General features: G+C 71.0%; 101 protein-coding genes and 4 pseudogenes (1 of these 105 only partly in view). 58 read left to right on the top strand and 47 right to left on the bottom strand.

Going from position 1 to position 113,955, the window contains the following annotated elements; translation table 11 throughout:
• On the top strand, window positions 1-267 hold a 267-nt coding region (locus ACFYX0_RS22570), incomplete at its 5' end, for a Rieske 2Fe-2S domain-containing protein (RefSeq protein WP_388972602.1).
• A gap of 33 nt (window positions 268-300) precedes the next feature.
• Here the strand turns inward: ACFYX0_RS22570 and ACFYX0_RS22575 are convergent.
• Together ACFYX0_RS22575 and ACFYX0_RS22580 are read right to left on the bottom strand one after the other, a co-directional pair.
• Entirely contained in the window at window positions 301-660 is a 360-nt protein-coding gene (locus ACFYX0_RS22575; protein ID WP_388972604.1) for a TraR/DksA family transcriptional regulator, read from the bottom strand.
• Window positions 661-845: 185 nt separating this feature from the next.
• Window positions 846-1,091 (bottom strand): annotated as a pseudogene (locus ACFYX0_RS22580) (alcohol dehydrogenase catalytic domain-containing protein); the annotation flags it as partial.
• 205 nt (window positions 1,092-1,296) lie between these two features.
• Between ACFYX0_RS22580 and ACFYX0_RS22585 the strand changes: the two are divergent.
• The gene (locus ACFYX0_RS22585; RefSeq protein WP_388972759.1) at window positions 1,297-1,716 is read left to right on the top strand and encodes a CBS domain-containing protein; all 420 of its coding nucleotides are present in this window, start codon (window positions 1,297-1,299) and stop codon (window positions 1,714-1,716) included.
• Window positions 1,717-1,820: 104 nt separating this feature from the next.
• Here ACFYX0_RS22585 and ACFYX0_RS22590 read toward each other — a convergent pair whose 3' ends face one another.
• On the bottom strand, window positions 1,821-3,173 hold the full coding sequence (locus ACFYX0_RS22590; protein WP_355922970.1) for an amidase family protein: 1,353 nt from the start codon (window positions 3,171-3,173) through the stop codon (window positions 1,821-1,823).
• Between the two features lie 235 nt (window positions 3,174-3,408).
• Here ACFYX0_RS22590 and ACFYX0_RS22595 point away from each other — a divergent pair, with 235 nt between their 5' ends.
• Complete coding sequence (locus ACFYX0_RS22595; RefSeq protein ID WP_388972606.1) at window positions 3,409-5,778, top strand: alpha-L-fucosidase; 2,370 nt, start codon at window positions 3,409-3,411, stop codon at window positions 5,776-5,778.
• Window positions 5,779-5,851: 73 nt separating this feature from the next.
• Here the strand turns inward: ACFYX0_RS22595 and ACFYX0_RS22600 are convergent, their stop codons facing one another.
• The gene (locus tag ACFYX0_RS22600) at window positions 5,852-6,898 is read right to left on the bottom strand and encodes a LacI family DNA-binding transcriptional regulator (protein ID WP_388972608.1); all 1,047 of its coding nucleotides are present in this window, start codon (window positions 6,896-6,898) and stop codon (window positions 5,852-5,854) included.
• A 230-nt stretch (window positions 6,899-7,128) separates the two neighbouring features.
• Between ACFYX0_RS22600 and ACFYX0_RS22605 the strand changes: the two genes are divergently transcribed.
• The 6 genes from ACFYX0_RS22605 to ACFYX0_RS22630 are packed head-to-tail and all read left to right on the top strand — an operon-like array spanning window position 7,129 to window position 16,627.
• Entirely contained in the window at window positions 7,129-8,421 is a 1,293-nt protein-coding gene (locus tag ACFYX0_RS22605) for an ABC transporter substrate-binding protein (RefSeq protein WP_388972610.1), read from the top strand.
• 6 nt (window positions 8,422-8,427) lie between these two features.
• Window positions 8,428-9,321 carry a carbohydrate ABC transporter permease gene (locus tag ACFYX0_RS22610; protein ID WP_388972612.1) on the top strand — a complete coding sequence of 298 codons (894 nt, stop codon included), beginning with the start codon at window positions 8,428-8,430 and terminating at the stop codon, window positions 9,319-9,321.
• Window positions 9,318-10,223: a carbohydrate ABC transporter permease gene (locus tag ACFYX0_RS22615; protein ID WP_388972614.1), complete on the top strand. Its 906-nt coding sequence runs from the start codon at window positions 9,318-9,320 to the stop codon at window positions 10,221-10,223. The genes ACFYX0_RS22610 and ACFYX0_RS22615 overlap by 4 nt, the downstream gene beginning before the upstream one ends.
• Window positions 10,224-10,258: 35 nt before the next feature.
• Entirely contained in the window at window positions 10,259-11,491 is a 1,233-nt protein-coding gene (locus ACFYX0_RS22620; protein WP_388972615.1) for a glycosyl hydrolase, read from the top strand.
• A 40-nt stretch (window positions 11,492-11,531) separates the two neighbouring features.
• Window positions 11,532-13,550 carry an endo-beta-N-acetylglucosaminidase gene (locus ACFYX0_RS22625; protein ID WP_388972617.1) on the top strand — a complete coding sequence of 673 codons (2,019 nt, stop codon included), beginning with the start codon at window positions 11,532-11,534 and terminating at the stop codon, window positions 13,548-13,550.
• Between the two features lie 56 nt (window positions 13,551-13,606).
• Window positions 13,607-16,627 (top strand): alpha-mannosidase, encoded by a 3,021-nt coding sequence (locus ACFYX0_RS22630; protein ID WP_388972619.1) that lies wholly within the window; start codon window positions 13,607-13,609, stop codon window positions 16,625-16,627.
• 29 nt (window positions 16,628-16,656) lie between these two features.
• On the opposite strand, the gene ACFYX0_RS22635 is transcribed toward ACFYX0_RS22630, so the two are convergent.
• Window positions 16,657-17,622: a LysR family transcriptional regulator gene (locus ACFYX0_RS22635; protein ID WP_388972620.1), complete on the bottom strand. Its 966-nt coding sequence runs from the start codon at window positions 17,620-17,622 to the stop codon at window positions 16,657-16,659.
• Window positions 17,623-17,685: 63 nt separating this feature from the next.
• Between ACFYX0_RS22635 and ACFYX0_RS22640 the strand changes: the two genes are divergently transcribed.
• On the top strand, window positions 17,686-18,645 hold the full coding sequence (locus ACFYX0_RS22640; protein ID WP_388972622.1) for a DMT family transporter: 960 nt from the start codon (window positions 17,686-17,688) through the stop codon (window positions 18,643-18,645).
• 289 nt (window positions 18,646-18,934) lie between these two features.
• On the opposite strand, the gene ACFYX0_RS22645 is transcribed toward ACFYX0_RS22640, so the two are convergent.
• Entirely contained in the window at window positions 18,935-19,672 is a 738-nt protein-coding gene (locus tag ACFYX0_RS22645; protein ID WP_311700965.1) for a FadR/GntR family transcriptional regulator, read from the bottom strand.
• Window positions 19,673-19,834: 162 nt separating this feature from the next.
• Between ACFYX0_RS22645 and ACFYX0_RS22650 the strand changes: the two genes are divergently transcribed.
• The 8 genes from ACFYX0_RS22650 (at window position 19,835) to ACFYX0_RS22685 (ending at window position 27,814) form a co-directional block, all read left to right on the top strand.
• Entirely contained in the window at window positions 19,835-20,920 is a 1,086-nt protein-coding gene (locus ACFYX0_RS22650) for a sugar ABC transporter substrate-binding protein (RefSeq protein WP_388972624.1), read from the top strand.
• Window positions 20,917-22,413 (top strand): sugar ABC transporter ATP-binding protein, encoded by a 1,497-nt coding sequence (locus tag ACFYX0_RS22655; protein WP_388972626.1) that lies wholly within the window; start codon window positions 20,917-20,919, stop codon window positions 22,411-22,413. The genes ACFYX0_RS22650 and ACFYX0_RS22655 overlap by 4 nt, the downstream gene beginning before the upstream one ends.
• Window positions 22,406-23,431, top strand: coding sequence for an ABC transporter permease (locus tag ACFYX0_RS22660; protein WP_388972628.1), 1,026 nt, complete (start codon window positions 22,406-22,408; stop codon window positions 23,429-23,431). The genes ACFYX0_RS22655 and ACFYX0_RS22660 overlap by 8 nt, the downstream gene beginning before the upstream one ends.
• Before the next feature lie 76 nt (window positions 23,432-23,507).
• Complete coding sequence (locus tag ACFYX0_RS22665; protein ID WP_388972629.1) at window positions 23,508-24,848, top strand: L-fuconate dehydratase; 1,341 nt, start codon at window positions 23,508-23,510, stop codon at window positions 24,846-24,848.
• Window positions 24,845-25,600 carry an SDR family NAD(P)-dependent oxidoreductase gene (locus ACFYX0_RS22670; RefSeq protein ID WP_388972631.1) on the top strand — a complete coding sequence of 252 codons (756 nt, stop codon included), beginning with the start codon at window positions 24,845-24,847 and terminating at the stop codon, window positions 25,598-25,600. The genes ACFYX0_RS22665 and ACFYX0_RS22670 overlap by 4 nt, the downstream gene beginning before the upstream one ends.
• The gene (locus ACFYX0_RS22675; protein WP_388972633.1) at window positions 25,597-26,667 is read left to right on the top strand and encodes an aldo/keto reductase; all 1,071 of its coding nucleotides are present in this window, start codon (window positions 25,597-25,599) and stop codon (window positions 26,665-26,667) included. Before ACFYX0_RS22670 ends, ACFYX0_RS22675 begins: the two co-directional genes overlap by 4 nt.
• Window positions 26,664-26,978 carry an L-rhamnose mutarotase gene (locus ACFYX0_RS22680; protein ID WP_355920914.1) on the top strand — a complete coding sequence of 105 codons (315 nt, stop codon included), beginning with the start codon at window positions 26,664-26,666 and terminating at the stop codon, window positions 26,976-26,978. The genes ACFYX0_RS22675 and ACFYX0_RS22680 overlap by 4 nt, the downstream gene beginning before the upstream one ends.
• Window positions 26,963-27,814, top strand: coding sequence for an amidohydrolase family protein (locus ACFYX0_RS22685; RefSeq protein ID WP_388972635.1), 852 nt, complete (start codon window positions 26,963-26,965; stop codon window positions 27,812-27,814). The genes ACFYX0_RS22680 and ACFYX0_RS22685 overlap by 16 nt, the downstream gene beginning before the upstream one ends.
• Here ACFYX0_RS22685 and ACFYX0_RS22690 read toward each other — a convergent pair.
• On the bottom strand, window positions 27,802-29,226 hold the full coding sequence (locus tag ACFYX0_RS22690; RefSeq protein ID WP_388972637.1) for a lipase maturation factor family protein: 1,425 nt from the start codon (window positions 29,224-29,226) through the stop codon (window positions 27,802-27,804). The genes ACFYX0_RS22685 and ACFYX0_RS22690 overlap by 13 nt on opposite strands.
• 157 nt (window positions 29,227-29,383) lie before the next feature.
• On the opposite strand from ACFYX0_RS22690, the gene ACFYX0_RS22695 reads away from it, so the two are divergent.
• Both ACFYX0_RS22695 and ACFYX0_RS22700 read left to right on the top strand, forming a co-directional pair.
• Window positions 29,384-31,456, top strand: coding sequence for a SpoIIE family protein phosphatase (locus ACFYX0_RS22695; RefSeq protein ID WP_388972639.1), 2,073 nt, complete (start codon window positions 29,384-29,386; stop codon window positions 31,454-31,456).
• Window positions 31,457-31,502: 46 nt separating this feature from the next.
• Window positions 31,503-32,363 carry an Fpg/Nei family DNA glycosylase gene (locus tag ACFYX0_RS22700; protein ID WP_388972641.1) on the top strand — a complete coding sequence of 287 codons (861 nt, stop codon included), beginning with the start codon at window positions 31,503-31,505 and terminating at the stop codon, window positions 32,361-32,363.
• Window positions 32,364-32,373: 10 nt separating this feature from the next.
• On the opposite strand, the gene ACFYX0_RS22705 is transcribed toward ACFYX0_RS22700, so the two are convergent.
• The 9 genes from ACFYX0_RS22705 to ACFYX0_RS22745 all read right to left on the bottom strand — a co-directional run bounded on the left by ACFYX0_RS22705 (window position 32,374) and on the right by ACFYX0_RS22745 (window position 39,563).
• Window positions 32,374-33,033, bottom strand: coding sequence for a zf-HC2 domain-containing protein (locus tag ACFYX0_RS22705; RefSeq protein ID WP_388972642.1), 660 nt, complete (start codon window positions 33,031-33,033; stop codon window positions 32,374-32,376).
• A gap of 145 nt (window positions 33,034-33,178) precedes the next feature.
• Window positions 33,179-33,691, bottom strand: a complete 513-nt coding sequence (locus tag ACFYX0_RS22710; RefSeq protein WP_311700978.1) for a hypothetical protein — start codon at window positions 33,689-33,691, stop codon at window positions 33,179-33,181.
• 135 nt (window positions 33,692-33,826) lie between these two features.
• Window positions 33,827-34,372 carry a sigma-70 family RNA polymerase sigma factor gene (locus tag ACFYX0_RS22715; protein WP_388972644.1) on the bottom strand — a complete coding sequence of 182 codons (546 nt, stop codon included), beginning with the start codon at window positions 34,370-34,372 and terminating at the stop codon, window positions 33,827-33,829.
• A 97-nt stretch (window positions 34,373-34,469) separates the two neighbouring features.
• Entirely contained in the window at window positions 34,470-35,894 is a 1,425-nt protein-coding gene (locus ACFYX0_RS22720; protein ID WP_388972646.1) for an amino acid permease, read from the bottom strand.
• Between the two features lie 153 nt (window positions 35,895-36,047).
• The gene (locus ACFYX0_RS22725) at window positions 36,048-36,509 is read right to left on the bottom strand and encodes a universal stress protein (protein WP_311700981.1); all 462 of its coding nucleotides are present in this window, start codon (window positions 36,507-36,509) and stop codon (window positions 36,048-36,050) included.
• A 98-nt stretch (window positions 36,510-36,607) separates the two neighbouring features.
• Window positions 36,608-37,252: a class F sortase gene (locus ACFYX0_RS22730; RefSeq protein WP_388972648.1), complete on the bottom strand. Its 645-nt coding sequence runs from the start codon at window positions 37,250-37,252 to the stop codon at window positions 36,608-36,610.
• A 35-nt stretch (window positions 37,253-37,287) separates the two neighbouring features.
• Window positions 37,288-37,983, bottom strand: a complete 696-nt coding sequence (locus tag ACFYX0_RS22735) for a hypothetical protein (protein ID WP_388972650.1) — start codon at window positions 37,981-37,983, stop codon at window positions 37,288-37,290.
• 240 nt (window positions 37,984-38,223) lie between these two features.
• Window positions 38,224-38,988 (bottom strand): hypothetical protein, encoded by a 765-nt coding sequence (locus tag ACFYX0_RS22740; protein ID WP_355920941.1) that lies wholly within the window; start codon window positions 38,986-38,988, stop codon window positions 38,224-38,226.
• A 17-nt stretch (window positions 38,989-39,005) separates the two neighbouring features.
• Window positions 39,006-39,563: a hypothetical protein gene (locus ACFYX0_RS22745; RefSeq protein WP_388972652.1), complete on the bottom strand. Its 558-nt coding sequence runs from the start codon at window positions 39,561-39,563 to the stop codon at window positions 39,006-39,008.
• A gap of 344 nt (window positions 39,564-39,907) precedes the next feature.
• Between ACFYX0_RS22745 and ACFYX0_RS22750 the strand changes: the two genes are divergently transcribed.
• From ACFYX0_RS22750 to ACFYX0_RS22760, 3 genes are all read left to right on the top strand, one after another.
• The gene (locus ACFYX0_RS22750) at window positions 39,908-40,852 is read left to right on the top strand and encodes an SCO0930 family lipoprotein (protein WP_388972653.1); all 945 of its coding nucleotides are present in this window, start codon (window positions 39,908-39,910) and stop codon (window positions 40,850-40,852) included.
• 348 nt (window positions 40,853-41,200) lie between these two features.
• Window positions 41,201-42,013 (top strand): SAM-dependent methyltransferase, encoded by an 813-nt coding sequence (locus tag ACFYX0_RS22755; RefSeq protein ID WP_388972655.1) that lies wholly within the window; start codon window positions 41,201-41,203, stop codon window positions 42,011-42,013.
• Complete coding sequence (locus ACFYX0_RS22760; protein WP_388972656.1) at window positions 42,010-44,157, top strand: putative bifunctional diguanylate cyclase/phosphodiesterase; 2,148 nt, start codon at window positions 42,010-42,012, stop codon at window positions 44,155-44,157. The genes ACFYX0_RS22755 and ACFYX0_RS22760 overlap by 4 nt, the downstream gene beginning before the upstream one ends.
• A 77-nt stretch (window positions 44,158-44,234) precedes the next feature.
• Here ACFYX0_RS22760 and ACFYX0_RS22765 read toward each other — a convergent pair whose 3' ends face one another.
• Entirely contained in the window at window positions 44,235-45,119 is an 885-nt protein-coding gene (locus ACFYX0_RS22765; RefSeq protein ID WP_388972658.1) for a LysR family transcriptional regulator, read from the bottom strand.
• 119 nt (window positions 45,120-45,238) lie between these two features.
• Between ACFYX0_RS22765 and ACFYX0_RS22770 the strand changes: the two genes are divergently transcribed.
• The 6 genes from ACFYX0_RS22770 (at window position 45,239) to ACFYX0_RS22795 (ending at window position 52,524) form a co-directional block, all read left to right on the top strand.
• Window positions 45,239-45,910 (top strand): succinate dehydrogenase, encoded by a 672-nt coding sequence (locus tag ACFYX0_RS22770; RefSeq protein ID WP_355920982.1) that lies wholly within the window; start codon window positions 45,239-45,241, stop codon window positions 45,908-45,910.
• A gap of 1 nt (window position 45,911) precedes the next feature.
• Entirely contained in the window at window positions 45,912-47,870 is a 1,959-nt protein-coding gene (locus ACFYX0_RS22775) for a fumarate reductase/succinate dehydrogenase flavoprotein subunit (protein ID WP_388972660.1), read from the top strand.
• Window positions 47,867-48,616 carry a succinate dehydrogenase/fumarate reductase iron-sulfur subunit gene (locus ACFYX0_RS22780; protein ID WP_388972661.1) on the top strand — a complete coding sequence of 250 codons (750 nt, stop codon included), beginning with the start codon at window positions 47,867-47,869 and terminating at the stop codon, window positions 48,614-48,616. The genes ACFYX0_RS22775 and ACFYX0_RS22780 overlap by 4 nt, the downstream gene beginning before the upstream one ends.
• Before the next feature lie 493 nt (window positions 48,617-49,109).
• Window positions 49,110-49,880 carry a GNAT family N-acetyltransferase gene (locus ACFYX0_RS22785; RefSeq protein ID WP_388972663.1) on the top strand — a complete coding sequence of 257 codons (771 nt, stop codon included), beginning with the start codon at window positions 49,110-49,112 and terminating at the stop codon, window positions 49,878-49,880.
• Window positions 49,881-50,032: 152 nt separating this feature from the next.
• On the top strand, window positions 50,033-50,857 hold the full coding sequence (locus ACFYX0_RS22790; protein ID WP_388972761.1) for a lysophospholipid acyltransferase family protein: 825 nt from the start codon (window positions 50,033-50,035) through the stop codon (window positions 50,855-50,857).
• Window positions 50,858-51,024: 167 nt separating this feature from the next.
• Window positions 51,025-52,524, top strand: a complete 1,500-nt coding sequence (locus ACFYX0_RS22795) for a metallophosphoesterase family protein (RefSeq protein ID WP_388972665.1) — start codon at window positions 51,025-51,027, stop codon at window positions 52,522-52,524.
• Between the two features lie 85 nt (window positions 52,525-52,609).
• Here the strand turns inward: ACFYX0_RS22795 and ACFYX0_RS22800 are convergent, their stop codons facing one another.
• The gene (locus tag ACFYX0_RS22800; RefSeq protein ID WP_388972667.1) at window positions 52,610-53,455 is read right to left on the bottom strand and encodes an alpha/beta fold hydrolase; all 846 of its coding nucleotides are present in this window, start codon (window positions 53,453-53,455) and stop codon (window positions 52,610-52,612) included.
• Window positions 53,456-53,709: 254 nt separating this feature from the next.
• On the opposite strand from ACFYX0_RS22800, the gene ACFYX0_RS22805 reads away from it, so the two are divergent.
• The gene (locus tag ACFYX0_RS22805) at window positions 53,710-54,183 is read left to right on the top strand and encodes a nuclear transport factor 2 family protein (protein ID WP_311700811.1); all 474 of its coding nucleotides are present in this window, start codon (window positions 53,710-53,712) and stop codon (window positions 54,181-54,183) included.
• A 55-nt stretch (window positions 54,184-54,238) separates the two neighbouring features.
• On the opposite strand, the pseudogene ACFYX0_RS22810 reads toward ACFYX0_RS22805, so the two are convergent.
• The 5 genes and pseudogenes from ACFYX0_RS22810 to ACFYX0_RS22830 all read right to left on the bottom strand — a co-directional run.
• A pseudogene (locus ACFYX0_RS22810) lies at window positions 54,239-54,991 on the bottom strand (MsnO8 family LLM class oxidoreductase); the annotation flags it as partial.
• Window positions 54,992-55,607: 616 nt separating this feature from the next.
• Window positions 55,608-55,907, bottom strand: coding sequence for a Dabb family protein (locus ACFYX0_RS22815; RefSeq protein ID WP_388972669.1), 300 nt, complete (start codon window positions 55,905-55,907; stop codon window positions 55,608-55,610).
• A 196-nt stretch (window positions 55,908-56,103) separates the two neighbouring features.
• The gene (locus ACFYX0_RS22820; RefSeq protein ID WP_388972671.1) at window positions 56,104-56,868 is read right to left on the bottom strand and encodes an SDR family NAD(P)-dependent oxidoreductase; all 765 of its coding nucleotides are present in this window, start codon (window positions 56,866-56,868) and stop codon (window positions 56,104-56,106) included.
• A 186-nt stretch (window positions 56,869-57,054) separates the two neighbouring features.
• Entirely contained in the window at window positions 57,055-58,536 is a 1,482-nt protein-coding gene (locus ACFYX0_RS22825) for an MFS transporter (protein ID WP_388972673.1), read from the bottom strand.
• A 328-nt stretch (window positions 58,537-58,864) separates the two neighbouring features.
• Window positions 58,865-59,323 carry a nuclear transport factor 2 family protein gene (locus ACFYX0_RS22830; RefSeq protein WP_388972675.1) on the bottom strand — a complete coding sequence of 153 codons (459 nt, stop codon included), beginning with the start codon at window positions 59,321-59,323 and terminating at the stop codon, window positions 58,865-58,867.
• Between the two features lie 386 nt (window positions 59,324-59,709).
• On the opposite strand from ACFYX0_RS22830, the gene ACFYX0_RS22835 reads away from it, so the two are divergent.
• A complete protein-coding gene (locus ACFYX0_RS22835) occupies window positions 59,710-60,132 on the top strand; it encodes a TetR/AcrR family transcriptional regulator (protein ID WP_388972763.1) in 423 nt (140 codons plus the stop codon).
• 208 nt (window positions 60,133-60,340) lie between these two features.
• Complete coding sequence (locus tag ACFYX0_RS22840; RefSeq protein ID WP_388972677.1) at window positions 60,341-60,973, top strand: TetR/AcrR family transcriptional regulator; 633 nt, start codon at window positions 60,341-60,343, stop codon at window positions 60,971-60,973.
• Between the two features lie 92 nt (window positions 60,974-61,065).
• Here ACFYX0_RS22840 and ACFYX0_RS22845 read toward each other — a convergent pair.
• The 4 genes and pseudogenes from ACFYX0_RS22845 to ACFYX0_RS22860 form a co-directional block, all read right to left on the bottom strand.
• A pseudogene (locus ACFYX0_RS22845) lies at window positions 61,066-61,170 on the bottom strand (LLM class flavin-dependent oxidoreductase); the annotation flags it as partial.
• Between the two features lie 48 nt (window positions 61,171-61,218).
• The gene (locus ACFYX0_RS22850) at window positions 61,219-61,710 is read right to left on the bottom strand and encodes a MarR family winged helix-turn-helix transcriptional regulator (RefSeq protein ID WP_388972679.1); all 492 of its coding nucleotides are present in this window, start codon (window positions 61,708-61,710) and stop codon (window positions 61,219-61,221) included.
• A gap of 161 nt (window positions 61,711-61,871) precedes the next feature.
• The gene (locus ACFYX0_RS22855) at window positions 61,872-63,830 is read right to left on the bottom strand and encodes an amino acid transporter (RefSeq protein ID WP_388972681.1); all 1,959 of its coding nucleotides are present in this window, start codon (window positions 63,828-63,830) and stop codon (window positions 61,872-61,874) included.
• Window positions 63,831-65,073: 1,243 nt separating this feature from the next.
• Entirely contained in the window at window positions 65,074-65,631 is a 558-nt protein-coding gene (locus ACFYX0_RS22860) for a hypothetical protein (RefSeq protein ID WP_388972682.1), read from the bottom strand.
• A gap of 166 nt (window positions 65,632-65,797) precedes the next feature.
• On the opposite strand from ACFYX0_RS22860, the gene ACFYX0_RS22865 reads away from it, so the two are divergent.
• From ACFYX0_RS22865 to ACFYX0_RS22895, 7 genes and pseudogenes are all read left to right on the top strand, one after another.
• Window positions 65,798-65,992: a hypothetical protein gene (locus tag ACFYX0_RS22865; protein ID WP_388972765.1), complete on the top strand. Its 195-nt coding sequence runs from the start codon at window positions 65,798-65,800 to the stop codon at window positions 65,990-65,992.
• Between the two features lie 257 nt (window positions 65,993-66,249).
• Window positions 66,250-66,339, top strand: coding sequence for a K(+)-transporting ATPase subunit F (gene kdpF / locus ACFYX0_RS22870; protein WP_355924234.1), 90 nt, complete (start codon window positions 66,250-66,252; stop codon window positions 66,337-66,339).
• Window positions 66,340-66,347: 8 nt separating this feature from the next.
• Window positions 66,348-68,011: pseudogene (kdpA, locus tag ACFYX0_RS22875) on the top strand (potassium-transporting ATPase subunit KdpA).
• Entirely contained in the window at window positions 68,008-70,137 is a 2,130-nt protein-coding gene (gene kdpB, locus ACFYX0_RS22880) for a potassium-transporting ATPase subunit KdpB (protein WP_388972684.1), read from the top strand. The pseudogene kdpA and the gene kdpB overlap by 4 nt, the downstream one beginning before the upstream one ends.
• 5 nt (window positions 70,138-70,142) lie before the next feature.
• Window positions 70,143-70,811: a potassium-transporting ATPase subunit C gene (locus tag ACFYX0_RS22885; protein ID WP_388972686.1), complete on the top strand. Its 669-nt coding sequence runs from the start codon at window positions 70,143-70,145 to the stop codon at window positions 70,809-70,811.
• Window positions 70,812-70,939: 128 nt separating this feature from the next.
• A complete protein-coding gene (locus ACFYX0_RS22890) occupies window positions 70,940-71,623 on the top strand; it encodes a response regulator (protein ID WP_388972687.1) in 684 nt (227 codons plus the stop codon).
• A gap of 270 nt (window positions 71,624-71,893) precedes the next feature.
• A complete protein-coding gene (locus ACFYX0_RS22895) occupies window positions 71,894-72,292 on the top strand; it encodes a luciferase family protein (RefSeq protein ID WP_355913370.1) in 399 nt (132 codons plus the stop codon).
• Between the two features lie 89 nt (window positions 72,293-72,381).
• Here ACFYX0_RS22895 and ACFYX0_RS22900 read toward each other — a convergent pair whose 3' ends face one another.
• A complete protein-coding gene (locus ACFYX0_RS22900; protein WP_311699329.1) occupies window positions 72,382-72,879 on the bottom strand; it encodes an inorganic diphosphatase in 498 nt (165 codons plus the stop codon).
• A gap of 182 nt (window positions 72,880-73,061) precedes the next feature.
• Here ACFYX0_RS22900 and ACFYX0_RS22905 point away from each other — a divergent pair, with 182 nt between their 5' ends.
• A complete protein-coding gene (locus tag ACFYX0_RS22905) occupies window positions 73,062-73,526 on the top strand; it encodes a TIGR03668 family PPOX class F420-dependent oxidoreductase (protein ID WP_388972689.1) in 465 nt (154 codons plus the stop codon).
• A 40-nt stretch (window positions 73,527-73,566) separates the two neighbouring features.
• Window positions 73,567-73,992: a CBS domain-containing protein gene (locus ACFYX0_RS22910; protein WP_311699331.1), complete on the top strand. Its 426-nt coding sequence runs from the start codon at window positions 73,567-73,569 to the stop codon at window positions 73,990-73,992.
• Between the two features lie 10 nt (window positions 73,993-74,002).
• Here ACFYX0_RS22910 and ACFYX0_RS22915 read toward each other — a convergent pair whose 3' ends face one another.
• Together ACFYX0_RS22915 and ACFYX0_RS22920 are read right to left on the bottom strand one after the other, a co-directional pair.
• The gene (locus ACFYX0_RS22915) at window positions 74,003-74,293 is read right to left on the bottom strand and encodes a hypothetical protein (protein ID WP_355913363.1); all 291 of its coding nucleotides are present in this window, start codon (window positions 74,291-74,293) and stop codon (window positions 74,003-74,005) included.
• Between the two features lie 122 nt (window positions 74,294-74,415).
• Entirely contained in the window at window positions 74,416-75,621 is a 1,206-nt protein-coding gene (locus ACFYX0_RS22920; RefSeq protein WP_388972690.1) for a hypothetical protein, read from the bottom strand.
• A 288-nt stretch (window positions 75,622-75,909) separates the two neighbouring features.
• Here ACFYX0_RS22920 and ACFYX0_RS22925 point away from each other — a divergent pair, with 288 nt between their 5' ends.
• Complete coding sequence (locus tag ACFYX0_RS22925) at window positions 75,910-76,398, top strand: hypothetical protein (RefSeq protein WP_388972692.1); 489 nt, start codon at window positions 75,910-75,912, stop codon at window positions 76,396-76,398.
• Between the two features lie 10 nt (window positions 76,399-76,408).
• Here the strand turns inward: ACFYX0_RS22925 and ACFYX0_RS22930 are convergent, their stop codons facing one another.
• Window positions 76,409-76,624 carry a dodecin gene (locus ACFYX0_RS22930; RefSeq protein ID WP_355913354.1) on the bottom strand — a complete coding sequence of 72 codons (216 nt, stop codon included), beginning with the start codon at window positions 76,622-76,624 and terminating at the stop codon, window positions 76,409-76,411.
• A gap of 194 nt (window positions 76,625-76,818) precedes the next feature.
• Between ACFYX0_RS22930 and ACFYX0_RS22935 the strand changes: the two genes are divergently transcribed.
• Window positions 76,819-77,919, top strand: coding sequence for an NADH:flavin oxidoreductase/NADH oxidase (locus ACFYX0_RS22935; RefSeq protein WP_388972694.1), 1,101 nt, complete (start codon window positions 76,819-76,821; stop codon window positions 77,917-77,919).
• Between the two features lie 76 nt (window positions 77,920-77,995).
• Here ACFYX0_RS22935 and egtD read toward each other — a convergent pair whose 3' ends face one another.
• Genes egtD through egtA form a run of 4 tightly spaced genes read right to left on the bottom strand, consistent with a single transcriptional unit; the run spans window position 77,996 to window position 82,375 of the window.
• Window positions 77,996-78,958, bottom strand: a complete 963-nt coding sequence (gene egtD / locus ACFYX0_RS22940; RefSeq protein ID WP_388972696.1) for an L-histidine N(alpha)-methyltransferase — start codon at window positions 78,956-78,958, stop codon at window positions 77,996-77,998.
• Window positions 78,955-79,746, bottom strand: a complete 792-nt coding sequence (gene egtC / locus ACFYX0_RS22945; RefSeq protein ID WP_388972698.1) for an ergothioneine biosynthesis protein EgtC — start codon at window positions 79,744-79,746, stop codon at window positions 78,955-78,957. Before egtC ends, egtD begins: the two co-directional genes overlap by 4 nt.
• Window positions 79,746-81,062 carry an ergothioneine biosynthesis protein EgtB gene (gene egtB, locus ACFYX0_RS22950; RefSeq protein ID WP_388972699.1) on the bottom strand — a complete coding sequence of 439 codons (1,317 nt, stop codon included), beginning with the start codon at window positions 81,060-81,062 and terminating at the stop codon, window positions 79,746-79,748. The genes egtC and egtB overlap by 1 nt, the downstream gene beginning before the upstream one ends.
• Window positions 81,059-82,375 (bottom strand): ergothioneine biosynthesis glutamate--cysteine ligase EgtA, encoded by a 1,317-nt coding sequence (gene egtA / locus ACFYX0_RS22955; protein WP_388972701.1) that lies wholly within the window; start codon window positions 82,373-82,375, stop codon window positions 81,059-81,061. Before egtA ends, egtB begins: the two co-directional genes overlap by 4 nt.
• Before the next feature lie 302 nt (window positions 82,376-82,677).
• Between egtA and ACFYX0_RS22960 the strand changes: the two genes are divergently transcribed.
• Window positions 82,678-83,508 (top strand): TIGR02452 family protein, encoded by an 831-nt coding sequence (locus ACFYX0_RS22960; RefSeq protein WP_388972703.1) that lies wholly within the window; start codon window positions 82,678-82,680, stop codon window positions 83,506-83,508.
• A 28-nt stretch (window positions 83,509-83,536) separates the two neighbouring features.
• On the opposite strand, the gene ACFYX0_RS22965 is transcribed toward ACFYX0_RS22960, so the two are convergent.
• On the bottom strand, window positions 83,537-83,983 hold the full coding sequence (locus ACFYX0_RS22965) for a type II toxin-antitoxin system PemK/MazF family toxin (RefSeq protein ID WP_355913333.1): 447 nt from the start codon (window positions 83,981-83,983) through the stop codon (window positions 83,537-83,539).
• Between the two features lie 136 nt (window positions 83,984-84,119).
• On the bottom strand, window positions 84,120-84,317 hold the full coding sequence (locus ACFYX0_RS22970; protein WP_388972705.1) for an antitoxin: 198 nt from the start codon (window positions 84,315-84,317) through the stop codon (window positions 84,120-84,122).
• 232 nt (window positions 84,318-84,549) lie between these two features.
• On the opposite strand from ACFYX0_RS22970, the gene ACFYX0_RS22975 reads away from it, so the two are divergent.
• Complete coding sequence (locus tag ACFYX0_RS22975; RefSeq protein WP_388972707.1) at window positions 84,550-85,158, top strand: GPP34 family phosphoprotein; 609 nt, start codon at window positions 84,550-84,552, stop codon at window positions 85,156-85,158.
• Between the two features lie 111 nt (window positions 85,159-85,269).
• Here the strand turns inward: ACFYX0_RS22975 and ACFYX0_RS22980 are convergent, their stop codons facing one another.
• The 4 genes from ACFYX0_RS22980 to ACFYX0_RS22995 form a co-directional block, all read right to left on the bottom strand.
• On the bottom strand, window positions 85,270-86,325 hold the full coding sequence (locus ACFYX0_RS22980) for an alpha/beta fold hydrolase (RefSeq protein ID WP_388972709.1): 1,056 nt from the start codon (window positions 86,323-86,325) through the stop codon (window positions 85,270-85,272).
• A gap of 457 nt (window positions 86,326-86,782) precedes the next feature.
• Entirely contained in the window at window positions 86,783-88,276 is a 1,494-nt protein-coding gene (locus ACFYX0_RS22985; RefSeq protein ID WP_388972710.1) for a flotillin family protein, read from the bottom strand.
• 137 nt (window positions 88,277-88,413) lie between these two features.
• The gene (locus ACFYX0_RS22990) at window positions 88,414-88,632 is read right to left on the bottom strand and encodes a hypothetical protein (RefSeq protein ID WP_311699347.1); all 219 of its coding nucleotides are present in this window, start codon (window positions 88,630-88,632) and stop codon (window positions 88,414-88,416) included.
• 26 nt (window positions 88,633-88,658) lie between these two features.
• Entirely contained in the window at window positions 88,659-90,083 is a 1,425-nt protein-coding gene (locus ACFYX0_RS22995; RefSeq protein ID WP_388972712.1) for an amidase, read from the bottom strand.
• Window positions 90,084-90,229: 146 nt separating this feature from the next.
• On the opposite strand from ACFYX0_RS22995, the gene ACFYX0_RS23000 reads away from it, so the two are divergent.
• Entirely contained in the window at window positions 90,230-91,276 is a 1,047-nt protein-coding gene (locus ACFYX0_RS23000; RefSeq protein WP_388972713.1) for a LacI family DNA-binding transcriptional regulator, read from the top strand.
• Between the two features lie 65 nt (window positions 91,277-91,341).
• On the opposite strand, the gene trxA is transcribed toward ACFYX0_RS23000, so the two are convergent.
• On the bottom strand, window positions 91,342-91,728 hold the full coding sequence (gene trxA / locus ACFYX0_RS23005) for a thioredoxin (RefSeq protein ID WP_355913312.1): 387 nt from the start codon (window positions 91,726-91,728) through the stop codon (window positions 91,342-91,344).
• Window positions 91,729-91,848: 120 nt separating this feature from the next.
• On the opposite strand from trxA, the gene ACFYX0_RS23010 reads away from it, so the two are divergent.
• Window positions 91,849-93,276, top strand: coding sequence for an NAD(P)/FAD-dependent oxidoreductase (locus tag ACFYX0_RS23010; protein WP_355913309.1), 1,428 nt, complete (start codon window positions 91,849-91,851; stop codon window positions 93,274-93,276).
• Window positions 93,277-93,349: 73 nt separating this feature from the next.
• On the opposite strand, the gene ACFYX0_RS23015 is transcribed toward ACFYX0_RS23010, so the two are convergent.
• Window positions 93,350-94,012, bottom strand: coding sequence for a peptide deformylase (locus tag ACFYX0_RS23015; protein WP_388972715.1), 663 nt, complete (start codon window positions 94,010-94,012; stop codon window positions 93,350-93,352).
• A gap of 222 nt (window positions 94,013-94,234) precedes the next feature.
• On the opposite strand from ACFYX0_RS23015, the gene ACFYX0_RS23020 reads away from it, so the two are divergent.
• Window positions 94,235-95,626: a PepSY-associated TM helix domain-containing protein gene (locus ACFYX0_RS23020; RefSeq protein WP_388972717.1), complete on the top strand. Its 1,392-nt coding sequence runs from the start codon at window positions 94,235-94,237 to the stop codon at window positions 95,624-95,626.
• A gap of 133 nt (window positions 95,627-95,759) precedes the next feature.
• Here the strand turns inward: ACFYX0_RS23020 and ACFYX0_RS23025 are convergent, their stop codons facing one another.
• Complete coding sequence (locus ACFYX0_RS23025; protein ID WP_388972718.1) at window positions 95,760-96,107, bottom strand: tetratricopeptide repeat protein; 348 nt, start codon at window positions 96,105-96,107, stop codon at window positions 95,760-95,762.
• Between the two features lie 194 nt (window positions 96,108-96,301).
• Between ACFYX0_RS23025 and ACFYX0_RS23030 the strand changes: the two genes are divergently transcribed.
• Window positions 96,302-97,267 carry a pirin family protein gene (locus ACFYX0_RS23030; RefSeq protein WP_388972720.1) on the top strand — a complete coding sequence of 322 codons (966 nt, stop codon included), beginning with the start codon at window positions 96,302-96,304 and terminating at the stop codon, window positions 97,265-97,267.
• A gap of 224 nt (window positions 97,268-97,491) precedes the next feature.
• On the opposite strand, the gene ACFYX0_RS23035 is transcribed toward ACFYX0_RS23030, so the two are convergent.
• Both ACFYX0_RS23035 and ACFYX0_RS23040 read right to left on the bottom strand, forming a co-directional pair.
• Window positions 97,492-98,319, bottom strand: a complete 828-nt coding sequence (locus ACFYX0_RS23035; protein WP_355913295.1) for a ZIP family metal transporter — start codon at window positions 98,317-98,319, stop codon at window positions 97,492-97,494.
• Between the two features lie 292 nt (window positions 98,320-98,611).
• Window positions 98,612-99,259 (bottom strand): TetR/AcrR family transcriptional regulator, encoded by a 648-nt coding sequence (locus ACFYX0_RS23040; RefSeq protein WP_388972722.1) that lies wholly within the window; start codon window positions 99,257-99,259, stop codon window positions 98,612-98,614.
• 113 nt (window positions 99,260-99,372) lie between these two features.
• On the opposite strand from ACFYX0_RS23040, the gene ACFYX0_RS23045 reads away from it, so the two are divergent.
• The 7 genes from ACFYX0_RS23045 (at window position 99,373) to ACFYX0_RS23075 (ending at window position 109,998) form a co-directional block, all read left to right on the top strand.
• Window positions 99,373-100,653, top strand: a complete 1,281-nt coding sequence (locus tag ACFYX0_RS23045; RefSeq protein ID WP_388972724.1) for an MFS transporter — start codon at window positions 99,373-99,375, stop codon at window positions 100,651-100,653.
• A gap of 327 nt (window positions 100,654-100,980) precedes the next feature.
• Window positions 100,981-101,130: a hypothetical protein gene (locus tag ACFYX0_RS23050; protein WP_388972725.1), complete on the top strand. Its 150-nt coding sequence runs from the start codon at window positions 100,981-100,983 to the stop codon at window positions 101,128-101,130.
• Between the two features lie 585 nt (window positions 101,131-101,715).
• Entirely contained in the window at window positions 101,716-102,378 is a 663-nt protein-coding gene (locus ACFYX0_RS23055) for a hypothetical protein (protein ID WP_388972727.1), read from the top strand.
• 6 nt (window positions 102,379-102,384) lie between these two features.
• On the top strand, window positions 102,385-103,038 hold the full coding sequence (locus ACFYX0_RS23060; RefSeq protein ID WP_388972729.1) for a DUF5987 family protein: 654 nt from the start codon (window positions 102,385-102,387) through the stop codon (window positions 103,036-103,038).
• Entirely contained in the window at window positions 103,035-104,624 is a 1,590-nt protein-coding gene (locus tag ACFYX0_RS23065) for a GMC family oxidoreductase N-terminal domain-containing protein (protein WP_388972731.1), read from the top strand. The genes ACFYX0_RS23060 and ACFYX0_RS23065 overlap by 4 nt, the downstream gene beginning before the upstream one ends.
• Before the next feature lie 77 nt (window positions 104,625-104,701).
• On the top strand, window positions 104,702-107,563 hold the full coding sequence (locus ACFYX0_RS23070; protein ID WP_388972733.1) for a TIGR03767 family metallophosphoesterase: 2,862 nt from the start codon (window positions 104,702-104,704) through the stop codon (window positions 107,561-107,563).
• A gap of 212 nt (window positions 107,564-107,775) precedes the next feature.
• On the top strand, window positions 107,776-109,998 hold the full coding sequence (locus tag ACFYX0_RS23075; RefSeq protein WP_388972735.1) for a TIGR03767 family metallophosphoesterase: 2,223 nt from the start codon (window positions 107,776-107,778) through the stop codon (window positions 109,996-109,998).
• A 62-nt stretch (window positions 109,999-110,060) separates the two neighbouring features.
• Here the strand turns inward: ACFYX0_RS23075 and ACFYX0_RS23080 are convergent, their stop codons facing one another.
• Complete coding sequence (locus ACFYX0_RS23080; protein WP_388972737.1) at window positions 110,061-112,034, bottom strand: hypothetical protein; 1,974 nt, start codon at window positions 112,032-112,034, stop codon at window positions 110,061-110,063.
• 304 nt (window positions 112,035-112,338) lie between these two features.
• On the opposite strand from ACFYX0_RS23080, the gene ACFYX0_RS23085 reads away from it, so the two are divergent.
• Window positions 112,339-113,643, top strand: a complete 1,305-nt coding sequence (locus tag ACFYX0_RS23085; RefSeq protein ID WP_388972739.1) for a hypothetical protein — start codon at window positions 112,339-112,341, stop codon at window positions 113,641-113,643.
• Window positions 113,644-113,781: 138 nt separating this feature from the next.
• On the top strand, window positions 113,782-113,955 hold the 5' end (the start) of the coding sequence (locus ACFYX0_RS23090) for a response regulator transcription factor (RefSeq protein ID WP_388972741.1). The gene runs 252 nt beyond the window's last position; 174 of the gene's 426 nt are visible here — the first part of the coding sequence; the start codon lies at window positions 113,782-113,784; its stop codon lies beyond the right edge, outside the window.

Here is a 113,955-nt window from a genome sequence, read left to right on the forward strand (position 1 = left end):
GCACCGCTGGCCGGGGGCTCGGCCGATGACCTCGCCCCCGGCGAGGGCGCGGTGATCCGCGTCGGCGCGCACCTGCGTGCCGTGGCCCGTGACGAAGTGGGACAGCTGAGGACCCTGTCCGCCCGTTGCACGCATCTGGGCTGCCTGGTCGCCTTCAACCGCGCCGAACAGGCCTGGGAGTGCCCCTGCCACGGCTCACGGTTCGGCCTCGACGGGCAGGTTCTGCAGGGCCCGGCCACCCGGCCGCTGGAGAGCCGCGACCTGTAGACCGGGGCGCGGGCCTCGGAGCGGCCGCTGCCTTCAGCCCCCGGAGCCCGCCCGGGCGCAGTCGATGCACACCTCTGTGTGCGGCACCGCCAGGAGGCGATCCCGGCTGATGATGTCGCCGCACACCGTGCACTGCCCGTAGCCGGGGGTGCCCACCCTCGGCAGGGTGGCGAGGACCTGGTCCAACAGGTTACGGGCGCGATCCGCGTCGGCGCGCAGGGCCTCCAGCGCGATCACCTTGGCGCCCACGTCGGCCGCGTCGAGATCGCAGTCGGCGTGGAGGCTGGGCATCTTCGACTCGGTCGCCGACAACTCCTCGCGCAGGAGGTTCGCCTCCTCGGCGAGCCGGGAGGTGATCTCGCGCAGGTCGTCGGCCGACAATTTCGTGGGCATGTGTGCTCCAACTCCGTCGGGTCGGTCGGACAACGGCGTGCTCAGGGCTTGAGGAGGGGCTTGACCTCCCGTCCTCCTTGGCGAACGGCGCGCCGTGCGCCTCCATGCCTACGGCGTCGATCACGGCGTCCGTGCCGCGCCCACCGGTGAGTTCGCGTACGGCCGCGCCGAGGTCCTTGCCGTGCCACGCGGTCGCCCGGCTCGAGCGCGCTCACCTGGGGTCCGACCTCCTCGACGAAACCCATGGGCTCATGGCCCAGGATGTCGCCGAAGTCGAGGTGGGGGCCGAGCAGTTCGTACGGACGGAGGTCGGAACCGCAGATCCCGGTGGACGTGACGCGCCCGACGACGTCGTCCGGTTTCTCGGTCCGGAGGTCGGGGACGGTCTCGACGCGGGCGTCCCGTCGGCCCTGCCAGGTCAGTGCTCGCATGCCCATTCCTCCGGTCGCATGGTTCGGCCAGGCCCTCCCGAGTCCCCTGGGACGAGCGTCCGACACCTCGGCGGTTCGGCGCGTGCGGCCTGGTGAGGAGGGGAGGGGGAGAAACGTCCGGAACGTGTGCAGCGTCCGGTTCGCCGGGTACTCGGCGCGTGATGCGGCGGTGAACGGCACCGCTGCCCCGGAGAAGGGACCGACGATGGCCCGGCACGTACGCGACATCATGACCGCGGAGCCCGTGACGGTGGAACCGCGGACCTCGGTCGGCAGGGTCGCCCAGATGATGCGTGACCAGAACATCGGCGCCGTCCTCGTCACCGAGGGCGACGAGCTGCGCGGGCTGGTCAGCGACCGCGATCTCGTGGTGCGCGCGCTCGCGGAGGGCGCCGATCCCGGCGAGACCACGGTGGCCGACGCATGCAGCGAGGACCTCGTCACCATCGCGCCCGACGAGGACGTCCGCCGCGCTGTTCATCTGATGCGTGAGTACCACGTCCGCCGCATACCGGTGGTCGAGGGCGGGCATCCGATCGGGATCATCTCCCTGGGCGACCTCGCCATCGAACGCGACCCGGAGTCGGCGCTCGGCGACATCAGCCGCGCGAGGCCGAACGCCTAGGCGCAAAGACAGCGGCGAACGTCCTTCGCGGACGGCGGCCCCGTTCGCCCGGGTCGCAGCCCGCTGCCCGGCGTGCGCCCGGCGGCTTCCCCCGGGTCGTCGTCTCAGTCCAGAGGCGCCGTACGCTGCCACGGCCGCAGTGCCTCCAGCTGACCCGCCACCTCCAGCAGAGCCGTCTCCGAACCCGGCCGGCCGACCAACTGGACCGCGCAGGGAGCGCCGTTCGGGAGCGCGCCGAAGGGGACCGACATGGCCGGCCAGCCGGTGAGGTTCCACGGCGGGGTCATGGGGGAGTAGTTGGTGTTCGCCAGCAGATTGCGCAGCCAGCCGCGTCGGTGCCAGGGAGCGGCCGCCGGGCCGCGGCGCGCGAGCGCGGGAGTGAGCAGCACGTCGTGTTCGGCGAAGAACGGCTCAAGGCGCCGCCGCAACTGCTCACGGCGGTCGCCCGTGCGCACGCCCTGCACAAAGCGGCGGCCCACCGCCGCGTGGACCCGGGTGCGCCGGGTGAGCCGTCGCGGGTCGAGGCCCGCGGCGTCCACCGCCGTACCCGCCGTCCAGTGGGCGAGTGAGGTAGTGCCCAGCCACCAGGGGTAGGGCGGTTCGGCCGGACGCACGTCGTGGCCCGCCCGTGTGAGCAGGTCGGCCGCCGCGCGGGTCGCGTCCGCGTAGGGCCGGCTCACGGTCACCCCGGGCAGCGGGCTGCGCAGCGAGAGGGCGATGCTCCGTGCCGCCGGCCGCGGTTCAGGCGTCCCGGCCGTCGTGTGCCGGTCCGCGAGGACGTCGAACATCAGCCGGGCGTCCTCGACCGTCGTCGCGAGCGGGCCGTTCTCGGACATCCCGAACCAGTCGCCGTTGCCGATGCCGGCCGGGACGGTGCCATGGCCCGGCTTGAGGGTGACGAGGCCGCAGTTGGCCGCCGGGATGCGCAACGAGCCCATCCCGTCGTTGCCGAGCGCGATCGGCACCATGCCGGCGGCCACCGCCGCCGCGCTGCCGCCCGAGGAGCCGCCCGCCGTACGGGTGGTGTCCCACGGATTGCGGGCCGTCCCGTGCACCCCCTCCGTGGTGCCGAACACGCACAGTTCCGGCACGTTCGTCAGTCCCACCACGACCGCTCCCGCCGCACGCAGCCGGGCCACGGTGACATGGTCGTGCGCGGCGGGCGTGTCCAGGGTCGCCGCCGAGCCGTTGCGGGTGGACTCGCCGCGCACCGCCAGATTGTCCTTGACGGCCACCGGCACACCGGCCAGCGGGAGTTCGGCCAGATCCGGGCGGTCCGCGAGCGCCTCGGCCTCGGCGAGCGCGGCGTCCGCGCGCAGTCGGCGGAAGGCGCCGATACGGCCGTCGAGCCGCTCGATCCGCGCGAGGTGCTCCGCGACGACCTCGTGCGGCGTGGCCCGCTTCTCGCGTACGGCGGTGGCGATCTCGGCGGCGGTCCGGCCGGCCCAGCTGCTCACGGGCGCTCCCTGTCGATCCTCGGCATGGTGGAGGTGGGTCTACTGACGAGTACGAGGAGCACTGTGCCCTGAGGGGTGGCACCGCGTCGAGAGTCTGAGGGTGCCGTGTCGCCACTTCCCTGGCGCAGTGGCGGAAGGTCATCCGACCACTGACTCAAATCCCGTTGGTGCGAGCCCCATTGACAGCCATGAGGGGCGGATAAATCATCAGACCTCCGATGAATTGGAGGCGCTCATGAGTACGTATCCAAGACGTCAGGTCCTCGGTGCCGCCGCGGTCGTCGCCGCCGGCGCCACCCTTCCCCTCTCCGCCCCGCCCGCCGCCGCGGCGTCCGCCGGTTCCGCTGCGGGGTCCGCCGACTCGGCCACCCCTCGGCCTCAGTGGGTGCCGGTCCCCACCCCCGTCCTCGTGCCCCTCGACGCCCACTTCGACAACGACGGCATCGACACCGCCGCCGCCCGCGGCGGCGACTTCGACGGCTCCGGCTACACCTTCCCGGGCGAGGAACTGCCCACCGCACGCGTGGAGGTGGACGGCATCCCCTTCGTCCTCGGTTCGTCGGCCGCGGGCGCGAGCAACAACGTCGTGGCCCTCGGCCAGCGCATCGACCTGCCCAAGGGCCGCTATCTGTCGGCTCTGTTCCTGACCGCATGCAGCTACGGCAACGCCTCGGGTCAGGCCATCGTGCACTACGCGGACGGCTCGGCCACGACCGCCGGGCTCGGCGGTTCCGACTGGTACTCCGCCGGTGGCCCGCTCTCGGCCCCGTACCGGTACACGCCGGACGGCAGCAAGGACGAGCACCCCGTCGGCATCGGCACGGCCGAGATCTGGATCGACCCCCAGCGCGAGGCGGTCGCCCTGACGCTCCCGGTCACCAACCCCGCCGAGGCCGGCAAGGCCTCCCTGCACGTCTTCGCGCTCTCCCTGCAACCGGCCGCCCAGGGGCGGGCGTTGGCGCTGCGCGACGCACACTCGACCTTCTCGCTCCTGGAGGCCGGCGGCGCCCAGAGCGTCGAGGCCACCGTGGTCAACGCGGGCGCCCTGCCCATTCTCGCCGACGACCAGGTGTCCGTGACTGTCGACGTGCCCGGCGCCCGCACGGTCGACCCCGCCCGGATCGAGCGCCTCGACCCCGGTGAGCAGGCCCGGGTCCGCATCGGCATCCGAAGCCGCCCCGGCACCACCCCCGGCACGGCGCAGAGCGGCACGGTGACCGTCCGGGGCCGGGGGCAGCAGGTCACCTCCGCCACGCGCGAGCTGACCCTCGGCGTGCCCGACTACCGGCCCACCGAAGCGTCGCTGGCCGGTCACCAGGCGCCGTACTGGTTCCACCGCGCCAAGTTCGGCATCTTCATCCACTGGGGTGTCTACTCCGTGCCCGCCTGGTCGCCGGTCGGCAAGCAGTACGCCGAGTGGTACTGGAACCACATGCAGAGCGCGGACAACGCGGTGTACGCGTACCACGCGCAGGCCTACGGCGAGGACTTCGCCTACGACGACTTCATCCCCATGTTCACGGCGGAGAAGTTCGATCCACGGGCCTGGGTGGAGCTGTTCCGGGACGCGGGCGCGCAGTATCACGTCCTGACGTCGAAGCACCACGAGGGCTTCGCCCTGTGGGACACGAAGGTCTCCGACCGCAACGCCGTGAGGATGGGGCCGCGGCGCGATCTGATCCGTGAGCTCTTCGACGCGTCCAAGAGGTACACGCCAGAACTGCACCGCGGGCTGTACTTCTCGATGCCGGAGTGGTTCAACCCCGACAACCCCTGGATGGGCCACGCTCCGCGCAATCCGTACACCCTGGAGCCCCTGCCGTACACCGGATACACCGCGGGCAAGGACTATGTGAGGGACTATCAGGCCCCGCAGATGCTGGAGCTGATCCACGGCTACGACCCGGCCGTCCTGTGGTGCGACATTGGCGGCGCCAACGACAGCCGTGACGTCCTCGCCGAGTTCTTCAACCACGGAAAGAACCGGCCGCAGCCGTACGAGGTGGCCGTCAACGACCGCTCGGGCATCGCCTTCCACGACTTCACGACACCCGAGTACACGACCTACGCGAGCACGGTCGTCGCCAAGTGGGAGGCCAGCCGCGGCCTCGACCCCTTCAGCTACGGCTACAACAAGGCGACCCCCGACGACCGTTACATGACGGCCGAGGAGATCGTGCGCAGCCTCGTCGACATCGTCTCGAAGAACGGCAACTTCCTCCTCGACATCGGACCGCGCGCCGACGGCACCATCCCGGAGATCATGCAGACCCGGCTGCGCGAGACGGGCCGCTGGCTGAAGACCAACGGCGAGGCGATCTACGACACGACCTACTGGTCCCGGATGGCGCAGCTCGGCGAGGACCTGCGCTTCACGGTCCGGCAGAACAAGGCGTTCTACATCCACTCGCTGACGGCACCGGGCAGCACGCTGACCGTGGAGGCGACGGTGCCGATCCGCAGCGGCGACAAGGTGACCCTGCTCGGCCACGACCGACCGCTGACCTGGGCCACACGCAACGGCTCGCTGGTGATCGACGTACCGGAGGCGGCCCGGAAGGCGGGTCGTCACGTGTGGGTCTTCAAGGTGGAGTGGCAGGGCTGAGGTCAGGAGGAGACGGTTCCGCCAGGTGGTCCCGCTGTGCTGAAGCCGGTGGCGGAACCGTCCGTCCCGTCTGTCACGCCCCCCGCGCCGCCCTCGTGCTCTCCCTTTCGATCAGGCGCGGCACCGGCACCTGCACCGTGCGCGTCGGGCCGCCGTCCAGCAGCGCGGTCAGCTCCCGCGCCGCCGTACGGCCGAACCCCACCGTGTCGCGGGAGAGCGCGGACAGCCACGGTCTGACCATGCGGCACAGTGCCGAGTCCTCCCAGGCCACCACCGAGACGTCCGCCGGCACCGAGAAGCCCAGCTCCGTGGCGGCGGCGACGCCGGCGACGGCCATCACGTCGTTGTCGTAGACCAGGGCCGTGGGGGCGGTGTCCTGCGCCAGCACACGGCGGGTGACGGCGGCGCCCTGCGCGTCCGAGTAGTCCGTGGTCACCGACCGGACCTCGGTCAGCCCGCGCCGCTCGGCCTCGGCGCGCAGCGTCCGGATACGCCGCTCGGTGTGCGCGAGCCCCGTCAGGCCCGCGATGTGCACGATCCGGCGGTGGCCGAGGGCGTACAACTGGTCGACGACCGCGGCCATCGCGCCCGCGTCGTCGGCCCAGACCGTGGACAGCCCGGGACGGCGCGCCTCCGGCACCCCGCCGATGACGACGGCGGGCAGACCCAGCTCGTCCAGCAGACCTGGGCGCGGATCGTCCGTGCGGGGGTCCACGACCAGCACGCCGTCCACCCGGTGCTCGGCCCACCAGCGCCGGTAGGCCGCACACTCGGCGTCCACGTCCTCCACCACCTGGAACAGCAGCCCGAGATGACGCTCCGCCAGCACCTCCTGGATGCCGGAGATCAGCTGGAGGAAGAACGAGTCGACGCCCAGGGTGTCCGCCGGGCGCGCCACCACCAGGCCGACGGTGGCCGCGCCCTCGCCCGACAGCTGACGCGCCGCCGTGCTCGGCCGCCAGCCCAGCTGTTCGGCGACCCGCCGTACCCGCTCCCGGGTGACCTCGGAGACACCGGGCCGTCCGTTCAGCGCGAAGGAGACGGCGCTCTCGGAGACCCCGGCGCGCCGGGCGATGTCCTTCATCGTCGGGCGGCGTGCGGGGGACCGCTTGGCGGGCATGCTGCCTCCCCCCTTTCTCGGCGTGCTGACTAATGCGCTTGAATATCAGAACCCTAAAGCGCATTAGTGATCGTGGCAAGGTCCGTCCTGTTTCCTGGGGTTGCGCCTCTGACCTGTACTGATGAAGGCTGAATTTCTTTAGCTCGGCGAATCCGTTGACTTTCTCCGAACGCGCGGGGCATGGTCGCTGGCGCAACCCGCCGCCGACGCCGCAAGGGAGCCGTGTCATCGTGCGCACCCCCCGCAGAACACTCGCCGCCGCCGTTGTCGCCGCCGTCGTCCTGCCGCTGAGCGCCTGTGGCTCCTCGGACGACAGCGGCGGCTCGACGGACGCCTCCGGCAAGGTCGAGGGCGACATCACCTTCCAGACCTGGAACCTGCGCGCCAACTTCAAGCCGTACTTCGACGGACTGGTCGCCGACTTCGAGAAGAAGTACCCGGGCACGCATGTGAGGTGGATCGACCAGCCCGCCGAGGGCTACGCCGACAAGATCAGCGCGGACGCGGCGGGCGGCACCCTGCCCGACGTCGTCAACGTCTCGCCGGACCTGGTCGCCCCGCTCGCCAAGGCCGGCCTCGCCCTGGACCTCGACAAGGCCGCCGCGAAGTACAAGCCGGAGTACCTGGACGGGGCCTGGGCCAGCCACCGGATACCGGGGATGACGGGCACCTACGCCTTCCCCTGGTATCTGAACACCGGTCCGCTGTTCTACAACAAGAGCCTCTTCCGGGAGGCCGGACTCGACCCCGACCAGCCCCCGAGGACGTACGCCGAACTCTTCGACGACGCCCTGCAGATGGCCCGGCAGAGCAAGGGCAGGGTCGCGACCCTCGCCAACGTGCCCACCGTCGAGGACTTCGGCCGCTACGGCGCCGAGCTGATGAACCGGCAGGGCACCGCCTTCGCCTTCAACGACGCCAAGGGTGTCGGACTCCTCACCAAGTACAAGGAGTTGTACGACGCCAAGGCCCTGGATCCGCAGGCCCTGACCGCCACCCCCGAGTCCACCGGCAAGAAGTTCCTCACCGGGGCGGTCGCCATGAACCCGGGCAGCGCCCTGGACCTCGACAACTTCAAGAAGCAGGCGCCGAACCTGTACAAGAACATCGGGATCACCGACCAGATCACCAGCACCGGCCACGTCAACATGTATGTGATGGGCGTGATGGTCAACTCCCGCACCAAGCACACGGCCGCCGCCGTCGCCTTCGCGCACTATGTGACCGACGCGCAGAACCAGATGTCGTTCGCGAAGAAGGTCGCCATCTTCCCGAGCACCGCCGGCTCGCTCGACGACCCGTACTTCGCCAAGGAGGACGGCACGGACGAGACCCGGGTGCGGATCGCCGCCGCCAAGTCCCTGAAGGACGCGGTGAACTACACCCCGGTCCTCTTCAGCGACCAGATGAAGACCGCGCTCCGCAACGAGGTCGCCAAGGCGCTGCAGGGCAAGGAGAGCCCCAAGGCGGCCCTCGACAACGCTGTCGGCGCCTGCGACCGCCTGCTCCAGCAGCAGGGCTGAGCCGTCATGGCGACTCCCGCCGTCTCCCGGGTGCGGCGCCATCTGCCCACCACACCCTGGCTGTTCGCCGCGCCCGGACTGCTCGTCGTCGGCGCCTTCATCCTCTACCCGTTCGTCTCCACCCTGGTCGGTGCGTTCACCGACCGCCGCACCCTCGTCCCGGGGCACTTCGTCGGGCTCGCCAACTTCCGCGAGCTGCTGCACGACGACATGTTCTGGATCGGGCTGCGCAACAGCGCGCTCTACGTCGTCGGGGTCGTCCCGGCGCTCGTCCTGCTGCCGCTGCTGCTCGCGCTGCTCGTGCAGAAGAACATCCCCGGCATCACGTTCTTCCGCTCCGCCTTCTACACCCCGGTCGTCGCCTCCGTCGTCGTGGTCGGGCTGATCTGGGTGTGGCTGCTGGACGAACGCGGGCTGGTGAACTCCCTGCTGGAGGCGGTCGGCGTCGGCCGGGTCGGCTTCCTCAGCGACCAGTGGCTGCTTCTGCTGAGCGCCATGGCCGTTACGGTCTGGAAGGGCCTCGGCTACTACATGATCATCTATCTGGCGGCGCTGGCCAATGTGCCGCGCGAGCTGCACGAGGCCGCCGCCGTGGACGGGGCGGGCGCGGTGCGCCGGTTCGTCACGGTCACCGTGCCCGCGGTGCGCTCCACCATGGTGCTGGTCGCCGCGCTCTCCTCGGTCGCGGCCTTCAAGGTGTTCTCGGAGGTGTATCTGATGGCGGGCCCGGCGGGCGGACCCGCGGGCGAGGACACCACCCTGGTCATGCTCGTCCAGCGCACCGGCACCGGCCTGGCCGGACGTGTCGGCTACGCCTCCGCGATCTCGGTCGTCGTCTTCGTCGTCACCGTCGCGCTGACGCTGCTGGTCCTGCGCGTGGACCGGAGGGAGGACGTATGAGCGTCGTCGAGAAGCCGCGTCCCGCCCCGGTGCCCACCGCCCCACGGGAGCCCCGGATCACGGACGAGACCGGCCGCCGTGTCCACCTCGGGGAACTCCTCCTGCGGTACGTGCTGCTGCTCGTCGTACTGGCCCTGACCGTGGGCCCGTTCCTCTGGCAGCTGTCCACCTCGCTGAAGGGCCCGACCGAGGACATCTTCAGCTCACCGCCCGGCTTTCTGCCCCGGCACCCGACGCTCCACAACTACGCACGCGTCGCCGACACCATCCCTGTGTGGGACTACGTCCTCAACTCGCTCAAGGTCGCCTGCGCCAACGTGGTGACCAACTGCGTGGGTTCGGCGCTCGCGGGCTATGCGCTGGCCCGGCTGCGCTACCGGGGCCGCGGGGTCACCACCCTGGCCTTCGTCCTGGCCATGCTGGTCCCCGTCGAGGGCATCGTCATCGCCCAGTTCACCACCATGCGGGAACTCGGCCTGAACAACACCCTGATCGGCGTGGTCCTGCCGGGCAGCATCGGCGCGATGAACGTGCTGCTGATGCGCAACGCCTTCCGCAATCTGCCGTACGAGATCGAGGAGGCCGCCTTCGTCGACGGCGCGGGCGCCTGGCAGCGGTTTCTGAGGATCGCGCTGCCCTCGGTGAAGGGCACCCTCGCCGTGGTCGCGATCTTCGCGTTCATGGGCGCCTGGGACGACTTCCTGTGGCCGCTGATCGTGCTGAGCGACCCGGCCAAGTTCACCCTCACCATCGGACTCAACTATCTGCACGGCACCTTCGCCAACGACGAACGCCTCGTCGCCGCGGGCACGGTCATCGCCGTGGCGCCGCTGCTGCTGCTCTTCGCCTGCCTCCAGCGGTACTTCTTCCGCGGTGTCGGCGAGGGCGCGGTCAAGGGCTGAACCCCCGTACGTGTGCCACCTTTGAAGGAACCCGCATGCCTCGTGCCGTGCGCTTCGGCGTCAACTACACCCCGAGCAAGGGATGGTTCCACCACTGGCTCGACTTCGACCTGGACTCCGTACGCGCCGACCTCGACTCGATCGCCGCGCTGGGCCTCGACCACATCCGGGTCTTCCCGCTGTGGCCCTACTTCCAGCCCAACCGCACCCTGATCCGCCCCCGCGCCGTCGAGCAGCTCGTCGCGCTCGCCGACGCGGCGGCCGAACGGGGACTCGACGTCAACGTGGACGGACTCCAGGGGCATCTGTCGAGCTTCGACTTCCTGCCCGCCTGGACCCAGACCTGGCACCGGCGCAACATCTTCACCGACCCGGACGTGGTCGAGGCGGAGGCCGCCTATCTGCGGACGCTGGCCGCCGCGCTCGCCGACCGGCCGAACTTCATCGGCATGACCGTCGGCAACGAGATCAACCAGTTCGCCGCCGGCCCGCACCCCGACCCGGACCGCGTCACCCCGGAGCAGGCCGGACGGTGGCTCACCCGGCTGCTCGCCGCGTGCGCCGAGGGCGCGCCCGGCAAGCTGCATCTGCACGCGTCCTACGACGCCGCCTGGTACCAGGACGACCAGCCCTTCACCCCCGAGCACTCCGCCCGCCTCGGGGACCTCACCGCCGTGCACTCCTGGGTGTTCAACGGCACCGCCCAGCGCCACGGCCGCACCGGCACCGCCACCGAGCACCACGCCGCGTACCTCGTGGAACTGTCCAAGGCCTGGGCGGACGACCCGCAACGCCCGGTCTGGCTCCAGGAGGTCGGCGCCCCCGCCCCGCTGATCCCGGCCGGGCACGCGGCGGCCTTCACCGAGGTGACCGTGCTGAGCGCCCTCGACTGCCCCGGTCTGTGGGGCGTGACCTGGTGGTGCTCCCACGACGTCAGCCGCGACCTCGCCGACTTCCCCGAGCTGGAGTACGGCCTCGGTCTGCTGACCAACGACCGGCGGCCCAAACCCGCCGCACGGACGCTCGCCCGGATCACCGAGGAGCACCGGGCGCACGAGCCCGCCCCCCGCACGACCGCGCTGGCCGTCGACACCACGGCCGGCCGCTCGGTCTGCGCCCCCGGCGGAGCGGTCTTCGAGGCCTTCGCCCGGCTGACCGCCGCCGGGGCCCGCCCCACCACCGTGCTCGCGAGCCGCGCCGACGACAAGGACCATCTCGCGGCCCGTGGCATCACCGAAGTCGTCACCCCTGACCAGGTCACCGAGTAGCCCGTCCCCACACCGTCCACCCGACGAAACGGAGCACACAGTGAACCTCAGCAGACGCACGGTCCTCCTGGCCGGAGCGGCAGCCGCGCTCACCCCCGCGCTGCCCGCACCCACCGCCTCCGCCGCGACCCGCGACCTCCAGCCCTACGCCTCCTACTGGTACCCCGACTCCCTGCCCTCCGGCACCCCGGGCGCGGGCATCACCTGGCGCAGCCTGAAGACCTGGAGCGCCGCCACCGACGCCGACCTCGCGTTCAACGCCGCGTCCGTGCCGCTCGCCGCCCGTTTCACCCCCACCCCCGCCAACACCACCGCCCGCTCGGGCCAGGCCCGCCTCCAGTCCCTGGTCTCCTTCGGACCGACCTCGTCCAACCCCTCCCAGGGCGCGCCCACCGCCGACCACTACGCCCTCACCCACTGGTCCTACCTCGACGAACTGGTCTTCTGGGGCGGCTCGGCGGGGGAGGGGCTGATCCTCGCGCCCAACGCCCCGATCGTGGACGCGGCCCACCGGCACGGCGTCCCCGTCCTCGGCAACATCTTCCTGCCGCCCGTCGCCTACGGCGGACAGCTCCAGTGGACGCGGGACCTGGTCCAGCAGGACGCCGCCGGCCACTACCCGCTCGCCGCACAGCTCGTCGCGGTCGCGCAGGCCTACGGCTTCGACGGCTGGTTCGTCAACGCCGAGACCGGCGGCGGGAACACCGCGCTCGGCACGGCCATGCTCGGCTTCGTCAAGGAGCTGAAGACGCTCGGCAGGGCGAAGGGGCTGCGCGTCACCTGGTACGACGCCATGACGGTGAACGGCACGGTCTCCTGGCAGGGCGCCCTCGACAGCCAGAACCAGGCGTTCTTCCAGGCCGCCGACGCGATGTTCGTGGACTTCCGCTGGACGAGGAGCACCCTGGCCTCCTCCGGGACGCTCGCCGGCCAACTGGGCCGCAGCCGCTACGCGTTGTGGGCGGGCGTGGACGTGGAGTCCGGCGGTACGAACACCTCGGTGAACTGGGACGCGATCGTCCCGACCACGGGGACGCAGGTGACCTCGATCGGCTTCTACCGGCCCGAGTGGACCCGCAACCACCTGCCCGCGAACCGCACGCCCGGTGATTTCCACGCGGCCGACGACCTCTTCTGGACGGGCGCGTCCCTCGACCCTTCCCGGCCCGGCGGCACGGCGGGCTGGCGGGCCCCCGCGGTCTCGGTCGCCGACCGCTCCACCGTCGGCGCCCTCCCGTTCGGGACCGTCTTCAACACCGGTCACGGGCTGAAGTGGTACGAGGACGGCCAGGTCGCCTCGGACACCCCCTGGAACCACCTCGGCCTCCAGGACCGGCTGCCCTCCCGCCGCTGGGTCGTCCGCACCAGCGGTACCCGCCCCACCGTCGCCTTCGACTTCGCGGACGCCTGGCGCGGCGGCAGCAGCCTGCTGGTCTCCGGGACCCTCGACGCACCGGCCACGCTGGACCTGTACGCCACCCGGCTGCCGATCGGCCCGGACACGGTCGTAGAGCTGACCCACCGGGTGGACGCGGGAGCCCCGCGGCTGGAGCTGGCCGTCGCCACCGCCGAGCCGGCCGGCCCCGGCCGGGCGCCCTCGTACACCTATTTTCCGGTCGCGGGCGGTGCCGGCTGGCAGACCACGACCGTGCCGCTGACCGGCCTGACGGGCACCCTGCGCACGCTGGCCGTACGGCTCACGGGCGGCGGCCAGGTGCGCTGGCGGCTCGGCGCCCTCTCGGTCCGGGACACGGCGACCACCCCGGCCGCCCCCGTCGACCTGCGCATCACCGACGCCGACGGCGGAAACCTGCGCTTCGCCTGGCAGCCCGCACCCGGCGCGGTCCACCGGGCGGACGCATCCGCCCTCCGCCACTACGAGCTGCACCGCGTCCTGCCCGACGGCACACGCCGCTTCCTCGGCGGCACCTGCCAGCGCGCCTACTACGTGGGCGGGCTCGCCCCGGAGCGGAACGAGAGCGTCGCACGGTTCGAGCTGCGCGCGGTCGGGGAGCTCTACAACGTCTCGACGCCCGCCACGACCACCCATCGCTGGTAGCCCCGCCCATGGCCGGTGACACCGGCACCCCGCACCCTCACCCCACGGAGCACCCCATGCATGACGACCGCACGCTGGTCGAAGGCCGTCTGAGGCGCGTCCTCGACGAGCGCATCCGCCCCGCCGTGTACCCCGAGTCCGTACCGCTGACGGTGGCGGTGTGGCACGCGCCCGGCGAACCCGTGCCGGTCGCCGAGGGCCTGGCCGCCCCGGCCGAGCCGATCGCGGTGGGCGCGCGCTGGGGTGCCCCGTGGGGCACCAGCTGGTTCCGGGTGACGGGGACGGTCCCCGACGCCTGGGCCGGGAAGACCGTCGAGGCGCTGCTGGACCTCGGCTTCGACGAGAACATGCCCGGATTCCAGTGCGAGGGGCTTGTCTACCGGCCCGACGGCACCCCGGTGAAGGGCCTCAATCCGCGCAACCAGTGGGTGCGGATCGGCTCCCCGGCCGAGGGCGGCGAGGAGGTGGATCTGCGGATCGAGGCGGCGTCCAACCCCGTCGTCCTGGACTACCACCCCTTCCTGCCCACACAGCTCGGCGACAAGGAGACCGCGGGCAGCGAGCCCCAGTACCGGCTGGCGCGCATGGACCTCGCGGTCTTCGACGAGACCGTGTGGCAGCTCGTCCTGGACCTGGAGGTGCTCGGCGAGCTGATGGCGGAGCTGCCGGTGGACTCGGCACGGCGGTGGGACATCCTGCGCGCGGTGGAACGGGCGCTGGACGCGGTCGACCTCCAGGACGTCGGCGGTTCGGCCGCAGCGGCCCGGGCCCGGCTGGCCGATGTGCTGGCCGTGCCCGCCGCACCCACCGCGCACCGCATCAGCGCCGTCGGCCACGCGCACATCGACTCGGCGTGGCTGTGGCCGCTGCGCGAGACGGTGCGCAAGGTCGCCCGTACGACGTCCAACATGACCGCGCTCATCGAGGACGAGCCGGAGTTCGTCTTCGCCATGTCACAGGCCCAGCAGTGGGCCTGGGTGAAGGAGCACCGGCCCGAGGTGTGGGCGCGGGTGAAGAGGGCCGTGGCGGAGGGCCGGTTCGTGCCGGCGGGCGGTATGTGGGTGGAGTCCGACACCAACATGCCGGGCTCGGAGGCGATGGCCCGTCAGTTCGTGCACGGCAAGCGGTTCTTCCTCGACGAGTTCGGGATCGAGAACGACGAGGCCTGGCTGCCCGACACCTTCGGCTTCGCGGCCGGGCTGCCGCAGATCATCAAGGCGGCGGGCTCCAAGTGGCTGCTGACGCAGAAGATCTCCTGGAGCCGGACCAACACGTTCCCGCACCACACCTTCCTCTGGGAGGGCATCGACGGGACCCGGATCTTCACCCACTTCCCGCCGGTCGACACCTACAACTGCTCCATGAAGGGGAGCGAGATCGCCCACGCGGCACGGAACTTCAAGGACAAGGGCGTGGCCCGGCACTCGCTCGCGCCGACCGGCTGGGGCGACGGGGGCGGCGGCACGACACGGGAGATGGTGGCGAAGGCTGCGCGGCTGCGCGACCTGGAGGGCTCGGCGCGGGTGGTGTGGGAGACGCCGGAGCAGTTCTTCACCCGGGCCGAGGCGGAGTACGCCCGTCCGCCGGTCTGGGTGGGCGAGCTGTATCTGGAGCTGCACCGTGCCACGCTGACCAGCCAGGCGAAGACCAAGCAGGGCAACCGGCGCAGCGAGCATCTGCTGCGGGAGGCCGAGCTGTGGGCCGCCACGGCCGCCGTGCGCACCGGGTTCCCCTACCCGTACGAGGAACTGGACCGCATCTGGAAGACGGTCCTGCTCCACCAGTTCCACGACATCCTGCCTGGCTCGTCGATCGCCTGGGTGCACCGGGAGGCGCGGGCGACGTACGAGCGGATCGCCGCGGAGCTGACCGGGATCATCGAGGCGGCGCAGCGGGCGCTGGCGGGCGAGGGGACCGTGCCGCTGACGTTCAACGCGGCGCCGCACGCCCGTTCCGGGATCCCCGCGGGCGGTGCGGGCGCCCCCGCCGCCGCGGGCGACGTGGCGCGCGAACCACGGCCGGGCGGCGGCTTCGTCCTCGACAACGGGCTGCTGCGGGTGGAGATCGACGGCCGGGGGCTGGTGGTGTCCGCGTACGACATCGAGGCCGGCCGCGAGACCCTCGCACCGGGACGTGCCGCGAACCTCCTCCAGCTCCACCCCGACTTCCCCAACATGTGGGACGCCTGGGACGTGGACGCCTTCTACCGGAACACGGTCACCGACCTGGTGGACGCCGAGCAGGTCGGGCCCGGCGAGGACGGCGGGTCGGTCCGGATCGTACGGTCCTTCGGCGCGTCCCGTGTCACCCAGGTGCTGTCGCTGGCGCCGGGGGAGCGGCGGCTGGAGATCGACACGGAGGTGGACTGGCACGAGACGGAGAAGTTCCTGAAGCTGGCGTTCCCGCTGGACGTGCACGCCGAACGGTATGCGTCGGAGACCCAGTTCGGGCACTTCTTCCGCCCGACCCACACCAACACCTCGTGGGAGGCCGCGAAGTTCGAGGCGTGCAACCACCGCTTCGTGCATCTGGAGGAGCCCGGCTGGGGGGTGGCCGTGGTGAACGACTCGACCTACGGCCACGATGTCACCCACACGGTACGGGAGACGGACTCCGGCACGACCACCACCGTCCGGGTCTCCCTGCTGCGCGCCCCGCGCTTCCCGGACCCGGAGACCGACCAGGGCGTCCACCGCTTCCGGCACGCCCTGGTGCCGGGTGCGACGATCGGGGACGCGGTCCGCGAGGGCTGGCGGATCAACCTGCCGGAGCGGCGGCTGCGCGGCGGGCGCGCGGTGGCGCCGCTGGTGAGCGTGGCGCAGGACGCGGTGGTGCTGACGGCGGTCAAGCTGGCCGACGACGGCAGCGGTGACGTGGTCGTACGCTTCCACGAGTCCCGTGGCGGCCGTACGCACGCCACGCTCACGGCGGACTTCGACGTGGCGGCCGTGACCGCGACGGACCTCCTGGAGCGGCCGCTCGCCGCGGCGGAGCCCGCACCCGAGCGCGAGGGGGACCGGATCACGCTGCGGCTGCGCCCGTTCGAGCTGGTGACCCTGCGGCTGAAGCGGGCCTGAGCCCCGCCCGGGGGCACCGCGGGCGGGGCTCAGCCCGTGGTGCCCCCGGGCGAGGTCGCCTGGGACCCGGGACCGGGCGCGAGCGCGGCGAGGCGTTCGAGGACATGGCGGGTGCCGGGGTGCGCGCCCGTCCCCGCCCGGTGAAGGGCGTGCACGCTCCGCCGGACCGGCACCCGCAGCGGATGGACGCTCAGACCGGGCGCCCCGGGATCGGGCAGCGCCAGACGCGGCACCAGGGCGGCCCCGGCGCGGCGGGCCACGAGCGCGCACAGCACGGCGAAGTCACTGGCGACCGCCACCGGCCGGGGCACGAACCCGGCGGCCCCACAGGCCCGTTGGGCCATCTCGTGACAGGCGGTGTCGGGGCCGGGCAGCAGCCAGGCGAGGCCGGCGAAGGCGGCGAGGTCGGCGGCGGCCCCGGGCGCCAGTCCCCGGTCGCCCGCCTCGGCCGGGTGGAGCACGAGATACACCGGCTCGTCGAATAGCTCGCGGCGCTCGCAGCCCGGGGGAAGCGGGCGGGGCAGCAGGCTGTAGGAGTGGGTGACCGCGATGTCCACCTCGTGCCGGGCCAGCGCGCGCTCGGCCTGGTCGGGTTCGTGCTCCACGAGGTGGACGAGCGGGGCGTCGGGGTCCGCGGAACCCCCCGGATCGGGCCACAGCCCGGGCAGCAGGGTGCGCGCAGCCGAGGGGAAGGCGGCCACCCGCACCCGGGCGCGCTCGCCCCGGCGCAGCGCCGCGAGGTCCGACTCGGCGGCGGCGAGATTGCCCAGCACCACCTGCGCATGGTCGACGAGGCGCCGTCCGGCACCGGTCAGCCGCAGGGTCCGGCCCTGCTTCTCCAGCAGCGGCAGCCCGCTCTCCCGCTCCAGGGCGGCCAGTTGCTGGGAGACCGCCGGGCCGGTGAGGTGCAGGGCCTGCGCGGTCGCGGCGACCGTGCCGTGCGCCGCGAACTCGGCGAGCACCCGCAGTCTGCGCACGTCCAACAAGAAGCTCACCTTTTGGTTAGTGGAAGAAAGAGTAAATAGACCTAATCCATCCTAGGCGGCAGAGTCGGGAGAGTGAAGCCCGACAAGACCCTGCTCGCCCTGGCCGCCACCGTGCTGCTGTGGGCCTCCGCCTTCCCCGCCATCCGCGTGGCCCTGCGGGGCTACGGGCCCGCCGAGCTGTCGTTGCTGCGTCTGGCCGTCGCCTCCGCCGCCCTGCTGGCGGTCGCCCCCCTCATGCGGGTGCGGCGCCCCGCCCGCCGGGACCTGCCGCGCATCGTCCTCGTCGGCGCGTCGGGCATGAGCGCCTACCAGCTGCTGCTGAACTGGGGCGAGCTGCGCGTCCCGGCCGGCACCGCCAGCCTGATCGTGGCCGTCGCCCCCGCGATCAGTGCCCTGCTCGCCGCCGCCTTCCTGCGGGAGCGGCTCACCGCGGCCAGGATCACCGGGTCCTGTGTCGCGCTGGCGGGGGCAGCCGTGATCGCCGTGGCCGGTGGCGACACCGGCTACACCGCCGCGGCCTGGATCGTCCTGGCCGCCGCCGGTGCCCAGGCGCTTCACCACCTCGGCATCAAGCCGCTGCTGCGCGTCTACACCGGGCTCGAGGTCGCCGCGTACGCGATGTGGGCGGGTACCGCGCTGCTGCTGCCGCTCGCCCCGGCCGCCGTACGTGCCGTGGTCCACGCACCCGTCGACGCCGGTCTCGCCGCACTCTATCTGGGTGCGCTGCCCTCCGCCGCCGGTTTCGTCCTGTGGGGCTATGCGGTCGCCCGCCTCACCGTCACGGCCGCGACCGCCGCGCTCTATCTCGTGCCCGCCGTCGCCCTGGGCGTCGCCTTCGTGTGGCTCGGCGAACGTCCGCACCCCGTCGAACTCGCCGGCGGCCTGCTCACCCTGGTGGGGGTGGCCCTGGTCGGCCGGCCGACGGGGGCCCGGCGTGACGCGGGCGGCACGGCGGCCGACGGGGGAGGGACGGCCCCGGCGCAGCAGGACCCTCCCCGACAGGACGGCTCCACGCCTACGGTCCGGGTCTGACCTCGGGCACCTCCTGGGTCCTGTCGTCAGACTCGCGTCGTCGCCCGGAGGGCGGCCTTGCTGCGGCGTGGGGGCCCCTCCTGCTCGAGCGAAGCCGAGAGTGGGGGAGCGTGCTCTGGGGGTACCCCCTGCTCGAAGAGCTTGGGGGGGTGCCGGACTCGGCCCCTCGTACCGGGTGTACTCGGGGCCGTGTCCGGCGCGGCGGTGGGGGCACCGCCCGCGCGAGCGAAGTCGAGCGTGGGGGAGCGTGCATGGCGTCGCGGGGCAGGCGGGAGTTTGAAGACAGGGCCTAGGGGCGGAGCTGGCTCCGCAGCCACTCCTCCACCTCGCCCACATGCGCGGCCGCCGCCGCCCGGGCCGCCTCCGGGTCGTGGGCGACCAGGGCGCGGTGGATCGCCGCGTGTTCGCGGCGGGTGCGGGCGAAGGCCCCCTCCTCCTGGTAGCCGCGCCAGACCCGGGCGCGGAAGGTGCGGGAGGACAGGCCCTCCAGCATGGCCGCCATCGTCTCGTTGCCCGCGGCGGCGGCGATCTCCCGGTGGAAGGCGAGGTCGTGGGCGAGGATCTCCTCCGGGTCGTCCGTCGCGTTCATCGCCGTCAAGTGCTTCTCCACCTCGGCGAGTTGGTCGTCGGTGATCCGGGCCGCCGCGAGCGCCGTCGCCGTCGACTCAAGGATGCGCCGGACCTCCAGCAGCTCGACCAGCCGTGGTCCCCGCGAGAGGTCCGCGACCACGCCGAACGTCTCCAGCAGATCGCCGGCCTCCAGCTGGGTGACATAGATGCCCGAGCCGTGCCGCGCCTCCAGCACACCGAGGACCGTGAGCGCGCGGATCGCCTCCCGCATCGAGCTGCGCGAGATGCCCAGCCGGGCAGCCAGATCGCGTTCCGTGGGCAGCCGTTGGCCCGGCTCCAGCCCGCCGTCGGCGATCATCGCCTTGATCCGCTCGATGGCTCGCTGGGTCACCGTGCCCTTCTGCGGAGCGTTCGCCGCGCTCTCCGCCTCGGCCTCCGCGCTCGGGGTCTCCTCCACGCCAGTCCTCCTGTCGCCGTGCGACGAAGTCTAACCATGGGGGTGGTCCGACCACTACGGCTCGAAACCGCGAAAATTTGGCGCCGCAGGGTGTTGTACGGGCCAAGTGGTCTGATAAGTATGCGGGCAACTGCTCGATCACGCTCAATGAGGAGCCGACGGATGGCTGTCAGGACAGGGCGCAACGAACGGCACGGCAGGCGAATCTCCGCGTGGGCGGTGCGCGCGACGGCTGCGGCCGCCTGCGGCGCTCTGGCGCTCACGGGATGCGGCAGCACCAAGGACGACGGCGCCGCCGGCGCCACAGGCGGCGGCAGCGGCAAGGTCGGAGTGATCCTGCCCCTGCTGACCTCGCCGTTCTGGCAGTCCTACAACGACTATGTGCCCAAGATGGCGAAGTCCGAAGGTGTCGACGCCCTGAAGACCGTCAACTCCAACAGCGACCCCTCGCAGCAGATCACCGACATCAACAACGAACTCAACCAGGGTGTGAAGGGGCTGGTCGTCGCCCCGCTCGACAGCGCCGCCATCCAGGCCGGGCTCGACCAGGCCGAACGCAAGGGCGTCCCCGTGGTCGCCGTCGACGTGGCGCCCGACAAGGGCAAGGTCGCGATGGTCGTGCGCGCCGACAACGTCGCCTACGGCGAGAAGGCCTGCGACTACCTCGGTCAGCACATCACCAGCGGCAAGGTCGTGCAGATCATGGGCGACCTGGCGTCCGTCAACGGCCGTGACCGGTCCGAGGCGTTCCGCGCCTGCGCCAAGAAGAAGTACCCGAAGCTGAAGGTCCTGGAGATCCCCGCCAAGTGGGAGTCCGACACCGCGGCCTCCAAGCTCGACACCCTGCTGAACGCCAACCCCGACATCAAGGGCATCTATCTGCAGGCCGGCGGCGTCTATCTCGCGCCCACGCTGCAGACCCTCAAGTCCAAGAACATGCTGAAGGCGGCGGGCCGGCCGGGCCACATCGCCATCGTCTCCAACGACGGCATCCCGCAGGAGTTCGACGCCATCCGCAAGGGCGAGATCGACGCCACCGTCTCGCAGCCCGCCGACGCCTACGCCCAGTACGGCATGTACTACATCAAGGCCGCGATGGCGGGGAAGACCTTCAAGCCGGGCCCCACCGACCACGGCTCGGTGATCGTCAAGCTGCCCAGCGGCATCCTGGAGGACCAGCTGCCCGCCCCGCTGGTCACCAAGGAGAACGTCGACGACCCCAAGCTCTGGGGCAACACGGTCAAATGAGCACCCCACTCGTGCAGGCGCGGGGCATCGTCAAACAGTACGGCCCCACGGTCGCCCTTCAGGACGGACAGCTGACCGTGCTCCCCGGCGAGTCCCACGCCCTCGTCGGCCGCAACGGCGCCGGCAAGTCCACGCTGGTGAACGTGCTCACCGGCCTCCAGGCCCCCGACGAGGGCACGGTCCACTTCGACGGCGAGCCGGCACCCCCGCTCGCCGACCGGGACGCCTGGCGCCGCAAGGTCGCCTGCGTCTACCAGAAACCCACGGTCGTCCCCGAACTCACGGTCGCCGAGAACCTGTTCATCAACCGGCAGCCCACCGGCCGCGCCGGACTCATCAGCTGGCGCAGGCTCAAGGAGGAGGCCGCCGAGGTCCTCGGCACCTGGGACGTGCACGTCGACCCGGAGGCCCGTACCGCCGACCTCAAGGTCGAGGACCGGCAGATGGTGGAGATCGCCCGGGCGCTCAGCTTCGGCGCCCGTTTCATCATCCTCGACGAGCCGACCGCACAGCTCGACAACCGTGAGATCGAGCGCCTGTTCACGCGTATGCGGGCGCTCCAGGACTCCGGCGTCACCTTCCTGTTCATCTCGCACCACCTCCAGGAGGTCTACGAGGTCTGCCAGACCGTCACGGTCCTGCGCGACGCCCGCTGGATCACCACCGCCCCGGTCGCCGATCTCCCGCGCGCGGCCCTCGTCGAGGCCATGGCGGGGGAGGCCGTCACCGAACGCGTGACGGGCGCCCGGGACGCCGTGGCCGACGACGCACCGGTGGCCCTGGACACCCACGGGCTCACCGGCCCGGCGTACGAGGACATCGCCCTCACCGTCCGCCACGGCGAGGTCGTCGGACTCGCCGGCTCCAGCGGCAGCGGAAAGATCGAACTCGCCGAGACCCTCGCCGGGCTGCACACCCCCACCGGGGGCACGGCCCGGCTCGACGGCGGACCGCTCCCGTTCGGCGACGTGGGGGCCGCGCTCGCGGCGGGCGTCGGCTGTGTGCCCCGCGACCGGCACGAACAGGGACTCGTGTCCGCGATGACCGTCGGGGACAACGCGACCCTGAGCGTCCTGGGCCGCCTCGGGCGCTACGGGTTCGTCGGCACCCGGCGCAGGCGCGGCTTCGCCACCGAGCTGATCGGACGCCTCGACATCCAAGCCGAGGGACCCGACCAGCCCGTCTCCGACCTCTCCGGAGGCAACGCGCAGAAGGTCGTCATGGCCCGCGCCCTGGCCTCCGACCCGCGGCTGCTCGTCCTCATCAACCCCACCGCGGGCGTCGACGTGAAGTCCAAGGAGTCGCTGCTCGCGCGGATGGACAGCGCCCGCGAGGACGGCACCGCCGTACTCGTCGTCTCGGACGAGCTCGACGACCTGCGGCGCTGCGACCGCGTCCTCGTCCTCTTCCACGGCCGGATCGTCGCCGAGCACCCGGCGGGCTGGCACGACCACGAGCTGATCGCCTCCATCGAAGGAGTGGACCATGGCTGACACCAAGGCCCCGCCGCTCACCCCCGTCCCGGTGCCCGACCCCCGTTCGGCCAAGGCCGTCCTGCTCCGCCGGGCCCGTGAACTCGCCCTGGTCCCCGCCCTGTTGCTGCTGATGGTGCTGGGCGCGTTTGTCAACGGCTCGTTTCTCACCGAACGCAACATCATCTCGATCCTCGGCGCCTCCGCGGCTCTCGCCATGGTCGTGCTCGCCGAGTCCCTCGTGCTGATCACCGGCAAGTTCGACCTGTCCCTGGAGTCCGTGGTCGGCATCGCGCCGGCGGTGGGCGCCCTGCTCGTGCTGCCCGCCGCCGAGTCCGGCTGGGGCACCGAACTGCCCACCGCGCTCGCTCTCGTCGCGATCCTCGTCGTCGGCGCGGTCATCGGCGCCTTCAACGGCGTCCTCGTGGTGAAGTTCAAGCTGAACGCCTTCATCGTCACCCTCGCGATGCTGATCGTGCTGCGCGGTCTGCTGGTCGGCGCCACCCAGGGCAAGACCCTGTTCGGGATGCCCGACGCGTTCTTCACCCTGGCCACGACGACCTTCCTGCGCGTCCCGCTGTCCGTGTGGCTCGCGGCCCTGGCCTTCGCCGTCGCCGGCCTCGTGCTGCGCTACCACCGCGTCGGCCGCGCCCTGTACGCCATCGGCGGCAACGCGGACGCCGCGCGCGCGGCCGGCATCCGCGTCGAGCGCGTGATGCTCGGCGTGTTCGTCGTGGCCGGCTGCCTGGCCTCCGTCGGCGGCATCATGCAGACCGGGTACGTCGGCGCGATCAGCGCCAACCAGGGCAACAACATGATCTTCACGGTGTTCGCGGCCGCGGTCATCGGCGGCATCAGTCTCGACGGGGGCAAGGGCACCATGTTCGGCGCCCTGACCGGTGTGCTCCTCCTGGGCGTCGTACAGAACCTGCTCACCCTCGCCCAGGTCCCCTCGTTCTGGATCCAGGCCATCTACGGCGGAATCATCCTCGTCGCCCTCATGATCGCCCGGGTGACGACGGGCCGTGCCCAGGACTGACCCGACTCCCCGTCATAGGCGCCGTACGACGTGCGATCCCGTGTACGCCCCCGTGTCCCGGACCGAAAGGCCTCCAGTGTCCCCAACTGCCGCCCGTATCACCGCGGTCGACACCTTCGACATCCGTTTCCCCACCTCGCGCGAGCTCGACGGCTCCGACGCGATGAACCCCGACCCCGACTACTCGGCCGCCTACCTCGTGCTGCGCACGGACGCCGCGGACGGCCTGGAGGGACACGGGTTCACCTTCACCATCGGGCGGGGCAACGACGTCCAGGTCGCGGCGATCGAGGCGCTGCGCGGACACGTGGTCGGCAGAGCCGTGGACGAGGTCTGCGACGACCCGGGGTCGGTCTTCCACGCTCTGATCTCCGACAGTCAGCTCCGCTGGCTGGGGCCCGAGAAGGGCGTGATGCACATGGCGATCGGGGCGGTCGTCAACGCGGTGTGGGACATGGCCGCCAAGCGCGCGGGCGAGCCCCTGTGGCGGCTGCTCGCGGAGGCCGAACCGGAGTGGCTGGTCCGCCAGATCGACTTCCGCTACATCACCGACGCGCTCACCCCGCAGGAGGCCCTGGAATTGCTGCGGCGCGGCAAGGAGGGCGCCGCGGAACGCACCGGCCGGCTGCTGGCGCAGGGCTACCCCGCCTACACCACTTCCCCGGGCTGGCTGGGCTACAGCGACGACAAGCTCACCCGGCTGGCGGTGCAGGCCGTCGCGGACGGCTTCCGGCAGATCAAGCTGAAGGTGGGCGCGGACCTCGCCGACGACGTACGGCGGTGCCGGGCGGCGCGGTCGGCCGTCGGACCGGACATCCGGATCGCCGTCGACGCCAACCAGCGCTGGAACGTCGACGAGGCGATCACCTGGACCCGGGCGCTCGCCGCGTTCGAGCCGTACTGGATCGAGGAGCCCACCAGCCCCGACGACGTGCTCGGCCACGCAGCGATCCGCGAGGCCGTGGCCCCGGTGAAGGTCGCCACCGGCGAGCATGTGCAGAACCGCATCGTCTTCAAACAGCTTCTCCAGGCCGGCGCCATCGACGTCCTCCAGATCGACGCGGCCCGCGTCGGCGGCGTCAACGAGAACCTCGCGATCCTGCTGCTGGCGGCGAAGTTCGGGGTGCCGGTGTGCCCGCACGCGGGCGGGGTCGGGCTCTGCGAACTCGTCCAGCATCTGTCGATGTTCGACTTCGTCGCGCTCTCGGGCACCACCGACGACCGCGTCATCGAGTACGTGGACCATCTGCACGAGCACTTCCTCGACCCCGCGGTGATCAGCGAGGGCCACTACACGGCACCCACCGCACCGGGCTTCTCGGCGGCGATGCGGCCTGGCTCCCTCGCCCAGTACACGTTCCCCGGCGGTGCCTTCTGGGCCGCCGACCTCGACCGGAAGAAGGGGCATGCGGCATGAGCGACTTCGAGGGTCTCAGGGCCCTGGTGACCGGCGGAGCCTCCGGCATCGGACGGGCCACCGCGGACCTGCTGGCGGCGCGCGGCGCCCGGGTGGCGGTCCTGGACCTCGACCCCTCCTCGGTCGACAAACCGCTGCTCGGGTACCGGGCCGACGTCACCGACGACGCCTCCGTGCGCACGGCGGTGAGCGCCGCCGCGGCCGACCTCGGCGGCCTCGACATCCTTGTCAACAACGCGGGCATCGGAGCCCAGGGCACCGTCGAGGACAACGACGACGACGCCTGGCACCGGGTGCTCGACGTCAATGTCCTCGGCATCGTCCGCACGACCCGTGCCGCCCTGCCCCGGCTGCGCGCCTCCGCCCACGCCGCGATCGTCAACACCTGCTCCATCGCGGCCACGGCCGGGCTGCCGCAGCGGGCCCTGTACAGCGCGAGCAAGGGTGCCGTACTGTCGCTGACCCTCGCCATGGCCGCGGACCACGTCCGCGAGGGGATCCGCGTCAACTGCGTCAACCCCGGTACCGTCGACACCCCCTGGGTCGGCCGGCTGCTGGACGCGGCGCCCGACCCGGTCGCCGAACGCGCGGCCCTCGAGGCCCGGCAGCCCGCCGGCCGCCTGGTCACCGCCGCCGAGGTCGCGGGCGCCATCGCCTATCTGGCGAGCCCCCTGTCCGGCGCCACCACCGGCACCGCTCTCGCCGTGGACGGCGGGATGCAGGGCCTGCGGCTGCGCCCGGCCGGCCGGTGAACCGCCTCGGCACGAGCGGGGTCGAGGTCAGCGCACTGGCCTTCGGCGCCGCCGCAATCGGCAACCTCTTCTCCGAGGTGAGCGGGGAGCAGGCCTACGAGGCGGTCCAGGCTGCCTGGCAGAGAGGCATCCGCGCCTTCGACACCGCCCCGCACTACGGCCTCGGCCTGTCCGAACGGCGCCTCGGCGCGGCCCTGCGCGCATACCCCCGCGCCGCGTACACCCTGTCCACCAAGGTGGGCCGCGTACTGGAGCCCACGACCGGCGGCGGCGACGACCTGGCCAACGGGTTCGCCGTACCCGCCACCCACCGGCGCGTCTGGGACTTCAGCGCGGACGGCGTACGGCGCAGCCTGGAGGACAGCCTGCAACGGCTCGGCCTGGACCGGGTGGACGTCGTCTACCTCCACGACCCGGACGACCACGCCGAACAGGCCTTCCGCGAGGGCTATCCGGCGCTGGAGAAGCTGCGCGGTGAGGGCGTGGTGGGCGCGATCGGCGCGGGCATGAACCAGACCGCGATGCTCGCCCGGTTCGTCCGCGAGACGGATGTGGACGTGGTGCTCTGCGCGGGCCGCTACACCCTGCTCGACCAGAGCGCGCTGACCACCCTGCTGCCCGCGGCCGTCGAACGCGGGGTGTCGGTCGTCATCGGCGGAGCCTTCAACTCGGGCCTGCTGGCCGACCCACGGCCGGGCGCCACCTACAACTACACGTCGGCGCCACAGGAGTTGCTCGACCGCGCCCTGCGGATCCAGACCCTCGCCGCACGGCACGGCACCACGGTACGGGCCGCGGCACTGGCCTTCTGCGCCGCCCACCCCGCCGTAGCGAGCGTCCTCGTGGGAACCCGCTCGGCGGCCGAGGTCACCGACTGTGCCGAGCAGTTCGCGGCCACCGTACCGGCGGCGTTCTGGCAGGAACTCAAGGACGCGGACCTACTGCCGGCCGACGCCCCCGTCCCCGCGGGGGATCCGTCGCAGGGTCCGTCACAGAACCCGTCGCACAGGCCGGGGCCCGAGCCTCGGGGCAGCGGACCCGCCCAGGGAGCCGAGGAGAGCTCATGAGAGTCGCCCTGCACACCAAGGTCCGGGCCGACCGCGTCGAGGAGTACGAGGCCGCCCACCGCGAGGTGCCGAAGGAGCTGACGGAGGCGATCCGGGCCGCCGGAGCCTCCTCCTGGACGATCTGGCGCAGCGGCGCGGACCTCTTCCATGTCCTGGAGTGCGAGGACTACCGAAGGCTCCTGGCCGAGTTGGAGCGACTCCCGGTCAACATCGCCTGGCAGGCGCGGATGGCGCAGCTGCTCGATGTCGTGCACGACTACTCCTCCGACGGCGCCGAAGCCTCCCTGCCCGTCGTATGGGAGCTGCCGTGACCGTCGACGCCCACCACCACGTGTGGGACCTGTCCGTCCGTGACCATGACTGGATCACGGGCAGCGCCCTCGCGCCGCTGCGCCGGAACTTCACCCTCGCGGACCTCGCCCCCGAGGCGCGCGCGGCGGGCGTCGACCGGACCGTGCTGGTGCAGACGGTCACCGTCGCCGAGGAGACGCCGGAGTTCCTGGCCCTGGCCGAGGAGCACCCCCTCGTCGCCGGGGTCGTCGGCTGGACGGACCTGACGGAACCCGGCGTGGCCGAGACCCTGGCCCGGCTGCGCGCACTGCCGGGCGGTGCGTATCTGCGCGGGATCCGCCACCAGGTCCAGGGCGAGCCGGACCCCGAGTGGCTGCTGCGCGCCGACGTACGGCGGGGCCTGGCCGCGGTCGCCGACGCCGGACTGGTCTACGACCTGGTGGTCCTGCCCCGCCAACTCCCGGCCTGCGCCCGGGCGGCCGCCGCCCATCCCGGGCTGACCTTCGTCCTCGACCACCTGGGCAAGCCGCCCATCGCCTCGGGGGCCCTCGAACCCTGGGCATCGCAGGTGCGGGCGCTGGCCGCCCTGCCCAACACGGTGTGCAAGCTCTCCGGGATGGTCACCGAGGCCGACTGGGCGACATGGACCCCGGCGGACGTGCGCCCGTACGCCGACATCGTGCTGGACGCCTTCGGCCCCGAGCGGATCATGTTCGGCTCCGACTGGCCGGTGTGCACATTGGCCGCCTCCTACGGGGAGGTGCTCCGCACCGCCGAGCAGCTCACCCTGGGCCTCGGCGCCGACGACCGGGCACAGGTCTTCGAGGGCACCGCCCGGCGCGTCTACCGCCTCTGAACCATCGGGGTGGCCAGCCGGGTCGGCGGCAGGTACTCGCGGACGAACGTCCGGTGCCAGCACGCCCCCGTCTCCCGCAGTTCGCGCCAGGTGGTGTACCGGTAGCGGTACAGACCGGCCCGTACGAAGCGCGGTGGCGCGTGCGCGGGGAACGGGGAGCGGCGCAGCAGCCGTAGCGTGTCCGGGTCGTTCTCCAGGAGGCGTTCGACCAGGCCGCCGAACCAGGACCCCGCGTACGCGGGGGAGAGCGCCGCGAACCACATCAGCCAGTCGAGCCGCAGATGGTACGGGGCGAACTGGCGTGGCCAGCGCCGTGGATCGCCCGGTTTGCCCTTGAACTCGTACTCCCGCCAGTCGGAGTCCTCACGCGGCACGTCGTCCGCCGTGCCCTCGACCACGACCTCGTAGCGCGTCCGGCTCACGCTGCCGAACGCTCCGTAGGTGTTGACGAGATGCAGGGGGTCGAAGGAGCGGTTCATGATCTGGCCGCGCGAGATCATGTTGCGGACGGGGTGGTAGCTGAGGCAGACCAGGCCCGCGGCGACCACCAGCACCAGGACCTCGTACCACAGCGGCGGCCCGGCCACCGCGGGGGCGCCGGCGGAGTACCGGACCGCCGACAGGGCCAGCACGATCGTGATCCAGTTCAGCCAGGAGAAGTTGCCGGACAGCACCAGCCACAGCTGGGTCACGATCATCAGGGACGCGGCGGCCGTCGCGATCGGCTGCGGGGTGAACAGCAGCACCGGGACGATCAGCTGGGTGACATGGTTGGCCGCCACCTCCGCCCGGTGCAGCGGCTTCGGCAGATGGTGGAAGAACCAGCTCAGCGGACCCGGCATGGGCTGGGTCTCATGGTGATAGTCCAGACAGGTCAGCCGCCGCCAGCAGGCGTCACCGCGGATCTTGATGAGACCGGCGCCGAACTCCACCCGGAACAGGATCCAGCGCAGCAGGAACAGCACGACGACCGGTGGGGCGATCTCGTCGTTGCCCAGGAACACCGCCAGGAAGCCGACCTCCAGCAGCAAGGACTCCCAGCCGAACGAGTACCAGGTCTGACCCACGTTGACGATCGACAGATACAGCGCCCAGGGGATCAGCCACAGCACCATCGCGGCCCCCAGCGGCACCTGCGAGTCGAGCCCGGCCACCAGCGCCGCCGACACCGCGCACCCCGCCCACGAGCAGGCGGCGAAGAGGCGGTCCGAGTAGTGGAGGTGGAAGACACTGGGTGCCTGCCGGAAGGGGACCCGGGCGACGAAGCGCGGGACCGGCAGCATCCCGCGCTCTCCCATCAGCGCCCGGAACTGCAGGGCCGCGGTGAGGAAGGCGACGAGGTACACCGCCGCCAGGGCCCGCTGGAAGACCAGCCGGCTCAGCCAGTACTCCGGTGCGACGAACCAGTCCACGGCGAGGGCTCCTCTCCCTCCAGTGTGACCCCGGTACCCCGCCGGGGCCGGTGGGACGCGCACGGCGCGCGGACTGCCCTCCCGCACCCCCGTCCGGCCCCGCGCACAGGAGTGGGCAGGACTCGAAGATTCGCGCAATCCCTGGCATGGTGGCCCCATGGCTGAGCGGGGAGCGAGCGCGCTGGCGCTCCCGGAGAACTGGCCGGTCCACCCGGACCCGATCCTGGCGCTCAATCGCATGGGCAGCTTCGACTGGGACCTCGACACCGGACTCATCCACATGGACGCCCAGGCCCACGAGATCTTCGAGACGCGCCCCGAGGAGTTCGATGGCCGTCTCACCACCCTGGCGGACCGGGTCCCGTGGCACGAGAGCCAGCGCCTCGACGCCATGATCGCCCGGGCCATCAAGGACGGCAGCGAGAACTACGGCGCCTACTTCCGCGTCCGCTGCCGCGACGGCACCCTGCGCTGGACCCACACCCAGGGCTACATCCGGCGCGACGACACGGGTCGGCCGCGCCGCATCATCGGCATCGTCCGCGACGCCACCCAGGAGCTGCGCGACAGCCAGGCGCGCGCCGACCAGGCCCTCCAGGACAAGGCCCTGCGCCGGCAGACGGATGTCGTCCAGGTCACCACCGCGGCGCTCGCCCACGCCCGCACCGTCCAGGACGTCATCGACGTCCTGAAGGACACCCACGGACTCACCCACCTGGGCGCCGCCAGCCTCGTCGTGGGCCTTGTGGAGGGCGGCCGAATCCGACTGGTCGCCGAGGGTCCCACGGCCGCCTCCGTACCGGGCACCCAGGTCACCCGCATCGACGAGCCCTACCCGATGGGCGAGGTGATCCGCACCCTCAGCCCCCGGTTCATCGAGTCCCCGCAGGAGTTCGCCGAGCGCTACCCGATCCTGTGGCCGGACCTCACCGACCTGCGCATCACCTCGGCCGCCTATATGCCGCTGATCGTCCAGGCACGCCCCATCGGCGCGATGGGACTGCTCTACGACGACCGCAGCGGCTTCACCCCGGAGGAGCGCAACGTCCTGCTCACCCTGGCCGGCAGCATCGCGCAGAGCCTCCAGCGGGCCATGTTCTACGAGCAGGAGAAGGACCTCGCGCAGGGCCTCCAGCAGGCGATGCTGCCGCGCTCCATCCCCAGCGTGCCCGGCGCCGACATCGCCGTCCGCTACCGCTCGGCGGCGTTCGGCCGGGACATCGGCGGCGACTGGTACGACGTCGTCCTGCTGCCGGGCGGCCGGGTCGGTGCGGTCATCGGCGACGTCCAGGGCCATGACGCGCACGCGGCCGCCCTCATGGGCCAGCTGCGGATCGTGCTGCGCGCGTACGCCGCCGAGGGCCACAACCCGGCGACCGTCATGGCGCGCGCCTCGGTCTTCCTCCAGGAACTCGACACCCAGCGCTTCGCGACCTGCCTGTACGCCGAGGCCGATCTGTCCACCGGGGTGGTGCAGCTGGTCCGGGCCGGGCACATCGACCCGATGCTGCGGACGGCCCAGGGATCCTGCCGGCCGCTGCCCGTCGAGGGCGGGCTGCCCCTCGGCCTGTCCGCGGAGTTCGGCCGGCTCGCCTACCCGGTCACCACCGTCGAGCTGGAACCGGGCCAGAGCCTGCTGCTGTGCACCGACGGTCTGGTCGAACAGCCGGGCACCGACCTCTCCGAGGGCGTACAGACCCTGCGGGACCTCGTCTGCGGCGGCCCGGACGATGTGCACGACCTCGCCGACCTGCTGATCGAGGCGGCCGCGGAACGCAGCGGAGACGACGACGTGGCCCTGTTGCTGCTGCGACGCGGGAGTCTGAGCCAGCGCTCCGGGGGCCGCCAGCAGCACCATGTCGCGCCCGGCGACCCGGAGGCCCTCGTCGAGGCCCGCCGAATGATCCGCACCGCCGTCCGCTCCTGGGGCGCCGGTGAGCGGTCCGACGAGATCGAACTCGTCGCCGACGAACTGATCACCAACGTCCTCATGCACACCGACGGCTCGGCGGTCGTCACCCTGCGGGTCATCACCGGCCACGACCGCAGGCTCCGGGTGGAGGTCGAGGACTCCTCCAGCGCCCTGCCCCGCCGCCGGGACGCGGGCTGCTGGGGCACCTCGGGCCGGGGCCTGCTGCTCGTCGACCAGCTCGCGGACGTGTGGGGCGTGGAGTCACGCGGCGGCGGCAAGGCCGTCTGGGCCGAGTTCAAGGTCGCGCCGCGCCGCTGAGCCGGGCGCGCTGCACGACTTCGGTGGCCGGTGGCACCCTGGACACATGCCGGAACTGCCCGAGGTCGAGGCCCTGAAGGACTTCCTGACCGACCATGCCGTCGGCCACGAGGTCGTCCGGGTGCTGCCCGTCGCGATCAGTGTCCTGAAGACGTACGACCCGCCCGTCACCGCCGTCGAGGGCCACGAGATCACGGGCGTGCGCCGCTACGGCAAGTTCCTGGACCTACGGGCCGACGGCCTGCACCTCGTCACGCATCTGGCCCGCGCGGGCTGGCTCCAGTGGCGCGACCGCCTGCCCGACGGACCGCCCCGCCCCGGCAAGGGCCCGCTCGCCCTGCGGGTCGCGCTGGAGACGGGCGCGGGCTTCGACCTGACGGAGGCCGGCACCCAGAAGCGGCTCGCGGTGTACGTCGTCCGGGATCCCCAGGAGGTACCGGGAGTGGCCCGGCTGGGGCCGGATCCGCTGGCCGACGACTTCGACGAGGAGCATCTCGCACGGCTTCTGACGGGCGAGCGCCGGCAGATCAAGGGCGCGCTGCGCGACCAGAGCCTGATCGCGGGCGTCGGCAACGCCTACAGCGACGAGATCCTGCACGCGGCCGGGATGTCCCCGTTCAAACTGGCGTCGTCGCTGTCGCCCGAGGAGATCCGACGTCTGTACGAGGCGCTGCGCTCCACGCTCACGGAGGCGGTCGAGCGCTCCCGCGGTCTGGCGGCCGGGCGTCTGAAGGCGGAGAAGAAGAGCGGCCTCAGGGTCCACGGCCGCGCCGGAGAACCCTGCCCGGTGTGCGGCGACACCATCCGCGAGGTGTCCTTCAGCGACTCCTCGCTGCAGTACTGCCCGACGTGCCAGACCGGCGGGAAGCCGCTCGCGGACCGCAGGATGTCGCGACTGCTCAAGTAGCCGCCGGCGGTCACTGGGACTTCAGCGTGACCAGGTGCTTCCCGTCCTCGGTCCGCACCTCGAAGTGGTCGATCTGCCCCGCGGTGAGGGCCGCGCCGCCCTGCACGGTGGTCGCCGCGCCGTCGTCCGAGGGCACCATCCAGCTCGTCACCGTCTGCTCCGTGCCGTCCTTGCCGACCGCGACGAGCCGGCAGGGGTGCGGCCCGGACTTGTCCTTGACCGTCACCGCGATCTGGCTGCCCCAGTCCCGGTCCTGCGTGTCGATCTTCGCCCACACCCCCGTGTCCGGGTCGGTCGCGGTCATGGCCGCGGCGACCGCGGACGAGCCCTGCTGGCCGGCCAGCATCGCCACCGAGGCCCCGCCGACCGCGAACACCACGGACGCCGCGAGCGCGTACAGCCAGCGCTTGCGCCGGGTGCGGTGCTTGGTCGACACCTCCTCCAACAGCCGCTCCAGCATCCGCGGCCCGGGAGCCGCGAACGGGTGGACCGACCGCGGGGTCGCCCGCCGGTACAGCATCAACTGCCGTGCGGCGGGCCCGAACTCGGTCACATGCGCTGTACAACTAGGGCATTCCATGAGGTGGTCCTCGAAGCGGAAGGCTTCCGCCTCGTCCAGCACGCCGAGCGCGTAGGCGCCGACGTCGCGATGGCTTTCCAGGGACCTCATACCAAATCCTCATGCCGGTGAGTGGGGTGGGGGATGGTGCCTTTGTTGCCCACCGGTACGGACCAGGCGCCCGAATCACTCAAGGCCGTTACCGAATCGCGGCCAAGACATTCGGAGCCGTCGGCCCCGCGGATTGGTCCGAAGTTCAAAAAAGATGGATGGCGAGATGTCCCAGGGGAAGTCCGAGCTGCCAGGCGGGCGTCCAGACCTGGGGTCCGTCGTCCTCACCGCTCACCAGGGAACCGGGCACCGCGTCCAGGTCAGGGGCGAGCAGCTCGGTCTCCTCCAGCCAGCGCCAGGCCGCGGAGGCGAGGTCCAGATCCGGTGCCGGGCCGCCCGACCGGGCCGCCTCGGCGGCCAGCTGCGCCATCCGCGCGCGCACCCAGTCCTCCCACGGCTGGTCGTACGCCGTCAGCGAAAGCCAGGTCTCCATCTGGGAGACGACCCGGATGCCGGGCAGTTCGCCGCCGGTGTCGGACAGGAAGATGGTCAGTGCCAGGGCGTCGCGCCCGGCACGGAACTCGAAGGACGTGGGCGGCATGAGATCGCCGGTGCGCAGCAGTTCGTCCGCGATGTACTCGGCGTAGAGCCACGCCATCGGGACGGCCAGGTCACCGCCGCCGGTGCCGTCCGTGCTCTCTTGGCCTCTGTGCAGCATCCCTTCCTGCCTTCCTCCGGTACGTGCGCGTCGCCCGATCCCGGGCCCCGGTTCGGAACACGGATGAAGCAAGCTGATTGCTCAACCATGGTCCGCAGCAAGGCGCTTTACGGAGGTTTGACCCGGCCTTCGGTTTCACCGCAGGTCGGCCGCGTATCCCGGAAGAACTCTGCGCAGAGCGCGTAGCGCGTAGTACGCGCGGGACTTCACCGTACCGGGCGGAATTCCCAGGGTCCGGGCGGCCTCCGCCACACTCGCCCCGCGAAAATACACCTGCACCAGAACTTCCCGGTGCTCGGGAGTGAGTGTCTTCACAGCCTCCCGCACATCGAGCGTCGCGGCGGACCGCTCCGCGTGGTCGGCGACCACACGCGCGCCCTCCGGCACGCCGTCCCCGACCTCGGCGGGACGCGCCTGGCGGGCCCGCCGCGCGTCGATGGCGAGACGCCGGCCGACGGTCAGCAGCCAGGGGCGCACGGAGTCGAATTCATGCGCGCGCAGCGCTTCGGGGTGTTGCCAGGCGCGTACGAACGTCTCCTGCAACAGATCCTCGGCGCGCTGCCGGTCGCCGTCGCAGAGCCTGAGCAGCAGCGCGAAGAGGGGCCGCCCGTGCTCGCGCTGCAGTGCGGCCAGCTCGTGCTCGGCGGTCGTCCCGGGGGGAGTGCTGATTCCGGCCGTCATGGCCGTATGGCAACGCGGTCCGTGCCCCCGGGACAGGGCCCGCGCCGCACCGTGCGGTGGACGGTCGCTGTTCGTCGGTGAACGGTCCGGCGAGCGGTCAGGAGGGGCCGCTCGCCCGTGCCAGCGCCGAGCGCCGGTACGAGTACCCGAAGTAGACGGCCTGCCCGATCACGAACCACACCGCGAACCGCACCCAGGTCTGCCACTGCAGAAACGTGATCAGCCAGATCGAGAAGACCACCCCGAGGGACGGTACGAACGGCATCCACGGGGTGCGGAAGGTGCGCGGCAGATCCGGCCGCCGATAGCGCAGCACGATGACCGCCGTGCACACCACCACGAACGCCAACAGGATCCCGATGTTGGTGAGTTCGGCCGCCTCCCCGATCGGCAGGAATCCGGCGATGACGGCCGACGCGATTCCGACGATCCAGGTCACGCGGGTCGGCACATGGCGGGTCGGATGCGTCTTCGCGAACCAGCGTGGCAGCAGTCCGTCCCGGGACATCGAGAACCACACCCGCGTGACCCCGAGCATGAACGTGAACATCACGGTGAGGATGCCGATGATCGCGCCGACCGCGATCACGTCGGCGAGACCGCTCAGGCCGGCCGCCTTGAACGCGCTGGCGAAGCCGCTCTCCTTGTCGATGTCCCGGTAGCTCTGCATGCCCGTGAGGACGAGACAGGCCGCCACGTACAGCACCATGGAGATCGCCAGCGAGTAGATGATCGCCTTCGGCATATGGCGCTGCGCGTCCTTGGACTCCTCGGCCGCGGTCGACATGGCGTCGTAGCCGAACACCGCGAAGAAGACGGTGGCCGCACCGGTGAACGCGCCGCCGACGCCGTAGGGGAAGAACGGGTGGTAGTGGGCACTGTCGATGTGGAACACGCCGACGCCGATCACCAGCAGGACGACGAGGACCTTCAGGGCCACCACGAACGTCTCGAAGCGGGCGGCGTTGCGGATGCCGAGGTTCAGCAGATAGGCGATCAGCAGGCACAGCACGACGGCGAACAGATCGACACGGTGCCCGGCCCCCGTACCGGGCGCGCCCAGCATCCAGGCCGGCAGATGCGCTCCCGTCTCGCCGACCAGGAAGCCGAAGTAGCCGGAGATGCCGATGGCGACCACGGCCACGATCGCCGTGTACTCCAGCAGCAGGTCCCAGCCGATGAACCAGCCGGCGTACTCGCCGAGCACCGCGTAGCCGTAGGTGTACGCCGAGCCCGCCTTCGGGATGAGCCCCGCGAACTCGGCGTAGGACAGCGCCGCGGCCGCGCTCGCCACGCCGGCGATCAGGAAGGACACGAGGACCGCGGGCCCTGCCGTGCCGTTCGCGACCGTGCCGGCGAGGGTGAAGATGCCGGCGCCGATGATCCCGCCGACGCCGATAGCGGTGAGCTGCCACAGGCCGAGCGAGCGCTCCAGCCCGGTGCCCTCGCGGGCCTCCGTCTCCTCGATGTGCTCGATGGGTTTGCGGCGGAGAATCCCCTCGCCCATCCTGAGCCTGGCCATGAGCCTCACCTCTTCGCGGGCGGCAAACGACTGACCGCGGATCATGATGGCGCAGGGCCGACGGGGACGGAAGACCGCGTGCACGGCGCCGCGAGGGCCGGGTGGCCTACTGCCGTCCACCGGTGGATCGTGCGACGTCCGGGAGCGACGCTCCTACGGCACGACGGTGACCGGCCAGCGCCCCGCCTTCACCAGCCGGATCGCCACCGAGCCGATGATCCGGTGGCCGGCCTGCTCGGACGCGCCGACCACGACCGCGTCCGCCTTGAGTTCGTCGGCCGCCTTCACCAGGCCGTTGTAGGGGTCACCGCGGAAGGTGTGGAACTCCCAGCGCACCTCGAATATGCCCTTCACCCGCTCGGTGGCCTCACGGATGTAGGTGACGACGTCCTCCGCGATCTTGTCCGTCGTCTCGGCCACCGGTACCCCGAACGCCGCCCCCGCCGCCATCACGGGCTGCACGTACACGATCGCGAGCAGCGCACGCTGCCGCCGTGCCAGACCCCCGGCGTACGCCGCCGCCCGGAGCGAGGAGTCGGAGCCGTCCACGCCGACGACGATGACCTTGGGTCCGTCCGTGCCCCGCTCGAACCCTTGCGCGTGCTGTTCCGTCACTCTGTGAGGCTATCGGAATCTGCTGGTCCGGAACCGGTCGGGCATCGGACGAATGCACGCCGCCGGAAACCGGCCGTACGCAGGCCGCGGCGCGGCGGTCAGCGCACCGCGGCCAGCCGGGCGAAGACCACCACGTTGCCCGCGTACCCGTTCTCCTCGGAGAAGGCTCCTCCGCAGGTGATGACGCGCAACTCCGGGATCCCCTTGCTGCCGTAGACCCGGTCCCCGGGGAAGTTCGCCTTGCTGAAGACCTCGACGCCGTACACCTCGAACACGGCGGTCTTGCCGTCCACGCGCCGGACCTCGACGCGGTCGTCCTTCTTCAGCGTGCCCAGTCCGTAGAAGACGGCCGGCCCCTGGCTGTTGTCGACGTGGCCCACGATCACGGAGGTGCCCTTCTCGCCGGGCGTGGGCGAGCCGGTGAACCAGCCCGCGAGGTCCGGGTTGTCGGGCGGCGGCGCGTCCACCCAGCCGGAGGTGTCCACGGCGACCGGGATGACGGGGGCGTCGACGTGGAGCGACGGGATGTCGACGCGGACGGCCGCGGAGTAGGGCAGGGCGTCGGGCCCCGTGTAGCCGGGGCTGGCACCGCCGGGGGAGTCGGGGGCCACCGCCGAGGCGGGCTGGGGTGGGCCCACGGCGAACTCTCCCGAACCGTGCCGGACACAGGCGAGGCCCGTCAGCAGGACGAGGGCGATCACCCCCCAGGGGGCGCGCTTTTTACGTCGCTCCGGCTCGGACATGCTCCGTCACCTCTCGATGCGGCCGTCACCGCGCCCTACTGGTCCCGGGCGGTACGACGGCGGGACAGATACCAGGCGGTGCCGAGCGCACCCGTGATGAGCGCCGCGCCGACCCCGATCTCCTTCGGGTCGAAGCCGCCGATGCTGCCGCCGGCCCCGGCCCGTACCCCGTGCTGTCCGTAGGACCCCCCGCCGCCTCCACCCCCGCCGCCCCAGCCGCCCCCGTTACCGCCGCCTCCGTTCCCACCCCCGCCGAAGAAGCCGCCCCCGCCGCCGCCCCCGTAGTCGCCGCCCCCGTACCCGCCGCCGTTTCCGCCCCCGCCGAAGAAGCCGCCCCCGTTGCCCCCGCCGCCTCCGCCCCCACCGGAGTCACGGCGCTCGTTCTTGCTCCCGGCCGCGATGGCGAGCCGCTTGTGTCCGGACTGGTGGCCGCACTGGAACGTGACGTCGTAGTCGGCACCGGGCCGGGCGTTCTTGTTGATGGTGGCCGTCGCAGCCGACCGGCCCTTGGGGATGGTGACCGTGTCGAAGGCGTCGGAGAACACCGTGGCGTTGTCCTGACAGCCCCGTATGGGAAGGTTGACGCGTTCACCGGGGCCTATTCTCGTGGGCTGCAGGTCGTAGCCGAACGAGTTGTAGTTGCCGCCCCCTCCGGCGACGGATCCCGGCGCGGTGCAGGCCAGGGCGGTGACGCCCAGCAGTGCGACCGAAGCGACGCGTATCGCGCGCATGGTGAGCCTCCAGGTCCCCGAGGAGCCGTGCTGCGGACCTCTTCCGCTTGCGCCTGAAATGCACCCCGGTGATCGAAACGCTAGGAAAGATGATGTCGGGGCGCGATTGGAGTCGTGCGAATGGGGCAAGCCTGTGGGCCGGGTGACGGTCTCACAGGCCGGGGGACGACGACCGGGGCGGCGGGGACGGAAGCGCGTGGCTGCGTCCCCGCCGCCCCGGCGGGTGCTGATGCGGGTCCGTCACCCGTGCAGATGAGGGAACAGGGCCAGGAAGGGTTCCGAGGAGGCCGTGATGCCCCGGGTGTAGGGGGCGTCGAAGTCCCAGATCAGAAAGAGCAGGAAGGCGATCAGCGCGGAGAAGAGTCCGGCCAGGACCAGTTCGCGGGGTGTTCGCCGGATCTGCAGCGCGAACACCATCCCGATGGTGATCACCGCCCCGGCGATCAGTCCGAACCACACCACCGGCGGCATGGTGGAGCCGGTGGAGTCGGCGCGTGCGGTCCGTGCCGTGTCGGCCGCGGTGACCTGGTCGACGAGGGGCTGGTAGGCCTGCGCCTCGAAGTCCGACCGCGGCTTGTAGTCGGTGACGTCCTGGCGGATCCGCTGGAGGAGGTCCTCGCCGCGCGCGGTCACCTTGGCCTGGTGGACCATGGCCTTCCACTCGGGTCCGACGACCTGGCCGACATAGACGTTGACGTCCGCTCGGATGCGGTCGCGGACGTCGGGCGGATAGACCCGGACCCGCTCCGAGATCTCGTGCAGTGCCTGGGCCTCGGCCTGGACGTGGTCATGGGCGGCGTTGCGGGCCTCCCAGACGCCCGCGATGGCCAGACCCAGCACGATGGCGTAGACCACCCCGATCCACATCGTCATGTACTCGATCACATCGGGGGTCTCGGACGGATCCTCGTCCACGGCGGCCGTGCGCTGCCGTACCAGGGTCACCACGATCACGACGGCACAGGCGGCCGCCATCGCGAGGGTGAGAACAAGCCATTCCGACAAGAGGTCCCTCCAGGGGGTCAGCGCGGCCGCAGCGCGGCGATGGCGAACACCGCGGGTGCGGCGATGAGCAGGGTGAAGACGAGCGGCGACGGACCGTCGTGCGGCGGCCGCGGGTGGGACACCGCGTGGTACGCCGGGTAGTGCACCGGGGGCGCCGAGGGGCGCGGACTCGGGCGGGGCGGGGGCGGGGGCGTCGGGGCCGGCTCGGGAACGGGCGGGGGAGCGAGGACCGGGGCCGGACGGGGGCGCGGCGCCTCCGTGTGCGGGGGCGGTGGCGGCGGCACGGGCCGCGGTGGAGGCGGCGGAGCGGGCTTGGGCGGCGGCGGGGGAGGCGGTGTGGGCTCGGGCGTGGGGGTGGGGGTGGGCGTAGGCGTGGGAGCGGGCGTGGGGCTCGGGGGCTGACACGGCAGCGGTGGGAGCGCCCCCGGCTCGAAGAGCCTGGGGAAGGTCCGGTGGCCGCCGCCCGCGACCGCCACCGCCGCCGTGCCGTCCGGGCCCGTCGAGGCGTACGCGCACGCGTCGGCCGGCGCCGTGTGGGCGGCCGCGCCCACGAGGGTCCACGCCACTGTCACCACGGCCAATGCCCCTCTGACGAGGGCGGACCGGGTCCGTTCGGGTCGATGCACGACGGAGATCATGGGCCGGTCCGTCTCCGGGCACGCCCGGGCGAGGGCGAATTGGCCCGAAGGGAGGAGATCCCGCTTCGGGGAGTTTCGGCAACGGCGCCCGGACCGGAGCGAGTTCAGCACCTTTGTACGAGGCCGTACGACGACTGCCGGCAGATGGCCGAGAAGCGTCATGGATTCCCGAAAGAATTTTGCGGCTCGCTTGAACGCATCGAGCGCTCCCGTCCGTACCTATGGCCATACGCGGCGCTCAGAGGACGCTGCAACACCCAAGCGGACAGCTGGAGTTGAGAATGAAGACATCCTGGCGGAGCGCCTCCCTCGTGGCGACAGCTACGGCCGTGCTGGCGCTCACGACGGCGTGCGGTCAGGAAAGCACCCAGTCGACGGGCAGCCAGAACGTGGGGGCGACGGCTGCTCCGGGCGGCCTGGGTTCCATCTCCACCACCCCCGGGAACGGCTACGGCGCCGACTCCACCGCGGCCCCGAGCGCCTCCGCGAACGGCCAGTCCGCGGGTGCGCTGACCGTCGCCGACAACGCGAAGCTCGGCAAGATCGTCACCGACAGCGCGGGCTTCACCCTTTACCGCTTCGACCAGGACACGGCCGAACCGCCGAAGTCCTCCTGTGACGGCGACTGCGCCAAGACGTGGCCGCCCGTTCCCGCCGAGGGCGCGTCCGTGGCCTCCGGCATCGACAAGTCCCTGGTCGGCGAGGTCACCCGGGCCGACGGCACCAAGCAGCTGACCATCGCCGGCTGGCCGATGTACCGCTTCGCCAAGGACACCAAGGCCGGTGACATCAACGGCGAGGGCGTGAAGGGCACCTGGTTCGCGACCGCGCCCACCGGCAAGAAGGCCGCGGTCTCCGACCTGCCCGGCCTGTCGGTCCGCAACGACGCCAAGCTCGGCCCGATCGTCGTCGACAAGAACGGCATGACGGTCTACCGCTTCCTGAAGGACAAGGCGTGGCCCGAGCCGGTGTCCAACTGCACCGGTGCCTGCCTGGAGAAGTGGCCCGTCGTCGCGCCGGTGGCGGCGGACGACACCAAGGGCGTCAAGAAGAAGGGCCTCATGGGCTTCACCCGCCCCGACGGCGCCAAGCAGATGACCGTCAACTGCTGGCCCATCTACACCTTCTCGGGTGACAAGGCCCCCGGAGAGACCAACGGTCAGGGTGTGGGCGGCACGTGGTACGCCGTCTCGCCCGACGGAAAGCCGGTCGGCGCGTCCAAGTAGAGATCACCTCCCCAGGGGCGATCGATCGCCTCGCCCCAGTCAGCTCAGACCGCGGAAGGGAGTGAGAGACCCAAGCCGGAACAACGGGACACAGACGCGCACGACCAGGTCCGCCCCCTCTCCACCGCACGGAGGGGGCGGGCCCCTTTGTCGTAGGCGCGGGGCGGCGTGCGCCCCCCGCGCGGAGGCGGGTCCGGGAGTGCTCGATATCGACGGCACGTGCCACCGGCAGTGACCGGGAACGGACGGTCAATTTCCGTTTTTGCTCGCTCCGTTGGCACACGATCAGTAGCCTCTGCTCGAAACACCGGATCGCCCCCCGCCGTCGTCTACGCCTTGGAGAACTACATGGAGCGTCCTGCCTGGGCGCCACGGAGCATCGACATCTCCGTGCCGAGCGTGTCCCGCATGTACGACTTCTACCTGGGCGGTTCGCACAACTTCGAGGTCGACCGCGAGGCGGCGCGCAGGGCGCTGGAGTTCATGCCGGGACTCCCCAAGATCATGCAGGCGAACCGGGCGTTCATGCGTCGCGCCGTACGCTTCGCCGTGGCGGAGGGCGTCACCCAGTTCCTCGACATCGGCTCGGGCATCCCGACCTTCGGCAACGTCCACGAGGTGGCCCAGGGCGCGCACCCGGGCGCCCGTGTGGTGTACGTCGACCACGACCCGGTCGCCGTCGCGCACAGCGAGGCCGTGCTCCGGGCGAACGACGACGCGGACGTCGTCGCCGCCGATCTCCGCAAGCCCCGCGAGATACTGTCGAACCCTCAGGTGGAGCGACTGATCGACCTGAACCGGCCGGTCGCCCTGCTCCTCGTTGCCATACTGCACTTCGTGGAGGACACGGACGACCCGTACGGTGCGGTGGCCGAGCTGCGCGACGCCCTCGCGCCGGGCAGCCTGCTCATCCTCACGCATGCCTCGTACGAGGGAATCCCGCTGCCGCAGGAACGCGCAGAGGGCACGGTCGACGTGTACAAGAACATCCGCAATCCGCTGATCATGCGCTCGCGCGAGGAGATCGCGCGGTTCTTCGAGGGGTACGACATGGTGGAACCCGGATTGGTGCCGATGCCGACGTGGCGGCCCGACACGGCACCCGAGGACGAGGATCCTTATGCCTTCTCCGGATTCGCCGGCGTGGGGCGCGCCGCGTGAGCGGGGAACCGGGCGGACCGGAGGACAGACTGCGCCGGTTCGCGACGATCTGGAGCCGGGCCGTCTACCCGGTGACCTCGACCTCGCTGACCCGGCCGGAGTTCGAGGACCAACTGCTGCCCCTGGCCCGGCGGCTGTGCGACGCGCTGCTGGCCCGGGCGTTCGACGCGCCCACGGCCAAGGCGATCGGCGCGGCGCTCATGGAGGCGCACTGCACGGACCCGGAGGCCCTCAGCCGCACGCTCGACTGCGTCGACGCCTATCTGGTGCTCTACTGCGGCGATCCCGACGCCTCCCCCGAGGTGCAGGAAGCCCTGCGGACCCGGTCCGCCCGGTTGCAGCACGCGATCGCCGCCGGTTTCGCGGCGGCCCTGAAGGAGCGCACGCTCGCCGAGCAGGAGGTCATCGCGCAGGCCGCCCTCACCGCCCAGGGCGTGGTGGCGCAGGCGCTCCACTCCAGTGAGGCCCGCTTCCGCGCGGTGTTCGAGGGCGCGGCCATAGGAATCGGGATCGCCGACCTGGACGGCAACGTCCTGGAGGTCAACGGCGCGCTGTTGCGCATGTTCGGCGGTTCCGAGCACCTGGTGCGCGGACGCAACGTCGCCGAGTGGACCCACCCGGACGACGCGCCGCAGGTGTGGCGGCTGTACGACGAACTGGTCCGCGGCGAGCGCGACCACTACCACGTCGAAAAGGCCTTCTACCGGCCCGACGGCACGGTCCTGTGGACCAATCTGACGGTGTCCCTGCTGCGGGACGCGGACGGCACCCCGCAGTACCAGCTCGCGCTGATGGAGGACACCACCGAGCGGCGCCTGCTGAATCTGCGGCTGCGCTACGAAGCCACCCACGACGCGCTCACCGGTCTGCCCAACCGCACCCTGTTCTTCGAGCGCCTGGAGAAGGCGCTCGGCGCGGGCGAGGGGCAGCGGTTCGGCCTGTGCTACCTCGACCTCGACGGTTTCAAGGCGATCAACGACAGCCTCGGGCACGCGGCCGGCGACCGGTTGCTCGTCGAGGTCGCCGACCGGCTCCAGGCGTGTGCCACCGCGCCGGGCGAGATGGTGGCGCGGCTCGGCGGCGACGAGTTCGTGGCGCTGACCACCGGGCCGGACACCGAGCGCGGGGTCGACGAACTCGTCGGGCGGATCATGAACGCGCTGGTCACTCCGATCAGTGTCGACGGGCGTGAGCTGACCGTGCGCGGCAGCATCGGCGTCGTCGAGGGGCCCGCGGAGGAGCGGGGCTCCGCGGAGGTGCTGCGCAGCGCGGACATCACCATGTACCGGGCCAAGTCGGCGGGCGGCAACCGCTTCGAACTCGCCGACCCCGAGGCCGACGCCCGCGCCATCACCCGGCACGGGCTGACCACGGCGCTGCCCACCGCTCTGGACCGGGGCGAGTTCTTCATCGAGTACCAGCCGCTGGTCCATCTCGGCGACGGCACCGTGCACGGCGCCGAGGCGCTGGTGCGCTGGCTGCATCCGCAGCACGGTGTGCTCGGCCCCGACCGCTTCATCCCGCTCGCCGAGCGGACCGGGCTGATCGTGCCGCTCGGCCGGTGGGTCCTCCAGGAGTCCGTGCGGCAGGCCCGGGCGTGGCAGCAGACGCACGACGCGAAGGGCCCGCTGCGGATCAACGTCAATCTGTCGCCGTGCCAGCTCGCCCATCCGGGGCTGGTCTCCGACACCGTGGACATCCTGGAGCAGGCCGGTCTGGAACCGGACGCGCTCTGCCTGGAGGTCACGGAATCGGCGCTCATCGGGGCGGACGACGACCTGCTCAAACCCCTGCGCTGCCTGGCGGAGATGGGGGTGGACATCGCCCTCGACGACTTCGGCACCGGGTACTCCAACCTCGCCAACCTGCGCCGGCTCCCGGTACGGGTCCTGAAGCTGGACCGCTCCTTCACCCAGAGCATGCAGCAGTGCCCGGCGGACCCCGTCGATCTGAAGATCGTCGAGGGGATCGTCTCGCTCGCCCACAGCCTGAACCTCGCGGTCACGGTCGAGGGCGTGGAGACCGGCGCCCAGGCCGAGCAGCTGCGGATCCTCGGCTGCGACACGGCCCAGGGCTGGTACTACGCCCGTCCCGGCCCGCCGGAGCGGCTGCACGAACTGGCGCTGGCGGACGCGAGGGGCTGAACCCTCCACGGCCGTAAAGGCGATGCGGGCGGCGGGAGCCGCGCGGGCGGGCGGTAGGAGCTGAGCGGACGGCCCGCTCAGCGCTCCAGCAGCATCCGCTGAAGCTCCCGCGCCGCCCGCGGCGGCGCCACATCGCTGCGGTGGGCCAGCGCGATCGTCCGGTGGAGTCCGGGCCGGGCCAGCGGGGTGACCCGCAGCCCGCGCCCGGACCCCACGGCGACCATGCGCGGCACGACCGCCACCCCGAGCCCGGCCCGGACGAAGCCGAGCACCGCGTCCATCTCGCCGCCCTCCACCGCGAAGTCCGGCTCGAAACCCGCGGCGCGGCAGGCGGCCACGGTCAGTTCCCGCAGGTCGTAGCCATGGCGGAACATGACCAGGCGCTCGCCCTCCAGGTCCGGGATGCGGACCGTGCGGCGGCCGCCACCGGGCCTCGGGGCGTCCGGTGAGGACACCACCACCAGGTCCTCGCGCAGCAGCTCCACCGTGGTCAGCGCGGGCGAGGGGGTGGGCAGCGGGAGCACCACCAGTGCCAGGTCGAGGGCGCCGCGCGCCAGCTCCCGTACGAGATCGTGGGAGCCGCCCTCCTCGATCAGCAGCCGGACACCGGGATAGCGGTCGTGGAAGGCGTGCAGCACGCCCGGCAGCAGACCCGTGCACACACTCGGCGTCGCGCCCAGGCGCACCCGGCCCCGGCGCAGCTGCACCAGCTCCTGCACCTCGTGACGGGCGGTGTCAGCGTCGGCGAGGATCCGGCGGGCCAGCGGCAGCAGCGCCTCGCCCGCGTCGGTGAGCGTGATGTTGCCGCGCGCCCGCAGGAAGAGATCCGCCCCCAGCTCCCGCTCCAGCGCCTTGATCTGCTGGGACAGCGACGGCTGGGCGACATGGACCAGATCGGCGGCCCGCGTGAAGTGCCGGGTCTCGGCGACTGCGATGAAGTACTGGAGCTGCTGGAACTGCATACAGCCAGGATAGGCCTGGCCTATCGAATCAAGGCGGGCCATGTCTTGGACCGATGGGGACCTTCGGCCCTAGCGTTCCTGCCATGGCTCTGGCAACGCGGACGGACCGACGGCCGTCCATGGCCCGCACTGTGTGGGACTCGACCGTCGGCAAGAAGACAGTCATGGCGGTCAGCGGCCTGATCATGCTGCTGTACCTCGTCGCCCACATGATCGGCAACCTGAAGATCTACTTCGGGGCGGGCGAGTTCAACCACTACGCCCACTGGCTGCGCACCGTCGGCGAACCGTTCATGCACTACGGGTGGACGCTCTGGCTGATTCGCGTCGCGCTGATCGTCGCCGTCGTCGCCCACGCCGTCTCCGCATACCAGCTCAGCCGCCGTGACATCAAGGCGCGCCCGAGCAAGTACGTCCACCCCAGGCCGCGGGCGAGCTACGCCACCCGCACCATGCGCTGGGGCGGCATCATCCTCGGCCTGTTCCTCGTCTGGCACCTCCTCGACCTGACCACCGGCACCGTGCACTCGGGCGGCTTCCAGGAGGGCCACCCCTACCAGAACGTCGTCGACACCTTCTCCACATGGTGGGGCGACGTCATCTACATCGTCGCGATGCTCGCTCTCGGCCTGCACATCCGGCACGGCTTCTGGAGCGCCGCCCAGACCCTCGGCGTCGGCAGCCGCACCCGCGACCGCGCCCTGAAGACCATTGCCAATGTCCTTGCGCTGCTGCTCACGGCCGGCTTCATCGCCGTCCCCGTGGGCGTCATGACCGGAGTGGTGAGCTGACATGACTGCCTCCGCCGCATACACCGACTACACGACCGGCGAACCGGTCGTCGACACCAAGGCGCCGAAGGGCCCGATCAACGAGCGCTGGGACACCCGCCGTTTCGAGGCGAAGCTGGTCAACCCGGCCAACCGGCGCAAGCACACGATCATCGTCGTCGGCACCGGCCTCGCGGGCGGCTCCGCGGGCGCCACCCTCGCCGAACAGGGCTACCACGTCGTCCAGTTCTGCTACCAGGACTCCCCGCGCCGCGCCCACTCCATCGCCGCGCAGGGCGGTATCAACGCCGCGAAGAACTACCGCAACGACGGCGACTCGATCCACCGCCTCTTCTACGACACCGTCAAGGGCGGCGACTTCCGGGCCCGCGAGTCCAACGTCCACCGCCTCGCCCAGATCTCGGTCGAGATCATCGACCAGTGCGTGGCGCAGGGCGTACCGTTCGCCCGCGAGTACGGCGGCCTGCTCGACACCCGCTCCTTCGGCGGCGTCCAGGTCTCCCGAACCTTCTACGCCCGCGGCCAGACGGGCCAGCAGTTGCTGCTCGGTGCCTACCAGGCGCTCTCCCGGCAGATCGCCGCCGGTAACGTGGAGTTGCATCCGCGCACCGAGATGCTCGACCTGATCGTCGTCGACGGGCGGGCCCGCGGCATCGTCGCCCGCGACCTCATCACCGGAAAGGTCGACACGTACTTCGCGGACGCCGTCGTCCTCGCCTCCGGCGGCTACGGCAACGTCTTCTATCTGTCGACCAACGCCATGAACTCCAACGCGACCGCCGTCTGGCGGGCGCACCGGCGCGGCGCCTACTTCGCCAACCCCTGCTTCACCCAGATCCACCCCACCTGCATCCCGCGCACCGGCGACCACCAGTCCAAGCTCACCCTGATGAGCGAGTCGCTGCGCAACGACGGCCGGATCTGGGTGCCGAAGGCCAAGGGCGACAACCGTCCGCCGAACCAGATCCCTGAGGACGAGCGCGACTACTACCTGGAGCGCATCTACCCCTCCTTCGGCAACCTGGTCCCCCGTGACATCGCCTCCCGCGCCGCCAAGAACGTGTGCGACGAGGGCCGCGGCGTCGGCCCCGGCGGCCAGGGCGTCTACCTCGACTTCGCCGACGCGATCGAGCGCATGGGCCGGAAGAAGGTCGAGGAGAAGTACGGCAACCTCTTCGACATGTACGAGCGGATCACCGCGGAGAACCCGTACGAGGTGCCGATGCGGATCTACCCCGCCGTGCACTACACGATGGGCGGTCTGTGGGTCGACTACGACCTGCAGACCACGATCCCGGGTCTGTTCGCGGTCGGCGAGGCCAACTTCTCCGACCACGGAGCCAACCGCCTCGGCGCCTCCGCGCTGATGCAGGGCCTCGCCGACGGCTACTTCGTCCTGCCGTCGACGATCAACGACTATCTGGCCCGCAACCCGCACCAGGACCAGGTGACCGTCGACCACCCCGCCGTCCAGGAGGTGCTGGCCGAGACCGAGGACCGGGTCAACCTGCTGCTGTCCGTGGACGGCGACCGGACCCCCGACTCCTTCCACCGTGAACTCGGTGAGCTCATGTGGGAGTTCTGCGGCATGGCGCGTACGGACACGGGCCTGCGCAAGGCGCTGGAGCGCATCCCGCAGATCCGCGAGGAGTTCTGGCGGCGCATCAAGGTCCCCGGCACGGGCGAGGAGTTCAACCAGTCGCTGGAGAAGGCCAACCGCATCGTCGACTACCTGGAACTCGCCGAGCTGATGTGCCTCGACGCGCTGCACCGCAGCGAGTCCTGCGGCGGACACTTCCGCGAGGAGTCCCAGACCCCGGACGGCGAGGCCGCCCGCCGGGACGACGAGTTCGCCTATGCGGCCGCCTGGGAGTTCACCGGCACCGGCGAGGCGCCCACCCTGCACAAGGAAGACCTGGTCTTCGAGTACGTCCACCCCACCCAGCGGAGCTACGCATGAAGCTCACCCTGCGCGTCTGGCGGCAGAAGAACGCCGACGCAGAAGGCAGCATGTCCACCTACGAGGTGGACGGCATCTCGTCCGACATGTCCTTCCTGGAGATGCTGGACACCCTCAACGAGCAGCTCATCCTCAAGGGCGAGGACCCGGTCGCCTTCGACCACGACTGCCGCGAGGGCATCTGCGGGGCGTGCTCGCTCGTCATCAACGGCGACGCGCACGGCCCGGAGCGCACCACCACCTGCCAGCTGCACATGCGGTCCTTCAAGGACGGCGACACGATCGACATCGAGCCGTGGCGGGCCTCCGCCTTCCCGGTGATCAAGGATCTGGTCGTCGACCGCACGGCCTTCGACCGGATCATCCAGGCGGGCGGCTACATCACGGCCCCGACCGGATCCGCGCCCGAGGCCCACGCGACACCCGTCCCCAAGGCGGACGCGGACTTCGCGTTCGAGCACGCCGAGTGCATCGGCTGCGGGGCGTGCGTGGCGGCCTGCCCGAACGGCGCGGCCATGCTGTTCACCTCGGCGAAGATCAACCACCTCAATGTGCTGCCGCAGGGCGCGCCCGAGCGCGAGACCCGGGTGCTGGACATGGTGGCGCAGATGGACGAGGAGGGCTTCGGCGGCTGCACCCTCACCGGCGAGTGCGCCACAGCCTGCCCCAAGGGCATCCCGCTGGTCTCCATCACCAACATGAACAAGGAGTGGCTGCGAGCCACCCGCAAGGCGGGCCGCCGCTAGGCCCTGTCGTCAAACTCCCGCCTGCCCCGCGACGCCATGCACGCACTCTCGCCGCACCGGGCGAAACCCCACGTACATCCGGTACGAGGGCTTCCGCCCGGCACGCCGAGAGCACGCACCTGACGCCGCAAGGCCGCCCTCCGGGCGACGACGCGAGTCTGACGACAGGACCTAGGGCGCCGCTACCAGGACGGGCCGGCGCCGCTTGGGACGGGCGGCGCCGGCCGCACGCCGTTCGCCGGCAGGGTGCGGACGGGCGGGACCGGGCGTGGTGCTCAACCCCGGTCCCGCCAGCGCCCTCGCGAGCCCTTCGAACCCGCCGGTTCGGCCGCCCCGCGTCACCGGCCACCCCTGGCATTCAACATTCCCACATCCGCCCTCCTGGCAGCGGTCACGCGCAGGCCAACCGGCATCGGAAGAACAGGAGCGCACAGACCGCACAGCCCCGGTCTGCAGCCGCCCCGCCGAACCGGCCCGTGACCAGGAGAGAGCCATGACCGGCGTTACCACCCTCGCCAGCCCCCCACCGCCCGTGGCACCGACCCGCTACACCGTCACCCTCGCCCGTGACGAGGCCGACGTCCGGGACGCCCAGCGGCTGCGCCACGACGTCTTCGCCGGGGAGATGGGCGCCCTCCTGTCCACCCCACAGCCCGGCCTGGACGTCGACGCCTTCGACGCGTACTGCGACCACCTGCTCGTCCGTGACACCGAGACCGGCCAGGTCGTCGGCACCTACCGGCTGCTGCCGCCCGAGCGGGCCGCGATCGCCGGGCGGCTGTACTCGGAGGGCGAGTTCGACCTCGACCCGCTGGCCGGGATCCGCTCCGGGCTCGTCGAGGTCGGCCGCTCCTGCGTCCACCCCGACCACCGCGACGGCACCGTCATCGGACTGATCTGGGCGGGGATAGCCCGCTACATGATCGACGGCGGCCACGAGTGGCTGGCCGGCTGCTGCTCCCTGCCGCTCGCCGACGGCGGCGCGCTCGCCGCGGGCACCTGGGAGCGGGTCCAGGCCAAGTACATGGCCCCCGAGGAGTACCGCGTACGTCCGCTGCTGCCCTGGCGCCCGGAGACCCCGGCCCCGGCCGGGCACGCCGAGCTGCCCCCGCTGCTGCGCGGCTATCTGCGGCTCGGCGCCTGGGTCTGCGGGGAGCCCGCGCACGACCCGGACTTCGGCGTCGCCGACCTCTATGTCCTGCTGTCGATGCGCCGGGTCAACGCGCGCTATCTGCGGCACTTCCTCTCGCTCGTGCCGGCGTGACGACCATGTTCAGGACCGGTACGCAGGCCGTGTACGGTCCCGCGCTGGGGCTGCGCCCTCGACGCGGGACTCCGGCACCCGTGAGCCCCGGTGCGAGCACACCGGCACCAGGGCCGCAGGGCACCGAGGCGAAGCCCTCGGCTGCCGCTCCCGTGAGCGCCTGGCTGCCCAGCGCTCCCTGCTCCCCGCGCTCCTGCGTCGACGCCACGATCTCGGCGGCCGCCGCACCGCGCGCCGTCCTGCGGCTCATGGCCCTGTTGACCGTGGTGGTCGCGGGGACCGTCCTCTCCCCGCTGGTGTGCCGGCTGCCCGTCCCGGTCCGCGAGCGGATGATCAGGGCCTGGTGCCGGACGGTGGTCCGCGCCGCCGGGGTCCGGGTGCGGATCACCGGGGCCGCTCCGTCCCACGGCGGTCTGCTGATGGTCGCGAACCACATCTCATGGCTGGACATCCCGCTGCTCGCCGCCGTCCGTCCCGGCCGGATGCTCGCCAAGACGGAGATCAGGCAGTGGCCGGTGGCCGGTGTGCTGACGGCCCGCAGCGGTGCGCTCTTCATCGACCGTGACCGGCTGCGGGCGCTGCCCGACACGGTCGCCAGGATCGCGAGTGGTCTGCGCGCCGGATCGGCGGTCGTGGTCTTCCCCGAGGGCAGCACCTGGTGCGGCCGGTCGCAGGGGTACTTCCGGCGGGCGGCCTTCCAGGCGGCGCTGGACGCGGGCGTCCCGGTCCAGCCGGTGCGGCTCCACTACCGGCACGACGGCGGACCGGTGAGCACCGCGCCCGCGTTCGTGGGCAGCGACTCCCTGCTGTCGTGCCTGTGGCGCGTGCTGTCGGCACACCGGCTCGTCGCGGAGGTCCGGGTGGAACCGGTGCTCCTCACGGACACCGGTACCGACCGCCGTGCCCTAGCCCTGGCCGCCCAAGGGTCCCTGGACCTCCCGGGCGACGAACACACGGACCTTCTCGTCCGTGTCTGACGCCTCGTCACCTCTGCGTCCCTGCAAGGGACATGGCGTGCAGAGCGGACATGATCCCATGGGTCCGGCCGCCGTCGTCCCGCCCGACGGCGGCCGGACACCCGGACTCACCCACTTCCCTCACCTCTCCTTCTTCTCGCCGTAGAGATCATTGCTACGGTTCTGCGATGTCCGAATCTTCACGCGATACGGCCGAGGGCGCCGGCTGGGGAGCCGCAGAACGCGGCAGCTACCAAGAGTTGATGCCGCGTCAGGTCGAGAAGCTCTCCTGGCTCAACCCGAAGACCCTCTGGGTGGCCCGCAACGGGGTGCTCGCCTCCTGGTTCGGCGACCCCACCGGACGTACCCGCACGCGCTGGGCGCAGCAGCAGGAGGCGGCGGGCGCACCAGTCGACAAGGTGATCCGGCGCGACGATCCGGACCGCTTCTCCTTCATGGTCATCGGGGACACCGGCGAGGGCGACGCGCCCCAGTACGCCGTGGTGCCAGGCTTTCTGAGGATGAGCCAGGACACCAGCTTCGCCGTGCTGGCCAGCGATGTCATCTATCCCGTCGGGGCCACCGCCGACTACGGCACCAAGTTCTTCCGCCCCTACCAGGACTACCAGGCGCCCATCTACGCCATACCCGGCAACCACGACTGGTACGAGGACCTGCACGGGTTCATGCGCGTCTTCTGCGACGCCCGGCCGCCCGCACCGGAGCCCGCGCCGCGCCCGCCGAGCCGTGCCTGGCTGCGCTCCCTGCTGTGGCACCGGCCGGGCGCCCCGGACGAACAACGTCTGGCCGAGGCGCGGACGTTGCGCTCGGCCCCCGCTCAGCAGGCCGGCCTGCCCGGGCCGTACTGGGCGATCGACGCCGGCCCCGTCCGTATCGTCGGCATCGACACCGGCCTGCTGGGCACCCTCGACGCCGAACAGGGCAGCTGGCTGCGCGAGGTCTCGCGAGGCCCCCGCCCCAAGATCCTCGTCACCGGCTCTCCGCTCTACGTGGACGGCGAGCACCACCCCTGCCCCATCGAGGGCGGCGGCACGGTCGACGACGTGGTCCGCGACCCGGACCACCACTACGTCGCCGCGATCGGTGGTGACATCCACAACTACCAGCGCTATCCGGTGGATGTGCACGGCCGCACCATCCAGTACGTGGTCTCCGGCGGCGGCGGTGCCTTCATGCACGCCACCCACACCATCCCGCGTGTGTCGGTGGCGAACGTCACCGAGCGGGACTTCCGCTGCTACCCGCTGCGCGGCGACTCCCTCGCCTTCTACAGCCGGCTCTACGGGCGCAGACTGCTGCTGCGGCGCCTGTTCACGCTCACCGAGGCGGAGGCGACCGCCGTGATGGCCGAGCGCCTCGGCATCGACCCGACCCGCGCCCCCGGCGCATCCACCCGGGTCACCCTGCGCACCCGCCTCGTGGCCTCCCTGCTCGGTGCCGGGGGCCGCCCCGACCGCACCTCGCGGGTCCGGCTGCCGGTGCGCAAGGTCTACACCCGGCTCTTCTCGCCGAGTTCGGCCACCTACAGCCCGCCGTTCTTCAAGAACTTCCTGCGTCTGGACGTCACCTCCGAGGCGGTCCGGCTGCGCTGCTTCGCGGCGACCGGCAATCTGCGCCAGGAACTCGACCCGCCCGTCGAGGACGAGGTGACCATCCCTCTGGTGTGACGCCCCCGCGACGGCAGGAGGCCCCCCTCGCACACGAGGGGGGCCTCCTGCCGTCGCGGCCGGCGCGGGCGCGCCGCCGAGGGGGTCAGCGCACGGTTGCGGCGGACGCCTCTTCCACCAGGTCGGTGACCGCACCGGGGTGCGAGACGGACACGGCGTGCGAGGCCTTGATCTCGACGCTGTGGGAGTGGGCGCGCTTCGCCATGAAGCGCTGGGCGGCGGCCGGGATGTTCTTGTCCTGGGTGGTGATGAGGTCCCAGGAGGGGATCGTCTTCCAGGCGGCCTCGGTGGCCTTCTCGTCGAGGGCGGAGGCGGCTATGGGGCGCTGGGTGGCAGCCATGAGGGCCGCCGTGGCGCGCGGTACGTCGGCGGCGAACTGGTCGTGGAACTTGGCGGGGTCGATGTACAGGTCGGTGCCCGTGCCGCCGCCCTCCAGCGGGAAGGGGACCTTGTTCAGGGTGGCGCCGAGCGTGCTGCCGGGGAACTTGCCGGCCAGCTCGGAGGCGCTCTCGCCCTTGGCCGGTGAGAAGGCGGCGATGTAGACGAGCGCCTTCACGTTCGGGTCGTGGTCGGCGGCCTGGCTGATGACGGCGCCGCCGTAGGAGTGACCGACCAGGAAGACCGGGCCCTTGACGCTCTTGAGCAGTGCGGCCAGATAGGCGGAGTCGCTGTTCAGTCCGCGCAGCGGGTTGGCGGGGGCGACCACCGGATAGCCGTCGTGCTCGAGGCGCTTGATGACGCCGTTCCAGCTGGAGGCGTCGGCGAAGGCGCCGTGGACGAGGACCACGGTCGGCTTCTTGTGCGCGGTGCTGTCGGCCGAGGCGGTCGCGGGAGCGGCACCTGCGGTGGCCGCGAGGGTCACCGTGGCCAGACCGGCGACGGACGCCAGGGCGGCGGCGTAGAGCTTGGAACGGCGGGTGAAGTGCTTCATGACTGCTGCTTCCTTGGGTGAGTGGGCGGGGCAGTGCCTCTGCGACGTCCGTTAGTAGATCACACAATCAAGTGGTGCACAACTTAGTCGCACACGACTTGATTGCTGCCCGTCGAGGTCTCTCGGCCTCTCGGTCGGGGGCGCGCCCGGTGCACGCTCTTGCGGGAGAATGATCGTTCTCGTACGGTGGGCGTCAGCGGAGAACGAGCGTTCTCCGGTGACGCCGCTGGGCGCCCTCATCCGATGGAGACGACATGGCAGACGAACCACGCCCTCCGTTCCCGCCCTTCACCCGGGAGACCGCTGTCGAGAAGGTGCGGCAGGCGGAGGACGGCTGGAACTCCCGCGACCCCGCGAAGGTCGCCCTCGCCTACACGGTCGACTCCCGCTGGCGCAACCGCGCGGAGTTCGTCGACGGCCGCGACGAGATCGTCGCCTTCCTCACCCGCAAATGGCGGCGGGAGCTGGAGTACCGCCTCATCAAGGAGCTGTGGGCCTTCGACGGCAACCGCATCGCCGTGCGCTTCGCCTACGAGTGCCACGACGACTCGGACAACTGGTTCCGGTCCTACGGCAACGAGAACTGGGAGTTCGACGACAACGGCCTGATGCGCAAGCGCTATGCGTGCATCAACGACCTGCCCATCACGCAGTCGGAGCGTCTGTACCACTGGCCGCTCGGACGGCGCCCCGACAACCACCCCGGCCTCAGCGACCTGGGCCTGTGACCACGCGCCGGCGGGCCGTCGTCTCCCCCGGCCCACGCCGGGGGAGACGACGGCCTCAGGCACCGAGTCCGGCGACCCGGGCCAGCCTTCGGTACGAGTCCACGAGCGCCGTACGGTCGTACGTGCTCGTGGTGACGAGCACCTCCTGCGCCCCGGTCTCCTTGAGCAGGTTCTCCAGCTCGTCGGCGACCTGCTCCTCGGTGCCCGCGATATGGCCGACGAGCCCGGCCTCGTAGAAGCCGCGCTCCTTGGCGGTCATCGTCAAGGACTCCACGCGCTCGGCGGGCGGCAGGGGCGGGAAGGTGCCGTGGGTCCGCGCATACGCCATCGACCACGCCTCCGGGAGCAGGACGCGGTGGGCCTCCTCGGGTGTGGCGGCGACCGCGATCGTGCCGGAGACGACGACGTACGGCTCGCTCGCCCAGGGGGAGGGCCGGAACGTCTCCCGGTAGTGCTCGATTCCCCGGAGCATCTTCTCCCGGTTCCGCAGGTCCCCGATCACCATGGGCAGCCCCGCCCGTGCGGCGATCGTCGCGCCCTCGCCCATGGCCAGTACGAAGGGCGGCACGGTCAGGCCCTCGGAGGGGCGCGCATGGACGCCGGTGGGGGAGGAGCCGCGGAACCAGCGCAGAAGTTCGTCGAGCTGGCCGGCGAAGTCGTCGGCGTCGTCCTTGTCCCGGCCCAGTGCCCTGCGCACCCCGTCGGTGAACCCGACGGAACGGCCGAGGCCCATGTCGATCCGGCCGGGGAAGAGAGCCTCCAGCACGCCGAACTGCTCGGCCACGACCAGCGGCCGGTGATTGGGCAGCTTCCCTGTCAGGTCTATGTGTTCAGGATCCCACGCAAGGGATCGGTCGCTGGCCTGAGCGCCTGCCCCACCCGCTTTTACGCTCCGCTTCAGCCACTACTGCGCCACCGATCTTGGCTGTTGGCCATTCGTGCCCCTTGGCCTCTCGTCGCGGAGGCGATGGGACGGTTCAGACAGCACTAGGCCGTGTCTGATAATTGATCTTGTGGTGGGTCGGGTGAGTTGACGGATGCAGCCTGGGGGAGCCTCCCCCTGAGTGGTGGAGCTGGCTCGGCGGCGGCTCGGCGGCGGGGCGGACCTGCAGGTGGCTGACCTCGGCGGCCTACTTCCTTAAGGAACGGAATGCAGGCGGCGGCCGATGCCAATCTTGGAATGGCGTGTCGAGTTGCCGTCACCAAAGGGAGATGGTCAGGCATCAATCTGAGGAGATCGATCCTCATTCACTTCATCGGATTGCCGAGGTGACGCGGCTCACGGCAGTCACGCCATGCGTGACCTGTGGCCCCGAGGTGTAAATCTTTGGGTGTGTTTGCCCCCGTATCCGCCGCTCTCCCGCGGGCCTCGATGAGAGCGGCGGCGTCACATCATCGCAGCCCTCAGGAAATCGTGATCTGCATCAACTCTCGTAATCGATCACCAGAGCATGCGTAGCCTCTTGCTGCCAGCGATGCAGTTCGAAATCTTCGTGCAGCGGGTGCGCCGCGTACTCCTGGTAGGCGTCGTCGTTGTCGAACACCATGGATATTCCGTAGTCCAGAGGATTGTTCGGCCTCAGGCGGAATGCTCGAAATTCTTTCACTGTGGGGATCTTGGTCAGTTGACGCTCTGCGTCACGCATGAATGTCTCGGCCGGCTCCGAGCCCGCCTCATGCCGCAGGCTGAAAACGACCATGTGGTGAATGCGCGGCTGGTCCATTACCTCGCCTCTCCTGTGCTGTAAAAAATGCCGCCGAAGGTGTCTGTGGTTGGTCATGTGGTCGCGACTGCGGTGCTGATCACCACGCGGAGCCATGCCGTCGAACAGGCGGAGGCGCCGCCACCGACCGGTGCCTTGTACACAGCCGGTACGGGGACGACGCCCCCGCCCGGGACGCCAGAGGTTCAGCGGCAGATCAGTAGCCGGCGGTCAGGGCGCCGTCGATGGCGAGAGCAGCACCGGTGATGAAGGGGCTGTCGTCGCTGATCAGGAAGGCTGCGAATGCGGCGATCTCCGACTCGTCGGCGGCCCGGCCGGTGGGCTGCTGGCTGAGAAGGGCGTGCGCGGCCTCCGGGTTGCTTGCGGTGAAACCCTGCCACAGCGGGGTGTTCACCAGCCCCGTCACCAGGGCGTTGACGCGCACGCCTTCCTTGGCGGCGCCGAGCGCCGTGGAGCGAGTGAGGCCCACGACACCGTGCTTGGCCGCAGCGTATGCCGGAGCTCCGGGGTCACCGACGACGCCGACGACGGAGGCGTTGTTGACGATGGAGCCGCCGCCGCTGGCCACGATCGCCGGAATCTCGTGCTTGAGGCTGTAGAAGACGCTGGTCAGGTTGAGGGCGATCACGTTGTCCCAGAAGGGGGCGTCGATGTCCCGGAGGGCTCCCTGGCTGTTGCCGCCGCCGGCGTTGTTGAAGGCACCGTGGAGGCCTCCGAACTCCTTGACGGCGACATCGACCAGGTGGGCGACTTCTTCCTCGACGGTCACGTCTGTCGGGACGAACAGGGCCGTGCCGCCCTCGGCCGTGATCGCTGCCGCAGTCGCTTCGCCGCGCTCCTTGTCGCGGGCCCCGATGAGTACCGTTGCCCCCTCGGACGCTGCGCGCTTTGCGAAGGCTGCGCCCATGCCAGAGGAACCTCCGGTGACCAGGACGACCTTGGACTGCAGACGGTTGGACATGTGTTTCCTTTCGTTGCCCGGCACGGCAGAAGCCAGGAGGTGCCGGGAAGCGTGATTGTGGGCGCGCGGAGTTGGGTTCCGCAGGATCTGAGGTCCCGCTCGTTCGAACGATCGGGGGTTTCGGTCAGGCCGCTGTGGTGCGACCCGATCGCGGCCTCTGAGCACGGGAGTTCTGCCAGGCAGCGGTCAGTGGACGGGAACCGGCTGCTCCAGGGCTTCTGCCTCGGCGGAAGGTCCGCTGTGTTCAGGGCGGGGGGTGTTGATCGCGAAGAAGGAGAACAGCGCGGCCAGGGCCAGGAATCCGGCTGCCCACCAGAATCCGATGCTGAAGCCGTGGACCAGGGCGGCATCGGTCGCCGCCTTGCCGTGTCCGTGGTGGGAGGCGAGGTAGGCCGCGGTGGAACTGGCGGCGATGGTGTTCAGCAGCGCGGTACCGATCGAGCCGCCGACCTGCTGGGAGGTGCCGACCATGGCGGAGGCGACGCCCGCGTCCTGTGGGGCCACTCCGTGTGTCCCGAGGCTGATGGCAGGCATGAAGGCGGTGCCGATGCCAAGGCCGGTGATGACCTCAGCCACTGCGAGCAGCCCGAACGAACTGTCCTTGTCCAGCAGGGCAAGCATGAGGACACCGATTCCGCTGACGAGGTAGCCGGCGGCCATCAGCAGTCCGGGGCGCATGCGGGCAGACAGCCGGGTGCCGAGGGCCATGGAGCCGGTGCCCTGTGCGACGCCAAGCGGCACGAAGGCGAAGCCGGCCGCGATCGGCGAGTAGCCCTTGACGAGCTGCAGGTAGTAGCTGAGGAAGAGGAACATGCTGAACATGCTCATCACGCCGAAGGCGACGGAGAGGTAGGCGCCGGCCCGGTTGCGTTCGCTGAGCACGTGCAGGGGGAGAATAGGGAATTTGATCTTGCTCTGTGTGATCAGGAAGACGAGCAGCAGCACCACACCGGCAGCGAGCATGGCGAGAGTCAGGCCGGAGCCCCACCCGCGGCTCTCGGCTTCGGAGAAGCCGAACACCAGGGCGACTACGCCCAGGGTGGCGAGGACGGCGCCGGGTATGTCGATGCGACTGTGGTCAACCTCGTTGGGGATGTCGTGGACCACGGTGAGGGCGCCGATGATGCCGGCGACGGCGAACGGGATGTTGACGAACATCGCCCAGCGCCAGTTCAGGTACTCGGTGAGGATCCCGCCAAGGGCCAAGCCCACGACGCCGCCCGCGGTGGCGATGGCGCCGTATATTCCGAACGCCTTGTGCCGTTCCTTGGAGTCGGTGAAGGTCAGCGAGATCAGGGCGAGAGAGGCGGGGGCGAGCAGCGCGCCGAAGACGCCCTGTCCGGCTCGCGCGACCAGCAGGACACCGAGGTTGCCCGCGGCCCCGCCCAGCGCGGAGGCCAGTGCGAAGCCGACCAGGCCGATGATGAAGGTCCGCTTGCGACCCAGCATGTCGCCCAGGCGGCCGCCCACGATGAGCAAGCCGCCGAAGGCCAGGCCGTAGGCGGTGATGACCCATTGGCGGCCGCCGTCGGAGAAGTGCAGCGCCTGCTGTGCGGAGGGCAGCGCGATGTTCATCACCGCGCTGTCCAGGAACACCATCAGCTGGGCGACGGAAATGAACAGCAAGGCCGCCCAGCGGCGCGGATTCGGATGGGGGGTAGCAGACATGGGTGTGGCGTTCTCTCGTGCAAGTGGAGACAGGGAAGCGGACTTTGGGGCGCGGCGTCGTGTGATGTCGCCGTCGGCGATCGCTAGGTCCGGTCGGCCTATGCCGTGGTAAAGGCGTAGGAACGCTTGGGGTTCAGCCCGGTCTGCAGGCGTGAATGCGCGCAGACCCGGGGCTGGTGCAACGGTGCCCGGAGCGGTGGGTGCGTGTGGGTGGGCCGGGGCCCTTGTGAGCTAGTGCAGCGGCTGGCAGCAGGCGGAGACCGCTGTCAGCGGCATGCGAGCCGTTCGTGAACCGGCTGGCTGCCTGACGGTTCGGGGCGCTGCGGTCTCAGGAGGTGAAGTCCAGGCGCAGCCGGGGAAGTTCGAGTTCGGCGATGAACCACGAGCCGTCGACCTTGACGAAGCGTGCGTGGTAGTGACCGAAACCGTGCATCGCCTTGAAGGGGAATGCCTCGGACACCTCGGCGTTCTCAGGCTTGGTGATGATGTCCTCCATCGCCCAGATTCCCCGCGCTGATGTGGGCGACTCCACGTCGATCTCATCCGAGAACAGGTGGTGGATCAGGACGGTGCCCGGTCCACCGGCGGCGCCGACTGCTGCCACGATCTGTTCGCGGCCCTCCATCCGCACCCACGCCGAGCCATCCAGCTGGTAGGGAGTGAAGGTGCCGTCCGGAGTGAACAGGGACGCCAGTTCCTGCCACTGCTGGTGGTCTGCGTGTCGGACGTAGCGCGCCATAACGCGGCGCACAGCCTCGATGATGCTCAGACGCTCGACGGCGTCCATGATCGATCACCTTCCGCTTCGTCGAGTCTTGTCGGCCGGCTCGCCCCCGTGGAGCTCGGCAGTCGCCTGGCCCGGCACCCGGCCGCAGTAGCTTCCCGAGCCCAATCGGACCGGGTGGTCACATTGACCGTAACACGGAAGCGGACCGGGCGGTCATGTTCTGCATCACAACCTGACCGTACGGTCACGTTCGGCGGTCGCCGCGCATGACTGCCTGGTCGCATTGGCTTTCCATAAGGTGACCAATAGGTCCGCTTGTTCTACACTCACCGACGAAAGAAGGGACGGCACCATGACGGAGCCTGCAGCGAGACCCATGCGCAGCGACGCCGGCTGCCACATGTGAAGCTTTCAGCGAGTGCGGCCCGGGTGTTCCGCTGGACGAGATCGCACGCCGGGCAGGCCTTGGCAACGCCACCCTCTACCGGCACTTCGCCGGCCGCCGGGAACTCATCCGCACGGTCACGCTGTCACTGCTCTCCCGAACTGCCGAGCAGGCCGAGGCCGCCCTGGCCGAGGAGCCCACCCCCTTCGAAGCCGTGCGCCGCTTCGTGCATCGAGCGGTCGACGAGAACTTCGCGGCGCTGTGCCCGATCCTCGCCGACTGCCCCGGTGTGCAGGACCCGGAGGTCCTCAAGGCGATCGCACATCTCACGCATGTGATCTCAGCTCTTTTCGAGGCCGCCCAGCGTTCGGGACGGGTTCGGCTTGACGTCTCCGCCGGCGAGCTGGCGGCCGCTGTCAGTCAGCTCGCTCGGCCTCTGCCTGGCCGTGCTCTCAACAGCCGAGACCCCGTGGTCCACCGGTAGCTGGAGTTGCTCTTCGACGGACTCGCCACGCCCCGCTGCACACGCTAGGCCGGTGCGGCAGCCCCTGTCGGACATTCCGGAAGGCCGCCCACCGGGTCGCGCTGAGTCCCGGGCCGCGGGCACCGGCGGTGGACGTGGCTCGACCATGAGGGCAAGAAGCTGACCGTAAGGTCCGTTAAACTGCACTCGCTCGGACCGAGGAGGAGCTATGGCGGATCAGGCAGCGATCAGGCCGATGCGAAGTGACGCCGTGCGCACCAGAAAGCTCCTGGTCACCGCAGCCGCCGAGGCATTCGCCGAACAGGGCACCGAGGTCTCCGTCTCGGAGATCGCAGAGCGGGCCGGTATCGGCAAGGGGACGGTGTTTCGGCACTTCACCACCAAGGACGACCTGCTGGCGGCAATCGTCACCGAGAAAATGTATCGCCTTGCTGAGACCGGCGAGCGTCTGATGCACGTGGAGGACCCGGCCGAAGCACTGTGCGATTTCATGAGCGCCGCCATCGAACTACAGGTCGAGGACCGCGCCTTCTGCCAAGTCGTTCACGGCGTCGCCAACGAACATCCCGAGGTGCACAGGAGCCAGGAAAATCTGGAGAGTGTCACCGAGACGCTCACCGACCGCGCGCGCCGGCACGGCGCCATTCGCGAAGACATCACCGGCCAGGACATTCTGCTGCTGATGAGCGGCATCTACCTGACGGCGTCCCGCCTGCAGGACACCCAGCCGCACCTGTGGCAACGGTATCTGCGCCTTGTCTTCGACGGCATGCAAGCTGCCGACTTCCCGACGCTACCGGGCCCACCGCCCCACGCCGGGGCCGTATCGTCCTCGCTCTAACGCGGTTGCGGCGACTTTGGCGCTGTGATGTGATCCGCCGCCCCGGCCCTGGTGCAGGAGCCGTGAGTGGCCTTGAGTGTGCAGGTGGTAGTGGCCAGTCGCACGGTGTGCTGCAGGGCCTCGGTCCCGTCGTTCGCCTCGCGGGTGCGCGAACGGTCGAGTACGGAGATACGGGTCTGTGCGGTCACGGCGCTCACAAGGGCTTCAACGCCCGCAGCGGCGGGTGATTCCCGGCGGTCGTCGCCTCAGCCGCCGGAGACGTTGGCGGTGATGAGGCGCAGGAGCTGCCCGGCCTGCACCTCCTGCTCGCGGGTCAGGCCCATGGCGTCGCCGATGGCGGGAGGGATCGTCCGCGCCCGGTCCCGCAGCCGGGCCCCGGCGTCGGTCAGCCGGATGGCGACGGAGCGTTCGTCCTCCGGGCGTCGCTCGCGCCTGAGCAGACCGCTCGACTCCAGCCGCTTCAGGAGGGGTGAGAGAGTGCTGGACTCCAGTTGAAGCGCCTGGCCCAGATCGCGTACGGAGATCGAGTCCTGGTCCCACAGCACGAGCATCACCAGGTACTGGGGGTAGGTGAGGCCGAGTTCGTCGAGCAGGGGCCGGTAGCGTGCGGTGACGGCGCGGGAGGCCGCGTACAGGGCGAAGCAGAGCTGGTCGTCCAGGAGCAGGGAGACGTCCTCGGCCGGTGCGGCCCCAGGTGCGCCCACGGTGTCGTTCCCTGTTTCCGTGCTCTGCTGCATGGCCGTCTCCACCCTGGCGTTCACGTCCTCACCGATTCTATAGAGCGCGAATTGGTTGTGAACCACTCAATAGGGTCCTACGGCGCCGGATGCGCGACCGCGCCGACGGGCTGCTCCTCGGCGTACCCCGCGCGAGGAGCAGCCCGTCGGCGCGTGCCGGTTCAGCCGACGTGAACCCTCGGTCGCCGCTTGCGGTCGGCCTCCGCCTCGCGCAGCACCTCCCGGGTGACCGGGGCGACCTCGCCCTGGCCGAAGAGGAAGAAGCGCAGGAAGTTGGCGAACGGGCTGCCCTCGGTCCACTCGAAGTAGATGTGCGGGATGCAGCCCGTGGCGTCGCGGACGTGGAGCATCAGGGCGGCGAGGGCGTTGGGGATGGAGGACGACTCCAGGGTGAGCACGCGGTAGCGGTCGTGCAGGACCTCACCGCGTACGGTCAGCCCCGCCTCGAACTCCGAGGGGTCGGTGACGGTCACCTCCACGAAGACGAAGTCGTCCTGGGGGGTGATGTCGTTGTCGGCGCGGATCTGCTCGATCTTGTGGCGGTACTCGGCGGCGTCCCGCTCGCCGGGCTCGTTGGCGATGAACCGGATCTTGCGGCTGGCGATGTCCCGCACGAACCGTTCCGCCATGTCGTCCAGGGTCACGCTGGTCACGCGGAGCTCGAAGGACCGGGCGAGGCGGGACAGCAGCGAGACGAGGATGATCCCGGCGATGAAGCAGGCACCGATCTTCACACCGTCCGGCCGCTCGATCACGTTGACGACCGTGGTGTAGAGGAACACCGCGGATATCACCGCGAACGCGATGGTCCAGTTGCGCTGGCGGGCCTTGCGGGAGGCGATGGTCACCGCGATCGCCGCGGAGCTGATCAGCACCAGCACACCGGTGGCGTAGGCGCCGCCCTGGGCGTCCACATTGGCGTCGAAGATCCAGGTGACGAGGAACGCGACCAGGGTGAAGACCATGACCATGGGCCGCACGGCGCGGGCCCAGTGCGGGGCCATGCCGTAACGGGGCAGATAGCGCGGCATGAGGTTCAGCAGACCGGCCATGGCGGAGGCGCCCGCGAACCACAGGATCGCGATGGTCGATATGTCGTAGACCGTCCCGAATCCGCCGCCCAAATACTGGTGCGCCAGATACGCCAGCGCGCGCCCGTTGGCCTGGCCGCCGGCCTTGAACTCCTTCTCCGGGATCAGTAGCGTCGTGATGAAGCTGGTCGCGATCAGGAAGCCGCTCATGATCAGCGCGGCGGTCGTGAGCAGCTTCTTCGTGTCCCGGATCCGGCCGGTGGGCTTCTCCTCGGTGTCGTCCGCGTCGCCCTGCACATGGGGCATGACGGCGACACCGGTCTCGAAGCCGGACAGGCCGAGCGCCAGCTTCGGGAACACGAGCAGTGCCAGGCCGACCATCACGAAGACATTGCCGTGCTCGGCGGTCAGGGCGCCGGTCCAGTCGGTGACCACATGCCCGGCGGTGACGACGTGCCACAGGCCCACGGCGACGACTACGGCGTTGAGGACGAGGTAGATGCCGACGAGGGCGACCGCGACCCCGATCGCCTCCAGGAAGCCCTTGAGGAACACCGCGCCCAGCAGTGCCACCAGCAGCAGGGTGATCAGTACCTGGTGGCCGTGGAGGACGCCGGTGAGGTGGGGGTTCTCCACGAGGTGAGTGGAGGCGTCGGCGGCGGAGAGGGTGATGGTGATCAGGAAGTCGGTGGCGGCGAAGCCGAGCAGGGTCAGGACGAAGAGCTTGCCCTGCCAGAAGGAGAGCAGGCGCTCCAGCATGGCGATGGAGCCCTCGCCGTGCGGACTCTCCTCGGCGACGCGGCGGTAGACGGGCAGGGCGCCGGCCAGGGTGACGATCACCAGCACGATGGTGGCGATGGGGGAGAGCAGACCGGCGGCGAGCGCGGCGATGCCGGGCTGGTAGCCGAGGGTGGAGAAGTAGTCGACACCGGTCAGGCACATCACCCGCCACCAACGCTGCCCCTTGTGCACGGGTGCGGGCTGCTCGGGCTGGGCGGCCGTAGGAGTGGAGCCCTTGCCCATGTCGGACAGCCCCTCCAGCATCCACGCCCGCAATCGGCTCGCAGGTGGGTGTTCGGTGGTGGCCATCGGCGTGCTCTCCTGGTGTGCGGCTCGGTCGGTGAATCGGCCATCACACGGACGGCTGCACCAGCGTAAGCAGAGAGTGACGTCTCGGCCCACGGTTGGCGCGGGCTGCGGCGTCAAGCTTGCGTTAAAAACGGCCGGACCGACGTCAACGGGGAATCAAACCGACATCAGGGACGTATCAAAGGGCTGGGTTCGGCGGTCCGAATGTGGCACAGGGCACAGGAGGGCGGTCCGCGCACTCTGCGAACACACAGCGTCATGTCGACGCGGCCCTGGCGGCCGTCGGGCCGCGGCGACCGCCGGCCCCGTCAAGGCGCTGTCAATCCCGGCTGAGAGAACATCAGAGGTGCATCAACGCCGATCGTTCCTGACCGGATGCGGCCACAGACTGGGGCGGTATCAGGGGCGGGCGCTTCTCTGTGGTCGACGTGAGAAGGACCGTGACGGGTCATGGCCGGCACGGCACGGAGGCCGCAGGGAACCACGGCGCACAGCCGCGGCACCAGGCGCCCGCCCCGCCCGAGGGGGGTATCGGTCCGCGATCCGAAGGACAGCGGCGGACCGGACGGCCGGAGGCTTCGTCTCCGCCGTGAGACCGTGACCGCGCGGGCCGCTCTGCGCAGCCGCGATAGGGTCACCCGTGCCCGTGAGGCCGCGCTTCCAGCGCGCGGTCACGGTCTCACTCGTCGCCTTCCTCCCCCTGCTGCTGCGCCGGGGCCCGGCCACGTCAAAGCGGTGTCAGGTTCCCCGTGGGCCGCGCCAAGGATCCGCCGACGACGGTGCCGGCCGGCCGCGGAAGGACTTCCGTGGGAGCAGAGAACACAAGAAGTCACCTTGGCCCGCAGGGGTGTTGAGCCGACGATGCGGCTGCCGCCAGCGTTCCGGCGACCGCACCCACAGGGGCCCCGTCACAGGAGGTGGCCCATGAGTACCCGCACAGCCCTCGAAAGGCTGCACGGCTTCCAGCCGATCCGCGGCCCCGCGGCCGCCTGGCCGGTACGTGACCGGCTCGCCCTACTATCCGGGCCGACTCATGCCCACCCCCGGCCCCGGGCCCGTACCACCGCTCCAGGCGCGACTGGTCGCGGTGACACTGGCCGACCAGACGGGCGCCGCACTCGACGCGGCGGGACCGCCGCACGAGGGCTGACGCATACGGCGGCCCGAGGCTCCCCGAGCCACGGGCCGCTCAGCCGGTTCCGGCACCACCGCCGTTGTGCCGGAACCGACGACTTCGATGCCGCTACTCCAGCCCCGACACCTTGAACACGGTCAGAGCGGTCTCACGGTCGACCCGCTGCTGGACGCGGCGCAGCGCGGTCTCCCCGCACATCAGGCAGCCCATCTCCGCCGATGTGCGCGCGTCCTCGTGCAGCCGGTGCCACAAGTCGGGGTTGTTCACCAGCACCTGGGGATCGAGCTCGACCCGCCCGCCGAACGCGTCCCGGAGCACCAGCCGCTGGGAGACGCCGTCCAGACAGCGCACCGACACCAGCAGATCGGTGCGGACCCGCTGCGTACGCAGCAGTCCGCGCGAGGCCAGCCACCCCTCGCCCGCGGTGACCCGCCGCGGGCACAGCACCACGAACAGCAGCAGGGACAGCGCGCACCACAGCGCGGTGCGCCCAGGAGTCGCTGTGCCGGCGCCCCAGTCGATCAGGAACAGCATCACGAGGAGCGCGGCCGCACAGCGGATCGAGCTGTGCAGCTCCTTCGTCCAGCGGCGGTCGGACAGCGCCCGCCCGGGTTCCGCCGTGGGCGCGCCGGTCACCTCGTGTCGCACGTGGTCACGCCCTTCCATACCGCCGACGGTAGACAGCGCGGAAGCCGGAGGAGAGGTGCCTTGATGGGACTCTGATGTGCCGGGCGTGCTTCTTGACGCCGTTGCAGCACTGTCGGTGTCGCCCACGTCACATCGGGCGTCAAGGCGACGTCAAGGTCGCCGGGCCCGGCGCGAAGAACGCGCAATGAGTGCACGGATCCGGCCGGAAGCGGCCAGAACCTTGGTGCACCCGCGTGTCGTCCCGCGCGCGGCCCGGGAGACCGAGCCGGAGCGGCTGTGGCAGTGGCTGCTGCAGAACCAGCGGGGTGCCGTGGTCGCCCATGCCGTACGGCGGGAGACCAACGCGGTGATCTGCCAGCTGCGCTTCCGGCTGTTCTGACTAATCCGCGTGCTCGACAGTCGCGCCTTGCCCCAGGTCACAGCGGTGTCCGTAAGAGTCCCGTCAAAGGCCTGACAGCCCCCGTAAGGGACCCGTCAACGGCAGTCGAATCCGGCCAGAAGGACGGTTTCCTCTAACCGTTCCAGTCCGATCCGAACCTCATTCCAGGAGTTCACGATGGCCGATGTGGCCTTCGTCGTCACCGTGCTCGCGGCTTTCGCGCTGGTGGCTCTCGTCGCCAAGGGGGTGACGAAGCTGTGACTGCCGAGAACATCGTCGGTCTGGTGGTGTCCGTCGCCCTGCTGGGCTATCTCGTCCTCGCCCTGATCTTCCCGGAGAGGTTCTGAGCACAGACATGGGTCCTGAACTCGCGGGCGTGCTTCAGCTGCTCGCTCTCATAGGCGCACTGGCGCTCGTCTACGTTCCCGTCGGCAACTACATGGCCCGGGTCTACTCCTCGGACAGGCACTGGCGTGTCGAGAAGTGGATCTACAAGGGCATCGGTGCCAATCCTGACGCGGAGATGCGCTGGCCGGCGTATCTGCGCGGTGTGCTGGCCTTCTCGACTGTCAGTGTCCTCTTCCTGTATTTGTTGCAGCGTCTGCAGGGTGTGCTGCCCGGTTCGCTGGGTTTCTCCGCGGTGAACCCGGCGCAGTCGTTCAACACGGCTGTGTCGTTCGTGACGAACACGAACTGGCAGTCGTACTACGGCGAGCAGACCATGGGTCACGTCGTGCAGACGGCCGGTCTGGCGGTGCAGAACTTCGTCTCCGCGGCGGTGGGTATCGCGGTCGCGGTCGCGCTGGTGCGTGGCTTCGTGCGTTCGCGCACGGGTGAGCTGGGCAACTTCTGGGCCGACCTGGTGCGTGGCACGGTGCGGATCCTGGTGCCGGGTGCGGTCATCGCCGCGGTGATCCTGGTGGCCTGTGGTGCGATCCAGAACTTCTCCGGTATCACGCGGTGGGCCAGTTCATGGGCGGCTCGCAGCAGTGGAACGGCGGCGCGGTGGCCTCGCAGGAGGCGATCAAGGAGCTGGGTACGAACGGTGGCGGTTACTTCAACGCCAACTCCGCTCACCCCTTTGAGAACCCGACTCCGTTCACGAACCTCTTCGAGATCTTCCTGCTGCTGGTGATCCCGTTCTCGCTGACCCGCACGTTCGGTGTGATGGTCGGTTCGGTGAAGCAGGGGTACGCGATCCTCGCCACGATGTTCACGATCTGGCTGGGTTTTGTCGCGCTGATGATGTGGGCGGAGTTCGCGCACCACGGGCCGGCGCTGCAGGCTGCGGGCGGGGCGATGGAGGGCAAGGAGGTCCGCTTCGGGGTCGGTGGTTCGTCGATCTTCGCGGTGTCGACCACGCTGACCTCGACCGGTGCGGTGGACTCCTTCCACTCCTCGTTCACGGGTCTGGGCGGCGGGATCACGGTGCTGAGCATGATGCTCGGCGAGATCGCGCCCGGTGGTACGGGTTCGGGCCTGTACGGCATTCTGATCATGGCGATCATCGCGGTGTTCATCGCCGGTCTGATGGTCGGCCGTACCCCGGAGTACCTGGGCAAGAAGATCGGTGCCCGGGAGATCAAGCTGGCGGCGATCTACATTCTGATCACTCCGGCTCTGGTGCTGGTGTTCGCGGCGGCCTCGATGGCGCTGCCGACCCCGCCGCACTCGATGCTCAACTCCGGCGCGCACGGTTTCTCCGAGGTGCTGTACGCGTTCACCTCGGCGGCGAACAACAACGGTTCGGCTTTCGCGGGTCTGAACGCGAACACCGACTGGTACAACACGATGACCGGTCTGGCGATGCTGCTGGGCCGCTTCCTGCCCATGGTGTTTGTCCTGGCGCTGGCGGGTTCGCTGGCGGAGCAGAAGCCGGTCCCGGTCACCGCGGGCACCCTGCGCACGGAGAAGCCGCTGTTCACGGGTCTTCTCGTGGGCGCGATCCTGATCATCACCGGTCTGACCTACTTCCCGGCTCTCGCGCTGGGTCCGCTGGCCGAGGGGCTGGCGTCATGACCACCCGTACAGAGAAGTCAGAGGACTCGATGTCCACAGCCACTCCGACCCGGGCGCCGCACAGCGATGTGCCCACCGGTCACAAGGACGAGGGCCGCGTAGGCGCGGGCCTCTTCGACCCCAAGCAGTTGGTCAGGTCGCTGCCGGACGCTTTCCGCAAGCTCGACCCGCGGGTGATGGTCAAGTCGCCTGTGATGTTCGTGGTGTGGATCGGCTCCGTTTTGACCACCGTCTTCTCCTTCAAGGACCCGGGCGACTGGTTCGGCTGGGCGATCAGTGCGTGGCTGTGGCTGACCGTCATCTTCGCGAATCTGGCGGAGGCGGTCGCCGAGGGCCGTGGCAAGGCGCAGGCGGACACCCTGCGCAAGGCCAAGACCGACACCGTCGCGCGGCGTGTGACGGGCGGCGCCGAGGAGCAGGTTCCGGGGACCGGGCTGAAGATCGGTGACCTGGTGGTCTGCGAGGCGGGCGACATCATCCCCGGTGACGGTGATGTCATCGAGGGTGTCGCGTCCGTCGACGAGTCCGCGATCACCGGTGAGTCCGCTCCCGTGATCCGTGAGTCCGGTGGTGACCGTTGCGCGGTCACCGGCGGTACGAAGGTCCTCTCGGACCGGATCGTCATCAAGATCACGACGAAGCCCGGTGAGACGTTCATCGACCGCATGATCAGCCTGGTCGAGGGCGCGGCACGGCAGAAGACGCCGAACGAGATCGCGCTGAACATCCTGCTGGCCTCGCTGACGATCGTCTTCCTCCTGGCGTGTGCGACGCTGCCGCCGTTCGCCGACTACGCCGGCACCCATCTGACGATGGTGGTGCTGGTGGCGCTGCTGGTGTGTCTGATCCCGACCACGATCGGTGCGCTGCTGTCCGCGATCGGTATCGCGGGCATGGACCGCCTGGTCCAGCGCAATGTGCTGGCCATGTCCGGTCGTGCGGTCGAGGCCGCCGGTGACGTCTCCACGCTGCTGCTGGACAAGACCGGCACGATCACGCTGGGCAACCGTCAGGCCTCCGAGTTCGTGCCCGTCCGCGGGACGACGGAGGCGGAGGTCGCCGACGCCGCGCAGCTGTCGTCGCTGGCGGACGAGACGCCCGAGGGCCGCTCGATCGTGGTGCTGGCGAAGGAGAAGTACGGGCTGCGTGAGCGGCACCAGGGCGAGCTGGCGCACGCCGAGTGGATCGCCTTCACCGCCCAGACCCGTATGTCGGGTGTGGACGTGGACGGCAGGAAGATCCGCAAGGGCGCCACGGCCTCGGTCATCGCCTGGGTCCAGGAACAGGGCGGCACCGTCGCGCAGGACGCGGGCACCATGGCCACCGGCATCTCCGAGGCCGGTGGCACCCCGCTGCTGGTCGCCGTGAACGACGAGCGCGGTGCGCGTGTCCTGGGTGTCATCCACCTCAAGGACGTCGTCAAGGACGGTATGCGGGAGCGGTTCGACGAGCTGCGCCGCATGGGTATCAAGACGGTCATGATCACGGGTGACAACCCGCTGACCGCGAAGGCCATCGCCGAAGAGGCGGGTGTGGACGACTTCCTGGCGGAGGCCACGCCCGAGGACAAGATGGCGCTGATCAAGCGGGAGCAGGCGGGCGGCAAGCTGGTCGCGATGACCGGTGACGGCACCAACGACGCTCCGGCGCTGGCGCAGGCGGATGTCGGTGTGGCGATGAACACCGGTACGTCGGCCGCCAAGGAGGCCGGCAACATGGTCGACCTCGACTCCAACCCGACCAAGCTGATCGAGATCGTGGAGATCGGCAAGCAGTTGCTGATCACGCGTGGTGCGCTGACGACGTTCTCCATCGCCAACGACGTCGCGAAGTACTTCGCGATCATCCCGGCGCTGTTCGCGGCGGTCTATCCGGGCCTGGACAAGCTGAACGTCATGCATCTGTCCTCGCCGGACTCCGCGATCCTGTCCGCGGTGATCTTCAACGCGCTGATCATCATCGCGCTGGTGCCGCTGTCCCTGCGGGGTGTGCAGTACCGGCCGGTCAGTGCGGACAAGATGCTGCGGCGCAACCTCGGGATCTACGGTCTGGGCGGGCTGATCGCCCCCTTCATCGGGATCAAGATCATCGACATGCTCATCTCCCTCATCCCCGGAATCGGCTGATCGCCATGAACAACTCGGTATCCGCCACGGCGCGGTTGCTGTGGGCGGGGCTGCGTGCCCTTCTCGTGCTGACGCTGGTGACCGGTGTCTTCTATCCGCTGGTCGTCACCGGCATCGCCCAGGGGCTGTTCCCCGGCAGGGCGAACGGCTCGCAGATCAAGGCGGACGGCAAGGTCGTCGGGTCGTCCCTGATCGGGCAGGCCTACAACCTGCCGTTGAAGAAGGGGCAGCAGACCCCGGACGCGGACCTGAAGTGGTTCCAGGGCCGGCCGGCCAACGGTCTCGGCGCGAACAGTGTGAACACCCGGTACAAGCTGCTGCTGTCGGGTGCCACCAACCTTGCCGCCGACAGCAAGACCCTGGTCAAGCAGGTGCAGGACGCCAAGGCCGCGGTCGTGAAGGACAACTCGGTGGCCGGTTACAGCGTGCAGCCCTCGCAGGTGCCCGCGGACGCGGTGACCTCCTCGGGCTCGGGTCTGGACCCGGACATCTCCACGGCCTACGCCGACCTCCAGGTCGACCGCGTCGCGGCGAAGAACCACCTGCCGCTCGCGCAGGTGGAGAAGCTGGTCAAGGACCACACGACCAGCCGCACCCTCGGCTTCATCGGTGAGCCCCGGGTGAACGTCCTGGAGCTCAACATCGCGCTCAAGGACCTCGCAGCGAAGCACTGAGGGCGCAGCATGGCCCCTACGGGAGCCGGCGGCCCGGAGTTGCTCCGAGCCGCCGGCTCCCGCCTTCTTCGTACCGGTCGACCGCCACCGGTATCGGTGATTCCGTACGAAAGGAGAGGCGCACGCCCATGAGCCGGGTGCTGGTGGTGGAGGACGACCCCCACATCGTTCGTGCCCTCGTCATCAACTTGCAGGCCCGTCGGTACGAAGTGCACGCGGCCCCTGACGGCGCGACCGCCCTGAGCCTGGCCGCGGTCCACCGGCCCGACGCGGTCCTGCTCGACCTCGGCCTGCCCGACATGGACGGAGTCAACGTCATCAGAGCGCTGCGCGGCTGGACCCGGGTGCCGATCCTGGTGCTGTCGGCCCGTCAGGCCGCAGGCGAGAAGGTGGCGGCCCTCGACGCGGGCGCCGACGACTACATCACCAAGCCGTTCGGCATGGACGAGTTGCTCGCCCGGCTGCGGGCCGCCGTCCGCCGCTCGGACCAGGGACCGCCCGCCCCCCGGACGGACCACGTCACGACCGACGACTTCACCATCGACCTGCTCGCCAAGAAGGCGGTACGCAACGGCCGTGAAGTGCGGCTCACCCCGACCGAGTGGCATCTGCTGGAGATCCTGGTCACCAACCCCGGGCGGCTGGTCACCCAGAAGTATCTGCTGCAGGAGGTCTGGGGCGTCTCGCAGAGCAGCAAGACCAACTATCTGCGGGTCTACATGGCCCAACTGCGGCGCAAACTGGAGCGGGACCCCGCGCACCCCCGCTATCTGATCACCGAGCCCGGGATGGGCTACCGCTTCGAGCAGTGATCCCCGCCCCGCTGACGCGCCCGCAGGGAGGCGTCAACAACGCGTCAGCGTCGGCCGGATCGCCGTCGGCGTCGCGTCACCGGGACTCGGAGGGCGGTGCGGACCGGCGTAGCGTCGATGCAGAGCCCCGGTCCGCCTCCCCGCGCAAGGCCGGGGCCATCAGTCACTTCACGCCGCCGGCATCGAGCCGTCACGGTCGGTAACCTCACGTCCCGGTTACGGAACCCTCAACCTCTGGTGGACGGGGAATGAGAAGGCGACGATGGGCACATGACTCTGGCCCAGCGCGCCCTGGAGCGACTCACGGTCTGGCCCGACCTCACGGCGGAGCCGGCCAGTTGCGGCACCGGGCGGGCTCTCCGCTCCCGGTACAGCGAGATCGTCCACTTCCACACGGACCACGAGGCGGACCTGCATCTGACCAGCGGCGCCATACGGCGCTTCTCCGGCGACCTCGCCGGATCGACAGCCATCCGCATGGTGCCCGGCTCGCGCTGGGTGACCGTCCGCCTGGACTGTGACACCGATGTCGACCTGCTGTTGAGCCTGGTCAGCGCGGCGCTGCACGCCCACCAGGCCCGTCCCCCGGCGGAGGCCCTTGTTCGCGAGACATGCAACTTCCGTCGTGTCACAGTGCTCCCCCGCGCGCGGCAGGGCGCCTGCGGCTGAACCACCGCCGATGGAGGCCCTGTTCGGCGATCTGCGCCCGGCCGGCACGTTTCGGGCGTGAGCGTCGCGGAGACGAAGGGGAGTGGCACTCAGGGAGCCGTCCCTCCCTGCCCGGTGGCGCGCCGCCGGGCGGCGTCGATCTCCGCGTACGTCCGGTCGCGTCCCTCCCAGTGCGAACCCTCCACCGACTTGCCGGGTTCCAGGTCCTTGTAGACCTCGAAGAAGTGGGTGATCTCCAGCCGGTCGAAGGTGGGTACGTCGCCGATGTCCTGCACGGACGCGTAGCGCGGATCGTGCGCCGGGACGCACAGGACCTTCTCGTCGGGACCCTTCTCGTCCTTCATCACGAACATGCCGACGGCACGGCACTCGATCACACAGCCGGGGAAGGTGGGGTCGCCCACCAGGACGAGGGCGTCGAGCGGGTCGCCGTCCCGGCCCAGGGTGTGGTCGATATAGCCGTAGTCGGCCGGGTACTTGGTGGACGTGAACAGCATCCGGTCCAGGCGGAGGCGGTGCAGTTCGTGGTCCATCTCGTACTTGTTGCGCGAACCCTGCGGGATCTCCACGATCACGTCGAATTCCACGACGGCCTCCTTGCCGGGCGGCCCGTGAAGCACGGATCTGTCCTTCCAGTCTGCCCCGCGGCCCCGGGCCCGACATCGGGACCGGGCGGCGACGGGGGAGGGCACGGTGATCGTGTAGGAGAGCGGAGGCCGGGTACCCGTGGACGCCGGCCGCCCATGTACCGCGGAAGGAGGGCCGGACGGTGCCCAGCATGCCCGAGGACGAGGCACGGCGACGGTTCACGGACGCCCGGGTGGCGTGTCTTGCGACCGTGGACTCCGCGGGACGGCCCCACCTCGTGCCGGTGGTGTTCGCACGGCGCGGCGACGACGGCATCGTCATGGCCGTCGACCACAAGCCCAAGCAGTCCCGCCGGTTGCAGCGGCTGCGCAACATCGCCGTCCAGCCGGTCGTCTGTCTGCTCGCGGACGAGTACGACGAGGAGTGGGAGCGGCTGTGGTGGGTACGGGCCGACGGAGGTGCGCGGATACTGCCGCCCGGCGCGCCCACGGCGCAGGACCGCGAGGAGTACGAGGCGGCCCTGTCCCTGCTGGCCCGGAAGTACCCCCAGTACCGGGAGATGCCGCCGGACGGACCGGTGACCGTGGTCGCCGTCCGCCGCTGGACCGGCTGGCGTGCCGCCGCCGAGCCGGACCCGGCCGGGTGAGGAGGCGGCGTACGCAGATGAGACCATCCGGGAGGATCCCATGAGCAGGCAGGTACGTGACGTGATGTCGCGGGGCGCGGTCGCCGTCGAACCGATGACCTCGGTGGCCCGGGTGGCCCGTCTGATGCGCGAGCAGGACGTCGGGGACGTCCTGGTGACCTACGACCGCGATCTGTTCGGCGTGCTCACCGACCGCGACATCGTGGTCAGGGCCGTCGCCGGGGACCGCGACCCGAACACCGTGACCGCGGGCTCGGTGTGCACCCGTCCGCCCGTGATCACCCTCTCGCCCGACGACACCACCGACCACGCGGTCGAGCTGATGCGCCGGCACGCCGTGCGCAGGCTCCCCGTCGTCGAGAGCGGCGGGTGCCCGGTCGGCATCGTCAGTCTCGGCGACCTCGCCGCCACGGAGGACCCGCGGTCCGCCCTCGCGGACATCAGCAGGGCCGAGCCGAACTGCTGAGACCGGCGCCTCACAGCCGGGTGTCGGGTCCGGTCCGCTCGTCGATCGTGGTGTCCCGCCGTATCCGCGCCGGTCGCGTGCCGTGCCGGTGCGTCGCCGCGGACACCGCGGTGGCCAGGCCCAGGCAGAACAGCAGCGCCAGGGCGAGGCCGGAGGCGAACACGGCAAGAGTGTTGATCGTGGCGATGTGGTGATCGAGCACGGACACGGTGTAGTCGGGGCCGCCGGTGAGGTTGCCTGCGATCGCCAGAGCGGTGAAGGCGACGGTGGCCGCGAGAAGAAGCAGTCCGAGGAACAGCATCCGAGTCATCTCCTCCGGAAGTAGCGGCACCGCCCGGGTACCCGCCCTGACCGGGACGAGACTGCGGGCGGGGCAGTTCCCCGGCCGCGCGTCGCCGTCACGCCCGGCAAGGGGCCCCGGCCTCACAGTGGCGTGTGGCCGGCGGTCAGCAGATAGGTGCCGTAGGCCACGGAGGCGACGGCGAGGGTGGCCCCGACCAGCAGGGCGTGTTTCGGGCGCAGCCGCCAGCTGCGCGCGAGGCCACGTGCGAGCGGGATCAGCAGGGGGAAGGCGGGCAGCAGGAAGCGCGGCTTCGAGGCGTACGGGCCCGAGCCGCCGATCGTGATCAGCACGAGCACGCCCGCGAAGACGATCAGCGCCAGCGGGGCGCCGTCGAGGCACAGCAGACAGAACAGCAGGACGGCCGCCACGACGATGACCAGCGCCAGCGGGTAGACGGCCCGGCCGCCGTGGGCGAGCAGTGACTTGAGGAAGTGCAGGGAGCCGACACCGAAGTCGAAGCGGGAGTCCCAGGCGCGCTGCACCGTGAAGTAGCCGCCGAACAGATCACCCGTATGCGCACCCACCCACAGGACGAAGCCCACCCAGCCGAGGGGCGCGATCGCGGTGCCGACCCACAGCCCGAGGGGCACCCGGCCGCGCCGTCTGACGATCTCCTGGATCGCCACGGCACCCACCGCCGCGGCCACGGCGAAGCCCGTGGGCCGCGACAGCCCGGCCAGCGCGGCCAGCACACCGGCCCACAGCCAGCGTCTGGTGAGCACCGCGTACAGGGACCAGGCGGCCAGCGCGGTGAGCACGGGCTCCGTGTAGGCGATGTCGAGGACGACGGAGTGCGGCATCGCGGCCCACACCCCGACGAGTGCGGTGGCGACCGCGCGGCCGTACAGGCGGTAGCCGATCGTGTAGATGCCGTACGCGGCCACCGCCGAGGCGGTCCAGGCGATCAGCAGGGCGGCGGCGCCCGGACTGATGGGCAGGACGGTATACACGACACGGATGAGTGCCGGATACAGCGGGAAGAACGCCCAGTCACGCTGCACGGCGCCGGTGGTGGCCAGGACATGGGTCTGGGTGCCGTAGCCGTGCTGGGCGATGTGCAGATACCAGCGGGAGTCCCACGAGTGCGCCAGACCCTTGAGCAGCGGATGGCCCATGTAGTGGTTCGCCAGGGCGATCGCCGCGAGTCCCGTGAGACGTATGGCGGCGAACAGGGCGAGGGCCGGTGCGGCACCAGGCAGGAGCCGGGTTCGGAAGGGAAGGCGGACGCGACGGTCTGTGCTCCCCGCCCGGGTTTGGGCGGCAGGGGCGGGCGAGAGTGCGCTCACACCTTGACCCTGCGTTATCGGCATGCGGTCCGCAACGTGAGGTTTGGCCATAGGTGGGTCATATACCACCGCTGTACGAGAATCTGTCGTGACTCAGTGCTGAACGAGGTGAGTGGAGCCTCGCGGAACGGCTCGCGCCGCGCTGCGCCATCCGGGTCATGTGGCCGCTGCGCGCGCGAACTTGGGGGGGCGCGTACGCCCTCGGTGTGTGCCCCCTGGCGTCCGCGCGGCCGGTCGGCCGCGGGGGCGCGCGCTCCGGTGCCGCGGGAGCCTTCGTAGGGTGGGCCGGTGACGAACAGCAACAGGCCGGTCGCCGTCTTCGATCTCGACAACACCCTCGCGGACACCGCGCACCGGCAGCGTTTCCTGGAGCGGAAGCCGCGTGACTGGGCGGCGTTCTTCGCCGCCGCGTCGCAGGATCCGCCGCTGGCCGAGGGAGTCACGCTCGCGCTGCGGACTGCCGAGGAGTGCGAGTTGGTCTATCTGACCGGACGGCCCGCGCGCTGTCGGCGTGACACGCTCGACTGGCTCGCCGCCCACGGACTGCCCGAAGGGCGGCTGTACATGCGGTCCGACGGCGACCGCAGGCCCGCCCGTGTCACCAAGCTGGAGCTGCTCCGTGGGCTGGCCCAGGGGCGTGAGGTCCGGATGCTCGTCGATGACGACGAACTCGTCTGCCAGGACGCCGAACGGGCGGGCTTCACCGTCGTACGGGCCCGCTGGGCATCCCCCTCCGCCGCACTGAGGGACGCTCAGGAGCGGGAGGGGCGTACGTGAGAGGACCTAGCTAGTCGCCCTCCTCCAGGCGGAAGCCCACTTTGAGGCCGACCTGGTAGTCCTCGATCCGGCCGTTCTCGATCCGGCCCCTTACCTGGGTGACCTCGAACCAGTCCAGGTTGCGCAGGGTCTGTGAGGCGCGGGAGATGGCGTTGCGTACGGCCTGGTCCACGCCCTCGGGCGAGCTGCCGACGATCTCGGTGACCCGGTAGGTGTTGTTGGTCATGCGGTGCTCCTCTTCGCGTGACGGACGCATGTCACTCCACCGTGCCGTACCGGGGATCGGTCCGCGACGTAGGGCGCCCTGCAATTAGTTGCACGCGCGGCATAATGGCAATAGGAATAAAAGGCGCGCGCGTGCAATTATGGATGGCGTCCACACGGTGACCATCCCGTGCCACGCAACGAGGAGTTTTCGCGTTGACCACCCTCTTCACCCCCTACAGCCTCAGGTCGCTGACCATTCCCAACCGCATCTGGATGCCGGCGATGTGCCAGTACAGTGCGGCGCCGGAGGGCGCAGCGGTGGGGGTTCCGACGGACTGGCACTTCACCCACCTCGCCGCGCGTGCCGCCGGCGGAACCGGTTTGATCATCACCGAGGCCACGGCCGTCAGCCCCGAAGGCCGTATCACCCCCTATGACCTGGGCATCTGGAGCGACGCGCAGGTCGACGCCTTCCGGCGCATCACCGCGTTCCTGAAGACTCAGGGCACTGTTGCCGGTATCCAGCTGGCCCACGCCGGACGGAAGGCGTCCACCGAGCGCACCTGGACGGACCGCGGACGCCCGATCACGCCCGAGGAGCCTTATGGCTGGACCCCGGTCGGTCCCAGCGGCCTTCCCTTCGACGAGGCGTCGACGACCCCCGACGAGCTCACCACGGACGGCATCCGCGGCATCGTCCAGGAGTTCGCCGACGCCGCCGAGCGGGCGCTCGAGGCGGGATTCGAGGTCGCCGAGGTGCACGGCGCCCACGGCTACCTGATCCACCAGTTCCTCTCGCCCCACAGCAACCACCGCACCGACGAGTACGGCGGTTCCTTCGAGGGCCGTACCCGCTTCGCCCTGGAGGTCGTCGACGCCGTGCGCGCCGTGTGGCCCGAGGAGCTGCCGGTCTTCTTCCGTATCTCCGCCACCGACTGGCTCACGGAGAACCCCGAGGACGACCGGGAGGGCTGGACCGGGGACGACACCGTCCGGTTCGCCAAGGAACTCCACGCCCGTGGCGTGGACCTGCTGGACGTCTCCACCGGCGGCAACGTCCCCGACGCGAAGATCGTGACCGGCCCCGGCTATCAGGTCCCCTTCGCCGACCGGGTCCGCAATGAGACCGGGATGCCGGTCGCGGCCGTCGGCATGATCACCGAGCCCGCCCAGGCGCAGGAGATCATCGCCTCGGGGAAGGCGGACGCCGTCCTGCTGGCCCGTGAACTCCTCCGCAACCCGTACTGGGCGCGCCACGCCGCCCAGGAGCTCGGCGGCGAGGTCATGTCCCCCATCCAGTACCACCGCGCATAGAACCGGCACCCCGGCGCGACACCCGCGGCCCCCTCACCCAAGAGGTGAGGGGGCCGCGGGCGTCGGACCGTCGGCGTCAGCGCGCCACGCTCAACGAGAGGGCGAACCTCCCCTCCGCGTCCGTCCACCAGTGCGTCAGCTCGAGCCCGGCCGAGGAGAGTTCACGCCGGACGCCGTCCTCGCGGAACTTCGCCGACACCTCCGTGCGCAGGTCCTCCCCGTCCGCGAAGTCCACCGCCAGGTCCAGCGCGGGGATCTTCACGGTCTGGGCCGTCCGCGCACGCAGCCGCATCTCGATCCACTCGTGCTCGGCGTCCCACACCGCCACATGGTCGAACGCGTCCGGATCGAAGTCGGCCCCCAGCTCACGGTTGACCACGGCCAGCACGTTCTTGTTGAACTCGGCGGTCACGCCGGCCGCGTCGTCGTACGCCGCGACCAGCACCGACTCGTCCTTCACCAGATCGGTCCCGAGCAGCAGGGCGTCCCCGGGCGACAGCAGGGCCCGTACGGAGCCGAGGAACGCCGCCCGCTCGGCGGGCAGCAGATTGCCGATCGTGCCGCCCAGGAACGCCACGAGCCGTGGCCCGGGCGTGTCCGGCAGGGTGAACTCCGCGGTGAAGTCGGCGATCAGCGCATGGACGTCGAGCCCGGGCCGCTCCGCGATCAGCGCGTGACCCGCCTGGGTCAGCGCGCTCTCGCTGACGTCCACCGGCACATAGGTGCGCAGTGCGGTCAGTGCGTCCAGCAGATGCCGCGTCTTCTCCGAGGAGCCGGAGCCCAGCTCGACCAGCGTCCGGGCGCCGGTCGCGGCGGCGATCTCCCCGGAGCGGGTGATCAGGATCCCCCGCTCGGCGCGCGTCGGGTAGTACTCCGGCAACTCGGTGATCTTTTCGAACAACTCGCTGCCGTGCGCGTCGTAGAACCACTTCGGCGGGAGTGTCTTCGGTGCGGTCGTGAGGCCGTGCAGCACATCCGCGCGCAGCGCGGCCTCGGTGGCGTCCTCGGGCAGGGTGCGGGTGACAAGGAACGGGCTCACGGGCGGGACTCCTCGGGTGGTGCGGGTGCCATGTCGTCGCGCGGGTCCTTGAGCGGGATCAGCAGCACGTCCGTGCGGGTGGCCGACAGCAGGGTGCGATCGGGCACCTCCCGCCATCGCGGATCGTCGTCGGACGGCTCGGAGGCCACGACGACACGGTTGCCGGGTCCGGTGAGGTACCACAGGGTGTCGCCCCACGCGGTCGCGCTGATCGTCTCGCCGTCGGTGATCAGCAGATTCAGCCGGGAGCCGGGGGCCGCCGAGGCGATCTCCAGCACGGTGTCCGCCATCGCCTTCCCGTCCTCGATGCCGGCCCGCAGCCGGTTCAGCAGCAGCGCCCACACGAACGCGGAGTCGCAGCGCGCCTCCAGCGAGAGCAGCTCCACCGGCGGCAGGGAACCGGCGAGCCGGGCCATCGAGTCCGGCCATCCGCCGACGGCCCCGTTGTGGCTGAACAGCCATCTGTCCCCGGTGTAGGGCGCCGCCGCGGCCTCCAGGTCGGGGTCGCTCCGGGTCGCGTCGCGCACCGCGGCCAGGACCGCGCCGGAGCGCACGACGCGCGCCAGATCGGCGAGGGAGGCGTCGGCCCAGATGGGACCGGCCCTGCGGTAGCGCGCCGGCACGGGGTCGCCCGCGGCGTACCAGCCGATCCCGAACCCGTCGGCGTTGACACACCCGTGCTGCTGCCGCCGCGGTTCCCACGCCTGCCGGTACAGGCTGTGCGGGGGCTCCAGGAGCACTCGCCCGAGCGTCTCCTCCGGTCCCAGGTAGGCGAGATGACGGCACATCACGCGTCCCTGGCGGTACGGAAGCCCGAGAAGATCTGCCGCCGGACCGGGTAGTCCCAGTTGCGGAACGTACCCCGGCAGGCCACCGGGTCCACGGCGAACGAACCGCCCCGCAGCACCTTGTACTCGGGACCGAAGAACACCTCCGAGTACTCCTTGTACGGGAACGCCGTGAACCCCGGGTAGGGCGCGAGATCGCTCGACGTCCACTCCCACACGTCACCGATCAGCTGCCGTACGCCGAACGCGGACGCGCCCGCCGGATAGCTGCCGACCGGTGCCGGACGCAGATGGCGCTGGCCGAGGTTGGCGTGCTCGGGCGCCGGGTCGGCGTCGCCCCACGGGTAGCGCCGGGAGCGGCCCGAGGCCGGGTCGTGGCGGGCCGCCTTCTCCCACTCGGCCTCGGTGGGCAGCCGGCGCCCCGCCCAGCGCGCGTACGCGTCCGCCTCGTACCAGCACACGTGCAGAACGGGCTCGTCGGGCGGTACGACCTCGGTGACGCCGAAGCGCCGCCGCAGCCACTGGCCGCCCTCGCGGCGCCAGAACAGCGGCGCCCTGAGGTCGTGGGTGCGGACATGGGCCCAGCCCCCGGGTGTCCACCAGCGCTCGTCGTCGTAACCCCCGTCTTCGATGAACGCCTCGTAGGCGGCGTTCGTCACGGGCAGGACGTCGATGTGGAACGCCGCCACCTCCCGCTGGTGCGCGGGCCGTTCGTTGTCCAGCGCCCAGGGCTCCGCCGAGGTGCCCATGGTGAACGGCCCGGCCGGCACGAGGACTTCGGCCGGTCCCGTGTACGGCGGCGCGGGGTCCGGGTCCGGAGCGGTGAGCGCCTGCGGGCCCCGGCGTAGCTGATGGGTGATCAGCATGGTCTCGTCGTGCTGCTGTTCGTGCTGGGCGATCATGCCGAAGGCGAAGCCCGCCTCCGTCAGCCGGTGCCCCTCGAAGGGCGTGCTCTCCAGCACGTCCAGGGCCCGCCCCCGCACCTCCGCGGCATAGCGGCGGGCCTCGTCGGGCGGCAGCAGCGGCAGCGAGGGCCGCTCGGCGCGGGGGTGCTCGAAGGCGTCGTACAGCCCGTCTATCTCAGGTCGCATGGCCTCGCGTCCGGCGACCGCGCGCAGCAGCCACAGCTCCTCCTGGTTGCCGATGTGCGCGAGGTCCCAGACCAGCGGCGACATCAGCGGGGAGTGCTGGGCGGTGAGGTCGGGGTCGTCCACACAGGTGGTCAGGAGCGCGGTGCGGTCGCGCGCCGCGGTCAGCGCGTCCAGGGCGCGTTCCCGCAGCGTGCCGGGGTCGATCGGTGACCGGGCGTCGGTCATGAGTGCGTGTCCTTCCCGTGGAACAGGGTGTCGTCCCCGTCGGAACGGGTGTCGTTCCCGTCGAACCGGAGCAGCAGATCGTCGGCGGGGCAGCGGCCCCGGGCCACATAGCGGTCGATGAACTCCGCGACGGCCTCCTGAACGTCGTCGGTGGCGCCGAGCCTGGGCAGCGCGTCGGCCGCGGCCGCGAAGCAGGCGACGGCGGCCTCGCGCAGCTCCGGGTCGGCCGGCCCCTCCCGCGCGGCGGTCACCCACAGCGCGTTGCACGGCGCCGGCTGCGAGTCCGCCCGCTCGGCCAGTGGTTTGACGATCCGGTACGCGGTCTCGGCGGCCTCCGGATCGTCGAACAGCGCCGTCGTCACGGCGAGCGGCACGATCCACCCGTCGTCGCCGGGCTGTGCGTCGATCATGCGGAGCTCGAGATGTCCGCGCGGCCGGATCGGCGGGAACAGGGTCGTGAGGTGGTAGTCGAGGTCACTGCGGTCCGGCGGGTCCGAGGACCGGGTCCAGTCCCGGAACGTCAGGCCGTCCGGTACATGCCAGGGACCGGGACCACCGCGGACGCACATCACGGGCGCGTCCATCACATGCCGGGCCCAGGCGGCCCGGGGATCGCCCACGAGGGGCGGCGCGCCCGAGCGTCCCGGATCCATGGCGGCCCACAGTGACTGCCGTGTCGAGCGCCAGCCCGTGGGCCGGCCCCGGGACAGCGGGGAGTTCGCGAACGCGGCGACGAGCACCGCGCCCAGCTGATGCGCCAGCCACCAGCGCCGTCCGTGCCCCAGGGGGCCGGGCTCCTCGTACCCCGCGTCCAGGCACACCTGGACGGAGGCCGACGAGCACATCATCGACCGTCCCTCGGGGCCGGTGCGGTCGAGGTAGCACTCCATGGCGTCGTAGCGGGGCTCGCGCAGAAAGCGGCGCGGAGGGTTCCATGGGTCGTGGCCGTAGCCGCTGAGGGCGAGATCCGCCTCGGCCAGCAGGGCGCGGACCGTATCGAGATCGGCGGAGACGGACCCTATGCACTCCATGAGGGAGGCGGCGGGGGCGGAGCTGAGTTCCAGCTGGCCGCCCGGTTCGACGGTGAGGGCCGAACGCAGGGGCAGGGTCCGCAGCGCGGTGTACACCGCGCGAAGACGTTCGGGTGGTGCCGGGAGCCACGGACTGCGCAGCTCGTGGACGAACCATTCCACTTCGACACCGAGCGTACGAGGCGGTCCGGTCTTGAAACAGATGCCGCGGACCAGCGCCTCCACCTCGGCTTCGGTGACTGCGGAGCGGGGCTCCGTACAGTCACTCACCGAATCGGACATGTCGGGATCCTCCTGAGATTCCACCATGCCGCCGGCCCGGCTTTCGGGTAGGCCGGGTCGGCGTCGCTCGTCCCACCCAAGACCCTCATGGTGCATTCGCACAAGAGTGCCCAGTGGAGCTTCGCGGACTGCTTCCTCCCTGTTGCCCAGGACCGGGACGGTGATTCCCGGGGCCGGGAAACTCTGTTGCGGCGTAGGACCAGCATCGCTCACCATGCGTTCATGAGCACGACGGGGGAGATCGGCCGGGCGCCATGGGCGACCGCGCGCCAGGTGCTCACGGCGCCCACGGGGGTGGCGCCATGAGCACGCGCCTGCGGTGGATCGCGCAGCGGACACAGGAGATCGTCGAGCAGGGCGCCTACGACACGTCCGAGGGACGTACGGTGACCATCTCGGCGGCCGTGCAGGCCGCCCGCGCCGGCACGCGGGTGTACGGTCCGGGGCCGGTGGAGACACCGCCGGTGCGCCCGGTGACCACGGCGTTCGGGGTGACCGGGGAGAGCAGTCTGGAAGCCGCCCGGCGCCTGCTGGACCGTTCGGGTGAACCGGTGGCCGTCCTCAACTTCGCCTCCGCCCGGAATCCGGGCGGTGGGTTCCTGAACGGCGCGCAGGCCCAGGAGGAGTCCCTGTGCCGGGCCTCCGCGCTGTACGCGTGCGTCCGCGAGGTCCGGGAGTTCTACGACCACCACCGCACCGACCCGGACGTCTTCTACACGGACCGCGTGATCCACTCACCGGCCGTGCCGGTCTTCCGCGACGACCGCGGGCGACTGCTGGAGGCGCCGTACCGGGTGGGCTTCCTGACCGCCGCCGCGCCGAACGCGGGCGTGGTGCTGCGCCGGACGCCGGAGCGCGCGGCCGAACTGCCCCGCGCCCTTGCGGCCCGCGCCGAGCGCGTCCTGGAGACGGCGGCCGCCTGCGGCTACCGGCGCCTGGTGCTGGGCGCATGGGGCTGCGGCGTGTTCCGCAACGAGCCGGCGCAGGTGGCCGGGGCGTTCCACGGACTGCTGGTCGGCGGACGGTTCGAGGGCGTCTTCGACGAGGTGGTCTTCGCCGTGCTGGACCGCACGTCCGCTGCGACGACACGGTCCGCCTTCGAACGGGCTTTCGCGGACGTGGGCGCGGCCTGACCCGGCCCCGGCCGCCCGACCCGGCCTCTCAGCTCCAGCCGTAGCGCTCCCGCAGCCGGTGCACCACGAGGTTGAACCGCATCCGGTCCAGCGCGCAGGCCTCCCGCCGCATCCCGTCCTCGTGCAGCCGCAGCACCCGGTCCACGTCCACCCAGGAGTCACGCCCCGAGCGGTCCCAGGGGCCGCTGCCTATCGGCACCCACTCCCGGTCGCCGTCGTGCCGCTTGCTGGACAGCTGCACGGCGAGCAGGGTGTCGCCCGGCTCCCGGGCGACCACGAGCACCGGGCGGTCCTTTCCGCGCCCGTCGTTCTCCTCGAACGGCACCCAGGTCCAGACGATCTCCCCGGGGTCGGGGTCGCCGTCGTGCGCGGGGGAGTATTCGGTCCGCACCCGGCCCACGGCCCGGGGGTCGGCCTCGGTGGTCGCGGAGGGGCCGTAGCGGCCGGGAACGTCTTCATCGGTAGAGGCAGTCACGCGGCTCACGGTAGAGCCTGGCCACGGGCGGGTCCCCACCGGGTACGGCGACCTGAGGCACCGTCAGCCGGGCCCCAGGGCCGCACCGGTGGCAGGGAGTCGCCAGGACGCCACGACTCCGCCGGGTCCTCCCGCCCTACGACTGTGGCGGGTTGTCCCGGTCCCGCGGAGGCTGGAACTGGTCCCGGAGCGCGTCCGGGCCCTTGTCGGCCTGTCCGGCGGGACGGCCGGACATCGCGTCGTCGGCGGCCCGGCCGGCTGTGTCGTGGCCCTGGCCGATGCGCTCCCCGTGTCCCTTCAGCATCTGCTTGAGCTTGTCCATCATGGACATCATGACCTCCTTGCCGATCTTCCCCCTCCCTCCAGCATCGGCGCGCCACGGCGAGGGTGCATCCGCTGCGGCACCGGGCGGCGCGGCGGCCGGTCGGTGCGGGCCGGAGGACCGATCGGCGGTGCCGGGATGCGCCGGTCATGGACGCGCGATGGGATGAGCAGGACACCTCACCCGAGGGCACGGGCATGATGGCCGTCCAAGAGATCGTCGAACAAGCGTCGTGGAGGCACATATGGCCACTGCACGGGACCTGTTGACCGTCGCGCTGGACGCCGACCCCGGCCGTCGTGCCGAACCGGGTGACCTGTCGCTCGGGCTCGCGGGCGCCGAGCTGCTGGACCTCATGGATCTACGGGCCCTCACCCTCGACGGCGTGCTCATCGCGCCGAGCGACCCGCCGGTGACGGACGACCGCCTGCTGCGGGAGGCCGCGGCGGCGTTGAGGCGGCAACCGCCGTACGAGTCGGTCGAGGACTGGCTGTGGCGCCGGGGCCAGGGGCTGTCCTCGGTCTATCTGACCGCGTTCGAGGAGGAGGGCCTGCTCGCCCGGCAGCGCCGCCGCTGGCTGCCCGCCTTCACCGGCGAGGCCACCCCGGCCGACTCCCCGGCCCGCCGGCAGGCGGCGGACCGATGGGCCGCCGGGGAGCCCGTGCTCGCCACGCTCGGGGCGACCATCGGCATCCGTGACGCGCCGGAGGAGGAGGCCCCGGAGGTCACCGAGGGCGCGACGGGAACCGTGCTGGCCGCCGTCGACGACGCGATCACGGAACTGACCGCCGTACGACAGCGGCGGGCCGTCGAGAAGGCGGCCTTCGACAACATCTGGCGGGGCCCGGCGTGACCGGGGGCCGGCGAGCAGTGCCCGGCCCTCCTGCCCGGGCCCTGCCGCCACCTGTCAGGACGGTGAGGTGAGCCGGCGCCGGGGTCCTGCGGGAACCGGCGTCCCGGCCGGTCAGCGGTGTCCGAGCCGGTCAGCCTCCACGACCGCCGCGGCGAACGCCTCCGGGGCCTCCTGCGGCACGTTGTGGCCGACGCCCGGCAGCGTCCGGTGCACATACGGCCCGGAGAACTTCCCCCGGTACGCGGCGCCGTCGCCCGCGGGGGTGAACGGATCGGCCCCGCCGTCCAGCGTGACCGTGGGCACCCCGATGACGGGTCCCGTGGCGAGCTGTCGTTCCAGGGCGTCGTAGCGCGGATCGCCCGCCGCCAGCCCCAGCCGCCAGCGGTAGTTGTGGATGACGATCGCGACATAGTCCGGGTTGTCGAAGGCGGCGGCGGTGCGGTCGAAGGTGGCGTCGCTGAAGTGCCACGTCGGCGAGTTGAACGTCCAGACGAGCCTGCCCAGATCACGCCGGTACCGATCGAGGCCGAGCCGTCCCCGCTCCGTGGCGAAGTAGTACTGGTACCACCAGGCCCACTCGGCCCTGGGCGGCTGCGGTTGCCGGTTGGCCTCCCGGTCGGTGATCAGATACCCCGTCACGGAGACCAGTGCCCTGCACCGCTGCGGCCAGAGCGCGGCGACGATGTCGGCCGTCCGGGATCCCCAGTCGTAGCCGGCGAGGACGGCCTTGTCGATCCTCAGCGCGTCCATCAGGGCGATCAGGTCGAGGGCGAACACCGACTGCTGCGCGTCGCGGAACGTGGTGTCCGACAGAATGCGCGTCGTGCCGTGGCCACGGAGATAGGGGACGATCACCCGGTAGCCCCGGGCCGCCAGCAGGGGTGCCACGTCGACATAGCTGTGTATGTCGTACGGCCAGCCGTGCAGCAGTACGACGGCGGGGCCGTGAGCGGGTCCGTCCTCGGCGTGGCCGACGTCGAGGACCCCGGCCTTGGTCTGCCGCAGCCCGGCGAAGGACGTGTGGTCCTGCCGGGCCGCCGGGGGCGCGGATGGCGGCGTGGCGTGCGGGGCGGCCCCGGCGGCGGCCGCGGATGCGCCCGCGCCGGCCCATGGCGCCCCGAACGCACCGGCACCCGCGAGTCTGCCGAAACTCCTCCTGCTGAACATCCGGCACCTGCTCTCCTCAGTCGTACGGCTGCGACGGCCGTGTGCGGATCGCCCGAGTCCTCCTCCGGCCGGTGACGCGGCATCGGACGGCGGCGTACGGCCCTTCGGGTGACCCGGCAGAGACCGACGGGATCCGCCCGGCACGCGGGGCCGGAGTGGGCGGACGGGCCCGGCCACCGGGCCCTTCCTGCGGCCCTCAACGCCTTCGGGCCCCTTCGGGGTCGCGTCGGCTCGGCCTCGCCCAAGCGTCTCCCGGCGCTCGTCCGGGGTGCGCGCACAGCGGCGGGCGCCGCGATACTGAAACGAGTTCGTCACCGTCTTGACTGGTGATGCAGGTGGGGCGGCCTCACTTCGGCCACGCGCCGGGCACCTGGCCCCGGCACGCCCGGGGCGTACGGCGAGCGATCGCCGTACGCCCCGGGCCTTGAGCTGCCCTACGGGCCGATGTCTCCCGGCCTCAGCCCTCGTCCCCCTCCACCACGACCTTCTCCGGCCGCGGCGGGGTGGACCCGTTGAGTCCGGCGGGCGTGTGCGCGGGAGCGCCGTTCGCGGCTGCCCCGTCGTTCATCGACGACAGCAGCCGGCGGGCGAGACCCAGACCGGTGCCGCCCATCGTCAGGGCCTTGGCGAACACGTCGGCCATGCCGTCGGCGCCGTTGAGCAGCACCATGTTGTCGACATTGCCGAAGGCGGACGCACCGGCCTGGACGATCTCCGGCCACTTCTCGGCCAACTGCTGCGCGACCACGGCCTCCTGGTTCTCGGCGAGGGCCGCGGCACGTGCCTTGATGGCCTCCGCCTCCGCCAGACCCTGGGCGCGGGTCGCCTCGGCCTCGGCGAGACCCTTCGCCTGCGCGGCCGCCGCCTCCGCCTCACCGGTGGCACGGGTCGCCTGCGCCGCGGCGGCGCCGTGCGTCTTGGTCGCCTCCGCCTCGGCGCCCGCGGCCTGCTTCACCCGGGTCGCCTCGGCCGCCGCCGCCAGCTCGGTCTCCTTCGCCTTGGCCTGCGCGGCCGAGATCCGCGCGTCCCGCTCGGCCTCGGCCAGCGTGCGCTTCTCGTACGCCTTGGCGTCCGCGGGCTTGCGGACGTCCGCCTGGAGCTGCTGCTCGCGCCGGTGCGCCTCCAGCTCCGCGACACGGGTCTCCTGGACCACGACCTCCTGGCGGGCCGCCGCATCGGCGAGCGGACCGGCCTGACGGGCGGACGCGGCCGCCTTGTCGCGCTCGGCCTGATAGCCGGCCTGCAGGATCTCGCTGTCCCGGGTCGCCTCCGCCATCCGCGCGTACGACTGCTGCTCCGCCTCGGTGGCGAGACGATTCGCCTCCGCCTGCGCGATCCGCGCGTCCCGCTGCACCGCCGCCGCGTGCGGCATCGAGAGGTTCTGGATGTAGCCCGTCGGGTCCTCGATCTCGTGGATCTGCAGCGAGTCCACGATCAGGCCCAGCTTCTCCATTTCCGTGCCGCACGCGGCACGGGTCTGACCGGTGAGCTTCTCCCGGTCGCGGATCATGTCCTCGACCGTCAGTCCGCCGACGATCGACCGCAGATGACCCGCGAACACGTTGTGCACGCGCTCCGACATCAGCCTCTGCTGGTCGAGGAAGCGGCGGGCCGCGTTGGCGATCGACACGAAGTCGTCGCCCACCTTGAAGATGACCACGCCCCGCACCTTCAGCGGAATGCCCTGGTGGGTCACGCAGTCCACCTGCAGTTCGGTCTCGTTGAGGTCGAGCGAGAGCTTGCGCACCGCCTGCACACCCGGCATGACCAGCGTGCCGCGCCCCGTGACGATGCGGAAGCCCATGCCTTCCTCGAGACCCTCGGTCCGATGCTTCGAACCGGAGATGATCAGTGCTTCGTTGGGCTCCGCGACACGCCACATCAGCTTGAAGACCACAACGATGAAGACCAGCGCGAGGACGACAGCCCCCGCGACGACGCCGATGACCATCGGCAAACGCCCCCTTTGCCTGGTGCCGGATCGGCACCGAACGAAGGGAGTCTGCGCCTGTGCAAGACCCGGGTGAAGACGCTGACGGTTCCTTGTTGCAATCTTGATGCGAGGGCCTCACCTGCGCGGTCACGGGCTCAACTGTCGTACACCGCCTCGACGTACACGGTCCGCGGCGGCAGGTGCTCCACCACCATCACCACCGTGCCCCGCTCCATCCGGCTCCGCCCGTCCGCGGGGTACGCGAGGAAGTGCTCGGCGCCGCCACGCACACGAACGATCACTTCGCCGACCAGTCCGGGTCCGACGGAGCCGGTGACACGTCCCATCAGGCCCACCATCGACGCATCGTCCATGGCCACAGGGTACGGCCCGAACGCGGCTACGCGGCCCGCGCATCGGTGGCCGACGGGCGCGGCGGCCGGCGCTCGTGCCACCGCAGGTCCGCCTCCAACTGGGCCGCCAGCGACACCAGAAGCGGCTCGCTGTGCGCGGGGCCGAGCAACTGGGCGCCCACCGGGAGCCCTTCACCCACGAAGCCCGCGGGCACATTGACCCCGGGCCAGCCCAGCACGTTCCACGGCCAGGCGTACGGACAGGCGGCGATCATCGCGCGATCGGTGTTCCAGCCGTTCATGTGCACGAGCGTCCCGATACGCGGCGGGGGAGCGGCCGTCGTCGGCGCAAGGAGGACGTCGTACCTCGCGAACAGCGCCCCGACGCGCCGGTGCAGCACCGCCTCCGCCCGGCGCGCGGCGCGCAGCGGCGCCCCGCCGAGGAGCCGGCCCAGCCGTGCGGCGTCGCGGGTGCGCGGGTCGAGCAGCTCCGGGAAGGGGGCCTCGCGCACCCGTTCGGCCAGCCCCGCGGTCGCGCGCGGCAGAAAGGCCAGCCCGATCTGCCCGTACCGCGGCTCCGCCTCCTCCACCGTGTGCCCGAGCGCGGCCAGCCGCTCCGCGAGGGTGAGGACGCGCGCCCGGACCCGGGGGTCGAGCCGGGCGGGCACCGCGGTGAACGGCGGCTTCAGCGAGAGCGCGATCCGCAGCCGGCCCGGGTCCCGGCCCACCGCGGCCGAGACGTCGAGCGCGGGCGGGCGGTGCAGATCGCCGGGGTGGTTGCCGCTCGCCGCGTCCAGGAGCAGTGCCGCGTCCGCGACCGTCCGGGCGAGCGTGCCGTTGACCGTGATCCCCTCGAAGGACTCGGGGCGCGGCCAGGTCGAGATCCGGCCCCGCTGCGGCTTGATGCCGATCAGATGGGTCCAGCCCGCCGGGATGCGGACGGAACCCGCGCCGTCCGAGCCGAGCGCGGCAGGCACCAGGCCCGCGGCGACCGCCGCCGCGGACCCGCCGGACGAGCCGCCCGGGGTGTGGTCCGGGTGCCAGGGGTTGCGGGTGGCGCCGAAGGCGGGTCCTTCGGTGAACGGCCACTGCCCCAGCTCACAGGTGTTGGTCTTGCCGACGATCACGGCCCCGGCCGCCCGCAGCCGCCGTACCGCCTCACCGTCCTCGGCCACCGGGGGGTATGCGCCCGGGCAGCCGAACGCGGTGGGCTCGCCCGCCACGTCCATGTCGTCCTTGACCGCCAACGGCACCCCGAGCAGCGGTTTGCGCGTCCCGGCCGCGAGTTCCCGGTCGGCGGCCTCCGCCTCGGCGAGCGCGGCCTCGGCGCGCACCACCCGGAACGCGTTCAGCGAGGGCTGGGCCGTCTCGATCCGGGCCAGGGCGCGCTCGACGAGCGCACGGGAGGTCACCTCGCCGGCGGCCAGCGCGCGGGCGCACTCGGCCGCTCCGTCGATCCGGTCCGACACCATGGGCACACCTCCGCGGGCACGTCGACTACCGCACGGTAACCGGTGATCCGCCCATGTGGCATCTGTAGCCCAACTTCCGTGGGGAAAAGGCAGGTTGTGGCTGGGATCGCACCCTGGAGGACGGCCCGCGCGGCCGTTCTGCCAAGATGCGGTACGTCATGGTGCAGCTACCGAAACAGCCCGTCCCTTCGTCTCCCGCACCCCCTGCCGTGCCGACGAGCGCCGATGTGGCACGTCTGGCCGGTGTCTCGCGCGCGACCGTCTCGTACGTCCTCAACAACACCCGCGCGGTACGCATCAGCGAGCCCACGCGGCGCCGGGTCCACGAGGCCGCCGAGGAACTCGGGTACGTCCCGCACGCCGCCGCCCGGAGCCTGCGCGCGGGACACAGCCGTATGGTGCTGATGCCCGCCCCGAACGTGCCGGTGGGCGCGCTCTACAGCCAGTTCCTCAACGAACTCCAGTGGGCCCTGAGCCGTCTGGACTACACCGTCGTGCAGTACGGCAGCATCGGCCTCCAGGGCGACGAAGCCGCCCGCGCCTGGGCCGAGTTGCGGCCGGTCGCGGTCCTGGTGCCCGGCGCCGGGCTCGGCCCGCAGGGCGTGCACGTCCTCAAACGCTCCGGCGCGCGCGCAGTCCTCACCCTGGGGCCCGAACGGGTCGAGGGCGCGCACACGCTGCTCCTGGACCACGACGGAGTGGGACACAGCGCCGGGGCGCACCTGCTGGCCCGGGGCCGTCGCGGCGTCGGCGTCGTCCTGCCGCTGGAGGACGGCCTCGCGCTCTACTCCAGGCCCCGGCTGGAAGGCGTACGGCGTGCCCTGCGCGGCACCGGCGCCGTCGTCACCGAGCTGCCCCTCGCCTACGAGGAGGAGTCCGCCGCCCGGCTCGCGGCGCGCTGGCGCTCACTCGGCCTGGACGCCGTCTTCGCGTACAACGACGAGTACGCGATGCTGCTGATGCGTGCCCTGCAGGACGAGGGCGTGGACGTCCCGGGGGAGACGGCCGTGGTCGGCGCCGACGACCTCATGCTCGGCCGGCTGCTGCGGCCGAGGCTCAGCACCGTCCATATCGAACTGCCGTCCGGACGTGAGCTGGCGGAACTGGTCGATCGTGTGGTGCGCGACCCAGGTGGCGTACCGGAGGTGCACCGGGTTCTCGGCGCGCGGATTGTGCACCGCGAGTCGAGCTGACCCCCGCCGCCCTCCGCGCGGCGTCACACCGCGCGGAAGCGGCCCCGAAGTGCGGCGGAACGGCGTCACTCGCCGTTCTGGCCGGCCTTCTCCTGCTGCGCCGCGACGGCCTTGCGGACCTCGTCCATGTCGAGCTTGCGGGCCTGGCCGATCACGTCGTCGAGGGCGGCCTGCGGCAGGGCGCCCGGCTGGGCGAAGACGGCGACCTGGTCCCGGACGATCATCAGCGTCGGGATCGACTGGATGCCGAACGCCGCGGCCAGCTCCGGCTGCGCCTCGGTGTCCACCTTGCCGAAGACCAGGTCCGGGTTGCCCTCCGCGGCCTTCTCGTAGACCGGGGCGAACTGACGGCACGGCCCGCACCAGGAGGCCCAGAAGTCGATCAGGACGAATTCGTTGTCCTTGACCGTCTGGTCGAAGTTCTCCTTGGTGAGCTCGACGGTGTTGCTCATGCTGTTTCCCTCTTCCTGGTGTCGGGGCGCGGCCGCTGTCGACAACGGCACGTCGGGGTCATGTATTCCGCGCGCGTACCCGTGTGGCGGGGCGGGCACACCAACAACCACACTGGGCCCATGACGGAAACGGAATCCATCGCGTACGACGTCGTGGTGCTGGGTGCGGGGCCCGTGGGCGAGAACGTCGCCGACCGTACCCGGGCCGCCGGACTCTCCACGGCGATCGTCGAGAGTGAGCTGGTCGGCGGCGAGTGCTCGTACTGGGCATGTATGCCCAGCAAGGCGCTGCTGCGCCCGGTGATCGCCCGTGCAGACGCACGCCGCGTCCCCGGCCTCGCCCATCTGGCGCAGGGACATCTCGACGTGCCCGCGGTCCTGGCCCACCGCGACTACGAGGCGTCGGACTGGAAGGACGACGGCCAGGTGGCCTGGCTGAACGGTGTCGGCGCCGACCTCTACCGGGGGCAGGGACGGCTGGCCGGACCCCGCAAGGTCACGGTGAGCGGCCCCGACGGTGAGCAGGTGCTCACCGCCCGGCACGCGGTGGCCGTGTGCACCGGCAGCGGGGCCCTGCTGCCCGACCTGCCGGGGATCGCCGAGGTGCGCCCCTGGACCAGCCGGGAGGCGACGAGCGCCAAGGCCGCGCCCGCACGGCTGGTCGTGGTGGGCGGCGGCGTGGTGGCCGCCGAGATGGCCACGGCCTGGAGGGCCCTGGGCTCGCAGGTCACCATGCTCGTACGGGGCAAGGGTCTGCTGTCGCGCATGGAGCCCTTCGCCGGGGAACTGGTCGCGGAGGCCCTCGCGGAGTCGGGCGTGGACGTGCGCACCGGTACCTCGGTCGAGTCGGTCCGGCGCGAGGGCGACACCGTCGTGGTCGTCACGGACGGGGGCGACCGCATCGAGGCGGACGAGATCCTCTTCGCCACCGGCCGGACACCCCGCACCGAGGACATCGGCCTGGAGACCGTCGGCCTGGAGCCCGGCTCCTGGCTGTCGGTCGACGACAGCATGCGGGTGACGGGCAGCGAGTGGCTGTACGCGGTCGGCGACGTCAACCACCGTGCGCTCCTCACCCACCAGGGCAAGTACCAGGCGCGTATCGCGGGTGCGGCGATCGGGGCCCGCGCGGCGGGCGTCCCGCTCCTGGAGACGGACGCCTGGGGCGCCCATTCCGCCACCGCCGACCACGCGGCCGTTCCGCAGGTGGTGTTCACCGACCCGGAGGCGGCGGCCGTGGGCCTCTCCCTGGCGGAGGCGGAGCAGGCGGGCCGCCGGGTCCGCGGCGTGGACGTCGAGCTGACGTCGGTCGCGGGGGCGGGCCTGTACGCCGACGGCTACCGGGGCCGCGCCCGCATGGTGGTCGACCTGGACAGCGAGACACTGCTCGGCGTCACGTTCGTCGGCCCCGCCGTCGGGGAACTGATCCACTCCGCCACCATCGCCGTCGCGGGCGAGGTCCCGATCGACCGCCTGTGGCACGCGGTGCCCTCGTACCCGACCATCAGCGAGGTCTGGCTGCGCCTGCTGGAGGCGTACCGGGGCTGACCCGAGGGATCCCGGGCCCCGCACCCATCCGTGCGCGGGGCCCGGCTCCGGGCGCTCACGGTGTGCGCAGCCCTCAGTCCGGGAGGGTGAACCCCAGCTCCGCGGCGGCCCGTTCCGGCGTCGGCTGGGTCCATCGCCCGGCCATCGCCTCGGTCGACGAGAACGAGCGCGGTGCCGCCCGGTCCAGATAGAGCATGCCGTCCAGATGGTCCGTCTCGTGCTGGACGATCCGGGCCGGCCAGCCCGCGAACTCCTCGTCCACCGCCACCCCGTGCTCGTCCAGCGCCCGCAGCCGCACTCGGGCGTGCCGGGCCACCACGGCCTGCCAGCCCGGCACGCTCAGACAGCCCTCGAAGAAGGCGGCCCGTGCGGTGCCGAGGGCCTCGTACGACGGATTGACCAGCACCCGGAAGGGCTGGGGTGTGCGCCCGCGCGCCACCCGGATCTCCTCCGGAACCGGTGCGGGGTCCTCGATGACCGCGATCCGCAACGCCACCCCGACCTGCGGCGCCGCGAGGCCCACCCCCGGCGCCGCGTGCATCGTCTCGCGCAGAGCGGCCACGAAGCGCGCGAGCAGCGCCGGGTCCAGCTGGCCGTCGAAGGGCTCGGTGCCACGACGCAGCACCGGATCACCCGCCGCGACGATCGGCAACGGACCACCGGCGGCGAGGAGTTGCTCGACCTGTTCGGCGAGGGGGCGGTCGTGGTGGCCGGTGCGGGCGTCGTCGGAAGGCATCGCGCCAGCATGACAGGCGGATCCGGCGGCGGACGCGGCGGCGCGGCCCGCCTGTGGCACATGTCACCGGCGCCCGGGCCGGGTTGGCCGCCCGCGCGGTGTGGCCCACATCACCCAATCGCCCGGGAACTCACCCCTACGACCCTCCGACTACTGGACCGTCACGCCCAACTCCCCAGCGCGTGGCCGCAGTCCGTCCCCGACCCCCGGAGCAGCCCGCCGATGACCACCACCCCCCCGCCCCCGACGGACGAGGCCCCCGGGCCCGCCTCGGCCAAGCCCTCCGGATGGGCGCCGCTGCGTCCCCTGGTGCTGCGCCTGCACTTCTACGCCGGGGTCCTCGTCGCCCCGTTCCTGCTGGTCGCGGCGGTCACCGGCGTCCTGTACGCGGCCTCGTTCCAGGTCGAGAGGATCGTCTACGCGCATGAGTTGACCGTTCCGGTCGGGCACACCGAGCTGCCGATCGCCGCACAGGTCGCCGCCGCCCGCAAGGCCCACCCCGAGGGCACGCTGTCGGCCGTACGCCCGTCCCCGGCGAAGGACGCCACCACGCGGGTGCTGCTGTCCGGGGTCCCCGGTGTCGGCAAGGACCACACCCTGGCCGTGTTCGTCGATCCGTACACCGGCAAGGTGCGCGGCGCCCTGGAGCAGTACGGCTCCACCGGCGCCCTGCCGCTGCGGACCTGGATCGACGAGTTCCACCGCGACCTGCGCCTGGGCGAGAACGGCCGCCTCTACAGCGAACTCGCCGCCAGCTGGCTGTGGGTGATCGCGGGCGGAGGGATCATCCTGTGGTTCGCGCGCCGGCGCACCCGGCGCAAGCTGCGTGGCACGAGCGGCCGCCGGCGCACTCTGGGCCTGCACGGCACGGTCGGCGTCTGGGCCGCGGCCGGGTTCTTCTTCCTCTCCGCGACCGGACTGACCTGGTCCACGTACGCCGGGGCCAATATCGACCACCTGCGCACCTCGCTCCGCCAGGCCACCCCGTCGGTCTCGGCCGCGGCGGGCGGCGAGCACGCCGGCCACGGCTCCGCGGCCGCGGGCGGCGGCGAACACGGCGTCGGCCTCGACAAGGTCCTCGCCGCCGCCCGGGCCGAGGGCCTGACCGATCCCGTGGAGATCGTGCCGCCCGCCGACGCGTCCTCCGCCTATGTCGTCCGGCAAGTCCAGCGCAGCTGGCCCGAGAAGCAGGACTCGGCCGCCGTCGACCCGGCCACCGGCGAGGTCACCGACGTGCTGCGGTTCGCCGACTATCCGGTGCTCGCCAAACTGACCCGCTGGGGCATCGACCTGCACACCGGCGTCCTCTTCGGGATCGTCAACCAGCTCGCCCTGATGGCCCTCGCCCTGTCCCTTGTGCTGCTGATCGTGTGGGGCTACCGCATGTGGTGGCAGCGCGGCCGGGCGGGCGCGTTCGGCCGGCCGGTGCCGCGCGGCGCCTGGCAGCGGGTCCCGCCGCAGATCCTCGTGCCCGCCATGGCGGCCGTCGCCGTCCTCGGCTACTTCGTGCCACTGCTCGGCATCCCGCTCGCGGCCTTCGCCGCCGTGGACGTCGTGCTCGGCGAGATCGACCACCGCCGTGGCAGGCGCACCTATGGCGGCCGAACCGTGTGACGTGCCTTATGGATCTTGGAGGGTGACGAGCGGGCCAGGTCACTGCGCGAGCAACCACCGCGCGGATCCACACGACGGCCCGTGACCGGTGGTGGTACCGGTCACGGGCCGTCGGTCCCCGGCGGTCCGGGGATCACACCTCGGCGAAGTCACCCGAGAGCGCCGCGGCGATCCGCAGATGCGGCTCGGCCTCGGCCGTGCGCCCCTGACGCTGGAGCGTGCGCCCGAGCATCAGCCGGGCGTAGTGCTCCACTGGGTCGCGCTCCACGATGCCGCGCAACTCCTCCTCGGCGTGCCGCAGCTGAGCCGAGTGGTAGTAGGCGCGGGCCAGCAGCAGCCTCGGTCCCGTCTGCTCCGGCACCTCCTCGACCAGAGCCTTGAGGACCTGCGCGGCCGCGGAGTAGTCCTTGGCGTCGAAGAACATCCGGGCTCGCTCCCAGCGCTCCGCCGGTGTTCCGTGGTCGTAGTACGTAGTTTCCACTCTGACCTCCTTACGGCCTCCACAACCCGGGGCTTTGGTTGAATATTCCACGACTGGTCGGGCGGTCGGACCGGGTGAACCGGACGGGACCGGCCGTGCCGATTGGGCCGACTGGTCGGCTCGACGGAATGAGCGAATCCATGGGCGGGTCGCCGCCCTGACGCGGGTGTACCGCCGGGTCTAGGTTGAGCGGCATGAGCAATCTCGATCGCGAGGCGGTGCCCGCCGTGTGCGGTGGCCGCGGGTTCGTGGTGGCGGAACCGGTGCGGGAGCTCCTCAGCCCGCGCCAGGTCCGTCTCGGTGAGTCGACTCAGGTCCGACGACTGCTGCCGAACCTGGGCCGCCGCATGGTGGGCGCCTGGTGTTTCGTCGACCACTACGGTCCGGACGACATCGCGGACGAGCCGGGCATGCAGGTGCCCCCGCATCCGCACATGGGCCTGCAGACGGTGAGCTGGCTGCACGAGGGCGAGGTCCTGCACCGCGACTCGACGGGCAGTCTCCAGACCATCCGCCCGCGCGAGTTGGGTCTGATGACCTCGGGACGGGCGATCAGTCACTCTGAGGAGAGCCCGCGGCTTCATGAGCGCTTCCTGCACGGTGCCCAGCTCTGGGTGGCCCTGCCGGACAGCCACCGGCACACCGGCCCGCGCTTCGAGTACCACCCGGAGCTGCCCGTGGTCACGGCCCCGGGCCTCGGTGCCACCCTGCTCCTGGGTGAGCTCGACGGCACACGGTCCCCCGGCACGACCTTCACCCCGATCGTCGGTGCCGATCTGGCCCTGTCGCGCGGCGCGGACGTACAACTGCCACTCGACGCGGACTTCGAGTACGCGGTGCTGTCGATGTCCGGCGAGACCCATGTGGACGGCGTCCCGGTCCTGCCGGGCTCGATGCTCTACCTGGGCTGCGGCCGCACCGAACTCCCGCTGCGCGCGGAGTCGGACGCGGGCCTGATGCTCCTGGGCGGCGAGCCGTTCGAGGAGGAGCTGATCATGTGGTGGAACTTCATCGGCCGCACGCAGGAGGACATCGAGCAGGCTCGCGCCGACTGGATGACAGGGACGAGATTCGGTGAGGTCAAGGGGTACGAGAGTGCTCCGCTGCCCGCTCCGGAACTGCCGTCTGTGCCGCTGAAACCGCGAGGAAGAGTGCGCTGACCTGGGTAAACGTGATGGTGTGGCCACCCGGATCGACGGTGCCGCTCCTCCTCGTGTCCCGCCCGGGTCATGGCCAGGGTCTGGACCTGTCCGTTCGTCCTGGGCACCGCAGCTGACGCCCGGTAGGGATGGCGACGGCTTCGAGCTCAACGGGTCGGAGCCGTGTCCCGGTTCCGGTTCGAGGTGCCGTGTTCTCTGGGGTGCCCCGTTCGCTGCCCGTGGGCTCAGGCGCCGGCGGCCGTCACGACGGCATCCGTGGCGAAGCCGAGTAGGAGGCCGGCCAAGACGCACCAGGTGGTGAGTGTCTTGAGCCCGGTCCTGCGGGCCACGGCCAGCAGTTCTATGACGACGTAGAGAATCGAGCCGGCGGCGAGGCCGAGGAAGGCGATGGACACGGTGTCGTCGACCAGGTGCTGTCCGACGATCGTGCCGAGGAAGGTGGGGCCTCCGCCGATCAGGCCGAGCCACAGCAGCGTGAGCCAGGAGGGGCGTTCGCCCTCCGCGGCCAGAGGAGCGACGATGCCGAAGCCCTCCGTGGCGTTGTGCAGTCCGAACCCGATGATCAGGAGGACGGCGAGGGAAAGCTCGCCCTTGGCTGCGGAGTTGCCGATGGCCAGGCCTTCGGCGAAGTTGTGCAGCCCGATACCGGTGGCGATCATCAGCGCGAGCGAGGCCGCCTGGCTGCGCGTCTTCGGTGCCAGCTCGGCGGCAGACGCTGCGCCTGGGCCGTGCGGCCGCGTGGCCTCGGTCCGGCGGCGGCTGATCCATCCGTCGTAGTGCACGAGCCCGGCCAGACCGAGCGTCAGCCCCGCAGCCAGTGTGGCGCCGCCGGAAGCGACCGTCCCCCACGCATGCTTGCCCAGGGCCTCGTCGACCGGTTCCCAGGCATGGGTCAGCACGTCCCAGACGAGGAATATGAGGATGCCGATGGCCACGGCATTCAGACCCGCTTTGAGACGGGGCGTGGGCGTGCGCAGGCGGCCGATGGGGAGGCCGAGGTAGATGGTGAAGCCTGCGATGGCTCCGAGCAGGGCGACATTGCCGCTGGACATGGGGATCTCCGGTCTGACGTGCACAGGAAGCCCACAGAAGCTAAGGCAGGGAAGGCTTACCTAACAAGTCGCGGAGTGCCCTTTCGGGAAATCTTGGTCAATTGATTGCCCGCCGATGCGGCACACCCAGCTGCACTCGCCACACGCTGCAACCAGGGCAGCCGGTAGATTTCGCCAGCCGTGTCGGCGTGTCGACTCCTGTTCGGTGGGTGTCCGCCTCGAGGTGAGGTCCGTCGTGACATCGGTGCGGCGCCGCTGCTGAAGATCCGGAACCGTGCCTGACTGCGCCTCTTCATGTAGTACAACTTTCAATCATCCGGGAGGGGGTGGCGCGGGCCCCTCCGGGCCGGCAGCCGCCTGCGTGGTGCAGCAGCAGCTCCTCCACCAGGCGGTGGGCGTACGCGGCATCTGTGGGGCCCAGGCCCATGATCACGCGGAAGTAGAGCGGGGCGAGCAGGTGGTCCAGGGCCTGCTGCAGGGTCGGATGCGGTTCGCCCCGGCGTTCGGCGCTGTCCAGGATGGCGGCGATCTGCTGCTCGCGGGCGGCCATTCGGCGGCTCGGTCCGGGGTCCGCCGCGGCTCGGCAGACGGCGCTGCGCAGCAGCGCGCCGACCTCGGGCGTGGTGATCGCGGTGAGGGTCTGCTCGGCCCACAGCAGCAGGTCCTGGCGGATGCTGCCCGTGTCGGGGGCGGCGTCGTACGGGCGCAGGCGGGTGGCGGCGACCTCGTTCAGCAGCGCATCGACGTCACCCCACCGCCGGTACACGGTGGTCGGGTTGACGCCGGCGCGGGCGGCCACCGCGGGGATGCTGACCTGGTCGGGCCCGCGCTCGGCGGCCAGCTCCGCCACGGCCTGGTGCACGGCCGACTTCACTCGCGCGCTGCGCCCGCCCTCACGGCGTGCAGGAGTGGGGTTGGGGGTGGTGCGTTCACTGCTCACCACGCCAGATTAACGCAACCAGTTTTGCTTTTGTGGGCGACCGGTATAGCCTCAGCGTGGTTAAAGCCATCACGTTTGCTTTAGTTCCCCTCGCCCTACGCCGAAGGTGCTCGATGCCCACCACTGCCCGGCTGCGCCGCGCACCCGCCTTCTGGCTGGTCGCGACCGCACTGCTTCTTCTGATGTTCGCGGCCTCCGCGCCTTCCCCGCTCTACGTCGTCTACCAGGCCCGGTGGCACTTCTCCTCCGGCATCCTGACCACCGTCTTCGCGGTGTACGCGCTGTTCCTGCTGCTGGCCCTGCTGACGGTGGGCGGGCTCTCCGACTTCCTCGGCCGCAAGCCCGTGCTGATCAGCTCGCTGCTGGTGGAGGCCGCTTCGATGGTGCTGTTCGCGGAGGCCCGATCAGTCGGCTGGCTGCTGGTCGCCCGTGCCGTCCAGGGCGTGGCCACCGGCGCCGCCACCGGCACACTCGCCGCCGCCCTGGTCGACCTCCAGCCCGTACACGGTCCCGGGCTCGGCGCCCTGGTCAACGGCGCCACCTCCACGCTGGGGCTGGCCGTCGGTGCCTTCGGCTCCGGACTGCTCGTCCAGTACGGGCCCGCGCCGCGCATCCTGGTCTTCGCCCTTCTGCTCGCCGGCTTCCTCGTGACGGCGGCGGTGCTGACCTGGATCCCGGAGACCGCCGCGCGCCGTCCCGGTGCCCTCGCCTCGCTGCTGCCCAAGGCGCGGGTGCCGCGCCAGGCGCGCAAGGGCTTCGCCGCCGCGGCTCCGGCACTGATCGCCGTGTGGGCCCTGGGCGGCCTCTACCTCTCGCTGGCCCCCTCACTCGTCGCCGGCCTCCTGAACGCGACCAACCACCTGGTCGGCGGTCTGGTGATCACCACCATGACCGCTTCCGGGACAGTCAGCTCGATAGCCCTGCGCGGGCGCCAGGCCCGCCCCACCCTCGTGTTCGGCTCGGTGGCGCTCGCCCTGGGCGCACTGGGCATGCTGGCCGCACTCGGTGTGCACAGCCTCGTCCTCTTCTTCGCCACGACCGCCCTCGCCGGGCTCGGCTTCGGCGCGGCCTTCCTCGGCACCCTCAGCACCGTCATGCCGCTGGCCGCGCCCGGCGAACGAGCGGAACTGTTCGCCTCCCTGTATGTCGTCAGCTACCTCGCCATGAGCCTGCCCGCCGTCGCCGCAGGTTTCGCGGCCCCCCACCTCGGCCTGCTGCTCACCGCCGTCATCTACGGAAGCACGGTCTCCGCACTGGCTCTCGTCTCCCTCGCCCTGATCCTGACCCGTCGCCAATCGCCACCGCAGACCCCGACCACCCCCGCGGCGACCGGCGCCTCCGGGCCAACCGGTACATCCGGCACGACAGTGACGCCCAATCAGGTCACGGGCTGACCGACTTAGGTCCTCAGGGGGTCGCATCCAGGCGGCGAGACCGGCCTCTTCCAACGCCTGGGCACTCGTGCGGCCACGGCCGGGGACGCACCGACAGCCGGCCACCGGCAGCCCGGCGGCCCATGCCTCCAGCGAGGCCAACCCGCCGGAGGCGAACGCCGGCTGGGCGAGGAGTTCGCGCAGCGCCTCGTCGGGGTGGCCGGCCGCACGGCGGCGATCACGATCCCGGTCTGCCCGTCCGCCGTGACCCGCTCGGCTTGGAGGTGCAGGCTGCCCGGGGCGATGGGGAGCAGGGAGCCGACGTCACGCCGGACCGTGGCGCCGCGCGTGACCCGGGCCGGAGACTACGAGTGGATGCGGGCCGAGGTTCTCTACTCCCGCCTCTACATGGCCGGTCACGTCACCAGCGACCTGACCGCCGGAACACTGCTCGGCGACCTGATCGGTGACTACGAACTCGCGATCGGCGGACACTGACATTCCTGCGGCCTCGGCAATCTGCTCGCCTCGCGGATCACGTGAGGCGAGCAGGCGCGCTACACGCCGCCCGGCATCCACGGCCGACGAATCCGGCCGCCGTCTCAGCGCCGGGCGATGTGCGGGGGTCACTCGTATGCCCAGGCTCGGCTGTGATTCTCGGTGGGCGCGGCACGAGTCCGCGGACGCCGAAGAAGTGAGACAGCCTTCGTGCTGTTCGTCGCCCGCTGGGCACCCGCTTCAGGAGTTCGATCCGAGCCTGCTCCGGCTGCCGGCTTCGCCGAGCGAGCCGGGCATGAGGTGCCGGTAGATGCTGTAGGTGATGTTGAACTTCATCGGCGATCTCCGCCGAGGACAGGTCGCCGCGGAACGACAGCCGTGCGCGGTTGTATCCCAACAGGCGTGGAGCACAGCACAGTTGACGGCAGTTCTTATCGCAGGCTCAGTGGCTCAGTCACTGACCCACCTCTTGTACTGGCCGGTCGGTGTGCCTCATCCTCGGTACGCCGGAGGCCCCGCCCAGCGCGCCGCGGGCGGCAGCCGGTCCTGAGCGACATTCACCCTGCCCCGCTTACGGGAGGTCCCGTGATTGCCCTGCGCCTTCGTGTCTCCGCAGCCGGCTGCGCGCTGGTTCTGGGAGCGTCCTCGGCCCTGCTCGCCAGCAGCAGCACCGCCGTCGCGGCACCGTCGAAGCCGGTCGTCCGCGAGAGTCCGGTCCGGCAGGCGACCCGCTCCGCAGGGGCCGCCGACGCGCCCGTGGGTCCGTTCGTCGAACCGGGGTTCGCCGCCGGCTGCACCTGGCACGAGTTCGGGGAGGGGGAGCAGCCGCCGTGGTGGCTGATGTTCGCCGACCCGCTGTGTGTGGAGTACAGCAAGCGGGACATCACCATCGACGACGGCGGGGCCCTGCGGTTCCTGGTGGCCGAACCCTCCCGGTTCGCCATCGCCATGGTGACCTGCCACTACTACCAGAAGGACCACTGGAGCGTGCAGTCCACCCACGGCGCGACGCCCTGGGTGGCGTGGGACGGTCAGTACTGGTGGGACAAGGCCGCGAGACGGGCCGGAGCCCGTCTGACCAACTTCCGCATCGACGGACACACCGTGGGCATCGGAGACGCGGTCACCGCTCTCGCCCCGGTCTTCCCCGACGTCGCCCGCGCGCTGAGCGACTACGGTCAGGCCGCGGGTGAGACCGGACTGACCGTGTCCCTGCCCTACGACCTGTCCTGCGCGCTGGCCGGGTGAGTCACCATGACCGGACCCGACCGGAGATCCATCCTCAAGGCACTGTTCGCCACGCTCGCGGGGCTGTACGTCGGCGGTTCGCACACACCTGCGGCCGCCGCAGCCGCCGCCTCGGAGAGCTGGACGACACAGACGCTCGAGGCGTTCGCCGACACCCTGATCCCGGGGCAGCGACGCTTCAGCGGTGACATGGCGGTCGCCGGAGCGGTGACCGGTCCCGGTGCCGTTCAGGCCGGTGTCGTCGGCCTCCTCGGCTCGCCCGAACTGCCGGTGGCGCCGCTGCTGCCGGCGATCGCGGCGCTGCTGGACGCCCGCGCCGTCGCCTATGCCGCCCTCCGGCTGATCTGGCTGCCACCGACGCTCCCGCCCTTCGTGGGCCTGTCCTTCGCCGACCGCACCGCCCTGGTCGGCGGCCTGTTCGGCCCCGACGACCCGGACCGGCCGATCTGGCAGGTGATGAGCCTGCTGGTGGGGCTGGCGTTCGACACCGCCGGACAGCAGGACACCGTCGAGGCCCTCGGCCAGGGCCATCCCGGACTGACGTGGCTGCGCTTCCCCGAGCCGGACCCGGACGGCCTCTGGCGCTTCCCCGACTTCTCCTACGGCCGCCCGCTCGCAGCACTTCATCCGAACACGACCGCTTCGGGGAGCCCGGCATGACGGCGCAGACCACGGACGTCCTGGTGATCGGCAGCGGCTTCGGCGGCGCCATCCCGGCCTACTACCTCGCGGCGGGCGGAGCCCGCGTCACTGTGCTGGAGCGCGGCCCCCGTGCGGCCGCCGCCGACTTCACCCACTCGATGCGCCTGGGCACATACAACAAGATCGTGGACGTGATCCGCGGCGACGGAGTCGCGGTGGTTGCCGGCAACTGCGTCGGCGGCGGGAGCGTCGTCTACTTCGCCGCCTCACTGCGCGCACCTTCCTTCGTCTTCGAGCGCCACGGCAGCCTCGGCCGCCGGCTGTGGCCGGCCGCCCTGACCCGGGCCGCCCTCGACCCCTGGTACGACCGGGTCGAGGAGGCGCTGCCGGTCACCCGGACCGACTGGCCGGACGTGTCCTACGCGGGCGGGGTCCTGGCCGCCGCCTGCCGGCGGGCCGGGCACACCTGCAATCCCGTGCCGGTGGCGGTCGACACCACCGCCTGCACCAACTGCAACTGGATGCTCTCCGGCTGCCGCTTCGACGCCAAACGCTCCCTGCTGCTCAACTACCTGCCGGCGGCGGAGGCCCACGGCGCGGACATCCGCCCGCTGCACGAGGTGCAGACCGTCACCCCGTCGCCGCTGTCCGGCTATCGCTACGCCGTCGCCTACACCGTCCTGGACCCCGGCGACTACAGCTGCACCGGGCAGGTCGGCGTCATCCATGCCAAGGTCGTCGTCCTTGCCGCCGGCGCCGTGGGCACGCCCGTGATCCTCCAGCGCTCTGCCCTCCTCCTCGGGGGCATCCCGGCCGCTGTGGGGCGCTACTTCTCCGGCAACGGCGACCGCGTCAGTGTCGCCGACATCGTCGAGGACAAGGCGCGTTCACTGCTGGGGCTGTCACGTCCCGACGGTTCCGCCTATCAGGGGCTGCCCGTGGGCCGTCCCATCACCGCCGCCACCTACGACCATCTGGACCCGACCGCCCCGGAGTACAGCCGCTTCACCCTCCAGCAGATCTACTTCCCCCCGCTGACCAACCTGCTGGCCCAGGCCGCCGGGTCACCCGCCTGGTTCGGCATCGAGAAGCGGAACATGCGGGCCCGGTGGCGCTCCTGGCTCACCCTGCTGGCCATGGCCGAGGACGACAACGAAGGCACGTTCGGGCTCGTCCCGCTCACCGGCAGCTTCACCCGGCTGGCGCCGGGGCTCGGACAGGGCACGATGACGTACCACCCCACCTCCCGTACCCGCCAGGCGTGGGACCGGGCCGACACCGCACTGCGGGAGATCCTGGAGAAGGACGGCCTCTCACGGGTCCGCCCGTGGAGCGAGGACGTCGCCGGCACCGTCACGGCCCATCCGCTCGGCTCGGCGCGGATCGGCGACGATCCCGCCACCAGCGCCCTCACCGACGGCCATGAACTACGCGGCCACAGCGGGCTGTTCGTCACCGACGGCGCCGCCGTCCCCACCTCCCTCACCGTCAACCCCTCACTGACCATCGCGGCCCTCGCCGAGCGCGCCGTCGCCACGATCGTCACCCGCGCCGCCGACGTCGGCGTCGCGCTCCGCCGCGACGTTCCGCTGCCCGGCCGCTGACGGGCCCCTGGAACGAGGCGGAACGGAATGGAACGCCGGAAGAGGAGACGAGTCCGACCTTTCCTGGGAGACATGGCGTGGGTATCTCGCGAAGAAGGCTACTGACGACGACCGGAGTGGGTGTGGTGGCGGCAGCCATCGACGCGGGCGGTTTCCGTGCCGCCGCCGAAGCCGCGACCTCGATGAGCGCCGGCCGGACGCGCCGTACGGCTGCTGCCGCCACATCGGACGTGCCGGCGGTCACCACGTGGGACCGGACGGTTCAGCGGGCGAGCTACGCCCAGGGCGCGGGTTACCAGCGGCTCGTCGCCGGGCCGGGCGAGCCGCACACCATCCGCACCGACCTCTGGTCCCGCTTCGGGCCTCCGACGATGGCACTGGCGGCGTTCGCGCAGCTGACCGACCTGCACATCGTGGACGACCAGTCGCCGGCCCGTCTCGAGTTCATGGACCGCTACGCCGACGCCGGCGCCCCGCACTACGCCTCGTATCCCACCGACTCGGCCTACCGCGGCCACGAGTTCCTGTCGACGCAGGTCGTCGACGCGATGTGCCAGGCCATCGCCGGGATCGGCAAGGGCCCGCGCAGCAGGATGCCGCTGCAGTTCACCATCGTCACCGGCGACGCGGTCGACAACTGCCAGCACAACGAGAACCGCTGGTACATCGACCTGCTCGACGGCGGCCAGACCATCGTGCCGGACTCCGGCGCCGTCGGCCTGGACCAGAGCTTCTCCAGTGGCGCCCTGACCAATGGCGGCACCGGGGACAACCACTACTACTACCCGTCGGTGCCCCCGCAGCAGGTGCCGGGCAACGAGTACACCGGCACCTCCGGACTCGGATTCCCTTATGTTCCCGGACTGCTGGACGCGAGCGGCGTGGTGGGAGCGGCCCGCCGGCCGTTCGTCTCCCACGGCCTGGGCATGCCCTGGTACGCGGCGTACGGCAACCACGACGGCCTGTGGCAGGGCAACGAGCCCATCGACAACAACCTCATCGATGTGCGGGGCATGACGGTCGGCTCGTCCAAGACCACCGGCACCTCCGCCGACCTGCCGGACAACTACAGCGACCTCGGCACCTTCGGCAAGCTGATGGTCGCCTGGGACCTGGAGGGGACCCGGGTCGTCGCGGACCCCAACCGGCGGCTGCTCACCCGCAAGGCGTTCATCCAGGACCACTTCAACACGGCCGGCCTGCCGGTCGGTCACGGATTCCAGGGCGTCGGGATCGACAAGGCCTACTACGCGATCCCCTCCGGCGCCGGTGACCTGATCCGTTACCTCACCCTCGACTCCACCAACACCAACACCGACGGCTTCGGGTCCGGCGCCGCGGGCGGCTCGATCGGCACCGACCAGCTCAACTGGCTGGAACAGCAGCTCAGGGCCAACAGCTCACGCTACATCGACACCAACAACCGCATCGTCACGCAGAGTGGTGTGCAGGACAAGATGTACGTCATCTTCTGCCACCACACGCTCAACACCATGGACAACCTCGACGACGGCATCCTCGGTGGCATCTTCGGGGACCGGCACACCGGTGACGAACTCAAGGCACTGCTGCTGCGCTACCCGAACGTGATCGCCATGGTCAACGGGCACACCCACGCCAACAAGATCATCCCTCATCCGACACCAGCCTCCAGCCCGATCTCCGGCGGCTTCTGGGAGATCTCCACGGCCTCGCACATCGACTGGCCGATCCAGAGCCGCATCATCGAGATCATGGCGAGCCCCGACGCGCAGAACGCGGGGGAGTTCGGCTCCTCCGCCGGGCCCGCCACCCTCTCGATCTTCACCACCATGGTCGACCCCGCCGCGCCCCTCTACTTCGGAGGCGACACCAGCACGCCCGCGCAACTGGCCTCCCTGGCCCGGGAGCTGGCCACCAACGACCCGCAGGAGGTGAATCGAGGGATCACCCTCCGCATGGGCGGCAACCAGGACCGCAACACACAACTGCTCCTGCCGGCACCCTTCCCGCTGCACGCTCCGCACCCGCTCGGTTCCCCGATCGCCGTGGCCCGCAACGGGGACGGGCGCCTGGAGCTGTTCGGCACGGACGCGCAGGGCAACCTGTGGAACACCAGCCAGCGAACCGCCGAAGGCGACCTGCAGCCCTGGACGAAGCTCGCCGACGGACCGGGGTGGCAGTCCGTCACCGCCGGCAGCCACCGGGACGGCCGCATCGAGGTGTTCGCCCTCGACGGGAACGGCCTCGTCACCCGTCGCACGCAGACCAGCGCGGGCAGCAGCACCTACACGGCACCCCAGCAGTTCGACTCCGGCTTCACCTCGGCGACCGCGGTCCAGGACCAGTGGGGCGGCATGCAGGTCTACGCGACCCGCAGCGACAACACCATCCGCCACCGCTGGCAGGACTTCCTGAACGACGACACCGGTTCGAACGGCTGGTTCACTCCTTGGACCCAGCTCGGCGGCACCGCGATCCAGCTCGCCGTCGAGACCGGCTCCGACGGGCGCGCCGTGCTGGTCGCCATCAAGGAGGACGGACTTCTCATCCAGCGCAAGATGAACGTCGCCAACGCCCAGACGGAGAGCGAGTGGGGTGGTGTGCTGCCGCTCGACGGCATCCTCGACTCCGTCGACATGGCCCGCAACCTCGACGGACGCCTGGCGATCTTCGGCACCAACCCTGACGGGCAGCTCTTCCGCCGCTTCGAGACCGCCGCCGGCAGCGGGACGTGGCAGCCCTGGGCCCAGATACCGGTGCAGGTCGGTACCACCACGCTGAGGATGCGCCATGTCTGCGCCGAACGCAGCGGACCCGGGAGGATCGAGCTGTTCGCCGTCGACAACACGGGCACGGTGTACCACTGCGAGCAGAGCAGTCCCAACAGCACCGACTGGTCCCCCTGGCAGTCCTGCCAGGTCCAGCTGCGCGCCACTCACACCTTCGGCGGGCTGTGAAAGGCCCGGCGGCACCCCATCCGTCCCGCTCTTCCGCCCGAACACAGGTGTCGGCCCCGCCACTCGGCTGCGGGGCCGGCACCTGCGCGGGTCTCCGTCTCCCGCGGTACCGGCCTGTGACGCCCCCTCGGGACCCCACCGCAGCCACCGGGGTGCAGGGCGGGCGAACCACGACTTCGCGGCCCCTGAAGCCCAACACCGGAGGAATCGACATGGCAATATCCCGTCGCAGGATCCTGACAGCCGCCGGAGTGGCCGTGGTTGCCGCGGCCATCGACGTCGGAAGTCTGCGCGCCGTCGCCAGTGCCGCGTCGCCGCCTCTCGGCACCGGTGCCGCATTCGGGCTCACCACGCTGGACCAGACGGTGCAGATCGGCCCCGACCTGGGCATGGGGTACCACGGTGTGGCCGCCGGCCCCGGCGAACCGCACATCATCCGCGACGACTTCACCCTCGCCACCTCACCGCAGGTCACCCGATCGCTGATCGCCTTCGCCCAGATGTCCGACCTGCACATCGTCGACGACCAGTCCCCGCTGCGCGTCGAGTGCCTCGACCGGCTCGCGGACGCCGGACCTCCGCACTACGGCTCGTACCCGACCGAATCGGCGTACCGCGCGCACGAATTCCTTTCGACACAGACGACCGACGCGATGTGCCGAGCCGTCCGGCAGGTCCTGCGCAGTCCGCGGACGAGCACACCGCTGGCGTTCACCGTCGTCACGGGCGACGCGGTCGACAACTGCCAGTACAACGAGTCGCGGTGGTACATCGACCTGCTCGACGGCAACACGGTGCGCCCGGACTCCGGTGACCTCACCAAGGACGAGAGCGTGGCGAGCGGCCTGTTCGGGACGGAGACCCACTACTGGCATCCGGAGGCACGGCAGACTCCGCCCGACAACAACGCCCTCCACGGCTTTCCGGTCGTGAGCGGCCTGCTGCCGGGCGCCCGCAGACCGTTCACGGCGACCGGGCTGGGCATGCCCTGGTACGCCGCCTACGGCAACCACGACGCGCTCGTCCAGGGCAACGTGCCGATCGACATCCTCCCCTTCGACCCGCTCAAGAGCATCGCCACCGGCTCCACCAAGCTGACGGAGATCGAGGGACTCCCGGACGTCTTCGGCAACACCGCGTCGTACTACCTGGACCTGTTGGGGGACGTACTGGCGGGCGAGTTCACCCTCCAGACCGCCCACGTGACGCAGGACCCGTCCCGGCGGCTGCTCACGCGGAGCGACTTCATCGCCGAGCACTTCAACACCACCGGTGCCCCTCGCGGGCACGGGTTCACGTCCGGCAGCGACCAGGCCTACTACGCGATTCCCTCGGAGCCGAACGACATGTTCCAGTTCCTGGTGCTGGACACGACCAACACCAGCGGCGGTGCCAACGGCGCCATCGACAAGGACCAGTGGAACTGGCTGAACGCCCAGCTCAAGGCCAACAGCTCACGCTACGAACTCGACGACTCCGACGGCACCCGGGCCAGGACGGTCGTCAACCAGCCCGGGGTGACCGACAAACTCATGGTCATCTGCTGCCATCACACGCTCGACTCCATGGACAACACGGACAGCGGGTCCCCGTACGGCGGCACGGAACTCCGCGACCTGCTGCTGCGCTTCCCGAACGTGATCCTGATGGTCGACGGCCACACGCACACCAACAACATCCGGGCCCACAAGACGTCCTGGCCGTCCGTCATCGGCAACGGCTTCTGGGAGGTGAACACGGCCTCGCACATCGACTGGCCCGTCCAGAGCCGGATCTTCGAGATCGCCGAGGGCGGTGGCATCCTGTCGATCTTCACGACCATGGTCGACTCGGACGCACCGCTGTCGTGCAACGGGGACACCAGCACCCCCGCCGCACTCGCCTCGTTGGGACGCGAGCTGGCGGCCAACGACCTTCAGGCCGTGGCGGCCGGCATCGGCAAGCGCCGTGGAACAGCCGACGCCCGCAACACACAACTGCTCATTCCCGCTCCCTTCTCCCTGTCCGCCGGACGCGGCACGCCGCTTCCGAGCGCCGACTGGCCGGTGGTTCAGCAGGGGGCGAGCAGTGAGCTGGTCAGGACCGCGCAGTACCTGCTCAACGCCCGGGGGGCCACGCTGAGCGTGGACGGCGCCTTCGGTATGGCCACCGGCAGCGCGGTGCGGTCCTTCCAGACCGGCCGCGGACTGTCCGCCGACGGGATCGTCGGACCCGCGACCTGGCGGGCCCTCGCCGTCGCGGTGCAGCAGGGCAGCGGCGGGCCCGCGGTGACGGCGTTGCAGCGCCGGCTCAACGCCCACGGGGCCGCACTGAGCGTGGACGGCGCCTTCGGTACGGCCACGGGCAGCGCGGTGCGGTCCTTCCAGTCCGCGCACAGCCTGCCGGCCGACGGGGTCGTCGCGTCCACGACCTGGCAGACCCTGACCGCGCTGTGACGCCGACCGCCCACGGGACCGCCGGCCCGTCCGCATGTGCACGGGAAGTTGGCAGACGTACGTCACGTGGGCCAGTAGGAGCACCGTAGCCCGGTGTGCACCGCGTGCCGCAGATGTTCACCGATCACCGGATCGGCTGCCGCGATCCGGTCCAGCGCCCGGCGGATGGCCTTGCTCACCGCGACCCGGGAGCGTTCCTCGCCCTCGGGGAAGCGGCGGGCGCGTCCGCTCAGGCCGGTGGCACCCGCCAGCTGGCTCATCAGCCAGTCGTGTTCGGCCTGGGCCGCGGCGGTGCGCTCCTGGTCGTCGGCCGCCTCGAACTCGTCCAGTTCGGTGCGCAGCCGGGCCAGACGATCGCGGTACTCCTGCGTCGCCATCCGGTCCAGCAGCGGCTGCCCGGACAGGGCCGTGCGCTCGGCGACCCCGTCGAGCGCGGCCAGTCCCGCCACGAGGTCGACGGCCCGGATCTCCTGGCGCGGGTTGGCGATCAGCACCACCAGATGGAGCATCCCCACGCTGTGCTCGACCAGGACGCTGCGCTCGCCGAACCCGACCCGCCACTTACGGCCCAGCCGGGTGCAGAACGCCGTGGGCTGCCCCTGCCCGTCCTCGCCCCGCGGATCCGCGCCGCCGTGTCCGTCGGTCTCCGGCGCCGGCGCGGCCTCCCCGGCGGCCACGGCCATCTCCTGCCGGACGGCGTGGGCCTCGGCCTGCCGGCCGGCCCGTTCGAGCGCCACCGCGAGCCGTTCCGAGGAGGCCGTGACCGCGGGCCAGTGCGCGAGGGCGAGGTTCTGCCGTACCGCGTCCCGTAGATGGGTCACCGCCCGGTCGACGTCGCCCATGGCCAATGCGGCGACCCCCAGCGCGTGGTGCGCCGAGCCGAAGCAGGCGACGGCGAGACTGCCCACTATCGGCAGGTGACCGTACGGACTCAGCAGTTCGTAGACCCGCGCCGCCGTGGCGGTGTCGTCGAGGAGATAGGCGGCCTCCGCGACACCGTGCATCGTCACCATCCAACTGCTCGACCGAGGCAGGTCGCCGAGGTCGCGGCCGCACAGCGTGGCCAGCGCGCTGACGGCCTTGCGCCGGTCACCTGCCGTCACCGCGGCCACTGCCAGCGCGGCCAGGGCGTGATCGTCCACAGCGCTCAGCGTCGGCGAGTTGATTAATTCGCTGAGGAGCGGCACGAGCTCGACCACCCGGCCCTGGTACCAGCGGATGGTCACCAGCTGCGCCGCCTGCCACACTGTGGCGTTGACGTCACCGGCGGCGATCCCGCGCTCGGTACAGGCCCTGGCCAGGACCTCGGCCTCGTCGAGGCGGCCTGCGCGGACGGCGAGCATGACCTCCATCGCGCTCACGACGAAACCCACCGCGAGATGGTCCCGCTCGGCCAGCAGGCCGCGCAGTTCCACGAGGCAGCGTTCCGCGTGCGGGTCGCCGTCCAGGAACATGTCGACCGTCTGCCACAGCAGGCCCATCAGCAGATCGCTGCGGCGGGAGGTACGGAAGCTCTCCGCGACCAGTTCGGCGGCCAGTTCCCGGCGTAGTGCGGCGTGCTCCGGGCCGACGAGGCAGTGATGGGCCAGACTCAGAGCCTCCGCACGCGCCATCGGATTCTGCTGTGCCCTCGCCTGCTTGAGCAGCGCCAGCACCGCCGTGTTGTCGCTGTTGCGGTAGTCGCCCTCCCCGGCCAGCCGGATCCGCAGCCGCAGCGCCAGTGAGGACTGAGGATCCAGTAAGTCCAGGGCCCGCCGTATCTGAGATTCCAGGAGGACCGAGCCCGCGACCGTGCGGTGCTCGTGCACCCACAGACCACCGAAGCCGAGAGCGGCCACCGCCATCGACCGTTCCTCGCCCACCGACTCGGCGATCCGGTAGGCGCGTCCGAAGCGGTCCCGGCCGGTGCGCAGATCACCATCGTCGACGACGGCACGGGTGCCCTCGTCCAGCAGGGTCCGCAGTTCATCGAGCCGCTTGGCGTCCGGCCCGGCCGGACCGGACGCGTCCCGAACGGGCGCATCGACATTGTTCACGGCTGTATTTCTCTCCTGGGTGCGCTCGACAACGCCAGGTGAAGCCGGCCGGACCGCCGTGTCGGTCGTGATCGGTGGCCTTGCCACAGGCGGAGGACGGCGACTGACCCTATCGCAGAGGCCGCAACGGGGGAACAGCCACAGGTTGTACGGCAGACGGACACCGTACGAGGCCCGGGGTCCGGGACCCGCGGCGGACGAGGAGGGAACGCGATGGCACGGCAGGGCACGGGACGGCACGGCTTGGAACGCCCACCTCGCAGTGACACATTCCATCGTCCACTCCTTCGAAAGGGACTCAGTCGTGGGCTTTTTCGGGCATCGGCGCTCCGCCCTGGGCGGCGCCGTGGCGTTCGCCTTCGGGCTTCTGCTCGGTGGAGGTCCGGCGGCGTCCGCTGCCCCGGCCGCGGCGCCGGCCTTCTTCATCACCTCCGACAGCCAGCAGGACCTGTTCGTGCAGGCCATCGACACACCGGACGCGGTGGTGCGGATCGCCGGGAACGTGGATCTGGACCTGACCGGACGGGAGGATCTTCCGGTCGCCCCGGGCGTGCAGATCCTGGGCGACCGGTCGCAGCGCCCGCAGGGCCCGCGGCTGTTCACGACCTCGTTCCCGCGCATCCTCTTCAGGGTCGGGAACGACGGGGACGGTACGCACAGCGACAACGTGCGGATCAGCGGAATCCGGTTGCAGGGCGCGGAGAGTGACGACCCCTATTCCGCGGTCGGGACCAGCGACTCCGACGGAATCCGGGTGGACTCCAGCCTGAACGTGGAGATCGACCACAGCGAGATCGATCACTGGCGCGGCTCGGCGGTGAACATCCAGGACGGCCAGAACCGGATCGGCCTCTGGAACGCTCAGGACGTGTGGGTGCACGACAACTACATCCACCACAACCAGCACCCCACCGGCACCATCTGCTGCGGTCACGGCGCGGGCTACGGCGTGGTGACGGCCCATGGCGCCTATGCGCTGGTCGAGCGGAACGTGTTCGACTACAACCGGCACGCGATCACCGGTGACGGTTCGGCCGGGGACGGCTATCTGGCGTACCGCAACCTGATCTGGGGCGGCGGCGGGGACAACTCCCATGTGTGGCACACCCATGAGATCGACATGCACGGCAACGACCCGTCCTGCAGCTACGAGTGCGGCTCCGCGGGCGAGTACATGGACGTGGAGTACAACACGGTCTGGTACACCAACGGCACGGGTGTAAAACTGCGCGGGACGCCCAGTATCGGCATGACCGTGTCGCACAACGTCTTCCGGCATTCGAGCCTGTGGGTGGGGTCGATCCTGCCCATCCACGCCGCGCTGGACCAGACCGAGACCGGGCTGCACCAGTCCGCCAACACCCTCGACTCGTACACCGGCGGCCAGCGCAAGTACTGCGACTTCGACGGCGACGGCGTCGACGACGCCTTCATCGCCACCGGCATCACCTGGTGGTACCAGTCCAGTTCGCTCGGCGGGCGCTGGAGCTACCTGAACCAGTCGGCCACGCGGCTCGCCGACCTGACGCTCGGCGACGTCAACGATGACGGCCTGTGCGATGTCGGCTACCCCGGCAGGGTGTTCGTCAACCCGGGCCAGAACACCTGACCGCGGCGGTCGGCAGGGGCGACGGCCGCACCGACACGGCGGTCAGCGGCGGGCGTCGACGCCGGCGCACAGCCGGATCCGAGGAGCGCGGACGCGGCCGGGGCATCGAGGGCCCACTCACCGAGCGGCCGCCACGTCATGCCTGTGCAGTACGCGGTGGCGGCCTGCGAGGACCTCGGGACCCTGCTGGCCGGATCGGCGGACCCGGAGGCGGCGATCCCGTACCTCGAAGAGGCCGGGCAACTGGCGTCGGCCTCGGGAGCCGTGCGCGATCATGAGCGGATCCGACGGCACCTTCGGCAGCTCGGCGTG

Origin of the sequence: Streptomyces sp. NPDC002573, assembly GCF_042889625.1 — a bacterium.
Lineage (GTDB): Bacteria > Actinomycetota > Actinomycetes > Streptomycetales > Streptomycetaceae > Streptomyces > Streptomyces gibsoniae.

Excerpts from the sequence above, each read along its gene's own strand:
- kdpB (WP_388972684.1), top strand. The coding sequence starts at position 68,008 with ATGACCACCCGTACAGAGAAGTCAGAGGACTCGATGTCCACAGCCACT.
- ACFYX0_RS22630 (WP_388972619.1), top strand. The coding sequence starts at position 13,607 with ATGCATGACGACCGCACGCTGGTCGAAGGCCGTCTGAGGCGCGTCCTC.
- ACFYX0_RS22600 (WP_388972608.1), bottom strand. The coding sequence starts at position 6,898 with ATGCCCGCCAAGCGGTCCCCCGCACGCCGCCCGACGATGAAGGACATC.
- ACFYX0_RS22815 (WP_388972669.1), bottom strand. The coding sequence starts at position 55,907 with ATGGACCAGCCGCGCATTCACCACATGGTCGTTTTCAGCCTGCGGCAT.
- ACFYX0_RS22975 (WP_388972707.1), top strand. The coding sequence starts at position 84,550 with ATGGCCACTGCACGGGACCTGTTGACCGTCGCGCTGGACGCCGACCCC.
- ACFYX0_RS22710 (WP_311700978.1), bottom strand. The coding sequence starts at position 33,691 with ATGCTGCACAGAGGCCAAGAGAGCACGGACGGCACCGGCGGCGGTGAC.
- ACFYX0_RS22610 (WP_388972612.1), top strand. The coding sequence starts at position 8,428 with ATGGCGACTCCCGCCGTCTCCCGGGTGCGGCGCCATCTGCCCACCACA.
- ACFYX0_RS22825 (WP_388972673.1), bottom strand. The coding sequence starts at position 58,536 with ATGTCTGCTACCCCCCATCCGAATCCGCGCCGCTGGGCGGCCTTGCTG.
- ACFYX0_RS22670 (WP_388972631.1), top strand. The coding sequence starts at position 24,845 with ATGAGCGACTTCGAGGGTCTCAGGGCCCTGGTGACCGGCGGAGCCTCC.
- ACFYX0_RS22735 (WP_388972650.1), bottom strand. The coding sequence starts at position 37,983 with ATGCGCGCGATACGCGTCGCTTCGGTCGCACTGCTGGGCGTCACCGCC.
- egtA (WP_388972701.1), bottom strand. The coding sequence starts at position 82,375 with ATGTCCGATTCGGTGAGTGACTGTACGGAGCCCCGCTCCGCAGTCACC.
- ACFYX0_RS22655 (WP_388972626.1), top strand. The coding sequence starts at position 20,917 with ATGAGCACCCCACTCGTGCAGGCGCGGGGCATCGTCAAACAGTACGGC.
- ACFYX0_RS22660 (WP_388972628.1), top strand. The coding sequence starts at position 22,406 with ATGGCTGACACCAAGGCCCCGCCGCTCACCCCCGTCCCGGTGCCCGAC.
- trxA (WP_355913312.1), bottom strand. The coding sequence starts at position 91,728 with ATGAGCAACACCGTCGAGCTCACCAAGGAGAACTTCGACCAGACGGTC.
- ACFYX0_RS22830 (WP_388972675.1), bottom strand. The coding sequence starts at position 59,323 with ATGGACGCCGTCGAGCGTCTGAGCATCATCGAGGCTGTGCGCCGCGTT.
- ACFYX0_RS22995 (WP_388972712.1), bottom strand. The coding sequence starts at position 90,083 with ATGGTGTCGGACCGGATCGACGGAGCGGCCGAGTGCGCCCGCGCGCTG.
- ACFYX0_RS22850 (WP_388972679.1), bottom strand. The coding sequence starts at position 61,710 with ATGCAGCAGAGCACGGAAACAGGGAACGACACCGTGGGCGCACCTGGG.
- ACFYX0_RS22750 (WP_388972653.1), top strand. The coding sequence starts at position 39,908 with ATGAAGACATCCTGGCGGAGCGCCTCCCTCGTGGCGACAGCTACGGCC.
- ACFYX0_RS22715 (WP_388972644.1), bottom strand. The coding sequence starts at position 34,372 with ATGACGGCCGGAATCAGCACTCCCCCCGGGACGACCGCCGAGCACGAG.
- ACFYX0_RS23020 (WP_388972717.1), top strand. The coding sequence starts at position 94,235 with ATGACCACCACCCCCCCGCCCCCGACGGACGAGGCCCCCGGGCCCGCC.
- ACFYX0_RS22800 (WP_388972667.1), bottom strand. The coding sequence starts at position 53,455 with ATGAAGCACTTCACCCGCCGTTCCAAGCTCTACGCCGCCGCCCTGGCG.
- ACFYX0_RS22970 (WP_388972705.1), bottom strand. The coding sequence starts at position 84,317 with ATGATGTCCATGATGGACAAGCTCAAGCAGATGCTGAAGGGACACGGG.
- ACFYX0_RS22650 (WP_388972624.1), top strand. The coding sequence starts at position 19,835 with ATGGCTGTCAGGACAGGGCGCAACGAACGGCACGGCAGGCGAATCTCC.
- ACFYX0_RS22615 (WP_388972614.1), top strand. The coding sequence starts at position 9,318 with ATGAGCGTCGTCGAGAAGCCGCGTCCCGCCCCGGTGCCCACCGCCCCA.
- ACFYX0_RS22755 (WP_388972655.1), top strand. The coding sequence starts at position 41,201 with ATGGAGCGTCCTGCCTGGGCGCCACGGAGCATCGACATCTCCGTGCCG.
- egtB (WP_388972699.1), bottom strand. The coding sequence starts at position 81,062 with ATGACCGACGCCCGGTCACCGATCGACCCCGGCACGCTGCGGGAACGC.
- ACFYX0_RS23015 (WP_388972715.1), bottom strand. The coding sequence starts at position 94,012 with ATGCCTTCCGACGACGCCCGCACCGGCCACCACGACCGCCCCCTCGCC.
- ACFYX0_RS22860 (WP_388972682.1), bottom strand. The coding sequence starts at position 65,631 with ATGGAAGGGCGTGACCACGTGCGACACGAGGTGACCGGCGCGCCCACG.
- ACFYX0_RS23060 (WP_388972729.1), top strand. The coding sequence starts at position 102,385 with ATGACCGGACCCGACCGGAGATCCATCCTCAAGGCACTGTTCGCCACG.
- egtC (WP_388972698.1), bottom strand. The coding sequence starts at position 79,746 with ATGTGCCGTCATCTCGCCTACCTGGGACCGGAGGAGACGCTCGGGCGA.
- ACFYX0_RS22775 (WP_388972660.1), top strand. The coding sequence starts at position 45,912 with ATGACTGCCTCCGCCGCATACACCGACTACACGACCGGCGAACCGGTC.
- ACFYX0_RS22575 (WP_388972604.1), bottom strand. The coding sequence starts at position 660 with ATGCCCACGAAATTGTCGGCCGACGACCTGCGCGAGATCACCTCCCGG.
- ACFYX0_RS22720 (WP_388972646.1), bottom strand. The coding sequence starts at position 35,894 with ATGGCCAGGCTCAGGATGGGCGAGGGGATTCTCCGCCGCAAACCCATC.
- ACFYX0_RS23045 (WP_388972724.1), top strand. The coding sequence starts at position 99,373 with ATGCCCACCACTGCCCGGCTGCGCCGCGCACCCGCCTTCTGGCTGGTC.
- ACFYX0_RS22780 (WP_388972661.1), top strand. The coding sequence starts at position 47,867 with ATGAAGCTCACCCTGCGCGTCTGGCGGCAGAAGAACGCCGACGCAGAA.
- ACFYX0_RS22585 (WP_388972759.1), top strand. The coding sequence starts at position 1,297 with ATGGCCCGGCACGTACGCGACATCATGACCGCGGAGCCCGTGACGGTG.
- ACFYX0_RS22890 (WP_388972687.1), top strand. The coding sequence starts at position 70,940 with ATGAGCCGGGTGCTGGTGGTGGAGGACGACCCCCACATCGTTCGTGCC.
- ACFYX0_RS23030 (WP_388972720.1), top strand. The coding sequence starts at position 96,302 with ATGAGCAATCTCGATCGCGAGGCGGTGCCCGCCGTGTGCGGTGGCCGC.
- ACFYX0_RS22730 (WP_388972648.1), bottom strand. The coding sequence starts at position 37,252 with ATGTCCGAGCCGGAGCGACGTAAAAAGCGCGCCCCCTGGGGGGTGATC.
- ACFYX0_RS22990 (WP_311699347.1), bottom strand. The coding sequence starts at position 88,632 with ATGGACGATGCGTCGATGGTGGGCCTGATGGGACGTGTCACCGGCTCC.
- ACFYX0_RS22770 (WP_355920982.1), top strand. The coding sequence starts at position 45,239 with ATGGCCCGCACTGTGTGGGACTCGACCGTCGGCAAGAAGACAGTCATG.
- ACFYX0_RS23035 (WP_355913295.1), bottom strand. The coding sequence starts at position 98,319 with ATGTCCAGCGGCAATGTCGCCCTGCTCGGAGCCATCGCAGGCTTCACC.
- ACFYX0_RS22685 (WP_388972635.1), top strand. The coding sequence starts at position 26,963 with ATGGGAGCTGCCGTGACCGTCGACGCCCACCACCACGTGTGGGACCTG.
- ACFYX0_RS22695 (WP_388972639.1), top strand. The coding sequence starts at position 29,384 with ATGGCTGAGCGGGGAGCGAGCGCGCTGGCGCTCCCGGAGAACTGGCCG.
- ACFYX0_RS22840 (WP_388972677.1), top strand. The coding sequence starts at position 60,341 with ATGGCGGATCAGGCAGCGATCAGGCCGATGCGAAGTGACGCCGTGCGC.
- ACFYX0_RS22795 (WP_388972665.1), top strand. The coding sequence starts at position 51,025 with ATGTCCGAATCTTCACGCGATACGGCCGAGGGCGCCGGCTGGGGAGCC.
- ACFYX0_RS22680 (WP_355920914.1), top strand. The coding sequence starts at position 26,664 with ATGAGAGTCGCCCTGCACACCAAGGTCCGGGCCGACCGCGTCGAGGAG.
- ACFYX0_RS22765 (WP_388972658.1), bottom strand. The coding sequence starts at position 45,119 with ATGCAGTTCCAGCAGCTCCAGTACTTCATCGCAGTCGCCGAGACCCGG.
- ACFYX0_RS22865 (WP_388972765.1), top strand. The coding sequence starts at position 65,798 with ATGAGTGCACGGATCCGGCCGGAAGCGGCCAGAACCTTGGTGCACCCG.
- ACFYX0_RS22700 (WP_388972641.1), top strand. The coding sequence starts at position 31,503 with ATGCCGGAACTGCCCGAGGTCGAGGCCCTGAAGGACTTCCTGACCGAC.
- ACFYX0_RS22930 (WP_355913354.1), bottom strand. The coding sequence starts at position 76,624 with ATGACCAACAACACCTACCGGGTCACCGAGATCGTCGGCAGCTCGCCC.
- ACFYX0_RS22855 (WP_388972681.1), bottom strand. The coding sequence starts at position 63,830 with ATGGCCACCACCGAACACCCACCTGCGAGCCGATTGCGGGCGTGGATG.
- ACFYX0_RS22985 (WP_388972710.1), bottom strand. The coding sequence starts at position 88,276 with ATGGTCATCGGCGTCGTCGCGGGGGCTGTCGTCCTCGCGCTGGTCTTC.
- ACFYX0_RS22910 (WP_311699331.1), top strand. The coding sequence starts at position 73,567 with ATGAGCAGGCAGGTACGTGACGTGATGTCGCGGGGCGCGGTCGCCGTC.
- ACFYX0_RS23010 (WP_355913309.1), top strand. The coding sequence starts at position 91,849 with ATGACGGAAACGGAATCCATCGCGTACGACGTCGTGGTGCTGGGTGCG.
- ACFYX0_RS22960 (WP_388972703.1), top strand. The coding sequence starts at position 82,678 with ATGAGCACGCGCCTGCGGTGGATCGCGCAGCGGACACAGGAGATCGTC.
- ACFYX0_RS22785 (WP_388972663.1), top strand. The coding sequence starts at position 49,110 with ATGACCGGCGTTACCACCCTCGCCAGCCCCCCACCGCCCGTGGCACCG.
- ACFYX0_RS22620 (WP_388972615.1), top strand. The coding sequence starts at position 10,259 with ATGCCTCGTGCCGTGCGCTTCGGCGTCAACTACACCCCGAGCAAGGGA.
- ACFYX0_RS22980 (WP_388972709.1), bottom strand. The coding sequence starts at position 86,325 with ATGTTCAGCAGGAGGAGTTTCGGCAGACTCGCGGGTGCCGGTGCGTTC.
- ACFYX0_RS23065 (WP_388972731.1), top strand. The coding sequence starts at position 103,035 with ATGACGGCGCAGACCACGGACGTCCTGGTGATCGGCAGCGGCTTCGGC.
- ACFYX0_RS22595 (WP_388972606.1), top strand. The coding sequence starts at position 3,409 with ATGAGTACGTATCCAAGACGTCAGGTCCTCGGTGCCGCCGCGGTCGTC.
- ACFYX0_RS22820 (WP_388972671.1), bottom strand. The coding sequence starts at position 56,868 with ATGTCCAACCGTCTGCAGTCCAAGGTCGTCCTGGTCACCGGAGGTTCC.
- ACFYX0_RS22915 (WP_355913363.1), bottom strand. The coding sequence starts at position 74,293 with ATGCTGTTCCTCGGACTGCTTCTTCTCGCGGCCACCGTCGCCTTCACC.
- ACFYX0_RS22805 (WP_311700811.1), top strand. The coding sequence starts at position 53,710 with ATGGCAGACGAACCACGCCCTCCGTTCCCGCCCTTCACCCGGGAGACC.
- ACFYX0_RS22895 (WP_355913370.1), top strand. The coding sequence starts at position 71,894 with ATGACTCTGGCCCAGCGCGCCCTGGAGCGACTCACGGTCTGGCCCGAC.
- ACFYX0_RS23000 (WP_388972713.1), top strand. The coding sequence starts at position 90,230 with ATGCGGTACGTCATGGTGCAGCTACCGAAACAGCCCGTCCCTTCGTCT.
- ACFYX0_RS22885 (WP_388972686.1), top strand. The coding sequence starts at position 70,143 with ATGAACAACTCGGTATCCGCCACGGCGCGGTTGCTGTGGGCGGGGCTG.
- ACFYX0_RS23075 (WP_388972735.1), top strand. The coding sequence starts at position 107,776 with ATGGCAATATCCCGTCGCAGGATCCTGACAGCCGCCGGAGTGGCCGTG.
- ACFYX0_RS22705 (WP_388972642.1), bottom strand. The coding sequence starts at position 33,033 with ATGAGGTCCCTGGAAAGCCATCGCGACGTCGGCGCCTACGCGCTCGGC.